This window comes from Micromonospora sp. CNZ322, from assembly GCF_007827755.1.
In genome coordinates this window covers 57672-171735 of the sequence record NZ_VITD01000001.1, presented here as the reverse complement: position 1 = coordinate 171735, position 114064 = coordinate 57672, and the positions used below count along the sequence as shown (strand labels likewise).

The window sequence follows — 114064 nt, the reverse complement described above, 5'->3', positions numbered from 1 at the left end:
CAGGCGGCGTCCACCCCGGCCGAGCTGATGGGGGCGTTCGCCCTCGGCTGGTTCGTGCTCGCGATGGGCGCGCCCGCCGTGGTCCGCCGAGTCGGAGCCCGCCCGGTCACTGTCGTCGCCGCTGTCGCGCTCGCCGTCGCCCGGCTCGCGCTCACCGCCGCTCCCGGCGGGCGTACGCAGCTCTGGTTGGCCACCGCCGGGTTGCTCGCCGGGCTGGTCTGGCTGGTCGGCGTCGCCGCCGACACCGACCGCCCGGTCCCGGGGCTGGCGTTGGGGTTCGCTGTCAACGCGGCAGTGCACGCGGTGCTGGACACCGTCGACCTGGTTTGGCGGGGTGACTGGGTGGCCTGGCTGCTCAGCGCCGTCGCGGTGGCGGTGTTCCTGGCCGGCACGGCGCAAGCCGGCCAGCCCGGCGGTGCAGGTAACGCCCTCGCTGGCCCCGCTGACGCCCCTGTCGGCCCCGCTGACGCCACTGCGGGCCCTGGTGGTGGTCGAGCCTGGCTGCTGGCCGGGCCGGCGCTGCTGCTGGCCGGGATGGTGGCGCTCTCTCCGGCGCTGGCCCGAACCGGGATGTCGTACCTGGTCGCCGGGGACGGGGTGGCTCGTTCGCCGCTGTTCGGCCTGGCGCCGGTGCCGGTGGCGGTCGCCGGGTTCCTGTGCGCCGCGTTGACCCGGCCGCCCAGTGGGTGGGGCCGGGCGTACGGTCCGGTGGCGCTGCTCGGCGGCGCTGTGCTGTTCGCCCTCGACCGGGGCGACCTGCTCCTGCCGGCCATCCTCCTCGCCGCTGTCGGCCTCGGCGCCTGCCTCGCGCTGACCGACGAGGCCAGCCAGCCTGCCAGCGACACCGCGAGCGCCGGCACCGCTGGTGGCGCCAGCGCCTCCCGGCGGGGGTACGCGCTCGCCGCCGGGATGCTCGTCTTCGCGCTGGGGGCGGTCGGCTACTACTCGGCCTACGACCTCGGCTACCCCAACGCGGCGGTGCCGGTGGTGGTGGCCGTGCTGATCGCCGCCATGGCGTTCACCGCCCGCCCCGTCGTCCACCGGCTTCCCGGGCCGTTTCCGCCGCTCCGGGCCGCCGCCACGGTCACCGCGCTGGCCCTGCTGGCACCGGTGCTCGCCGACGAGGTGCCGGTGGCCAGCAACCGGGACGGCCCACCGGAACGGTTGACGGTGGTGGCGTACAACATCCGGATGGGGTTCGGGCTGGACGGCCGGTTCGACCTGACCGGCCTCGCCCAGGTCGTCGACCGGCAACGGCCCGACGTGGTGCTGCTCAGCGAGGTCGACCGGGCCTGGCTGCTCAACGGCGGCCACGACACCCTGGACCTGTTGTCGGACCGGCTCGGTATGCCGTACGTCTTCGGGCCTGCCGCCGACCCGGTCTGGGGTGACGCGGTGCTCAGCCGTTGGCCGGTACGCGATCCGCGGACGCTGCCGCTGGCCGCCGTCGGCGCGCCCACCGGAGCGCAGGCCCTCGCCGTCACGCTGGACCTCGGCGACGGTGTCCGTACCGCGGTGGTCAGCACCCACCTGCAACCGCCACCCGGCAAGGGCCCGGTGGTCCAGGCCCGCGCGGTCGCCGACTTCGCCACCCGGTACGCGGCCGGTCGGCCGTTGGTGGTGGGGGGTGACCTGAACACCGAGCCGGGCGACGAGGCGTTCGCGGAGTTCACCAAGGCCGGCCTGGTCGACGCGTTGGCCGCCGCCCGACCACTGGCGACCAGCCCGGCGGACGACCCGCGCCAGCAGATCGACCACATCTTCGTCTCGCCCGGCCTGACCCCCGGCGATCCCGTCGCGCCGCACAGCACGGCCAGCGACCACCTGCCGGTCGCGGTGACAGTGACCCTGCCGCCCCGCTGACCAGGCCGGGCCCGTCGAACGCGGGCCCTACAGGCGATCGGTGGCGAGCAGCCGGTCGGCGGCGAAGGCGAGCAGCCACCCGCCGCCCTTCGGGGTGGCGAAGTCCTCATCGGTGCGGCCGGTCAGCCGCTCCAGGGCACCCGGCAGGACCTTGCCCTGGCTGCACACCGCCGACTGCCCACCGGTGCCGGCCAGCTCCAGAAGTCGGGCGGCGGTGGCCAGGATCTGCTCGTCGCTCTGCTGGCCCGGTTGTGGTTCGTCCAGGTCGCCGCAGACCTCGATCGGCAGGTCGAGCAACGCGGCGGCCGGGTCGAGCGTCTGTACGCACCGTCGCGGCGACGCCGACACCAGCCGGGCCGGTCGGATCAGGGCGATCAGCTCGGCCAGCGTGCTCGCCTGGGCCCACCCCTCGGCGTCCAGGGGCCGTCCGACGTCCGGGCCGGACCAGGTGGCCCGCTTACCGGCGTGCGCGTGCCGAACCAGCGCGACCGTCGCCGTCACCGACGGCAGCGCGGCGAACGCCGCCAACACCTCGGCGTCGTGCGGGTAGCTGACCAACCGGATCGCGTCGTCCACCGCGAGCCAGCGGATGTCGTCCACCTCGGTGTCCGGTTGGAAGCCGCCACTGGCCACCGCGAGCATCGACCAGTAGTCGACCAGCTTGGGCTGCCCCTCGCTGCGGTACCGCACCGACGGCAGCCGCACCTGCGGCACGCCCCGCACGTCGGCCTCCTCGGCCACCTCACGCACCGCCGCGGCCAGCGCGTGCTCGCCCGGCTCCAGCTTGCCCTTCGGCAGCGTCCAGTCGCCGTAACGGGGGCGGTGCACCACGCAGACGCGTACGCCGTCGTCGGTCGGCCGCCAGGCCACCCCGCCCGCCGCCCGGATGCCCGTCACGGCAGCCAACTGGTGCGTCGTCGCCGGGTGGCCCGGTGCCAGGCAGCCGGGAGGAGACCCCGCATCCGGCGTACCGACTGGCGTTCCCGCTCGGCCAGCCGCCCGGCGGTGACCGCCAGCTCGTGGTCGTCCGGTCGCTCGGCGGCGATCTCCAACCAGGTGTCCGCCGCCACCGCCGCGTCCTGGTGCTCGCCGAGCACGTCCTGCACCCCGGCGAGTGCGCCGGACAGCCGCCGTGCGCCCTTGCCGACCGTCGGGGCCACCGCGTTGACCGCGTACCGGGCCTGCTTGCCCTCCTTGCGGACGGCGTGCCAGCGGTCGTCCGGCGACTGTGCGTCGAGCCCGCCGACGCCGTCCGGCCCGGTCAACCGCCGCCAGGGGCGGGCCACCAGCGCGGGTAGCGCCTGCGCGGCGGGCGCTGCCGCCCGGCGGGTGAACCGGGGCGCGCGGGCGGCCAGCACCAGGGAGTCCACCAGGGCCAGGTAGCGCGCGGAGCGCAGCATCTCGTCGATCGCGGTGAGCGCCTGCCGCTGCCGCTCGGCGAGCACCTCGTCGAACCGGTCCACCGCGCCCCGGTCGAGCGGGCTCAGCGGATCGGCGTCGGCGGTACGGCGCAGCCGCGCGCGCAGCACCTCGGCGTCGCGGGCCGCGCCGAGCACGTCGGCCAACCAGCGCAGCTCGGTGCGCAGCGGGCGGGACCAGGTCTTTCGCAGCAACGGTTTGAAGGTGCGCAGATCACTGCGCAGGCGTCGGCAGGCCACCCGCATCTGATGCACTGCGGTGTCGCCGCCGGCGGCGGGGGCGCGCAGCCGGACCAGCGGGTCGTGCGCCAACAGCCGGCGGATCTCCTTGCGTAGCGACTCGGTCACCACGTCACCGGCGCTCGGCTCGGCGGTCAGCCCGGCCGGCGCGACCAGGTCCGGATCGGCCTGCGCCGTCGCGCCCAGCGCCCGTACGTGCTTCGGCGTGAACGACCCGCCCTGCGCGCCAGCCTCGCGCAGGACCCCGCCGACCCGGTCGAGCAGCTTCCGGTCGCCGGCCTTCAGCTCCACCTCCACCTCGCGGAACGTGTCGGTGGTGCTGCCGGCGTCGTCGAGCACTGTCACCCGGTCGTCCACCACTTCGGCGAGCACAGTGCCGGCCCGGTCACACACCTCGTACGCGTGCCGCACCGTCCGCACCACTGTCACCGGGGCCAGCGGCGCCCCCCGGTGCAGGACGGTGACCAGCTCCACCAGCTCCGGAGGCGGCTGCCCCTTCGGCCCGGCACGGGAAATCTCGTGCCGGACGCCCGGCGTCCCGGTCGGTAGTTTCACCGTCCAGGGCAGCTCGTCGCCCCGGCGGTGGCGAAGGGAAGCACCGGCCCGGGCCAGCCGTAGGTCGACAGTGTCGAGGTAGCGGGCGACAAGCGTCACCGGTGGCAGCACCCGGACCCGACCGCCGGCCGGGGCAGTGCCGGCCAGGTCCGGCAGCACGTAGGCGTCGTCCACCTCGTACTTCTGCTCCTCCTCGACCATCAGCTCAGCCTATGCGCTGCGCGGTCAGCTGGCCGTGCCACCGACGCGGCGCAGCAGCAGTTCCTGCAGATGGGCCCGGGCGGCGTTGTCACCGCCGGTACGCCGGGTCCAGGTGCCGTCGCCGGCCAGCTCGAACGCGTCCACGTCGGGGCTCATCGCGGCGGTGAGCACATGGTCCAGCTCGGCGCGGGCGACCGGGTCGCTCACCTGCACCAGCGCCTCCACCCGGCGGTCCAGGTTGCGGTGCATGAGGTCGGCCGAACCCATCCAGAACTCGGCCTCGCCGTTGTTGCCGAACCGGAAGACCCGGGAGTGTTCCAGGAACCGGCCGAGGATCGAGCGGACCCGGATGTTCTCCGACAACCCCGGCACCCCCGGGCGCAGCGTGCACATGCCCCGGATGAGCAGGTCGACGTGGACGCCGGCCTGGGAGGCGCGGTACAGCGCGTCGGTCACCCCCTCGTCGACCAGGGAGTTGACCTTGAACTGGACCAGGCCGGGCATGCCCAGGCGGACGTGCGAGATCTCCCGCTCGATCCGCTCGATGAGGCCGCTGCGGATGCCCTGCGGGGCAACCAGCAACCGTCGGTACGCGGTCTGCCGGCTGTACCCGGTGAGCACGTTGAACAGGTCGGTGAGGTCGGCGCCGATCTCCGGGTCGGCGGTGAGCATGCCGAAGTCCTCGTACAGTCGGGCCGTCTTCGGGTGGTAGTTGCCGGTGCCGATGTGGCAGTAGCGACGGATCTGGTTGCCCTCCTGCCGGACCACCAGCGCGGTCTTGCAGTGCGTCTTCAAGCCGACCAGGCCGTACACCACGTGGCAGCCGGCGCGTTCCAGTGTGCGGGCCCAGCCGATGTTGGCCACCTCGTCGAAGCGGGCCTTCACCTCCACCAGCACCACCACCTGCTTGCCGGCGGCGGCCGCGTCGACGAGCGCGTCGACGATCGGGGAGTCGCCGCTGGTCCGGTAGAGGGTCTGCTTGATGGCCAGCACGTTCGGGTCGGCGGCGGCCTGCTCGATGAAGCGCTGCACGCTGGTGGCGAACGAGTGGTACGGGTGGTGCACCAGGATGTCCCCGTCGCGCAGGGTGGAGAAGACGCTGCGCGGCACCTCGCCCTCGGCGAGCCGGGGATGGGTGGCCGGCACGAACGGCGGGTCCTTCAGGTCCGGCCGGTCCGCCTCGCCGTAGACCTGCCACAGCGCGGACAGGTCGAGCAGGCCGGGCACCCGCAGCACGTCCTGCTCGTCCATGTCCAGCTCGCGGACGAGCAGCTCCAACATGTGGTCGGAGATGGACGCGGCGACCTCCAGGCGGACCGGGGGGCCGAACCGCCGACGGGCCAGCTCCCTTTCCAGGGCCTGGAGCAGATCCTCGTCGCGGTCCTCGTCGACCTCCACCTCGGCGTTGCGGGTGACCCGGAACAGGTGGCACTCGACCACCTGCATGCCACTGAACAGCTGCCCCAGGTGCACCGAGATCAGGTCCTCCACCGGCAACATCCGGACGCCCGGCTGGTCCCGGTCCACCCGGACGAAACGGGGGACGTTGTTGGGCACCTTCACCCGGGCGAACAACTCCGAACCGCCGTCCGGGTCACGAACCGCCACCGCCAGGTTCAGCGACCGCCCCGAGATGTACGGGAACGGGTGCGCCGGGTCCACCGCGAGCGGGGTCAGCACCGGAAAGATGTGCTCCCGGAAATAGGTGCGCAGCCGCTCCCGTTCGCCGTCACCCAGCTCGCCCCAGCGCAGGATGCGGATGCCCTCGTCGGCCAGCTTGGGCAGCACGTCGTCGACGAAGCAGGCGGCGTGCCGGGCACCGAGCGCGGCGGTCCGCTCGGCGATCAGCTCCAACTGCGTACGCAGGGGCAACCGGTCCCCGCCGCGCACCGGCAGGCCGGCGGAGAGCCGCCGCTTCAGCCCGGCGATGCGCACCATGTAGAACTCGTCGAGATTGCTGGCGAAGATGGCCAGGAACTTGGCCCGCTCCAGCAGCGGGGTGCGCCGGTCCTCGGCCAGGGTGAGCACCCGGGCGTTGAAGTCGAGCCAGGACAGCTCCCGGTTGAGGAACCGGTCCTCCGGCAGCGGTGGGGCCGCCGGGGGCTCGTCGTCGTCCTCCGGTGTGGCACCGGTCGGCAGGTCGTCGGGCAGGACCTGGTGGACGTCACCGGCGGCCGGGCCGTCCGCTGCGATCTTCGGGGCGGGGTCGATGACCTCGTCCAGCCCGGAGGAGGCGGCACCGGGATCGTCGGCGAGCGTGTCGGCGCGGGCGGCACCGGCACGTTCGGCACGGGACGGGCGGAAGCGCCCATCGGTGCCGCGCGTACGGGAGCCGTTGCGAAGGTCGGTGGCGGGCGGGTGGGCCGGTTGCTCGCGAGGGGTGCTCACCCGCTCATAATCACCCGATTACGGTAAACGCAAAATGAACTTGGGCTCGCCGGGTCAGATCATCGTCGGCAATGTCACCCGGACAACCTCGCCGTCGGGATCGGTGTCGATGCGAACGCGCTGGCCGAGCCGGAGAAGCCGCAGCCCGGAGGCGTCGAAGGCCCGGGCGGGGAAACGCATCTCGGTGCCGTCGTCGAGCAGCAGGACACCGCTGCGCGTCGCCGCGTCGTAGCTGGCCACCGTGCCCTGCATGCTGGCACCGTACACCCGGGGGCTCACCCCGTGGCGGGGGCTCAGCCCACCGGGCGGCTCAGCCTGCGGCGCGGGCGGGGCGACCGGCGGCCACCAGTGCGGCAGTGCGCGGCCCCAGCCCGAGCCGGGCGGCGGCGGCCAGGTCCGCGGCGGTGTCCACGTCCCGGCGCAGGCTGGGCCAGTCGCCGTCGAGCGGCAAAGCACCGCTCGCCGCGTGCGCGACCGCCGAGCCCACCCCGAAACGTGGATCCAGCGGCACGCCCGGCCCGGCGGTGAGCAGCACCGTGCCACCGCCGGGTGCGTCCGGCAGGAACCGGCGTACCTCGGGTCGGCCGCTCTGCGCCGCGAGCAGCGCGCCGGCCAGCTCGGTCGGGCGCAGCGCCGGCACGTCTGCGGTGATCCCGGCCACCCACCCGGTGGCGGCCCTGGCCGCCCCGTGCCGGAACGCGGCGTTCAGACCGGCGTCCGGCTCGTCCGGCAGCACCCGCGCGCCGGCGGCCCGCGCCGCCGCCGCCACTCGGGCGTCGTCGGTCACCACCAGGGCCTCGGCGACCGCCGGGCAGGCAAGCACCGCGCGGAGCGTGTCGGCCGCCAGGGCCAGCGCCAACTCCTCATGCGGTACGCCCGGCAGCGCGCCCCGCAGCCGGCTCTTGGCCACGGCCAGCCGCTTCACCGGCACCACCACGGCCCACCTCGGCTGACTCACGTCCGCAATCCTGCCAGCCGGACGATGGGCCCCTCGCTGGCCGTACCGGGGGCGAGCAGGCATGATTTCCGCTGCGGGTGTCGCGGGCGGGATTTCGCGGCGGGGTTGGGGCGCGAAGAGGAGGCACAGTGGCACGGCGGAGGCTGGGGTTCTGGCAACGGTTCGCCGTGGGGCTGGTGAAGCCGGTGATGACCGTCTGGACCCGGCGTACCTGGCGTGGTCAGGAGCATCTCCACCGCGACGGCGGCATGATCATCGTCGCGAACCACATCTCCCACGCCGACCCGCTGGTGTCCGCGCACTTCATCTACGACTCCGGGCGCTGGCCGCAGTACCTGGGCAAGGCCAGCGTGTTCCGGGTGCCGGTGGTCGGCTGGATCCTGCACCGGTGCCGGCAGATCCCCGTCGAGCGGGGCAGCGTGGACGCCGTCCGCTCACTGGACGCGCTGGTCGCCGCGCTCGACGAGGGCGGCGCGGTCGTGATCTACCCTGAGGGCACCACCACGCGACAGCCGGAGCTCTGGCCGATGAAGGCCAAGACCGGTGCGGCCCGGCTGGCCCTGGCCACCGGCGCCCCCGTCGTACCGGTGGTGATGTGGGGGCCGGAACGGATCTTCGACCCGCGGACGACCCGTGTCAGCCTGCGCCCCCGGATCCCGGTGACCGTTGCCGCCGGGAAGCCGATCGACCTGAGCCGGTGGGCGGACGCCCAGCCGACCCGGGCCACCCTCGAGGAGATGACGGACACCATCATGTTGCGGCTGCGGGACATGCTCGCCGAGATCCGTGGCGGTACCCCGCCGCCACTGTGGGAGCGACCGGCCCGGTCCTCCGTCGGCCGCGAGCAGCGGGACGACGCAGCATGAGCGGTCACGTCGCGGTGCTCGGTGCCGGTTCCTGGGGCACCGCGTTCGCCAAGATCCTCGCGGACGCGGGGCGGGACGTGACGGTGTGGGCCCGCCGGGCGCCGGTCGCCGAGAGCATCCGGACCGAGCGCCGCAATCCGGAGTACCTGCCCGACCTGCTGCTCCCGGCCCGCGTCACCGCCACCGCCGACGCCGCCGAGGCGATCACCGGCGCCGAGGTGGTGGTGTTGGCCGTGCCGTCGCAGACCCTGCGCGGCAACCTCGCGGAATGGGCCGGGCACCTGCACCCGGATTCCACCCTGGTGTCGCTGATGAAGGGCATCGAACTGGGCACCACCAAGCGGATGAGCGAGGTCATCGTGGAGACCGCAGGGGTCGCCGCGGACCGGGTGGTCGTCGTGTCCGGCCCGAACCTCGCCCCGGAGATCGCCGCCGAGCAGCCCGCCGCGACAGTGGTCGCCGGGACGAACAGCGCCCGCGCCACGCTCGTCCAGTCGTCGATCCGGACGCCGTACCTGCGCCCCTACACGAACGACGACGTGATCGGCTGTGAGCTGGGCGGGGCGGTCAAGAACGTGATCGCCCTGTCGTACGGCATCGCCACCGCGATGGGTTTCGGCGACAACACCCGGGCCATGCTGATGACCCGTGGGCTGGCCGAGACGGCCCGACTGGGCGTGGCGCTCGGCGCGGACCCGATCACCTTCGCCGGCCTCGCCGGCATGGGCGACCTGGTCGCGTCCTGCTCGTCCCCGCTGGCCCGCAACCGCACCTTCGGCGAGCATCTGGGCCGGGGTGAGACGCTGGAGCAGGCCCAGGCCGCCACCCGGCAGACCGCCGAGGGCGTGAAGAGCTGCCTGGCGATCCGCGACCTGGCCCGGGCGCACGGCGTCGAGATGCCGATCACCGAGCACGTCGAGCGGATCTGTCACGAGGGTATGGACCCGCGCCTCGCCGTGGAGACCCTGATGAGCCGCACCGCCAAACCCGAGTCGTACGAGTGAGGAACCCGATGAGCGAGTGGGGAGACGGCACCCGCTGCGTACGTGCTGGCCTGCCCGAGCCGGCACCGGGGAGCCCGTTCCTACCCGGGCCGGTCTTCGCCGCGCCGTACCACCTCGACCCGTTTGCGGGTCAGGGCACGTCGCCGAACGGCTACGGCCGCCCCGACAACCCGACCCGCCGGCTGCTGGAGGCGGCGGTGGGCGAGCTGGAGGGCGGTGACTGCCGGGTCTTCGCGACCGGTCAGGCGGCCATCACCGGCCTGCTGCTCACCCTGCTGCGGCCGGGGGACACCGTGGTGCTCCCCACCGACGGATACTTCCCGGTCCGGGCGTTCGCCACCGATGTGCTGGAGGGGATCGGCGTCCGGGTGCTGTTCGCGCCGACCGTGGGGCCGTATCCGTCGTTCGAGGGCGTCCGGCTGGTGCTGGTGGAGACGCCCGCCAACCCGGGCCTCGACGTGGTCGCCGTGGCGGCCCTGGCCGAGCGGGCGCACGCCGCCGGCGCGCTGCTCGCGGTGGACAACACCACCGCCACCCCGCTCGGACAGCGTCCGCTGGATCTCGGTGCCGACCTGGTGGTCGCCTCCGGCACGAAGGCGCTCACCGGCCACTCCGACCTGCTGCTGGGCTACCTGGCCAGCCGGTCCGCCGAGCTGATCGACGCGGTGACGACCTGGCGCACCACCACCGGGGCGGTTCCGGGAGCGTTCGACGCCTGGCTGGCCCACCGGTCACTGGCCACTCTCGACCTGCGGCTGGCGCGGCAGAGCGCGAACGCCGCCGCGGTCGTCGACCTGCTCGCCGGTCGGCCGGACGTGACCGGCCTGCGGTGGCCGGGACGGCCGGACGACCCGGCGTACGCGGTGGCCTCGACGCAGATGCGCCGGATACCGGGGGTGCTCTCGTTCGACCTGGGCGACGCCGACCGGGTGGGCCGATTCGTCGAGGCCGCCCGGCTGGTGGCGGCGGCGACCTCCTTCGGTGGCCTGCACACCACTGCGGACCGGCGGGCGCAGTGGGGCGACGACACCGCTCCCGGCTTCGTCCGGCTCTCCTGCGGCGCGGAGGACACCGCGGACCTGGTGGCCGACATCGCCGCCGCGCTCGACGCCGCCGGCCCGCTCTGAGTTAGGGTGTCGGCGGCCGCACCGGCGGCCACGACCGGAGGAGGTGAGTCCGATCCGCCAACAGACAGGACCGGCGCTTCCTCCCGTGTCCCTGCCGCAATAGCGGCCGCGGGAGCGCCGGCGAGCGTTTCCCGGAGGATTCATGGCACCACCGTTCCCCACCGACCGTCCTGCCCTCGTACGCCGGCTGCGCGCCGCCGGTTGCGTCTACGCCGAGGACGAGGCCGAGCTGCTGCTGGCCGCCGCGCGCAGCCCGGCGGCGTTGGCCGACCTGACCGACCGTCGGGTGGCCGGCGAACCGTTGGAGTATCTGCTCGGCTGGGCGGAGTTCTGCGGCCTGCGGATCGCCGTCGACGACGGCGTCTTCGTGCCCCGGGCCCGGACCGCTCTGCTGGTCGAGGTGGCGGCCGAACTGACCGGCACGGCTCCGGCCGTGGTCGACCTGTGCTGCGGCTCCGGGGCCACCACCGTCGCGCTGGCGCACCGCCTCGCGCCGCGCTGGCTGGCCGCCGCCGACATCGACCCGGCGGCCGTGGCGTGTGCGCGCCGCAACGTCGTCGGGTTGGACGCCGAGGTGTACGAGGGCGACCTCTTCGCGCCGCTGCCCCGGCGGTGGCGGGGGCGGCTGGACCTGGTGGTCGCCAACGCCCCGTACGTGCCGACCGACGCGGTCGCGCTGATGCCGCCGGAGGCGCGGCTGCACGAGGCCCCGGTGGCGCTCGACGGCGGCCCGGACGGGCTCTCCGTGTTGCGCCGGGTCGGTGCCGACGCCGCCGGGTGGTTGACCCCCGGCGGCCACCTGGTGGTCGAAGCCGGCACCACCCAGGTCGACACACTCTGCGAAGCGTTCAGCGCGGCAGGCCTGGTGCCAACCGTGCGCCACGACGAAGACCTGGACGCCACCGCGGTCTTCGCCCGCCGCCCCTGACCCACCCCGCCCCCACCCCCACCCCGCTCCCACCCGCGCGATCTTGCAGTTTCGGTTGTCGGGATGAGTGGGATGCCCCTTGTGTCGGGACAGTAAGTGCAAGATCGCGGGGAGGGTGCGGCCGTCCGGCATGGCGGGGGAGGGGGGTTGGCACTAGCCTCGGCTCACACTCATGACGGCGGGAGGCGGTTTCGGTGGGCAGCGCAGGGGTGCCGGTGGTCGTCGGGCTGGACAACGGCGGCACCAGCAACAACGCCACAGTCCTGACGGTGGACGGCCGCTTCCTGGTGGACGGGCTGTTGGAGATCCCCAGCGAGGTGCGGGCCGGGCCGGAGGCGGCGATCGAGGCGTTGGCCCAGGCGCTGGACGGCGCCCTTGCGCAGACCGGCGTGCCGCGTGACCTGGTCCAGGCGGTCGGGCTGGACACACCCGGCCCGGCCAGCGCCGAGGGCGTCATCTCGTCGCGGGGCTCCACCAACTTCTCCCAGCCGGCCTGGCGCGGCTTCGACGTGCGAGGGGCGCTGGAGCGACGGCTCGGGCTGCCAGTGATCTATCACAACGACGGCAACGCGGCCGCGCTCTACGCCCACCACGTCCACTTCGGCGCCGACGCGATGAACCGCTCGTCGGTGTCCGCTATCGTCGGCACCGGCCTCGGCGGCGGTGTGGTCGAGAGCGGTCGGGTGATCGCCGGTGCGGCCGGGATGGCGGGCGAGTTGGGCCACGTGCACATCCCGCTGAGCGGGCTGCTCGGCCCGGGTCAACCGGAGCCCACCTGCGCCTGCGGCTTCACCGGAGATGTCGAGAGCGTCGCCTCGCTGACCGGCATCGAACGCAACCTGCTGCCGTACTGGCTGACCCGGTACCCCGACCACCCGCTCGCCGCCGAGCCGGTGGCCCGCGCGGCCAAGCTGGTCCGGGGGTACGGCGAGCGCGAGGACGCCCTCGCCCGGGACCTCTTCACCCAGCAGGCGATGGCGCTGGGGCGGCTGTTCACCGTCGCCGCGAACTTCACCGACCCGCACGCGTACTTCGTCGGCGGCGGGGTGGTGGAGGCGGCACCGGAGTTCCGCGACTGGTTCCTGGCGACGGTCCGCGAGCACACCGTGCTCCGCGAGGAGCAGGCGGCGGTGGCCACCTTCGCCCTGGTACCGGATCGGGACATGGCCGGTGCCCGAGGCGTCGCGATCGCCGCGCTGGAGGCGCTACGCGCTGTTCCGGAGCCCCGCCCGCTGGTTGCCTGAGCCGGCGCGGGCCCCGGCCCGCACCGGCTCGGCACCTCTGGTCAGCGCTGCGGTGGCGCCTGGGCGAAGGCGGCCCAGGCCGCCGTTGGGAACAGCAGGGCCGGGCCGGCCGGGTCCTTGGAGTCGCGCACGGCAACGAACCGCGGGATCGCGGCCACCTCCACGCAGGCGCCTTCGTCGCCGCTGCGGCTGCTCTTGCGCCACCGCGCCGCGGCCAAGGCCGCTGTGATCATCGGGGTCATCGGTCCTACCGTCCCTTCAGGACTGACAGGAGCATCTCGCGGCTGTCCGCCGGGCTGAGCGCCACGCTTCGGAGATGCTCCATGATCTTGGTGCAGGTACGCGTCTCGCCGGCGCGGTCGAGGATCATCTGACCCGCAACGGTTTCCACCGACGCGATGATCGGGTCCTCCGGGTCGGCGAACTCGAGGATGTGCAGGGAACCCCGGGTGCCCCGGTGGTAGCCGGCGGAGAGCGGGATCACCTGGACGCTGATGTTCGGCAACTCGGCCATCTTGACCAGGTGCCGTAGTTGCCCGTTCATCACCGACTGGTCACCGACCGGCCGTAGCAGCGCGCCCTCGTCGATGATCGCGTCGAGGATGGGTGGCTGGTCGGCGGTGAGCCGCTGTTGTCGGTCGAGCCGGATCTTGACCCGCTGCTCCACCAGGTCGTCACCGAGGGTGTGCGGCCCGCCGCGCATCACGCCACGGATGTAGTCCGCGGTCTGCAACAGGCCGGGCACCACCGAGGGCTCGAAGTTGGCGATGGCGGTCGCCTCGGCCTCCAGCGCGATGAAGTCGATGGTGCGCGGATCCAGCAGGTAGGAGTACGACACCCACCAGCCGGGCTTGCGGGCGTCCTTGGCGAGCTGCACCGCGGCGGCCACCTCCTCGGCACTCACCCCGTACGACGTGAGCAGGGCGCGCACGGTGGCCGGGCTGATCAGGGTCTGGGCGTTCTCGTAGCGGGAGAGGGTGCTGCGGGTGCTGTTGATCTCATCCGCCGCGGTCTCCAGCGTCAGCCCGGCGGCTTCCCGGTGGTGGCGCAGGGCGATGCCGAGCCGGCGGGCGCGGGCGGTCTTCGGAGCCATGCATCGATGGTCGCATACATTTGCGGGAACGTCTGCATGAGAGAACGTCGATGGGAGTTGCATTCACGCCTATACACGTGTCAATCTGTGATGGCGTCCTCACCGCCGGTTGTCGTGGCGACGGTGGTGGTGAGCGACCGGAGGGGATGGGGCGCGCGGCGATCGGGTTTCTCCCCCGTACCCGATCGTCGCGTGCCGCCCCTCCATCCCGGCCTGCCGGAAGGAGACGACGTGCGAACCCGCCCGGAGCCCCCCGCCGTACCCTCGGGCGGCGTGCGATGACCCGCTTCCTCGTGGTGCTCACCGACGTGCGCCCCGTCGACGGCGTCAACCGCAACGAGCGGGTCGCGCCGGAACGGCGCCGGCAGGTCGTCGGTGCCAGCAGCCGGGAGGCCGCCGACCGCATCGCCGGAGCGTTCATGGCGCTGGGCATGGTGCGGGCCGGTCGGCAGCGGGTGAAGGTGATCGCGGTCGGCCGCCGGCACTCCCGGGACTGAGCAGCCCCAGGTCAGCGGTCTGTGGCACCGCTACCATCCGATTACGCACCGTATATCCTCTCCTGACCGTTTGCCGTGTCGTGCCGTGGCTCGCCGGGTATCGCCTCGCCCCGTGGCCACGCACAGTAAGGTCAACCGGGTGAGCGCCACCGGCGAGCACGACCAGCCGCAGTCGCGTACGAAGAGGTGACCGGAGTGACCACCCCAGGCAAGACCCGCGTGGCGATCGTCTTCGGCGGCCGCAGCCCGGAGCACGGCATCTCCTGCGTCAGCGCCGGCAGCGTGTTCGGCGCACTCGACCCGGACGAGTTCGAGGTGGTGCCGGTGGGCATCACCCGGGCCGGCCAGTGGGTACTGACCAACGGAGATCCCGCCCAGCTCGCGATCAACGCCCGTCAGCTGCCGGAGATCACCGCCGACTCGGGCGACGACATCGTGCTGCGCGCCGACCCCACCGGCAACGGACTGATGGTGCTCGACCCGACCGAGGGCCCCCGGGCGCTGGCCGACGTGGACGTCGTCTTCCCGGTGCTGCACGGCACCTACGGCGAGGACGGCACCATCCAGGGAATGCTGGAGATGGCCGGCATCCCCTACGTCGGGGCGAACGTGTTCGCCTCCGCGGCCGCCATGGACAAGGAGTTCACCAAGAAGCTCTGTGCCGTCGAGGGCATCCCGGTCGGCACGTACGCCGTGCTGCGCAACGGCATGACGCTCAGCGAGCAGGACAAGGAGCGGCTCGGCCTGCCGGTCTTCGTCAAGCCGTCCCGGGCCGGGTCGTCGTTCGGCGTCAGCAAGGTCACCGACTGGGCCGAACTGGACGCTGCGGTCGCCGCCGCCCGGCAGTTCGACCCGAAGGTCATCATCGAGGCCGCGATCGTCGGCCGCGAGATCGAGTGCGGTGTGCTGGAGGGCGAGGCCGGCGGCACGCCCGAGGCGTCCGTGCTGGCCGAGGTACGGGTCGTCGCCGACCACGACTTCTACGACTTCGAGGCGAAGTACCTCGACGACTCCTGCGAGTACGACATTCCGGCCAATCTGCCGGAGAAGGTGACCCGCCAGGTGCAGGAGTACGCGGTCCGCGCGTTCACCGCGCTGGACTGCGCCGGTCTGGCCCGGGCCGACTTCTTCGTCACTCCCGAGCTGGACGTCTACCTCAACGAGATCAACACGATGCCCGGCTTCACCCCGACGTCGATGTTCCCGCGGATGTGGGCGGCCTCCGGCCTGGAGTACCCGAAGCTGGTCAACCGTCTGATCCGTACCGCCCAGCGGCGCGGCGTCGGCCTGCACTGAGCCGTCCGATCCCGCCCGCGCCGGTCAGCCGGCGCGGGCGGAGTCGGTTCGAGTTCAGCGCTGGCAGCCGGACGGGATCGCGCCGCCGGAGGGCACGCTCGCCACGATCGTGCTGGAGATCGTCGGCAACCACTGCAACGGCTGCTCGTACGAGCGCGGGACGCGCACGGTGATCAGCGTCTCCCGGTCGACGGTGGAGAGGACCGCCGCGTCGGCCTGCTCGGCCAGGTGCCAGCAGACCCGGTTGACCGTCCAGACCTCGTCGGTGCTGGGGAAGGCCGGCTCGGTGCCACCGCAGGCCACGGTGAGCGCGGGGTCGCCGTAGGCGGCGTTCTGCTCCGGACCGGCGGTGACCGGCCGCTGAGCCAGGTCGCGGATGCTCGCCGGAAGCTGGGAGAGCAGGGCCCGGCAGACCGTGGCCGGGCGGGCGGCCAGCGCCGGGGCGGCCATCTCCACCGGGGTGGTGGACTGCATCCGGGCGGTGGTCGCGGAGGGCGTCGGCGCGGCGGCCGGCGCGTCCGGGCTGAGCTTGCTGAAGGCCAGCACGGCCACCAGCAGCGTGATCGGCAGCGCGATCAACGTGGCCAGCAGGGCCGCGCCACGCATGGTCCGATCCCGGCCAGCCGGCGCGGCGGCGGCGGGATCGGTCGACTCGCGGTTACCGTCAGCCGGCTCGGACGTCCCGTCGGCCGCGTCGCGCGCCCCGTCGTCGTCCAGAGCCGAGGAGGAGGTCGTCATCTCGTCCACTTACAGCCGCACCACCGAACACGTGAGGGTGCGAGTGATGCCGGGCACCATCTGCACCTTGCTGACGATGAGTTTGCCGAGCTCGTCGACGGTGTTCGCCTCGGTGAGGACGACCACGTCGTACGGCCCGGTGACGGCGTCGACGCGTACCACGCCGGGGATGTCCGCGATGAGACCCGCCACGTCACGTGCGCGGCCGACCTCGGTCTGGATGAGGATGTACGCCTGTACCACGACTCGACCTCCGTCCGTCGCCGCCCGGGAGCGGCCCGAAGGGTGAAAGTACCTTACGGACCAGGTCTGATCCCTATCGGTGGTCAAGGAGCAGCGGTGAGCGAGCACGGCGGAGCCGGGCGGCACGGGCGGAACGCCAGCGGTGGCGTCGGCGTGTCCGGGATCGGGGAGTTCGGGCTGATCGGGAAAATCACCGCCCGACTGTCGTACGGGCCGACGACCCTGCTCGGCCCGGGCGACGACGCGGCGGTGGTGGCCGCGCCGGACGGCCGGGTGGCGGCCTCCACCGACGTGCTGGTCGACGGGCGGCACTTCCGACGGGACTGGTCCTCAGCCCGCGACGTCGGGCACCGGGCTGCAGCCGCCAACCTGGCGGACATCGCGGCGATGGGCGCCACGCCGACCGCCCTGCTGGTCGCTCTCTGCATGCCGACGGACCTGGACACCGCCTGGGCGGAGGAGCTGGCCGACGGGCTCTCCGCCGAGGCGGCGACGGTCGGCGCGAGCGTCGTCGGCGGGGACATGTCGGCCAGTCCCACCCTGACCGTCGCGGTCACCGCGCTGGGCGACCTGGCGGGCCGTCCGCCCGTGCTGCGCTCGGGGGCCCGACCGGGGGACGTGCTCGCTCTGGCCGGGCGCACCGGGTTCGCGGCAGCCGGGCTGACCGTGCTGACCCGGGGCTTCCGTACCCCCCGGCTGTTGGTCGAGGCGTACCGGCGGCCGCAGGTGCCCTACCAGGCCGGCCCGCAGGCCGCCCAGCTCGGCGCCACCTCCATGATCGACGTGTCGGACGGGCTCCTCGCCGACCTCGGGCACGTCTCGGCGGCCAGCGGGGTGGCGATCGACGTACGCCGCGACGGGTTCGAGGTGCCCCGGCAGATGGCCGACGCGGCGCAGGCACTCGGCGTCGACCCGTACACCTGGATCCTCGCCGGTGGCGATGACCACGCGCTGGCCGCGACCTTCCCCCCGGCGGTGGTCCTGCCGTCGGGCTGGCGGCCGATCGGCCTGGTCACCGACGGTGCCGGCGTGACGGTCGACGGCGTCGCCTACGACGGCCCGGTCGGCTGGGACCACTTCCGGTGAGGCCCGCGCGCGGCCGTACCCTGGATACCGTGAGTGAGATCGAGATCCGGGTGGTGCGGTTCGACGCACCGGTGGCGCAGCACCTGATCCACGCCGCACTGGCGGACCTCGGTGCCCGCTACGGCGGCACCGGCGACGACACCCCGGTGGACGCGGCCGAGTTCGAGCCGCCCGACGGCGCGTTCCTGGTGGCCTACCTGGCCGGCGAGCCGGTCGGCTGCGGTGGCTGGCGCAGTCACGGCGCGGACACCGCGGAGCTGAAGCGGATGTACACGACCCCGGCGGCACGGGGGCGGGGGGTGGCCCGTGCGGTGCTGGCGGCCGTCGAGCGCTCCGCTCGCGAGCAGGGCCGCAAGCGGGTGGTCCTGGAATGCGGCGACAAGCAGCCCGAGGCGATCGCCATGTACGGCTCCGCCGGGTACGAGCGGATCCCGAACTTCGGCTTCTACAAGGACGCGGAGGGCTGCGTCTCCTTCGGCCGCACCCTCTGACCTGCGCGCCGGCCCCGGCGGGCCCGGCCTGGCCGGTGTGCCAGGCCCCGGCGGGCCGGGCACACGACAGAGCCGGCGGACCCTCGGGGTCCGCCGGCTGAGCCGAACGAAAAGGTGGGTGCTACCGCGTCAGGCGCGGGTGACCTTGCCGGCCTTGATGCACGAGGTGCAGACCTTCAACTTCTTGGTGTTGCCGCCACCGGCCGGGGTACGCACCGACTGGATGTTCGGGTTCCAGCGGCGGTTGGTCCGCCGGTGCGAGTGGGACACGTTGTGGCCGAAGCCCGGTCCCTTGCCACAGACGTCGCACACGCTAGCCACGGGATACTCCTGGGATTGATACGTTCATGAGGTCGCCGGCAGGTGCTGCCCGGGCAACCTGGTCAGGTTACCCGATGACTCGCCGACCCGGCCAACCGGCCCGGTCCGGCGCTCGCCCGTGCCCCGGCTCACGCCTGGTCGTGGGCCCGTCCGCCCAACGGTGGGCCGGCCCGGCGGCAAGGGTACCGGAGGTGCTCGTCCGCGCCGCGGCCAGCGCCGGCGGGGGCCGGCGGGGACACGCCGGACGAGTCCGACGGGTGTCGGTGCGCGCCAGTAGGCTTCTGCCCGTGCTGGACACCCTCGACGCCGCCGCGGTCCGCCGCTGGTGCGCGAGCGGGCTGGCCGCACTGAAGCGCCACCAGGGCGAGATCGACCAGCTCAACGTCTATCCGGTGCCCGACGGCGACACCGGCACCAACCTGGTGCTCACCCTCACCTCGGCGCAGCAGGCGCTCGCCATGGATCTTGACACCCTCCCCGACAGCGGGCCGACGGCGCACGGGCACGCGCTGCGGCTGATGGCCCAGGGTGCGCTGCTCGGCGCGCGGGGCAACTCCGGGGTGATCCTTTCGCAGATCCTGCGTGGTTTCGCCGACCAGGTCGCCGGGGTGCCGGCGGTGCGTGGCCGGGAGTTGGCCGCCGCGCTGCGCTCCGGCACCGCCGCCGCGTACACCGCGGTGTCCCGGCCGGTCGAGGGCACAGTGCTCACCGTGGTCGCGGCGGCCGCCGCCGCGGCCGAGGGCGCGGACAGCGACGACCTGCCGACGGTGGCCGGCGTCGCGGCCCGGGCGGCGGCCGAGGCGCTCGCCCGCACCCCGGAACAGTTGCCGGCGCTGGCCCGCGCGGGCGTGGTCGACGCCGGTGGTCGAGGGCTCTGCGTGCTGCTCGACGCCCTGGTCGAGGTGCTGACCGGGGAGCGCACGGCCCGGCCCGCGCCGACGCCGCGCTCCGCCCGGCCGGCGGCCACCGTCGCCCGCGAGACCGGTTCGGATGAATACGCGTACGAGGTGCAGTTCCTGCTCGACGCCCCGGCCGAGGCGGTCGCCGGGTTGCGGCGGGCGCTCGACGTCCTGGGCGATTCGCTGGTCGTCGTCGGCGACGGGCGTGAGCCGGTAGGCACCTGGAACGTGCACGTGCACGTCAACGACGTGGGCGCGGCGGTCGAGGCCGGTGTCGCCGCCGGCCGCCCGTACCGCATCTCGGTGACCCGTTTCGCCGACCAGTCGGAGTCGCCCTCCGGCCCGGTGGTGGCCGGCCGGGCCGCGGTGGTGGTGGCCACCGGCGGCGGCATCGCCGACCTGTTCGCCGCGGAGGGCGCCACCGTCGTGCCGGGCAACCCGTCCACGGGTGAGTTGCTGGACGCCGTCCGCAGCACCGGCGCGGCCCGGGTGGTGGTGCTGCCCAACGACGCCAACACCGAGGCGGTGGCGAGCGCGGCCGCCCGCGAGGCCCATCGGTACGGCATCAAGGTGAGCGTGGTGCCGACCCGCTCGCCGGTGCAGGCCCTCGCAGCCCTCGCGGTCCGCGACGGTGACCGCCGTTTCGAGGACGACGTCATCGCGATGGCCGAGGCGGCTGGCGCCTGCCGGTACGCCGAGGTCTGCCATGCCAACCGGGAGGCGCTGACCGTGGCGGGCCCGTGCCGTCCCGGTGACGTGCTGGCGCTGGTGGAGGGGGAGGTGCACCTGATCGGCACCGACCTCACCGACACCTGCGCGGCAGTGGTCGACCGGATGCTCGGTGGTGGTGGCGAGATGGTCACCCTGCTGGCCGGGGTGGACGCCCCGGCCGGGCTCACCGACGCCGTCCGCGCGCACGTCGCGCGGCGCTGGCCGTTCGTCGAGGTGCACGCGTACCCGGGCGGTCAGCCGTTTTATCCGCTCCTGGTAGGGATCGAATGAGCGAACCAGCCACGGTGGACACTCCGCTGAAGAAGCTGGTCGGGGACAAGACAGCCAAGGCGCTGGCCTCGCACCTCGACCTGCACACCGCGGGTGACCTGGTCTACCACTTCCCGCGTCGCTACGACGAGCGTGGTGAACACACCGACATCCGCTCGCTGGACGTCGGTGAGCAGGTCACAGTGCTGGCCCAGGTGCAGCGCACCGCGGTGCGCCCGATGCGTCAGCGGCGGGGCAACCTGCTGGAGGTGACCGTCGGCGACGGCTCCGGCGGGGTGCTGACGTTGACCTTCTTCGGCAACCAGGCGTGGCGCGAGCGCGAGCTGCGCCCGGGCCGGTGGGGCCTGTTCGCCGGCAAGGTCACCGAGTTCCGGGGCAAACGGCAGCTCAACGGCCCGGAGTACGTCCTGCTCGGCGAGGGTGGCGACGGTGAGGCAGCGGTCAGCGACGACATCGAGGAGTTCGCCGGGGCGCTGATCCCCGTCTACCCGGCCGCCGCGGCCGTACCGACCTGGGTGATCGCGCGCTGCGTGCGCGTCGTACTGGACACGTTCACCCCGCCGGACGATCCACTGCCGAGCGCCGTGCGGGCCAGCCGCAAGCTGGTCGGGCTGGGCGCCGCGCTGACCGAGATCCACCGGCCGTCCAGCAAGGAGGCGCTGCACCAGGCCCGCCGGCGACTCAAGTGGGACGAGGCCTTCGCCGTCCAGGTGACACTGGTGCAGCGCAAGCACCGGGCGGCCGACTGGCCGGCCCGACCCCGCCCGGCGCGCCCGGGTGGGCTGCTGGAGGCCTTTGACGCCCGACTCCCGTACGAGCTGACGGCCGGTCAGCGTGAGGTGGGTGTGGAGATCGCGGCGGACCTGGCCACCCCGCACCCCATGCACCGCCTGCTGCAGGGCGAGGTGGGCTCGGGCAAGACGGTGGTGGCGCTACGGGCGATGCTCCAGGTGGTCGACGCGGGCGGGCAGGCCGCGCTGCTGGCGCCCACCGAGGTGCTGGCCGCCCAGCACCACCGCGGCATGCTCGACCTGCTCGGGCCGCTCGGGCGGGCCGGTGAGCTGGGCTCCGCCGAGCACGCCACCCGGGTCGAGCTGGTCACCGGCTCGCTGGGCGCGGCGGCTCGCCGCCGGGCGCTCGGCGAGGTGGCCAGCGGTGCCGCCGGCATCGTGCTCGGCACCCACGCCCTGCTGTACGAGGGGGTCGACTTCGCCGACCTCGGCCTGGTGGTGGTCGACGAGCAGCACCGCTTCGGCGTGGAGCAGCGCGACGCCCTGCGGGCCAAGGCCGACCAACCGCCGCACGTGCTGGTGATGACGGCCACCCCGATCCCGCGCACTGTGGCGATGACCGTCTACGGCGACCTGGAGGTCTCCACGCTCTCCCAGCTGCCCCGAGGGCGGTCGCCGATCGCCTCGCACGTGGTGCCGGCCGCCGAGAAGCCGGCCTACCTGGACCGGGCCTGGCGTCGGCTGCGCGAGGAGGTGACCGCCGGCCACCAGGCGTACGTGGTGTGCCCGCGGATCGGTGACGGGCCGACCAGCGACGAGGAACCGCCACCCGAGGACGACAACGGCCGTCGGCCACCGCTGGCGGTCACCGAGGTGGCTCCGCTGCTGGCCGAGGGCCCGCTGCACGGCCTGCGGATCGGGGTGCTGCACGGTCGACTGCCGGCCGACGAGAAGGACGCGGTGATGCGTACCTTCGCGGCCGGTGATCTGGACGTGCTGGTGGCGACGACAGTGATCGAGGTTGGCGTGGACGTGCCGAACGCCACCGTGATGATCGTGTTGGACGCTGACCGGTTCGGCGTCTCCCAGCTGCACCAGCTGCGGGGCCGGGTCGGCCGGGGTGCCGCCGCCGGGCTCTGCCTGCTGGTCAGCGAGGCGGCCGAGGGTTCGTCGGCGCGGGAACGGTTGGACGCGGTCGCGTCCACGAGTGACGGTTTCAAGCTCGCCGAACTGGATCTGGAGCAACGCCGCGAGGGCGACGTGCTGGGTGCCACCCAGTCCGGTCACCGTTCGCACCTGCGGTTGCTGTCCCTGCGACGCGACGCCGATCTGATCCGCGACGCCCGCGTCGAGGCGATCACCCTGATCGAGGACGACCCGGAGCTTGCCCGCAGCCCGGCACTGGCCGCCTCGGTGGCCGCACTGGTGGACGAGGATCGCGCGGAGTACCTGGAAAAGGGCTGACCACAGAGGCCATCACATGGCTGAGGGCGCGCCGACCGGGTGGTCGACGCGCCCTCAACTGTCAGAGCCTGTTGGTTCAGGCGGTGAAGCGAACCCGACGACGACGGGCCACCACGAACAGGGCGGCACCGGCGGCCAGCAGCACCACGGCGCCGGCGATGATGCCGCCGGTGGCAGCACCGGTCAGCGGCAGAGCCGGCTCGTCCTTACCGCCACCCTGACCCGGGGCGCACTCGGCCGGCTGCTCCCAGGCGATCGGCGCGGTGTCGTCGAGGCCCTCGGCGGCCGGCGTGACGGTCAGACCCTCGAACGCGTCGAAGGAGACGGAACCGGTCTCGCCCGGCTTCACGACAAGCGTCTTCACCTCGCCCTTGTTCGGGGTCAGGGTGAGCGTGACGGTCTCACCGTCGGCGGGGTTCTCAATCGTGAAGGTGAGCTTGTCGCAGGTCGACTCGACCGAGCCCACCGGCTCCGCCGGAGCCGGGGTGGCAGTCGGGGTCGGGCTCTGGGTCGGAGGCTGGCTCGGCGACGGAGAGACGACAGTGGGGGTCGGGGTGGGGGTCGCCGACGGAGTGGCGGTCGGCGTCGGGCTGCTCGGCGAGGGCGTGGCCTCTGCCGCGCAGGTGCCCTTCGGCTCGGCGGCCACGGTCCGCTCCTCGGTCACGATCCGGTCGGAGCGCACCCACCGCGCCTCGACGGTCAGCTCGATCGTCGGCCGCTTCTGGTCGAAGCGGTGGGCCTGGGTGCCGGTGAGGAAACCCTCGCCCTTCGCCGGGAGAGTGGCGTCCTTCGCCAGGCCACCGGTGAAGTCGGCCGGGACGGTCGACTCGAGCTTGGTGATCTTCGCGTCGATGTTCTCGCTGTTGCCGACCATCCAGGTCACCTTGACCTGGCCGTCGGAGGTCAGGCAGTAGGTGCCGGAGGGCTCGGGGTGGTGGGCACTCGCGGGGCTCGCGAGGACGCCGACGCCGGCGATGCCGATCAACGCGCCCGCGGCGATGGCCGCGACGCGCCGGAACGGAGACTTGGGAGGGTTCACGCCTGCTCCTGGTGAGGGGGGTACGGATCGCGTGGCGGGAGGCCGGGAGACATCGTGACCGGGGGGTCACCTGCTCACCGGGGCGTCGCGCGACGCGGTGGTGTTCCCGCGGCGAAAGCGGGGACAGGGGGAGACTGTACTGATGGGTGGTTAATGAGGGGAGTTCAGATCATTGCCATCCGGCAATGTAGTCGATTCGTGATCTTTGATAGACCGAAGGTGTCGGTCCGGTCACTGGGGACGGTGCGGGCACCGTGGCTCCACGGTGGATGCCGCGCCGTCGGGGCTGATCAGGTGCTCCCCGTCGTCGCCGGCCGGCCAACCCCTCGGATCCGCGCCGTGCTGACCGGGTCCGCGCCGCGTCGCGTAGCGTCGCGGGCATGAGCAGGAGGAAACGGTGACCCGGATCGTGGCCGGGACGCTCGGTGGCCGGCGGATCGCCGCGCCGCCCGGCGCCGGCACCCGACCCACCTCGGACCGGGTCCGGGAGGCGCTGTTCAGTGCCGTCCAGGCCGAGGTCGATCTCGACGGCGCCCGCTTCGCCGACCTGTACGCCGGCTCCGGCGCGGTCGGCCTGGAGGCGCTCTCCCGGGGTGCCCGGCACGTGTTACTGGTCGAGTCCGACCCGCGGGCGGCCCGGGTGATCCGGGAGAACGTGGCGGCCCTCCGTGCCGGTCCGGCGGCCCGTCTGGTCACCGGCAAGGTGGCGACGGTGCTTGCCGCCGGACCGGACGGCGAGCCGTACGACGTGGTCTTCGCCGACCCGCCGTACGCGGTGCCGGACGAGGAGATCACCGCGCTGTTGGCCGCGCTGGTCGACGGCGGCTGGCTGGCGCCCGACGCGTTGGTGGTGGTGGAGCGGTCCCGCCGTACCAGGGAGTTCGACTGGGTGGAGGGGATCACCGCCGAGCGCAGTCGCCGTTACGGCGAGACCACCCTTTGGTACGGTCGCCGATCATGAGACGTGCGGTGTGCCCTGGTTCGTTCGACCCGGTCACCAACGGACACCTCGACATCATCGGGAGGGCCAGTCGGCTCTTCGATGAGGTGATCGTCGGTGTGCTGGTGAATCAGTCGAAGAGTGGCCTGTTCACCGTCGAGGAGCGCATCGAGATGCTCCGCGAGGTGACCTCGTCGTACGGCAACGTGCGGGTCGAGTCGTTCCGAGGGCTGCTGGTGGACTTCTGCCGGGCCCAGCAGGCCAGTGTGCTGATCAAGGGCCTGCGGGCGGTCAGCGACTTCGACTACGAGTTGCAGATGGCCCAGATGAACATCGGTCTGGCCGGCGTCGAGACGCTCTTCATGCCGACCAACCCGCTCTACTCGTTCCTCTCGTCGAGCCTGGTCAAGGACGTGGCCAAGTGGGGTGGCGACATCTCCGCCCACGTTCCCGACCCGGTCCGTGAAGCCCTCCAGGCCCGCCTGGGCCCCCGCCCCTAACCTGCCCCCACGCCCTCGCCCTCGCTCCTTCACTCCCGGGATCTTGCACTTGTGGTTCCCGGATCGCCCCCTTTCGGCATGGTTCGGCGCGACCGAAAGTGCAAGATCGGCGCGGGGGAGGCCCGGTGGGAGCCGGGGGTGACTATGTCGCGACTCGCCGGGTTGGGGTGAGTGGGGCGGCGGTGGGGCCGGCACGACATGATTGGTGGCGCGGGGAACGGCCGTAGCCCGCATCATGGAGGTCGGCCGACGAACGACAGGAGTGAGGTAGCCGGTGGACCCGCTCGATCGCATCGACGAACTGATCGCCATCCTGGAGCAGGCCCGCTCCGTCCCGATGTCGCGCAACAACTGCATGGTCGACCGGGGTGAGATGATCGCTGCCCTCGATGAGATGCGTGCCGATCTCCCCGCCGACCTGCGTCGCGCCGCCGCGCTCCTCGAGGAGCGCGACAAGATCATGGAAGCCGGCAAGCGCGAGGCGGACCGGATCATCAGCGAGGGTGAGGCAGAACACGCCCGCCTGGTCTCCGTGAACGAGATCACCGTGTCGGCCGAGCACGAGGGCGCCCGGATCATCGGCGAGGCCCGCGCCGAGGCGCAGCGCCTGCGTGAGGAGGTCGACGACTACGTCGACACCGCGCTGGCCAACTTCGAGCAGTTCCTCACCCGGGCGCTGGCCTCGATAGAGCGCGGCCGGGACAAGATGCACGCGCTGCGCGAGATCGGCACCTTCGCTGGGGATGAGGCGGAACGCCCGCTACCCTTCTGAGCGGCACCTCACCAGCCGACTTCTCAGGCGGGCGTCGCCCCCGGTTCGACGGTCCGGCGGTCGTCCAGGTAACCTTTTTTGTCGGCCTCTCACCGGCCGGAGTCTAACTATGCCCAAGCACTCGCCTTCGACACTCAACCCCAGGTCGCCGTTGGTCCTCGACACGAGGGACCTCCCGCGTCGCCCTGGCGCGTTGCGTGAGGTCCGGCGGGTCGTGCCGGCACCGGCGGACCTCGGTGTGGAGTTGATCGGCGTGCCGGAGGGCGCGGACCTCGACCTCGATCTGAGGTTGCAGTCGGTGTCCGAGGGCGTGCTCGTCTCCGGGACCATCACCGGTCCCGTCCGGGGCGAGTGCGGCCGTTGCCTGCGCGAGATCAACGACTCGATGGGCGTGACGATCCAGGAGCTGTACGCGTACGAGGACAGCACCACGGACGCCACGACCGACGAGGACGAGGTGGGCCGGATGCAGGGCGATCTGATCGACCTGGAGCCGGCGCTGCGGGACGCGTTGGTGCTCACGCTGCCGACCAACCCGCTCTGCCGGGAGGACTGCCCAGGACTGTGCCCCGAATGCGGGGCGCACTGGGACGATCTGCCGGCCGACCACAGTCACCAGCAGATCGACCCGCGTTGGGCGGGCCTGTCGCAACTGACCGTTACAGAGGAGTAAGAACCGTGGCCGTCCCGAAGCGCAAGATGTCGCGCAGCAACACCCGGTCCCGCCGGGCGAACTGGAAGGCGACAGTGGTCGCGACCGTTGCGTGCCCGCAGTGCAAGTCCCCGAAGCTGCCGCACGCCGCCTGCTCCGTCTGCGGCACCTACAACGGCCGCCAGGTTCTCGAGGTCTGACCTGGACGCCGAGTGACGCCCCCGACCCCAGGTCGGGCGGCGCGCGCATCCTGGCATTCGCCCGGTGCTCCGGCTCCCTCCGACGCCGGCCGGCCCAATCCGGCCGGCGTTCCGGTGGAGCCGGGCGCCGCGCGGATCGCCGTTGACCTCCTCGGCGGGGACGACGCTCCCGCCGTCGTGGTTGACGGCGCTCTGCGGGCCATGCGCGCCGACCCTGACCTGCATCTGCTTCTCGTCGGTCCGACCGAGGTCGCCGACGAGCTGATTGCTGCCCTCGATCCGGCGCAACGCGCCCGGATCACGGTGCGGCCCGTTCGCGACGTAGTCGGCATGGCCGACCATCCCAGCGCCGCCCGCTCCGAGAGCACCGTCCGGGCCGCGGTCACCGCCGTCCGGGACGGGACCGCCGACGCCCTGGTCTCCGCCGGCGCCACCGGCGCCACCGTCACCGCAGCCGTGCTCGGCCTCGGCCGCTCGCCGGAGATCCGCCAACCCGCGCTGGCCGCCACCCTGCCCGCCGTCGCGGGACCTGTCGTGTTGCTCGACGTCGGCGGCTCCCTGGAACCCCGCCCGGCCACCCTCGCCCGCCACGCCGTGCTCGGCGCCGCGTACGCGGCGGTGGCCCACTCGATCGCTGCGCCCCGGGTCGGGCTGCTCTCGGTCGGCACCGAGGCCGGCAAGGGCGACCGGGTCCGCCGCGCCACCGACCCCCTGCTCGCCGTCGAACCGCTGCCCGGCGGGGCGCGCTACGTCGGCCTGGTCGAGGGGTACGACGTGGCCCTCGGTGCGCGCGCAGATGTGGTCGTCACCGACGGCTTCACCGGTAACGTGCTGCTCAAGGCCATCGAGGGCGCGTACGCGATGGCCGGCGGCCCACCTGCCCAGGGCGGCGCGCCCCGCGCGGCGGCCCTGCTGGGCGTCGCGGGGACGGTGGTCGTCTGTCACGGGTCCGCCCGCGCCGACGACGTCGCCTCCGGCATAGCTCTCGCCGCCCACCTGTGGCGGCGGCGCGCCACCGATCTGGTCTCCGCGTTGCTCGACCGCGACGCCGCGACGGATCGCACCGACCGCTCCACCGACACCGAGGTACGCACATGAGCAACGACAAGCGGCGGCGGGCGTCCGTCGGTCACCTGGAAGCCGCCTTCGGAGTGAGCCTGGAACCCGAGCTGCTCCAGCGCGCGTTGACCCACCGGTCGTACGCGTACGAGAACGGCGGGCTGCCGACCAACGAGCGGCTGGAGTTCCTCGGCGACTCGGTGCTCGGCGTGGTGATCACCACGGCGCTCTTCCACAACCACCCGGATCTGCCCGAGGGTCAGTTGGCCAAGTTGCGGGCCAGCGTGGTCAACATGCGGGCGCTCGCCGACGTGGCCCGCGGCCTGGGCCCGGATGGGCTGGGCGCGTACCTGCTGCTCGGGAAGGGCGAGGAGACGACCGGGGGCCGGGACAAGGCGAGCATCCTCGCCGACACGCTGGAGGCGCTGCTCGGCGCGATCTACCTCCAGTACGGCCTGGACACCACGGGCATCGTCATCCACCGGCTCTTCGACCCGCTGATGGCCGAGTCGGCTGGTCGCGGGGCCGCCCTGGACTGGAAGACCAGCCTCCAGGAGCTGACGGCGGCGCTCGGGCTCGGCGTACCGGAGTACCGGATCGAGGGCACCGGCCCGGATCACCTCAAGACGTTCACCGCCTGGGTGGTGGTGGCCGGCATCCGGTACGGCGGCGCCGAGGGGCGCAGCAAGAAGGAGGCCGAGCAGCGGGCCGCCGAGGCCGCCTGGCGGACGCTCGCCGAGCAGAACGGCCAAGCCGGCGACGACGGCAAGGACAGCCAAGCCAGCATCGACGGCAAGGACGGGCGGGCCGGCGACGACCGCCGGAACGGTCGGGTCGGCGACGACCGCACGGACCAGCCGATCGACCCGGACGACGCGGCCGACCGGGACGAGCCGTTCGGGCCGCTGGAGCGCGCCGAGCGGGCGGCTCAGGCCGAGCAGGCCGACCACCTGGCGCAGGCACTGCCGGCCGGGGGCGCCGACGGTCACGAGACGGGTCGGCGGGGTGCCTGAGCTACCCGAGGTGGAGACCGTCCGACAGGGGGTGGCCCAGTGGGTCGTCGGCCGTCGGATCGCCTCCGTCGAGGTTCGTCATCCGCGTGCGGTCCGCCGGCACGCTCCCGGCGACGTGCACTTCGCCGACGTGCTCGCCGGCCGGACGGTGCTGGACGCCCGCCGTCGCGGCAAGTACCTGTGGCTGCCACTGGACAGCGGTGACGCGATCGTCGGGCACCTCGGCATGTCGGGTCAACTGCTGCTCCAGCCACCGGGGACGACGGACGAGACCCACCTTCGGGTCCGGTTCCGGTTCAGCGACGACGGCCCGGAGCTGCGCTTCGTCGACCAGCGAACGTTCGGCGGGCTCTCGGTGAGCGAGGGCGGCGCCGAGCTGCCCGACGAGATCGCGCACATCGCCCGCGACCCGATGGACCCGGAGTTCTCCGACGAGGCGTTCGTCGCGGCGCTGCGCCGCCGGCACACCGAGGTGAAGCGGGCACTGCTCGACCAGACCCTGATCTCCGGGGTGGGCAACATCTACGCCGACGAGGCGCTCTGGCGCGCCAAGCTGCACGGCGGCCGACCCACCGACGCGTTGACCGGCCCGGCCGCGCAGCGCCTGCTCGGCCACGTCCGCGACGTGCTGGCCGAGGCGATCAGCGAGGGCGGCACCAGCTTCGACGCCCTCTACGTGAACGTCAACGGCGAGAGTGGCTACTTCGACCGGGCGCTCAACGCCTACGGCCGCGAGGGCGAGCCGTGCCGGCGGTGTGGCGCGCCGATCCGCCGCGAGGCGTTCATGAACCGGTCCTCGTACAGCTGCCCGCACTGTCAGCCACGGCCCCGGGGTTCCCTTCGGGGATGACCCGGAGCCGGCTCGGGGCGATGCCGGCGGGTCGCGGTGGGTCGCTCCGGGGTGGACCCCGGTGTACGTCCGGATCGCGGTTCGACCCCCGGCGAACGCACCCCCGCACCCGGTCCGGTGGTTCCAGGGTGGGCCCGGGTCGATCCCCGATGTGACCGCCTCGTCACGCACCTAGCGTCAGCACCGTTGACAGGGGGTTGACGTGACAGGGGGACCCGAGATGGGGAGAAGACCGGTGACGGTGCGGCTGGCGCGGTGGAGCGCCGAGCACCCGTGGCGGGCCATCGCGTTGTGGGCCGTGTTCGTGGCGGTGTGCTTCGTGGGCGGCAACGCCGCCGGACTCAACGAGGCCACCAGCGGTGACCAGGCGATTGGCGAGGCGGGGCGGGCCAGCCTCATCGTGGACGGCGGTGACTTCGACGACCCGGCCGTGGACAACGTCCTCATCACCTCCAGGGGCGGCGCGTTGGACCAGGCGGCGGCGAAGTCGGCGGCCGACGACGCGGCGGCCCGGCTGCGTACGGTCGCCGGGGTGGCCGGGGTGGGCCAGCCGGTCACCGCGCGGGACGGCTCGGCGCTGCTGCTGCCGATCACCATGTCGGGTGACCCGGAGACGGCCTCGGATCGGGTGCAGCCGTTGCGCGACGCCACCGCCTCCGTGCAGGACGCGTACCCCGGGCTGCGCGTCGAGCAGGTCGGCGGGCCGTCGATCGGCCAGGCCCTCGACGACACCCTGGGTAAGGACTTCAAGCGCGCGGAACTGCTCAGTCTGCCGGTCACCCTGGCGATCCTGATCATCGCGTTCGGCGCGCTGATCGCGGCGAGCGTGCCGGTGCTGCTGGCACTCTCCTCGGTGGCCGCCGCGATGGGTCTGTCCACTCTCGCCTCGCACCTGGTGCCGGCCACCGACACCACGGCACCGGTGATCCTGCTGATCGGCATGGCGGTCGGCGTCGACTACTCGCTGTTCTACATCCGTCGGGAGCGGGAGGAACGCGCCAAGGGTCGGTCCGGTCTGGACGCGGTGGAGATCGCCGCGGAGACCTCCGGGCACGCGGTGGTGGTCTCCGGCTTCGCGGTGATCATCTCGATGGCCGGGCTGCTGCTCGCCGGCGACGTGGTCTTCTCGTCCCTCGCCATCGGTTCGATCCTCGTGGTGGCCGTCGCGGTGACCGGTTCACTGACCGTCCTGCCCGCCCTGCTGGCCCGGCTCGGTCGTTGGGTGGACCGGCCCCGGGTGCCGCTGCTCTGGCGACTGACCGCGCCGCGTACCGGCCGGCACGGCGAGTCCCGCGCGCCCCGGCTGTGGCCGGCGGTGCTCCGGCCCGCGCTGCGCGCGCCGGTGGCGACGCTTGTCATCTCGGTCGGGCTGCTGCTCGCGCTGGCCGCGCCGGCGCTCGGCATGAAGCTGAAGTTCCCCGGCATGGAGGACCTGCCTCGCACGACGCCGGCAATGCAGGCGTACGACCGGCTCACCGCCGCCTTCCCGAGCGCCGGCACCAATCACGTGGTGGCCGTCCGAGCGCCCGCCGACCAGGCCGACCGGGTACGCGCCGCCCTCACCGGCCTGTCCACCCGGGCGGCCGGCGATCCGCTGTTCGCCCCGGCCGAGGCGGACGGCCCGAAGATCGAGGTGTCGGCCGACCGGCGGGTCTCGGTGCTGGACGTCCCCACCCCGTACGCCAGTCGCGACGACCGGTCGGTGCAGTCGTTGGAGAAGCTGCGCGGGGACCTGGTCCCGGTCGAGCTGCGCGGCATTCCCGGCATCGAGTACGCGGTGGGCGGGAGTGTCGCCGACAGCGAGGACTACGCCCAGCACGTCCGGGACAAGTTGCCGCTGGTCATGGGCTTCGTGCTGGTGCTGACCTTCCTGGTCATGACGTTCACCTTCCGGTCGGTGGTGATCGCGGCCAGCTCGATCGCGCTGAACCTGCTCTCCGCGGGTGCCGCGTACGGCCTGCTGGTGCTGATCTTCCAGGGCGAGTGGGCGCAGGGACTGCTGGGCTTCACGTCGATGGGCGCGATCGTGTCCTGGCTGCCGCTGTTCCTGTTCGTGGTGCTGTTCGGCCTCTCGATGGACTACCACGTCTTCGTGGTCAGTCGGATCCGCGAGGGTGTCCGGTCCGGCCTGCCCAACCGCGACGCCGTGTCGTACGGGATCACCTCGTCGGCCGGAGTGGTGACCAGCGCGGCGATCGTGATGGTCGGGGTCTTCTCGATCTTCGCCACGCTGAGCACTATCGACATGAAGCAGCTCGGCATCGGTCTGGCGGCGGCGATCCTGCTGGACGCCACCATCATCCGGGGAGTGGTGCTGCCGGCGTTGATGACCATGCTCGGCGACGCCAACTGGTGGGCCCCGCGTTTCCTGCGGCCCCGCCCGGCACCCGCGCCCACCGACCCGCCCGCCCCCGCGCCGGAGCTGGTTCCGGTCCCCTGACCGCCCGAACCCGCTGGGCCAGGCCGCGAATCGTGGCCTGGCCCAGCGGGGTCAGGGGAGTGGGCAGGGCTCCCGGGAGGCGTCCAGCGTGCGGTCCTTGCGGATCGACGCGAAGCCGTAGCCGACGGTGGTGACGCAGAAGTCGTCGGTCGAGCCGGTGTACTCGACGTGGAAGACCGGCTTGCCGGCGTCGCTGAACGGCAGCAGTTTGGCGCACTGGGCCAGCCGGACGCACTCCTCGTTGACCGCGAAGTCGAAGTCCGGGGCCAGCGCGGCGAGCTGTGGCACGTCGTTGACCAGCCCCGGGGAGAGACTCAGCGAGCGGGCCAACTCGGCCAGCCGGCGGTTGAACAGCAGTTGGTCGTCGAAGTCGAGCGGGAAGCCGGTGCGCGCCGCGTACCCGTCGGTGTCGAAGAGCGCCACCGCGCCGAAGCCCTTGCCCCGGCAGAGCCGGAACCGGTCGGCCAGCACCGGCCGGAGCGCGTCCCAACTCCGGACGTCCAGCCACCGGCTGTCGGGTCGACGCCCGGCCGCGCCCCGGACGACCTGCGGGAACCGGCTGGCATCCGGGTCGTCGGAGCGGACCGATCCCACGTTCACCTGGCAGATCAACCGGCGGTCCCGGGAGCGCAACTCGGCGGTCTGTGCGGCGGTGGTGGCCACCGGGTCGAGGAGGAAGACGTGGGCGTCCACCGCCGGGTCGAGCGGGCCGCTGAGCTGCCACTGCCACTGCCAGTGCCGGGCCTGGGCCGCCGGCCACGCGGTGGGCGCGCCGGGCGGGGTCAGCTCGGGCCGGCACCCGTACGCCGGCACCAGGAGCACGAGAGCGACGCTGGCGGACAGGGCGCGGCGCAGTGGGCGTACGGCGACGCGTCGCCGCGGCCGGATCCGCATCGGCAGCTCCCGGGTCCCGGACGGCCGGTCGCCGCCCACACCGGTACGCGGCCCCCACGCTCCGGCCCGACGTACCTCACCGGGTGAACGAGCGCGGGGGCGGGAACGACGCGCGGTCAGCGCGGCGCCGCGAAGACCTGCGTCCAGTACGGCCCGTTGCTGTTGGCGATGCCGACGCCGATTTCGGTGAACGCGCAGTTCAGGATGTTGGCCCGGTGGCCGGAGCTGTTCATCCAGGCGTCCATCACCGCGGCGGGGGTCTTCTGGTTCCAGGCCACGTTCTCGCCGTACGTGCGCCAGGTGTAGCCGACCCGGTCCAGCCGGGTGCCGGCGTTGCTCCCGTCGCTGCCGGTGTGCGACATGTTCTGGTGGTCGGCCTGGTCCTGGCTGTGCCGCTGGGCGGCCGTCATCAACTTGTCGTCGATGCTCAGCGCCTTGCAGCCGGCCTTGGCCCGCTCGGCGTTGACCAGGTCCACCACCTCGCGCGCCTGAGCGCTGACGGAGCCGCTGGAGCCGTTGGAACCGGTGGAGCTGCCGCTGTTGCCCGGCGCGGTGCTGCGCTCGACGCTGCGGCGCGACGCGGCGGTGCTCCGTGACGTCGCCGGCGTGGGCTTGACGACCTTGGTCGGCGATGGGCTCGGAGACGCCGGGCTGGGGATGGTCGACGGGGAGGGTGCGGCGAGGGTGTCCAGCGCCGGCTCTTCGGTCGGCGCGGCCGACGCGGCGAAGGAGTCCTCCACGGCCGTCGGCTGGGCGGCCCCGTCGTCACCGCCGGGGAGGGTGAGCGCGCCGACGCCGAAGCTCACCACGAGGGTGGCGGCCGCGGCGGCGCCCCCGATCATCAGCGGCCGGCGCCAGCGGCGTGGGGAGCGGTGCCGTCCCTCGCCGGGCCGGCCGGTCTCGGCTGCGCCGTGCCAGCCGTCGGTGCTCTCCGGGTCGGTGTCGGTGTGCCAGCCGCCGGGCGCCTCGGCGCGCCGTCCGCCGGTGGTGTCCGGGGCCGGGCGGCTGTCGCCCCAGCCGTCGGTCTCGCTGTCGGGCTGGTAGACCCCCCAGGCCGCGGTGCGGGCGTCGGCCGCCTCGGCGGGGATCACCGGGTCCGGTTGCCGGCCCTCGGTGGGCTGCTCCCGGTGCCACTCGTCGCCCGACTGACCGGGCTCGTCGCCGAAGAGGTAGGCCGAGCGGGGCTCTGGGCGGTCGTGCAGCCAGGCCGGCTCGTCGGTCGGTCCCTCGGCGCGCCGGGGGGCGCCGTTCGGGTCCATCGGATCGGTCCAGCCGTACACGCCTATGCCTCCAGGGGTCGGTTGCGGGCCGGGGTGACGCTACGGCGCGCCTACGACCTGCGGCAACGTGGCTAAGAAAGAGTTAAGGGGAAGTCGGACGCCAGGGTGCGGACTTCCGCAGATCCGGGCGTACAGTAAAGGCGTCCGGACAGAGAGTGTCCGTGCCTTGCGGCAGCCCCCCGGCAAGTGGACAGGTCGACGTGGAGATGATCTACGGCCTGCGAGAACTTGACGAAGGAGGGGTTTGCGGCTCAATATATAGGTGTCGCCAGTCGCGCCCGGTCATGCCCAGATACAGCCTGGAATGACAGCCGCGTATGAATTGGGCGCGCGTTGGCCGGCCTTTCCGGCAGCGCATATCAAGGAGTCAGCATGGCGAAGGCCCTCTACGGCCACGTAGGTGCAGCGCCCGACCGGCGTCTGCTCGACGAGGTCACCCGACTGCGTTCCAGGGTTCAGGCACTGGAGTTCGAGATCACGCGTCTGCGTGCCGACAATGATCGGCTCGCGGCGGCTGCGGCGGAGGCGGACGATCTGCTCCGTCTGGCCGAGCCGGCGCTGACCTGATCTTCAGGTCGTAAAAACTGAATCGCACCACCGCAAAAATACGCGCCGACACCTCTGTGCCGGCGCGTAACACTGTCCGGGTCCTTTTCGACGCCGACGATTCATGATCTTGCGGCCGATCGTGCGGGAAGCGCGCCGCGCAGTTACCGAAAAGCGCGTCGGAGGATAAGCCGATCATGAAAGGCGCTTGCCTTTCTCGCGGTCTCCGGAACAACAGCGCGCCCACCGTCGACACGACGCGGGGCGGGTCGCGTGCCGGGCCGCTCGCACCGCCGGGTTAGTCTGCGAGTTCACCCAGGTCCCCACAGCCGGCGACGGTACGGCGGCCACCGGACGAGGATCGAGTAGGTGTATCTCAAGAGCCTGACGGTGAAGGGGTTCAAGTCCTTCGCCTCCGCGACGACGTTGAAGCTGGAGCCCGGGATCACCTGTGTGGTGGGCCCGAACGGCTCCGGCAAGTCCAACGTCGTCGACGCCATCGCCTGGGTCCTCGGCGAACAGGGCGCCAAGGCCCTCCGTGGCGGCAAGATGGAGGACGTCATCTTCGCCGGCACCGCCGGCCGAGCGCCGCTGGGTCGCGCCGAGGTCACCCTCACCATCGACAACACCGACGGCGCGCTGCCGATCGAGTACACCGAGGTCTCCATCACCCGCCGGATGTTCCGCTCCGGCGAGAGCGAGTACGAGATCAACGGCAACTCCTGCCGGTTGCTCGACATCCAGGAGTTGCTCTCCGACTCCGGCATCGGCCGGGAGATGCACATCATCGTCGGGCAGGGCCGCCTCGACGGCATGCTGCACGCCAAGCCGGAGGACCGCCGGGCGTTCATCGAGGAGGCGGCCGGCGTCCTCAAGCACCGCAAGCGCAAGGAAAAGGCGCTGCGCAAGCTCGACGCGATGCAAGTAAATCTCAATCGCTTGACCGACCTCACGGCCGAGCTGCGTCGTCAGCTCAAGCCGCTGGGCCGGCAGGCCGAGGTGGCCCGGCGCGCCGCCGCCATCCAGGCCAACCTGCGCGACGCCCGGTTGCGGCTGCTCGCCGACGACCTGGCCACCCTGCGGACCACCCTCGACCGGGAGATTGCCGACGAGACCGCGCTGCGCGAGCGGCGCGAGCAGATCGAGGGTGAGCACACCGAGGTGCAGGGCCGGCTCGGCGAGTTGGAGGCCGCCCTCGCGGAGGACGCGCCGCTGCTCGCCGCCGCCCAGGACACCTGGTACAAGCTCTCCGCCCTCCAGGAACGCTTCCGCTCGATCGAGCAGTTGGCCCGGGAGCGGCTGCGGCACCTCAGCGCCACCGGCGACGACGAGCGGCCCGGCCGCGACCCGGACCAGCTGGAGGCCGAGGCGGAACGCGTCCGCGAGCAGGAGGAGGAACTGCGCGGCGCGCTCACCGACGACCAGATCCGACTGGCCGAGGCGGTCGAGCACCGCCAGGAGTTGGAGCGGCAGTTGGCCGCCGCCGAGCGCGAGCTGGTCGCCGCGGCCAAGGCCATCGCCGACCGGCGCGAGGGGATGGCCCGGCTCACCGGCCAGGTCAACTCCGCCCGGGCCCGGACCACCAGCGCCGGCGAGGAGATCGAACGCCTCGCGATCGCGCACGCCGACGCGCTGGGCCGCGCCGAGCAGGCGCAGGCCGACCTGGACGCGGTCGCCGCCCAGTCCACCGAGGCCGACCGGGACAACGCGGACCTGGACGCCCGGCACGCCGAGGCGGTCGCCGTGCAGGAACGGGCCCAGGCCACCGTCCGATCGCTGTCCGACGCCGAGCGGGCGGCGGAGAAGGACGCCGCCACCTGGAAGGCCCGCGAGGAGGCACTCGCCCTGGGGCTGCGGCGCAAGGACGGCGCCGGGGCGCTGCTCGCCCGCGCCGGGGACGTGCCCGGCCTGCTCGGCAGCCTCGCCGGGTTGCTCACCGTCGCGCCCGGTCACGAGGCCGCGCTGGCCGCCGCGCTCGGCGGCCTCGCCGACGCGGTCGCCGTCAGCGGGGTGGACGAGGCCGTCGAGGCGATGCGGCTGTTGAAGATCTCCGACGCCGGCCGGGCCGGCCTGCTGGTCGGCAGCCCGGCGGGGCCCGGCATGACCGGCTCCGCCGACGCCCTGCGCCCGAAGCTGCCGGACGACGCCCGGTGGGCACCTGATCTGGTGGAGTGCAGCGCCGAGCTGCGTCCGGCGGTGCACCGGGCCCTGCGGGACGTGGCGCTCGTCGACGATCTCGCCGCCGCCGCCGAGCTGGTCGCCAGCAACCCCGAGCTGCGGGCGGTCACCCCGGACGGTGACGTGGTCGGGGCGTACGCGGCGGCGGGCGGGTCGGCCAAGGCCCAGAGCTACATCGAGGTGCAGGCCGCCGTCGAGGAGGCCCGCGCCAACCGGGTCACCGCCGAACGCGCTGGCCTGGAGTTGCGTGATCAGTTGGTCGAGGCGCGCGCCGAGGTGGCGGCCGCCAAGGAGGCCGTGCAGCACGCCGCCGCCGAGAAGCGCGAGGCGGAGAGCCACCGCAACGCTGCCGCTCGCCGGCTGGCCGAGCTGGGCGCGGCGGCCCGCTCCGCGAAGGCCGAGACCGACCGGCTCGGCGACTCCCGCTCCCGCGCCGAGGCCGCCCGGCAACGGGACCTCACCGCGCTCGCCGAGCTGGAGGAGCGGCTACGGCTGGCCGAGGAGACCCCGGTCGACGCCGAGCCCTCCACGGAGGAACGGGATCAACTGGCGGCCATGGTGCCGCAGGCCCGGCAGAACGAGATGGAGGTCCGGCTCGCCGTGCGTACCGCCGAGGAGCGGGTCTCCTCGATCGCCGGCCGGGCCGACTCGCTCGCGCGGCAGGCCACCGCGGAGCGCGCCGCCCGGGAACGCGCGGCGGCGCGGCGGGCCGCCCGCGCCCGGGGCGCGGGCATCGCCCGGTCCGTCGCCGGTGGCGCCCGGGAGGCGCTGACCCGGCTTACCACCTCGATCGCGACGGCCGAGGAGCACCGCGACGCGGTCGCCCTGGAGCGCGCCGCGCGGGAGGCAGAGCTTCAGGAGGTACGCGGTGCCGCCAAGCGGCTCGGCGCGGAGTTGGAGCGGCTGACCAGCCAGGTGCACCGTGACGAGGTGGCCCGGGCGGAGCAGCGGCTGCGCATCGAGCAGTTGGAGGCGAAGGCCGCCGAGGACTTCGGGCTGGACGTGGAGACGCTGGTCGCCGAGTACGGCCCGACTCAGCCCGTTCCGCCGACCCAGGTCGACGTCGCGGCGGCCGAACGTGATGGTCTGCCGGTGCCCGAGCCGGTGCGCTACGAGCGGCCGGTGCAGGAGAAGCGTGCCGCCAAGGCGGAACGCGAACTGGCCCTGCTCGGCAAGGTCAACCCACTCGCGTTGGAGGAGTTCGCCGCGCTGGAGGAGCGCTTCAAGTTCCTCTCCGAGCAGCTGGAGGACCTCAAGGCCACCCGTCGGGACCTGCTCACAGTGGTCAAGGACGTGGACGAACGGATCCTGGAGGTCTTCGCCAGCGCCTTCGAGGACACCGCCCGGGAGTTCGAGCAGGTGTTCACAGTGCTCTTCCCCGGTGGCGAGGGACGGCTGATCCTCACCGAACCGGATGACCTGCTCACCACCGGCGTCGAGGTGGAGGCCCGCCCGCCGGGCAAGAAGATCAAGCGGCTGTCGCTGCTCTCCGGTGGCGAGCGGTCGCTGACCGCGGTGGCCATGTTGGTGGCGATCTTCCGCGCCCGGCCCAGCCCGTTCTACATCATGGACGAGGTGGAGGCGGCCCTGGACGACGTCAACCTGGGCCGACTGATCACGTTGCTGGCACAGTTGCGCGAGAAGAGTCAGCTGATCGTCATCACGCACCAGAAGCGGACGATGGAGATCGCCGACGCGCTCTATGGCGTGACGATGCGCAGTGGGGTCACTCAGGTGATCAGCCAACGGCTCAACCGGGCCGACGAGGACGACCAGCGGCACGGCCGCGGCGAGGAGAACGGGTAGTGGCTCGGGAACGCGCGACGGCGCTCCTGCTGGACTTCGACGGCGTACTGCGCCGGTGGGACCCGGCGGTGGCCGCCGTTGTCGAGCGGGAGTACGGCCTCTCCGAGGGCGTGCTCGGTGAGATCGCCATGCAGTGGGGGCGGCTCCAGCCGGTGCTCACCGGCCAGGTCAACCACGCCGAGTGGGTGAACAGCGTCGCGGACGCCCTGACCGAGTCGGTGGGCAGCCCGGAACGGGCCCGCGCCGCTGTGGAGCAGTGGCAGAGCTACCGGGGAGAGGTCGACCAGGAGGTGCTGGCGTTCGTCAGGGAGGTCCGTGCGGCAGGCGTCCGGGTCGGGTTGGGCACCAACGCCACCGACCTGCTCGACGCCGACCTGGCCGCACTCGGCCTGGTCGGCGAACTGGACGTGGTGGTCAACTCCTCGGTGATCGGCGTGCACAAGCCCGCCCCGGAATACTTCAAGGCCGCCTGCGTGGCCCTGGCCACCCCGCCGGCCCGGGTCCTCTTCGTCGACGACGAGGACTGGGCCGTGCGGGGTGCCCGGGCCGCCGGGCTGTCGGCGCACCGCTGGGGCGGCCACGCCGACCTGCGTTACCTGCGGGCGGCCCTGGACTACTGAACCGGGCAGCCTCTCAGCTCAGGCCGGGGACCTCGGTCACCGTGAACGGTGGCGCTGGTGCGGTCGCGCTGAGCTGGCTGTTGACCCACAGCAGCCGGTCGCGGTCGCGGGCCAGGGTGGTCGGAGACTGCTCCAGGCCAGCGGTGCGGGACTGCCGGACCACCCGGGCGGCCCGAAGGTCACTGTCCAGCACCGCCAGGTTGACCGCGAAGCGGTATCCGTCAGCGGGGTCGGGGAAGTTGACCACACCGTAGAGGCGGTTGCCCTCCAGCAGCAGCCCGTCGGCACCGAGCTGTCCACCCGACACCCTGACCTCGCTGGCCGTGGCCTCGGCGAGGTCGATGCGCCAGAGACGTTCTGTGCCCGGCGCGCCGGTGCCCTGGTCGGTGACGACGGCGAGCCGATCGCCGGCGCTGGCGACGATGCCGTTGAGGAAGCCAGGGGCGGTCGGGAAGTCGGACGGTAGTAGCCACGCTTCGAGCGGGCCGACGCGCCCACTGTCCAGCGTGGCCCGCCAGATCGTGCCGCCGACAGAGTCGGTCACGTAGACGGCATGGTCGGTGATCACCAGGTCGTTGAGAGCCGCACCGTCCTGCGCTCCGAACCCGCTGTGCTGCTGGAGCTCGGGGCGGCCGGCCAACGGCTGTTCGAGGGCGCACCGGAACACCTCACGGCCTGGTGGGCACGCACCCGGGCGGCGCTGCGTCCGGAGATGCGTCCGTACCTCGACCTGTGCCGGCTGCCCGGGTGGTTTCCGGACTTCCTCACCCCGCCAAGCCTCGGCAGCGACCTGCCGGCAGCCCTGGACGAGGTGCTGGCCACCCCGACGGCGACGCTGGCGGCGGAGCTGCGACCCCGGATCGCCGCCGGCGACCTGCCGGCCCGGGTCGCTGCCCTCGCCTCTGGCGAGACGACCGCCCGGCGGCGACTCTGCGTGGCGATGCGGGCGTTCCATCAGATCGCGGTCGCGCCGTACCAGCAGACGATCACGGCAGCGGTTCGCGGCGACCGGGCCGTGCGGGCACACACCATGGTGGACGCCGGGATCGACCGCGTCCTGCGTGACCTGAGCCCGTACCTGTTCTGGAAGCCGTACGGCGAGCGGTACGAGTTGTCGTACGAGTGTGGATTCGCCGACGGGATCGCCCTGGCGCCGGCCGGCCGAGGCGTCACACTGGTGCCGTCGTACCTGCTGCCCCGGCCCTGCGTGCTGGACGACCCGGCCGGCCCGCTGGTGCTGGCCTATCCGATCCGTCCCACCGCCCAGCGGGCGCTGGTGAGCAGCAAACCCCTGGCTGACCTGCTGGGGCGGACCCGAGCGGCGGTGCTGGGTGCGATCGTCGACGGCCCGAGCACCTCACAGGTGGCCCGGACGGTCGGCATCTCCCTGGCCTCGGCCAGCCAGCACGCCTCCGTCCTCCGGTCGGCCGGGTTGGTCACCACCCACCGGGCGGGCCCGGCGGTGCGGCACACGCTCACCCCGTTGGGCGAGCACCTGCTCCGCGCCGGGCACACCAATTGACGGGACCGCTCGTCACTCGCCGGTGACGCCGTCGATGCGTTCCCGGATCAGGTCGGCGTGGCCGTTGTGCCGGGCGTACTCCTCGATCATGTGCACGTACACCCAGCGCAGGTTGAAGGTGCGCTTCTTCGCGCCTACCTCGGTGAACGTCTCGTCGAGCGAATGGCCGGCTGCGGCCTCGCGGGCCAGAGCCACCTCGCGGTGGAAGATGGCGAAGTCGGCAGCGGCGTCGGCGGCGCTGACGTCGTGGTCGGCGTCCGGGGTCTCCGGGGTGAAGTACGGGTAGTCGACAGGCTCGCCGGCGAAGTTCTCCCGGAACCACCAGGCCTCCACCTCGGCCAGGTGCCGGACCAGCCCGAGCAGGGTCAGCCCGGACGGTTGGACGCTCGGCGTCCGCAACTGCTCCTCGGTCAGGCCGGCGCACTTGAGCAGCAGTGTCTGTCGGTGGTAGTCGAGCCAGCCGTCGAGCATGGTGCGCTCGTCGCCGACGTACGGTTCGGGGGTCCGGGTGATCTCCGGCGCGATCCAGGTCATGCCGCGCATCCTGCCCGGCACCTCGGACATGGCGCGACGGGTTATCAGGGCACCACGACGACCGGCCAGCGGCCGGCGCGGACCAGCCGGGTGGCGACCGAGCCGACCAGCCGGTGTCCGGCCTGCTCGGAGGCGCCGACCACCAGCATGTCGGCCTGGAACTCGTCGGCCGCCGCGCACAGCTCGCCGTACGCGTCGCCGCGCCGCACCAGCAGGGTCACCGGAATGCCCCACTGCTCGGCCCCACGCCGGCACTCCCGGCGTAGCTCGTCGGCCAACTCGTCGTGGGTGCGCTGGACCGCGCCGGCGTCCATGCCGGGCACCAGGGCGGTCAGCCCGCTCGTTGAGCTGACGAATACCACCACCAGCGCGGCGCCCTGCCGACGGGCCAGGCCCGCGGCGTAGGAGCCGGCCCGCTCGGAGGTCCGGGTGCCGTCGATGCCGACCATGATCACCCGAGGGCCGTCCGTGCCGCGCTCGAAGGGCAGCGGTCGGGTCCGGGGGCCGTACTCCTCGCGGTCCGGTGCTCCCACGCCCATGGCTCTACCTCACCTCTGCTCGCCGGTACGGATCACGGATGCGCCAGCGCCGGCAGCGACTGTCGATTCCCGCTCGACCTGGTCGGAAACCGGGTTGCCGTTGTGCTGGCGCAGTGGCACCTCCTTGATGAAGGCCACCGCGATCAGCGCGATCAGCGCGAACGGGGCGGCAGCCAGGAAGATGTCACCAGCGCCGTGGCCGTACGCGCTCTCCACCACCGCCCGCAGCGGGCCGGGCAGGGTGTGCACGTCGGGCAGGGCGCCGCCGCTGCCCGAGCTGGAGGCGGGGATGCCGAGTTGGGCCAGCCCGTCGGCGGTGTAGTCCTTGACCTTGTGGGCGAGCACCGCGCCGAGGGCGGAGACGCCGATCGCGCCACCCAGGCTGCGGAAGAACGCCACCACCGAGCTGGCTGCGCCGAGTTCGTGCGGGCCGACGGTGTTCTGCACGGCGAGGACCAGGTTCTGCATGGTCATGCCCAGGCCGACGCCGATCAGCAGCATGTAGACGCTGAGCAGTGTGAAGCTGGTGTCGGCGCGGAGGGTGCCCATCAGCGCGAAGCCGATGGTGAGCAGCGCCGACCCGATCACCAGGTACCGCTTCCAGCGACCGGTCTTGGTGATGACCCGCCCGATGACAGTGGAGGCGACCAGCAGGCCGAGGATCATCGGCAGGGTCATCAGACCGGACATGGTGGGGCTCTGCCCGCGGCTGATCTGGAAGTACTGGCCCAGGAAGATCGATGCGCCGAACATGCCCACACCGACCGCGATGCTGGCGATGACGGCGAGGGTGATGGTGCGGTTGCGGAACAGCCGTGGCGGGATCATCGGCTCGGCGGCCCGGGTCTCGACCCGGATGGCCAGCGCGCCGAGGACCAGCGCGCCGACGACCATGGCGGCGGTCTGCCAGGAGGCCCAGGCGAACTGGTCGCCAGCGAGCGAGACCCAGATCAGCAGCACCGAGACGGCCGCGGTGATCAGAGTGGCGCCCCACCAGTCGATCTCGGCCTTCCGCTTGACCACCGGCAGGTGCAGGGTCTTCTGGAGCACGATCAGCGCGATGATGGCGAACGGCACGCCGACGTAAAAGCACCAGCGCCAGCCGAGCCAGGAGGTGTCCACGATCACGCCGCCGATCAGCGGGCCACCGATGGTGCCGACGGCCATCACGGCGCCGAGGTACCCGCTGTAACGGCCGCGTTCGCGGGGCGCGATCATCGTGGCCATGATCACCTGGGCCAGCGCGGTGAGACCGCCGGCGCCGACGCCCTGGAGCACCCGGCAGGCGATCAGCTCACCGGTGCCCTGGGCGAGGCCGGCCAGCACCGAGCCCAGCACGTAGATCCCCAGGGCCAGCTGGACCAGGGTCTTCTTACTGGTCAGGTCGGCCAGCTTGCCCCAGATGGGGGTGGTCGCGGTGGTCGCGAGCAGGGCCGAGGTCACCACCCAGGTGTACGCGGACTGGCCGCCGTGCAGTTCGGTGATGATCCGCGGCAGCGCGTTCGAGATGACCGTGGAGGAGAGGATCGCGACGAACAGGCCCAGCAGCAGGCCGGAGAGTGCTTCCAGGATCTGCCGGTGGGTCATGGTCACGGCGGTCGCCTGGGGAGGCACTGTCGCCTGGCTCATCGTTTGTTGCCTCCGAGCGGAGTCGAGGTGGAACGGCGGGGCTGGTACGCACGGGCCGCCTGTGAGTTGCCTGAGGCAACCGTATTACTTGGTTGCCTGAAGCAACAACTTGTCGGACCGGCACCCTATTCCCGGTTCCGGTGCGGCTACTGCCAGGAGTTCCCTGGCACCGTGCTGCTACTGCCAGGAGTCGTTGAACCGGCCGAGCAGCCGGGCGAACTCCTCGACGTCCCGCTCCGGCCAGCCGTCCAGAGCGCGCAGGAACTCGCCCAGCCGGGCCGCGCGGGCCACGTCGAACCGGCGCTGCCCCTCGTCGGTGAGGCTGATCTGCGCGGCCCGCCGGTCACTCGGATCGGGGTCGCGGTGCACCAGCCCGAGGACTTCCAGGGCGTTGATCTGCCGGCTCAGCGTCCCCTTGCCCACGCCCAGCCGCGCCGCCAACTCGGTCAACCGGATCGACCCGCTACGCCGCAACCAGAGCAGCAACCCGTAGGTGTTCGGCTCCAGGTTCGGGTGCACCTCCCGGGCGATCTCCCAGGAGACCGCCCGGCCACGGCGCAGCAGAGCGGTCAACTCGTGCTCGACCGCCCGGATCGGCTCCGGCAGGTGCTCGTCCACGGCGTAGAGACTACGGCGCGACCGACTCTCCGGCGCCGGAGAGTCGACGCCGCATCACCGGGCGTAGGTGCCCGTCCTTGGTGGTGCCCTCGATGACCACGTCGGCCCCGCGCCCGTGATGGGTCAGGGTGGCGACGGCGTTACCGAAGTACGGGCCCGCCAGCTTGCGCCAGCGCACCCCCGGTCGACGTACGCCCGCCGAACGGGCCAGCGCCCGGGTGGCCCCGGCGGGACCGGGCGACCAGCCCAGCCGCATCAGCGGACGGATGCCCGCCGGCACCTGGTTGTGGATCGGCGAACAGGTGAGCTGGTGCACCGGGGTCACCACCGCCGGGTCCGCGAACCGGGCCCGCGCCACGTACGAGTGGTGCACATCCCCGGAGAGCACGCTGATCGACGCCGGTGGGGCGTACGCCGGGCCGGCCCCGATCCGCGCGCCGGACTGCCGCGGCGTGCCGGTGCCGATGCGGGCGAACGTCTCCGCGAGCGCCTCGAAGGACCGCCGGAACGCCGCCCAGTGCTCCAGGTCCAGGGCGCGGCGCAGCTTCTCCGCCCCGCGCGCCACCCACGGTCGGCGTGAGTCCGCCAGTTTCTCGTTCCATGCCTCGATGTGGTGGATGCCCTGCGGCAACAGCCAGGGCAGCGAGGCGCCCACCACCAGGTGGTCGTAGACCCCGTGCGCCTGGTCGAGGAACCAGGCCCACTCGCCGGGCGGCAGCATCGCCCGGCTGTTGGGCTCGAGCACCCGGCTGCACCGGTTGTCCAGCATGACCAGCCGGGTCCGGCCCAGGTCCAGTGCGTAGCTCCACTGGTACTGCACCGCGCGCCAGCGTTCGGTGTCGTGCGCCAGGTCGGACTCCTGGTCGACCCGGTGACCGAACTCGCGCAGCACGCTGGTGGCGTCCTCGGCGGCGGCGACCTTCGCGAAGACCGGATCGGCGACGATCTCGTCGGGGGAGAGGTTGCCCAGGTGCTGGTAGACCCAGTACGAGGCGAGCCCGCTGCCGATCCGCTCCTGCCACCACGGCTGCTCGCGCACCTCGGCTCGCCACGCCGCCGAGGTGTTCCAGTCGTCGATGATCTCGTGATCGTCGAAGATCATCACGCTGGGCACCGTGGAGAGCAGCCAGCGGATCTCCGGGTCACGCCAGGACTCCAGGTAGAGCTTGGTGTACTCGTCGAAGCTCACCACCTGGTCGGCCGGAGCACCCTTCGGCCGCCGCCGCCGTCGGCGCAGCAGTCGGCGCACGGTGGGCGAGGTGACGTCGGCGTAGACCTGGTCACCGAGCAGCACCAGCAGATCGGGCAGCGGGTTCGACTCCGGGTCGGCCATCAGCCGCCGGGCGTACGCGTCCAGCGCGTCCGGTGGCAGTTTGCGGGTGGTGGCGTGCTGGGTGGTCTCGCGACACGAGCCGAAGATCAGATTTACCGGCTGGTCCCGATCGTCGGCGGCCCGGGTGCGGATCACGCTCGGCGGGAACCCGCTGCTCGGCACCGGCCAGACGATCTCGTCGTCGACCAGCACCTCGTAGGTGGTCGCGCTGTCCGGGGCAAGGCCCTCGACCACCACGAGGGCGTAGTGGTGGTCGTACGCCGAGAAGGTGGGCGCGGTGCCGGTGGCGCCGCCGGCGGTGCGGACGGTGACCACGGCGGGCGCCGCCGTCTCCACCCAGATCGTCGCCCGGGTGTCCACCACTCGCCGCAGAAGTGGGCCGATGAGGAGGTGTGCGGCGGGCATGCGGCCGAGCCTACCGCCGGTTCGCTGGTGCCGGCCGGGTGCGGTGCTGAGACCCCCAGTACCGCGCGCGGGAGCGGTGGGCTGAGGCTCCGGGCACAGCTCGGGGTGCGGTGGCTGGGACGCCGCCGCCGGCATCTGACAGGATTCCGGCATGGCCGAATATCTCGTCCTCGCTCTGGTCCTGCTCGGTGTGCTGATCGCCGGCACAGTCGGGCTGGTCGTGCCGCGATTGCGGCGACGGCCCGAGCCCCCGCTGCCACGCACGGAGGTCGACACCAGGGCCGAGGAGGATCTCGCCGGCCCGCCGGTCGAGGCACCGGAGTCCGATCTGTCCACCGGCGTCCTGGTCGAGCCGCCGCCGGTGCTCGAACCACAGGTCGAGGTCCCCGAGCCGACCGCCGGGCGGCTGGTCCGGCTCCGCTCGCGGCTGTCGCGCTCACAGAACGTGTTCGGCAAGAGCCTGCTCGGCCTGCTCGCCCGCGACCACCTCGACGAGGACGTCTGGGAGGAGATCGAGGACAGCCTGATCACCGCCGACGTCGGCGTCGACGCCACCCGCGACATCGTCGACCGGCTCCGCGAGCGCACCCGGGTACTCGGCACCCGCTCGGCCTCCGAGCTGCGGGCCCTGCTCGCCGCCGAGCTGGTCAACGCGCTCGACCCGAGCCTGGACCGCTCGTTGCGGACCGCCCCCAAGGACGGCGTGCCGGCGGTGGTCCTGGTCGTCGGCGTCAACGGCGCGGGCAAGACCACCACCTGTGGCAAGATCGCCCGGGTGCTGGTGGCCGACGGACGCAGCGTGCTGCTCGGCGCGGCGGACACCTTCCGGGCCGCCGCGGCCGACCAACTGGAGACCTGGGGCTCGCGCGTCGGAGCCGAGACCGTGCGGGGGCCCGAGGCCGCCGACCCGGCAAGCGTCGCCTTCGACGCCGTCAAGCGCGGCATCGACACCGGCGTGGACACCGTGCTCATCGACACCGCCGGCCGCCTGCAGAACAAGGTCGGCCTGATGGACGAGCTGGGCAAGGTCAAGCGCGTGGTGGAGAAGCAGGGCCCGATCGACGAGACACTGCTCATCCTGGACGCCACCACCGGGCAGAACGGCCTGGAGCAGGCCCGGGTCTTCACCGAGGTGGTCAACGTGACCGGTGTGGTGCTGACCAAGCTCGACGGCACCGCCAAGGGTGGCATCGTGATCGCCGTGCAGCGCAAGCTCGGCATCCCCGTGAAGCTGGTCGGCCTCGGCGAAGGCAAGGACGACCTGGCCCCGTTCGACCCGGCGCAGTTCGTCGACGCGTTGCTGGGGACCGAGGCCACCGGCCGGGACGCGTAGTCTCGGGTGACCACTGACGATCGCGCGTACGCGGGCTGGCGTGACCCCGGCCATCCTTCGCAGCGCCTCGGGAGACCGTACGTGACTTCGCAGGAGATCCCGCTGCACGGCGGCAACGTGAGCACCGTTGTCCGCGTGGGTGACACGGTCCGGCGCAACGCCGGGCCCTGGACCCCGTCCGTGCACGCGCTGCTGCGCCACCTGGAGTACGTGGGGTTCACCGGCGCCCCCCGGGCGCTCGGGATGGACGAGCGCAACCGTGAGGTGCTGTCGTACCTGGAGGGGGAGTGCGGAGAATATCCGCTCGCCCCGCACTGGGTGACCGACGAGGCCCTGGTCACCGTCGCCACCATGCTGCGGATGTTCCACGACGCGCAGTACGGCTTCACCCCTCCGCAGGCGGCGGTCTGGCGCTCGTTCGGGCCCCCACCACCGGACACCGAGGTGATCTGCCACCACGACGCCGCGCCGCACAACGTGATCTGGCGTCCGGACGGCACCCTCGGGCTGATCGACTTCGACCTCGCCTCGCCCGGAGCGCGGATCTACGACGTGGCGTACGCGGCCTGGACCTGGGTGCCGATCTTCGCGGACCGGGACTCGATCACGCTGGGCTGGAAGCACCCGGACCGCCCGCGCCGCCTCCGGCTCTTCGCCGACGCGTACGGGCTGATCCCCCGGGACCGGCACCGGCTGATCCGGACCATCCGTAAACGGATCGTGGACCACGTCGAGGGGATCCGACGGATGGCCGCCGCCGGTGAGCCGGCGTTCGTCCGGATCGTGCACAAGGGCCACCTGCGTCGGCCGATGCGCGATCTGCGGCTGCTCGACTACGAGCGGCACGCCCTGGAGAACGCCCTCCGCTGAGTGCCGGTCGGGCGATGCTCGGCCGGGCCGGTCACGCGCACCGGTCGATGCCGCTGACCGGTCAGCCATCGACGGTCGCCGTCCGGTCGATCCACAGTCGTCCATGCTGATGACTGTGCGGAGTTCGTGACACGTCCGAAACAACCCGTCACGAAACGGAAACCCGCACGGGACCCAAAGTGAAACAGCCGGCCGCGAAGCTTCCGCGCAACCGGCCTACGGGCGACGCTGCCCCGGAAAGCCGCGAAGGAGGACTTCACCTTTAGGAGGCCAGCGTGCCTGAAGCACCGACGATCGACGGCGCCAATACCACGTGGCTGCTGGTTTCGACCGCGCTCGTGCTGCTCATGACCCCCGGACTGGCGCTGTTCTACGGCGGCCTCAACCGGGCCAAGGGCGTACTCAACATGATGATGATGAGCTTCTCGGCTATCGGGCTCATCTCTATTCTGTGGTGGTTCTACGGATTCAGCGTCGCCTTCGGGGCCGACGTGAACGGCTTCTGGGGCGACCCGGGCGTGTACCTCGGCACCAAGACCTTCCTCGCCGAAACCGACCTGTGGGGTGCCACGGCGGAGAACCCCAGCGGCATCGGCGTCCCGCTCTACGTGTTCATGGCCTTCCAGATGGTCTTCGCGGTGATCACCGTCGCGCTGATCAGCGGTGCCATCGCCGACCGGGCCAAGTTCGCCGGTTGGCTGCTGTTCGCCTTCGGCTGGGCCACCCTGGTCTACTTCCCGGTCGCTCACTGGGTGTGGGGCGGCGGCATCATCGGCGGCGACATCCACGCACTGGACTTCGCCGGTGGCACCGCGGTGCACATCAACGCCGGTGCGGCGGCCCTGGCCGTGGTCCTGGTCCTCGGAAAGCGGCTCGGTTGGCCGCGTGAGGGCATGAAGCCGCACAACATCCCGCTTGTCGCGCTCGGTGCTGGTCTGCTGTGGTTCGGCTGGTTCGGGTTCAACGCCGGCTCGGAGCTGACCGTCGACTCGGTCGCCGGCCTCGCCTTCATCAACACCCAGCTCGCCACGGCGGCGGCGGTGCTCGGCTGGATCGCTGTCGAGTGGGTCAAGGACCGGAAGCCGACGATGGTCGGTGCCTCGTCCGGCGCCGTCGCCGGCCTGGTCGCCATCACCCCGGCCTGCGGTTTCATCGCACCGTGGGCGTCCGTCCTGCTCGGCATCGTCGCCGGTGTCGTGTGCGCGCTCGCCGTCAGCCTCAAGTACAAGCTCGGCTACGACGACTCGCTCGACGTGGTCGGCGTGCACTTCGTCGGTGGTTGGATCGGCTCGCTCTGGCTCGGTCTCTTCGCCACCAACTCGGTCAACGCCGCTATCACCGACGTGGTGGGGGCCTCCGACGGCCTCTTCTACGGCGGCGGCGCGACCCAGCTCGGGCGGCAGGCCCTCGCCGGCCTGATCGTCACCGTCTGGTCGTTCGGCATCGCCTGGGTGCTCGCCTTCGTCATCGAGAAGACGATCGGCTTCCGCGTGAAGGCCGAGGCGGAGGTCGAGGGCATCGACATCGCCGAGCACGCCGAGAGCAGCTACGACCTGTCCCCGGCCGGCGGCGGCACGGGCAGCGCGTTCGCGATGGCCGGCATCGGCACCCCCGGTGGCGGCGCGACGAGTGGTGCCAAGCCGGAGGCGGAGCCCGCCGAGCCGGTCAGCGAAAAGGTCGCCGGTTAACGTTCCTGGGATGGAGGGGTTGGACATGAAGCTGGTGACCGCAGTCATCAAGCCGTACCAACTGGACGCGGTGAAGGAGGCCCTGCACGCCCTCGGGGTGGCCGGGCTGACCGTCAGCGAGGTTCAGGGGTACGGGCGGCAGAAGGGGCACACCGAGGTCTACCGGGGTGCCGAGTACACGGTCGAGTTCCTGCCCAAGATCCGGGTCGAGGTGCTCACCGACGAGATCGACGTCGACAAGGTGGTGGACGCCATCGTCGGCGCGGCCCGCACGGGCAAGATCGGTGACGGCAAGGTCTGGGTCACCGGTGTCGAAGAGGTCGTCCGGGTACGTACCGGCGAACGCGGCCTCGACGCACTCTGACGCGGCCACTACCGACATGACCTCGTTGATCAAGAAGAACGCGTCAGGACCCGCCGATGACGGCGACGCGAACCTCTTGATCAACGAGGTCGTCGGCGTTCCCGGGGGGATCGGGGAAGCGGCCCGGCGGGGGCGGGCCGCCGCCTACGACTCGTTCCTCCGGGGGTTGCTGCCGGAGCGGGACGGGGTGGCGCTGCTGGCGGTCGGGGGGTTGGGTCGGCGGCAGTGTGCTCCGTACGGCGACCTCGACCTGGTGCTGCTGCACGCCGGGGTGCCCGGCACTGACGAGTTGGCCGCCTCGGTCTGGTACCCGATCTGGGACGCCGGCCTGCGGCTCGACCATTCCGTACGCACCGTCGCCGAGGCGCTCTCGGTGGCCCAGGACGACGTCAAGGTCGCCCTCGGGCTGCTCGACGCCCGGTTGATCGTGGGGGATCAGGCGCTGGCCGACGCGCTGATCCGCACCGCCGCCGATCACTGGCGACGCACCGCGGTCCGGCACCTGCCCGGCCTGCGGGAGGTCACCGAAGCCCGTTGGCAGTCCCACGGTGAGCTGGCGTTCCTGCTGGAGGGCGACCTCAAGGAGGCCGCCGGTGGTCTGCGTGACGTGGGGCTGCTGCGGGCGATCTCCGCCGCCGGCATCACCGACGCGCTGCGTCCCGCCGTACGCGCCGCCCACCTGCGCCTGTTGGACACCCGCGACGCGCTGCACCAGCAGGTCGGCCGACGGGTCGACCGGCTGGTCGCCCAGGAGCGCGACGGAGTGGCCACCCTGCTCGGCCTGCGACAACTCCAGCCCGGCGCGTCTGACGGCGCGCGGCGGCCTGGAGCCGTCGTGGAAGACGGCGACGCGCTGCTGCGTCGGGTCGCCGGTGACGCCCGCACGGTCAGCCACGCCCTGGACGACGCCTTCCGGGCCGCCGACCGGCTGCGCTCCGGCCGCTCCCGGGGTGGCAACGGCCGCCCCGCCCGCCGCCCGGTCGCCCGCGACGTGGTCGAACACGACGGCGAGTTGGTGCTCGCCCGCACGGCGATCGGGGCGCGCCCTGACCCGAGCCTTTCGCTGCGGGTGGCCGCCGCGTCGGCCACCACCCGGATCCCCATCGCGCGGGCCACCTGCGAGTGGCTGGCGGCGTACTGCCCGCCCCTGCCGGCTCCCTGGCCGGCCGAGGCCCGGGCCGCGCTGATCACCCTGCTCGGCGCCGGCGCCGGCCTGGTGCCCGCCTGGGAGACCTGCGACAGGTACGGGCTGGTCGACGGCTGGCTGCCCGAGTGGACCCGGCTGCGCAGCCTGCCCCAGCACAACCCGGTACACCGCTTCACCCTCGACCGGCACCTCGTGCAGACCGCGCACGAGGCCAGCCGGCACGCCCGGGAGGTGGAGCGCCCCGACCTGCTGCTCCTCGGCGCTCTCCTGCACGACATCGGCAAGGGCCTCCCTGGTGACCACAGCACCGTCGGTGTGCCGGTTGCCCAGGCGGTGGCCACCACTGTCGGTCTGCCCACCGCGGAGGTCGAGCTGATCGGCAAGCTGGTCCGGCTGCACCTGCTGCTGCCCGACGTGGCCACCCGCCGGGACCTGAGCGACCCGGTCACCATCGCCTCGGTGGCCGAGGCGGTCGGTGACACCGGCACCCTCGACGTGCTGCACGCGTTGGTCCGCGCCGACGCGGCGGCGACCGGGCCGGCGGCCTGGTCCGACTGGAAGGGCCGCCTCGTCGCCGAGCTGGTCGCCCGGGTTCGCACCGCGCTGGACACCGGCGTACTCCCCGAGCCACCCGCCCCGAACCCGGAGCTGCTGGCCGGGCCACTGCCGGTCGTCCACCTGACCGGCGACCGGGTGTCGGTCGCGGCGGCCGACCGGCGGGGTCTGCTCGCCACGGTGGCCGGCTGCCTGGCGCTGCACCGGCTGGAGGTGATCTCCGCGGACGCCTCCGCCGTCGACGGCCGGGCCCTGGTCGAGTGCCGGGTGCAGCCCCGCTACGGTCTTCCGCCGGACCCGGTCCCCCTCCGCGCCGACCTGCGCCGGGCGGTCGCCGGCGACGTGTCGGTCATCCAACGGCTGCGCGGCCGTGCGCTCGCCAGCCGTGGCGGTGGCGCGGCTCCACGAGTGGTCTGGCACCGCGAGGCGGCCACCGACGCCGTACTGCTGGAACTGCGCGCCGCCGACGCCGCCGGGCTGCTCTACCGGGTCGCCTGCGCGCTCGACGAGGCCGGCGCCCTGGTCCGCGCGGCCCGCATCTCCACCCTCGGCGCCGACGTGGTCGACGCCTTCTATCTGGTCGGCGGTTGGCCGGACGACGCCACCCGGGCCCGCCTGGAGGCTGCGGTCCTCGCCGCTGTCTGATCCACGGTTGCCGTCCTGGCCAGCGCTGTCGTTCGGGCCAAGGCTGCGGTTTGGGGTCGAGGCGTGCTGCCTCTGCGGCTACCGGTTCTCTTCGGCGACCTCGCGGCCCTGCCACCCGGGGCCAGCCGTGAAGCAGGCCCGCCGGCCCTCGTGCCCCTTTCAGCGCTATACCTCAGAGGCATAAATATGCCTCTGAGGTATAGCGCTCTCCGCGATGTCCGCCGCCGATTGCGTCCGCTGACGTCTGTCAGCTCTGCTTGCCGCCGCCGGCAAGCCCTACCCGCAAGCGCCGCCCGCAAGCCCGTCGGCTAGCAGCGCCGCGCAAGTGGGCGCCGTGAGCGGCCGGGCGGGCAGCGAAGAGCGGGGGCAGGGACGGGGGCGGGCCGTAACCGGCCGGTCCGGACCGCAGGGAGAGGCGCGGGGCGGACAGCGGGGCGGGGCTGCGGCAGCGGGTACGTCCGGGGGCGTAGTGGCGGTGCCGCTCGTGGACGCACGTCGAGCGGCAGCTGCGCGGGCAGAATGACGGCCATGCGACGAGGCGGGCAGTGGCGGTGGCCGGAGGTGGCGGCGGATGCCGCGCTCGCCCTGGTGCTGCTCGCGTTCGGATTGCTCGCCACCGGTCTGGCCGGGGACAACCAGCCGGGGTCGAGGCCGGTGGACGCCGCCAGTCGGCTGCTGATCGCCGTCGCCGCGCTCGCCCTGCTCGTCCGGCGGCGTGCTCCGGTCGCCGCCCTCGCCGTGGTCACCGTGGCCACCTCGACGTACCTGCTGATCGGCTACCCGTACGGGCCGATTCTGGTCACGTTCCTGGTCGCGGTCTACACCGTGGCCGTGTGGCTGCCGGTGCGATCGGCGGCGCTCGCCACCGGCGGCGCGTTCGTTCTGTTGTTGGCGCACGTCTTCTTCGGGCGGGGGCCCGCGCCGGGTTGGACGGGAGTGCTGCCCGCGGCGGCCTGGGTGGTCGTACCGTTCGCGGTGGGGGTGGTGGTGCGGGTGAGCCGTGAGGCGACCGCGCGTACCCGTGCCGAAGAGGCCCGCAGCCGAGTTGAGCAGGCGCGACGGCAGGCCGACGAGGAGCGGCTGCGCATCGCGCAGGAGGTGCACGACGTGGTGGGGCACGGGCTGGCCGCGATCAGCATGCAGGCGGAGATCGCCCTGCACCTGCTGCCGAAGCGGCCGGAGCAGGCGGAGGTGGCCCTGACCGCGATCAGCCGGACCAGCCGCGAGGCGCTGGACGAGCTGCGGGTGACCCTGGGCGCGGTGCGGCGGGGTGCCGAGCGCGAGCCGGTACCCGGCCTGGCCCGGCTCCCCGCGCTGCGCGACCGGCTCGCCGGGGCGGGGCTCGCCGTCGAGGTGCGCGTGGTCGGGCACCCCCGGGAGGTGCCGGCCGCGCTCGACCTGGCCGCGTACCGGGTGGTGCAGGAGGCGTTGACCAACGTGCTGCGTCACGCGGGGGTGGCGAGCGCGGAGGTGACCGTGGACTACCGCGTCGACGAGGTGACCGTCGAGGTCACCGACCGGGGGATGGGCGCCGACCGCGCCGGGACGGCTCCGGCCGACGACGAGGGTGGCCACGGTCTGGCCGGGATGCGCGAGCGGGTCGCGGCGCTGGGCGGGCGGTTGACCACCGGGCCGCGCGCCGGGGGCGGCTTCCGGGTGTACGCCGCGCTGCCCTTGGAGCCGACGACGTGATCCGGGTGCTCATCGTCGACGACCAGGACCTGGTCCGGCTCGGGCTGCGCGCGCTGGTGGAGAGCGAGGACGACCTGGCGCTGGCCGGCGAGGCGTCCGACGGGCTGCGGGCGGTCGAGTTGGCCCGTCGGGAACGGCCGGACGTGGTGCTGATGGACATCCGGATGCCCGGCATCGACGGCATCGAGGCGACCCGCCGTATCGTCGCCGACCCCGATCTGACCGGTACCCGGGTGGTGGTGCTCACCACCTTTGAGCTGGACGAGTACGTCTTCGACGCGCTGCGGCACGGTGCGAGCGGGTTCCTCACCAAGGACACCAGACCGGCTGAGCTGCTGCGCGCGATCCGGCTCGTCGCCGAGGGGGAGGCGCTGCTGTCGCCGTCGGTGACCCGTCGGGTGGTGCGGGAGTTCGCCACCCGGCCGTCCCGGGTGCTTCGTCCGCACCCCCGACTGGGGGCGCTGACCGATCGGGAGCGTCAGGTCGTCGGCCTGGTCGGTGAGGGCCTGAACAACGAGGAGATCGCCGCGCAGTTGGTGGTCAGCCGGGCGACCGCGCGGACCCACGTCAGCCGGGCGATGGGCAAGCTGGGAGCCCGGGATCGGGCCCAGCTCGTCGTGTTCGCGTACCAGTCGGGGTTGGTGTCGGGGTGAGGCCCGGGCCGGGCGACAGCGGCCCTACGGCCGGGCGGTTACCCTAGCGGTGGCCGGACTCCGCAGTGCCGGCCGCGTTGTGCCCGCCGGAACACTGACAAACGGGATGTTCGCGTGTTTGACACCTTGAGTGACCGCCTGTCCGGGATCTTCACCAAGCTCCGCGGCAAGGGGCGGCTCACCGACGCCGACATCGACGCCACCGCGCGCGAGATCCGCCTCGCGCTGCTGGAGGCGGACGTTGCGCTGCCGGTGGTCAAGGGCTTCATCGCGGCCGTCAAGGAGCGGGCCCGCAGCTCCGAGGTTTCCCAGGCGCTGAACCCGGCCCAGCAGATCATCAAGATCGTCAACGAAGAGCTGATCACCGTGCTCGGTGGCGAGGGCCGGCGGCTCCAGTTCGCCAAGCAGCCGCCGACCGTGATCATGCTGGCCGGCCTCCAGGGTTCCGGTAAGACGACCCTCGCCGGCAAGCTGGCCCGCTGGCTCAAGGCCCAGGGGCACCAGCCGCTGCTCGTCGCCGCCGACCTCCAGCGCCCCAACGCCGTCGGGCAGCTCCAGGTGCTCGGTGGCCGGGCCGGTGTCGAGGTGTACGCCCCGGAGCCCGGCAACGGCACCGGTGACCCGGTGCAGGTGGCCCGCGCGTCGATCGAGCACGCGAAGCGCGCCGCACGCGACATCGTCATCGTCGACACCGCGGGCCGGCTCGGCATCGACGCCGAGATGATGCAGCAGGCCGCCGACATCCGCGACGCCGTCTCGCCGGACGAGGTCATCTTCGTCATCGACGCGATGGTCGGTCAGGACGCCGTCCGCACCGCCGAGGCGTTCCGCGACGGCGTCGGCATCACCGGTGTGGTGCTCTCCAAGCTCGACGGCGACGCCCGTGGTGGTGCCGCGCTGTCGGTCCGCGAGGTCACCGGGCAGCCGATCCTGTTCGCCTCCACCGGTGAGAAGCTGGAGGACTTCGACGTCTTCCACCCCGACCGGATGGCCAGCCGGATCCTCGGCATGGGCGACGTCCTCACTCTGATCGAGCAGGCCGAGCAGGCCTTCGACTCCGATCAGAAGGAGAAGATGACCGCCAAGCTGATGGGCGGTGAGCAGTTCACCCTGGACGACTTCCTCGACCAGCTCATCGCGGTGCGGCGGATGGGCCCGATCGCCAACGTGCTGGCCATGATGCCCGGCATGGGGCAGATGAAGGACCAGCTCGCCGAGCTGGACGACAGCCACTTCGACCGGGTCACCGCGATCATCCGGTCGATGACCCCGGGCGAGCGGACCAACCCGAAGATCATCAACGGTTCCCGCCGGGCGCGCATCGCCAACGGCTCCGGGGTCACCGTGATGGACGTCAACCAGCTGCTCAACCGCTTCGCCGACGCGCAGAAGATGATGAAGCAGATGGGCGGCATGATGGGCCTGCCCGGCGGTGGCCGCCGCAAGGCGACCAAGTCGCCGAAGAACAAGCGCAAGGGCACCAAGGGCGGCGGTCGTCCGCGTACCGGCGCCGGCGCCGGGATGCCCGCGGGCTTCCCGGGTGGCATGCCGCAGCTCCCGCCGGGGATGGACCCGAACGACCTCGCTGGCGGCCAGGGCCTGCCGCCCGGCTTCAAGCTCCCGAAGATCGACTTCAACAAGCTCGGCAAGGGCGGCGACAACCGCCCTCGCTGACCTCCGTGCCGGTCGAGGACCACCTGCTCGCCCCCGACGGGGAGTGATCGGGTAGGACTGTGCGCATGGCTCTTCATGTGCGCGGCGTGCTGCTTCCCGACGACGAGGTACGGGATCTCTGGCTGGTCGGCGACCGGGTGACCTTCACCCCGGTGCCCGGTGCGGAGACCGTCGTCGACGGCGGTTTCGTGCTGCCGGGGCTTGTCGACGCGCACTGCCACATCGGCATCGCCCGAGGTGGCGCCCCGATCACCTCGCTCGACCAGGCCCGCGCGTTGGCCCACGTCGACCGGGACGCCGGGGTGCTGGCGATTCGGGACGCCGGCTCGCCGTACCCGTACCCCGAACTCGACGACGAACCGGGCCTGCCGCGACTGGCCCGCGCGGGCCGGCATGTCGCCCCGCCGAAGCGCTACCTGCGCGACATCGGCGTGGAGGTCGACGCGATCGAGGTTGCCGCCACCGTGGCCGCGCAGGCGCAGGCCGGCAACGGCTGGGTCAAGCTGGTCGGCGACTGGATCGACCGGGGCGTCGGTGACCTGGCGCCGGCCTGGGACGCGGACACCCTCACCGCCGCCGTGCGGGCGGCTCACGACGCCGGGGTACGCGCCGCGGTGCACACGTTCTCCGAGTCGGCCGTCGAGATCATGGTGCGGGCCGGGGTGGACTCGGTGGAGCACGGCACCGGGCTCAGCCTCGACCTGATCGACGAGATGGCCCGCCAGGGCACCGCCTTGGTCCCCACAATGATCAACATCGCCACCTTCGGGGGCATCGCCGAGCAGGCGCGGGGCAAGTTCCCCGGGTACGCCGACCACATGCTCGCGCTGCGCGACGGCTTCCCCGAGGTGGTGCGTGCCGCGTACGAGGCTGGGGTGCCCATCTACGTGGGCACCGACGCCGGTGGCGGCATCGATCACGGGCTGGCCGCCGAGGAGATGCTGCTGCTGCACGAACGGGCCGGCATGGCACCCATCGACGTACTCGCCGCCGCCTCCTGGGGCGCTCGCGCGTGGCTCGGCTTCGCCGGCCTGGTCGAAGGCGGCCTCGCCGACCTGACCGTCTACCCCGAAGACCCCCGTAGTGACCTGCGCGTCGTCCGTGCCCCGTCCCGCACGATCCTCCGCGGCCGCGTCATCCGCTGACCCCGCGAGAGCGTCGCCCCGCCGGGCTGTTCCGCGCCGGGCTGTTCCGCGCCGGGCTGTTCCGCGCCGGGCCGTGCGTGCGCCGCAAGATCGCGCTCGAACCAGGATGTAGTGGCCTCGGCGCTTGGGGATGCCACTACATCCAGGATCGAGTGCGATCTTGGAGTGCGGCGAGATCAATGAGGAAGAAGATCCCCGCAACTTCCCGGATGTTGCTGCCTCCTGCGCGCCTGAGGCAGCAACATCCGGGAAGTTGCTCGGATCTTGGTGCGGGGTGCGGGGTGCGGGGGCTAGTGGGCTGGGCGGGCGGCGGCGCTGAAGAGGCGTACGGCAAGGTCGGCGAGGGCCGTGGCGGTCTGCTCGATCGGTTCGCGGGGGAGCACGATGTGGCTGACCACCAGGCGGACGATGGTGTCGGCGGCGAAGGCCAGCGCGGCGTGGTCCGCCCCGGGCAGGTGGTCGCCGGCCCAGTCGATCAGAGCGCCGGACGCCTCGGTGAGCACCACCTCGGCCCGGGTGGTGAGGTACGGCAGTAGCTCGTCCGAGCCGCCTCGGGCGCTGGTCAGGATCGCCTTGATCAGCGGGTTTTCCGCCGCCGTGGTGAGGGTGTGCGCGATAGCCGCGTACGCGCCGGCCCGTACGTCGGTGCCGTGGGCGAGCAGAGCGGCCCGGACGGCGCCGACGAAACGGTCCACCTCGGCGCGGGCGAGCGCCTCGGCCAGCCCGGCCTTGCTGCCGAACTCGTTGTAGACGGTCTGTCGGCTCACCCCGGCGGCAGTGGCGACGGCACCCATCCGGACGCCGTCCCATCCGGTCGCGACGGTCAGCGCACGGGCGGCGTCGACGATGCCGGTCCGTGCCGGGGTGGGCTCCCTCTGCTCAATCATGGTGGTCGAAGTGTAAGTCGGCGTGTCGGCCGGGGCCGGTCGGCGATCGGGCTGGTCGGCTGCCGGGCCCAGCGCACCCAGCTCGCGGCCAGGTGTGCCATATCGGGGGCCTCGGGCCCGGGGCTGGAGCCGCTTCGGCGTGCGGACCGAGGAAGGCCTGGACGGCGGATGCCAATGATGCCGCGCCCGAGCGCACCGCCCTGACGAGCGGCGCATAGGATGTGCGGTCATGGCACGCGTGCTCACTCCCCGTGCGGAGGATTTCCCCCGCTGGTACCAGGACCTGATCGCCAAGGCGAAGCTGGCCGACAACGGCCCGGTTCGCGGCACCATGGTCATCCGACCGGCCGGCTACGCCATCTGGGAGCGTATGCAGGCTGAGATGGACGCTCGGATCAAGGCGGCGGGTGCGGAGAACGCGTACTTCCCGTTGTTCATCCCCGAGAGCTACCTCAAGCGCGAGGCGCAGCACGTCGAGGGCTTCTCGCCGGAGCTGGCGGTCGTCACTCACGGTGGTGGCAAGCCCCTGGCCGAGCCGGTGGTGGTGCGTCCGACCAGCGAGACGGTCATCGGCGAGTTCATGGCCAAGTGGATCGACTCGTACCGGGACCTGCCGCTGCTGCTCAACCAGTGGGCCAACGTGGTCCGGTGGGAGCTTCGTCCGCGGATCTTCCTGCGTACCAGCGAGTTCCTCTGGCAGGAGGGGCACACCGCGCACGCCACCCGTGAGGACGCCCGGGCGTACGCGCGGCGGATCCTGCACGAGGCGTACGAGGACCTGATGGTCAACGTGATCGGCATTCCGGTGGTGGTCGGCCTGAAGACGACGCGCGAGCGCTTCGCCGGGGCGACTGCCACGTACACCTGCGAAGGCATGATGGGCGACGGCAAGGCGTTGCAGCTGGGCACGAGCCACGAGCTGGGCCAGAACTTCGCCAAGGCGTTCGACATCAGCTACTCCTCCAAGGAGGGCGGCCGGGAGCACGCCTGGACCACCTCCTGGGGCACGTCCACCCGGATGCTCGGCGGCCTGATCATGGCGCACGGCGACGACAACGGCCTGCGCGTGCCGCCGAGGCTCGCGCCGATCCAGGCGTACGTCATGATCGTCAAGGACGGCGACGGCGTCGGCGAGGCGGCGGCCAAGCTGCGCGACGGCCTGCGCGACGCCGGTGTCCGGGTCGCGCTCGACGACCGGACCGACACCCCGTTCGGCCGCCGGGCCGTCGACGCCGAGCTGCGCGGCTATCCGGTACGCGTCGAGGTCGGCCCCCGTGACCTGGCCGTGGGCAACGCGACGGTGGTGCGTCGGACCGACGGCTCGAAGACTCCGACGCCGGTGGCGGACGTGGTCACCGCGGTGCTGGCCGCCCTGGAGACCGACCAGCAGGTGCTGCACGACCAGGCGCTGGCCAACCGCGAGTCGCGCACCGTGGAGGTGGCGACCCTGGCCGAGGCGATCGAGGCCGCCGCGACCGGCTGGGCGCGGGTGCCGTGGTCGGCGGTCGGCGTGGCCGGTGAGGCGGAGGCGAACGGTCAGGGCGTCACGGTGCGCTGCCTGCTGCGCGCCGACGGTTCGGTACCGGACTCGGAGGACGAGCCGGATCTGGTCGCCATCCTCGCCCGCGCCTACTGAGGTGCGGCCGGGCAACCCCGTCGACCGGTTCGAGCCGGGTCGGCTGATCTTGCATCGGAACGTGCGGCACGGCCGGATCGGGTGGGCCCGGCCGGCCCGCGTGGTCAGCGACGACGATCGAGGGTTGCTGGTCTGGATCGCCCGGGACTCGCCGGTGGCCCACGAGGTGACCGAGGCCGGGCTGGGGATGCGGGCGATGCCGTTCGCCGAGTGGGTCTCGTCGACGTACCGGTTGGCGCAGGGGCGCTGGAACGGCCCGCCGCTGTTGAAGTTCCTGCCCACGGGGGCGGCGCACTCCGTCTGGTGGTTCCGGGACGCCCAGGGACGGTTCGCCCACTGGTACGTCAACCTCGAGGAGCCCGGTGTCCGCTGGGACGACGGCCCGGTGGCCGGCGTCGACGTGGTGGACCAGGACCTGGACGTGGTGGTGTGGCCGGACCGCAGTTGGGAGTGGAAGGACGAGGGCGAGTTCGTCGAGCGGCTCGCCTTCGGGGCCGACTACTGGGTGACCGACGAGAAGGCGGTCCGCGCCGAGGGGGAGCGGGTGATCGCGCTCGCCGAGGCCGGCGAGTTCCCGTTCGACGGAACCTGGTGTGACTTCACACCCCCTCCGGACTGGGGCATACCGGACAAAATGCCATCGGGATGGGATCGTCCGCCGGTGCGCTGAGCGGTATCCCAGGTCACCGACAATGCGGTGTACGGGTCCGATGCGGGAGATCGGCATCGGATCTGGCAGAATAGGTCGCTGGTATCCGGCGCGCGTCCGGCGCCCTCTAACCCGGGCGCGTCGCCAGTCCACCGAGTAGTCTCCGGCCCAACCCCACGGGCCCGGTCGGCGCTCACCCATGCACACCGTCCGCCTGGGCCGGTGAGATCGCAACAGGAGCGAAACAACTGTGGCCGTAAAGATCCGGCTCCTGCGGATGGGCAAGATCCGCAACCCGCAGTACCGCATCGTCATCGCCGACTCGCGCACCAAGCGTGACGGTCGGGCGATCGAGTTCGTCGGGATTTACCAGCCCAAGGAAGACCCCTCGATCATCGAGGTCAAGTCGGAGCGGGTCCAGTACTGGCTGTCCGTCGGCGCTCAGCCGAGCGAGGCGGTGCAGCGTCTGCTGGAGCTGACCGGTGACTGGCAGAAGTACAAGGGCCTGCCGGCCCCGCCGCCGCTCCTGGTCGCCCCCGAGCGGGCCGACCGCAAGGCGGCGTACGAGGCTGAGGCGAAGGCCGCCGCCGGGCTCGCCCCGGAGACCCCGGCCAAGCCGGCCAAGAAGGCCGCCAAGGCTGCCGAGGCTCCGAAGACCGAGGCTCCGGCTGAGGCTCCGGCCGCCGAGGCGCCGAAGACCGAGGCTCCGGCCGAGGCCCCGGCCGCTGCCGACGCCGGTGAGCAGGCCTGACATGCCACTGCGTCCGGCGTTGGAGCACCTGGTCAAGGGCATCGTCGACCACCCGGACGACGTCCGGGTGCGGCTTGTCGATTCCCGTCGGGGCAAGCGGCTCGAAGTCCGCGTGCACCCCGAGGACCTCGGCACTGTGATCGGGCGGTCCGGCCGGACCGCCAAGGCGCTGCGCCAGGTGATCGGCTCCATCGGCGGGCGCGGGGTTCGCGTCGACATCGTCGACTCGTACTGATGCAGCTCGTCGTCGGCAGGATCGGCAAGCCGCACGGTGTCCGCGGTGAGGTCACCGTGGAAGTGCGGACCGACGAGCCCGAGGCACGGTTCGCCCCTGGCACAGTGCTGCGCACTGAGCCAGGGGCGACACCCCCGCCTGCGCGCAACACTGTGCTGCGCACTGAGCCGGGGGCGACACCCCCGCCAACCAGCGATGAGCCCAGCGTGCCGTTCCGGGTTCCCGCGGAGCTGACCATCGAGGAATCCCGCTTCCACCAGGGTCGGGTGCTGATCGCGTTCGAGGGCATCCTGGACCGCAACACCGCCGAGGCGCTGCGCGGGACGCTGCTCGTGGTGGACAGCGCCGACGTGACCCCACCGGACGACCCGGAGGAGTTCCACGACCACCAGCTGGTCGGGTTGGCCGTGGTGACCCCGGCCGGCGAACGCCTGGGCGAGGTCGCCCGCATCGACCACGCGCCATCGTCCGACCTGCTGGTGCTGCGGCGCCCCGAGGGGCGTACCGCGTTGATCCCGTTCGTCCGGGCGATCGTCCCGGAGGTCGACCTGGCCGGCGGACGTGTGATCGTCGACCCGCCAGCCGGACTGCTCGACCTTTAGGACCAGCCCGCATGCGCGTCGACGTCGTGTCGATCTTTCCGGAGTACTTCGCCCCGCTGGACCTGTCGCTGATCGGACGGGCGCGGGCCAACGGCGTACTCCAGCTCGCCGTGCACGACCTGCGGACCTGGACCCACGACGTGCACCGCACTGTCGACGACACCCCCTACGGTGGCGGGCCGGGAATGGTGATGCGCCCCGAGCCGTGGGGTGAGGCTCTGGACGCTCTCGCGCCGCTCGACGCCCCGCCGCCAAGGCTGCTGGTGCCGTCGCCGGCCGGTGCCCCCTTCACCCAGGCCGTGGCGTACGAGTTGGCGGCCGAGTCGCATCTGCTCTTCGCCTGCGGCCGCTACGAGGGGATCGACCAGCGGGTCCTGGCGCACGCCGCCACCCGGATGCCGGTCACCGAGGTGTCGCTCGGTGACTACGTGCTCTTCGGCGGCGAGGTCGCGGTCCTGGTGATGCTGGAGGCGGTCACCCGGCTGCTGCCCGGGGTGCTGGGCAACGCGGGCTCGTTGGACGAGGAGTCGCACGCGCACGGGCTGCTGGAGGCGCCGATCTACACCAAGCCGCCGAGTTGGCGCGGGCACGACGTGCCGGAGGTACTCCGCTCCGGTGACCACGGCAAGATCGCCCGCTGGCGGCGCGAGGAGGGTCTGCTGCGCACGGCCGCCCGCCGGCCGGACCTGCTGGCCGCGCTGCCGGCCGATCGGCTCGACAAACGGGACATCGCGGCCCTGGACCAGGCCGGATTTCAACCTCCACCGGGGGATGTGGCAAAGTAGGGGGGTTGCCGCATCCGTCCGCGCCCGCGGTCGGCTGCGAGGATCCCCAACCGGGGTCGGTCCGCCGATCACCACCCGGGAATCAGAATCACCCACCCGCGCACCGAGTGACGGTGCGCCGTGAGCCTTACGAGGACGCAGCGATGAACATCCTGGACGCCCTTGACGCCCAGTCGAAGCGGACCGACCTTCCCGACTTCCGGGCCGGTGACACCGTCAAGGTGCACGCCCGCGTCGTCGAGGGCAACCGGTCCCGTGTCCAGATCTTCCAGGGCGTCGTGATCCGCCGCCAGGGTGACGGTCTGCGCGAGACCTTCTCGGTCCGCAAGGTCAGCTTCGGTGTCGGCGTCGAGCGGACCTACCCGCTCAACGGCCCCGGCATCGACCGGATCGAGATCGTGACCCGCGGTGACGTGCGTCGCGCCAAGCTCTACTACCTGCGCGAGCTGCGCGGCAAGAAGGCCAAGATCAAGGAGAAGCGGGAGAAGCAGCCCAGCTGACTTCCCGCTCGCCACGCCGCCCGAGCTGCGCGTATGCCGTACCGACCAGAGCGCACTACCCTGGTCGATACGGGCGCAGCGAGGCGGCGGTCCCGCCCAGTCGGCGGGCAGTTGTCCACTACCGCCCGTGGAGCCTCGACGAGGCTCCCGGGCGGTGGTGTTTCTGCGGACCGGGGAGTGGCGTGGTGCAGACGCTTGACGAGGACGGCACCGTCGATCCGTGGCGCCGACGGGCTCGCCGCACCCGCCGGCAGATGCCTCTCTGGCAGGAGCTGCCGCTGTTGCTGGTGGTCGCGTTCTGCCTCGCGGTGCTGATCCGCACCTTCCTGCTCCAGGCGTTCTTCATTCCGTCCGGCTCGATGGAGGACACCCTCCTCGTCGGTGACCGGGTGCTGGTCAACAAGGTCGTCTACGACGTTCGTGACCCGCTGCGCGGCGAGGTGGTGGTCTTCCGGGGCACCGACCGCTGGGCGCCGCAGGTCGACGAGCAGCCGAAGCCCGGTGTCGCCGGCCGGCTCGCCCGCACCGTCGGCGACCTGATCGGGGTGAGCCGCCCCGGTGAGAAGGACTTCATCAAGCGGGTGATCGGTCTCCCGGGTGACCGGGTCAAGTGCTGCGACAGTCAGGGTCGGGTGACAGTCAACGGCATCCCGCTCAACGAGTCGTACGTCCTGCGGGATTCCCCGCTGGACCTGCCACCCAACCCGGCGGAGTGTCGCTCCCGGCGCTTCGACGAGATCGTCGTGCCGCCCGGTCAGATCTTCGTGATGGGTGACCACCGCGAGGTCTCCCAGGACGCGCGTTGCCAGGGGCCGGTGCCGATCGACAACGTGGTCGGCCGGGCCTTCATGGTGGTCTGGCCGTCGTCGCGGTGGAGTGCGCTGTCGGTGCCGTCCACGTTCGAGGACGTCTCCGGGCCGGCCACGGCGTCGCCCGGTGCGACTCCGGCGCGACCGACTCCGCAGGGCGGTGTGCTGCTGATACTTCCGTTGGCAGCCGCGCTACGTGGTTCCCGCGCGTTCCGGACGGTGCCGTCCAGCCGGGCAACGTAGGCTCCTTGGCGTGATTGACGAGCAGACCGACAAGCCGCGCAGCTCCTTCTGGAAGGAACTGCCGATCCTGCTGGGTGTGGCGATCCTGGTCGCGGTGCTGGTCCGCGCCTTCGTGCTGCAGACCTTCTTCATCCCCTCCCCGTCCATGGAAAACACTCTCAAGATCGATGACCGTGTGCTGGTCAACAAGTTGGTCTACGACTTCCGGTCACCGCACCGCGGCGAGGTGATCGTGTTCAAGGCTCCGACCGCGTGGAGCGGCAACCCCGACGGTGAGGACTTCATCAAGCGGGTGATCGGCATCCCCGGGGACCACGTGGTCTGCTGCGACCCCGAGGAACGCCTGATGATCAACGGCAAGTCGCTGGACGAGCCGTACATCTTCTCCATGGACGGGATTCGCGACAAGCCCGCCGACCAGGAGTTCGACATCACCGTGCCGGAGGGCCGGCTGTGGGTGATGGGCGATCACCGGTCGGCCTCCGGCGACTCGCTGGAGCACTGGCAGCAGTCCCAGCAGAACATCACCGAGGCCACGATCCCCGAGGACGACGTGGTCGGGCGGGCGTTCACCGTCTTCTGGCCGGTCAGCCGGGCCACCTGGCTGACGGTGCCCGACGGGTTCGACGGCATTCCCAAGCCGTAAGCCGTACGGGGCGTGGGCGATCCGTCCTCGGTCTGGCAGGCTGGTGCGGTGACCGTCTACACCCCTCGACGCGCGGCCCGCGTGCTGCTCGTCGACGCGGCCGGCCGGGTCCTGCTGTTCGAGGGCTTCGACCCGGCCCGACCCGGGCACCGATACTGGTTCACTCCCGGCGGTGGGCTCGATCCGGGGGAGGCGCCGGCAGTGGGCGCGGCCCGGGAGTTGGCCGAGGAGACCGGCCTGCGGCTCGACCCGGCCCAGTTGGGCGAGCCGGTCTGGTCCGACGCGACCGAGTTCTCCTTTGACGGCATCTGGTACCGCCAGGAGCAGGATTTCTTCCTCCTCCAGGTGGACTCCTGGCGGGTGGACACCACGGGCTTCAACGACATCGAGCGACGCAGCATCGCCGACCACCGCTGGTGGGTTCCGGACGAGTTGGCGGCCAGCGGTGACCGGTTCTACCCGCCGGAACTGCCCGCCCTGCTGACCCGGCTGGGGCAGTCGACCACCGCCGGCCGGGGCGAGGCGTCGTGCTGACCCCGCCGCGCACAGTGGTGCGCCGCGAGGCCGGCCTGTACGCCCTGGAGCGGGCATTGCAGCGGCGTGGCTTCCGGCACGTCGCTGGTGCCGACGAGGCGGGCCGGGGGGCGTGCGCCGGTCCGCTGGTCGCCGCCGCGGCGGTGCTGCCCGAGGGGCGGCGCGGCGAGATCGATGGGCTGGCCGACTCGAAGCTGCTCACCCCGGCCAGCCGGGAACGGGTGTACGCGGAGGTCGTGGACCGCGCGCTCGCGTACGCGGTGGTGGTCATCCCGGCCGAGGAGGTCGACGCCCGGGGTCTGCACGTGTGCAACCTGGCCGCGATGCGCCGGGCGCTCGCCTCGCTCACCACCCGCCCGGAGTACGTGCTGACCGACGGGTTCGGCGTGGACGGCCTGGGTGTGCCCGGGCTGGCGGTGTGGAAGGGCGACCGGGTGGCCGCGTGCGTGGCGGCGGCCAGTGTGCTGGCCAAGGTCACCCGGGACCGGCTCATGGTGGAGTTGGACGGGGTGTTCCCGGCGTACGGCTTCGCCGAGCACAAGGGGTACATCACCCCGGAGCACTCGGCGGCGCTGCGGGAGCACGGGCCGTGCCGGGAGCACCGGTTCTCGTACGTCAATGTCGCCGCGGTCTCCGGCCGCGACGGCCGGCCGCCGCGCGCCCGACGGCCCGGCGGCCACGGCCCGGATGAGCCGATGGAGCGCTCGTGGGCGTCAGGGGGTACCGTCGGCGTGGCGTTGGGCGAGCAGCCTCGGCCTCCGACGCCGGTGGGGGAAGATGTGGCCATGGAAGGCGGAGTGCGATGAGCGCGGAAGATCTCGAGAAGTACGAGACCGAGATGGAGCTGCAGCTCTACCGGGAGTACCGCGACATTGTCCGCCAATTCTCCTACGTGGTGGAGACGGAGCGCCGGTTCTACCTGGCCAACCAGGTCGACCTGCACGTGCGTAACTCCGACGGCGAGGTCTACTTCGAGGTCGAGATGCACGACGCCTGGGTGTGGGACATGTACCGTCCTGCCCGCTTCGTGAAGAACGTCCGGGTGATGACTTTCAAGGACGTCAACGTCGAGGAGCTGGAGAAGCCCGACATCTCACTGCCCGCCGACTCCGGCTTCGGCGGCTGAGCGCACCCGAGCCGCCGGGGCCGTGCCACGGGCCCCCACCCGTGGCGTGACACCCACCGCCGATCATTCGGCCGGCACCACGACCTCGACCCGCTGCACCATGTTGTTGGCGAAGCCGCCACGGTTCCACTGTTGCTCGACCGGCTGGGTCCGCCCGGACGCGTCGGTAGCCCGCGCGCCGAGCACGTACCGGCCGGGGGTGGCGACCCACTCGTGCCGCCAGCGCCGCCAGGCGAAGTCCCCCGCGTCCGCCGGGTCCAACTCGGCCGGCGACCAGCTCTGCCCTCCGTCGGTGGTCACCTCCACGGCGACCACCGGGGCGTGCCCCGACCAGGCCCGACCATCCAGCGTGCACGAGCCGGGTCGCAGCACCCGACGGCGCGACATGAAGTCGGGGAAGCCGGGCGGGCGGACCAGCGCCCGCGGCTCGATCCGGGTGACCGGCACGCCCGGGTCGTCCGCGTCGCGGCGTACCCGGTAGGCCACCGCGTTCTGGTACCCCTCGAACGGCTCGGTCCGCAGCTCGATGGAGTGGACCCACTTCACGTGCGCCATGCCGTACCAGCCCGGCACGATCAGCCGCAGCGGCGCACCGTGCTGCGGCAGCAGGGGAGCGCCGTTCATCTCGTACGCCAGCAGCACCTCCTCGCGCAGCGCGTCGGCGACCGGAAGCGCCCGCTGGTAGTCCTGCTCGATCCCGCGCTCCACGCCGTGATCGGCGCCGGTGAAGACCACGTCCACCGCGTCCGGGTCGACGCCCGCCTCCCGCAGCAGCGGCGCGAGGGGGGTGCCGGTCCACTCCGCGTTGCCGACCGCCTCGACCAGCCAGGGCTGGCTGACCGGCCGGGGGTGCAGCAGGGCCCGCCCGTTGCCGGCGCACTCCAGTGTCACCTGCCGGGTGACGCGGGGGCGTTCGCGCAGGTCGGCGAGGGTGACCGCCAACTGACGGTCCACCGCACCGCCGATGGTCAACGTGTGCGTCGCCGGGTCGAGCTCCGGGATGTCGTAGTGGATCAGCAGGTAGTGCAACCCGGCCGGGGTGACGTCGTAGCGCAGCGCCTCCAACGGGATGCCGTGGTTGCGGGCCGCGAGCTGCAACTCCTCGGCGCTGATCGTCTCGTCCGGCTCCGCGAGCCGGGACGGGCCGCTCACGTCGGCCACCGTCGGCCCGACGGGGTACGACGTCCGGTCATCGAGAGTGGTCATGCGGCCTCCCCGGTACAGACGGCGGCACCCGCCGTACGCGGCCCAGCCTAGGCCCTCCGTGTCGGGCCGAAAACGGCACCGAGGGTACGGCGGTGTCCGCGCGGCGGGTCGTGGACAGCGTCCCGCCGTCCCGGGCATAGCAGATCATCGAGGGCGTTGGGTGGTCGTCCACAGCACCTCCGGTTGTCCACAGCCCCGGCGGCCGGGCCGGCGGACGAACCGGCGTCGGCCGGAAGCTGCCGTCATGCGACCGCCACCCGCCCGTTCGATCCGCCGCACGCTGCTGCTCTGCACCGCGCTCCCGCTCGCACTGACCGTGCAGCTCTGCGGGCTGGCGGTGCTGGTCGCGGCGGTGCCCGGTCAATCACCGACCCCGACCGTGCCGGTCGCGGCCCTGGCGGAGCCGGTCGTCGCCGCAGCGTCCGCCGGGCGGTTCCGCTGGCCGGTCGACGGGCCACCCCGTCCGGTGCGCCGGTTCGACCCGCCGCCGCGACCGTGGCTGCCCGGCCATCGCGGCGTCGACCTGGCCGCCCCCGCCGGAGCGGTGGTCCGCAGCGCCGGGCCGGGCACCGTCCTCTTCGCCGGTCTGGTGGCGGGTCGACCGGTGGTCACCGTGGGGCACGCCGGCGGGCTGCGGACCACCCACGAGCCGGTCCAACCCGCCGTACGTCCCGGTCAGCCGGTCACCGCCGGCGCGCCGCTGGGCGAGCTGCTGCCCGGGCATCCGGGGTGCCCGGCCGAGGCGTGCCTGCACTGGGGCCTGCGCCGGGGCGAGGAGTATCTCGACCCGCTCGCCCTTCTCGGCCTCGGCCCGGTACGCCTGCTCCCGGTCGGTCCGGTCCCGGTGTCCGCTCCCGGCCGGCCGCTCAGCGCTGGGCGAGCAGTGCCGGCAGCCGTGCGGCCAGCCGCTCGTACTCGTCGGCGGCGTTGTAGACCTGGCCGGTGAGCCGCAACCACCCTCGGCCGTTCCAGCTCATCACCGCCACCTCGGCGGCGAGCCGCTCACCGATCCGCGCCTGCAACGCCCGCGCCGCGTCGATCGTGGTGCCCGTGCCGGCCGGCAGCGGGATGAGGCGCAGCGCCACCGCCGGTCCGCCGGGGTCGGGCAGATCGGCGGGGGCCACCCCCAGGGCGTCCCCCACCACCCGCTGGCCGTACGCGGCGAGCGCGGCGTTGTGCGCCCGCACCCGGTCGACGCCGAGACTGCGCATCGTGAACAGGCCCGCCGGGGCGGCCAGCCAGGGCGTGTAGTCGAGCGTCGCCTGCCACTCGAGCCGGGCCGGGAAACCCGACTCCTGCTCCCAGGACACCACCAGTGGCTCGATCCGGTCCCGCCACTGCGGTGCCACCGCCAGCAGGGCGGTCCCGCGCGGGGCGTACGCCCACTTGTGCAGGTTGCCCACCCAGAAGTCCGCGCCGATGCTGGCAACAGGGGTGGGCAGCATGCCCGGGGCGTGCGCGGCGTCCACCAGGACCGGCACGTCGTGTTCGCGGGCCACCGCGACGATGGCGGCGGTCGGGAAGAGCTTGGCGGTGGCCGAGGTGAGCTGGTCGACGACGAGCAGCCGGGTCCGTCCGGGGCGCAGTCCGGCGCGGATGCTCTGCACGATCTGCTCGTCGGTGGCGGCCAGGGGGATCGGCAGGACCCGGCTGACCGCGCCGGTGCGGCGGCATTCGCGCTGGATGGCCAGGCTCACCGCCCCGTACCCGTGGTCGGTGCTCAGCACCTCGTCGCCGGCCTTGAGACCCACCGACTGGAGCACCACGGCGACGCCGGTGGTGGTGTTGCCCACCAGGGCGCTGCCGTCCGGGTCGGCGCCCAGGAACCCGGCGAGGTGCCGACGGGTGTGCGCGATCCGGTCGACCAGCCCCTGGGTGAAGAAGCGCAGCGGGTTCGCCTCCATCTCGTCGCGCAGCCGCTGCTGGGCGCGCTGCACGCCGATCGGCACCGCGCCGAACGAGCCATGGTTGAGGTGGCTGACCGCCGGGTCCAGGGAGAAGAGCAGGCGGGCGCCCGGGATCGGCTCAGGGGGATTCGGGACGCTCACTTGATGATCGTAACCGCCACGCGTGCGCGCCCTGCGGCCCTTGATCAGGCGCGGGGGTGCGCCTGCCGGTAGGCGGCGCGCAGCCGCTCGACCGAGACGTGGGTGTAGATCTGCGTACTCGCCAGGGACGAGTGGCCGAGCAGCTCCTGCACGGCGCGCAGGTCCGCGCCACCCTCCAGGAGGTGGGTGGCCGCGGAGTGGCGCAGATCGTGCGGGCTGGTCCGGGGCAGCCCGGCGGTCTCGGCGTACGCACCGACGATCTGACGTGCGGTCGTCGGGTTGAGCCGACCACCCCGGGCACCCAGCAGCAGCGCGTCGCCGGAGCGGGCGCCCACCATCGCCGGGCGGCCCCGGCGCAGCCACTCGTCCAACGCCCGCTGGGCGGGCACCCCGTACGGCACCGAGCGCTCCCGCCCGCCCTTGCCGAACACCCGGATCACCCGCCGGCCGTGGTCGACATCCCCGACGTCCAACCCGCACGCCTCGCTGACCCGTACGCCGGTGGCGTAGAGCAGCTCCAGCAGCACCCGGTCTCGCAGCCGTACCGCCTCGGCCGCTTCGCTCGGGCCCGACTCCGCCGGCGGGTTCGGGGGCGGTGCCTGCCGGGCCGGTGCCTCGACCAGGGCGGCGGCCTGGTCGGCGCGCAGCACGCTGGGTAGTTCCCGGTGCGCGCGGGGGCTGGCCAGCGCGGCGCCCACGTCGGCGGGGAGCAGCCCGGCCCGGTGTGCCCAGGCACTGAATGCCCGCGCCGATGCGGCCCGTCGGGCCAACGACGTGCGGGCGGCACCCGTGGTGCGCTGCCGCGCCAGCCAACTGCGCAGCACCGACAGGTCCAGCTCGGCGAGGTCGACGCAGCCCATCCGGACGGCGTGGTCGAGCAGCGAGACCAGATCGGTGACGTACGCGCGGACGGTGTGCGCCGACCGGTTACGGACCCGGGACAGGTGCTCGGCGAAGTCGTCGACCGGGTCGCGCAACGCTGGCGGGAGTGCCTGGTGCATGGCCCGGGTGCCCCGGTCCGGTCGGCTCATCATGGCCCGCGCCGACGTGCCGGCCGGTTCCTCGGCCCCGGCACCCTCGCTGACGGCTGACACGGCACCAGCCTACGGCCGGTCCGCCTACGTCATCGGACACGACGGTGCCGGTGTCCACCCCCCGGCTACCGGCGGTTGTTCCTCTTGCTCAGGAACACGACCAGGCCGACAACGAGCACGGCGGTCACGACGAGACAGCAGAGCACGCTGATGTGCCACGGCTTGATTGCACCCATGACCGGGCACCGTACCGGTCGTAGTGGCAGGCCGTTGCCCCGCGCGAGCGCACCTCAGGCCGGCCTGGACGTCTTCGCGGCCGTCACACGCTTGGCTGCCGTGACGGCCCTCAATGTCCGGGCGATCCCAGCCCCCGCCAGGGATCGCCCGGACACCGGGGTATCAGGCGTCGTGCCGCATGAGGTAGTTGAGAGCCCCGAAGATGAGGGGAGCCGAGCCGGCGAACGCCGCAGCCCCGGCGATCAGGGCCTTGCCGACGCTCGGGTCCATCGACCATGTGATCCAACTGGCGATCGTCGCGACCTGGCTCGACCCAAGGGCGACAATAGTGAGGCACAGTAGGCGAACGGGGAACTGACTTCCCATCTCATCCTCCACTCGACGGACTCCTCCTCTTGGAGGTGACCTCGTCGAGCGGGATTAGAGGGGACCCGCCAAGAGCACCCTGGTGGCTGTGCAGAGGCTTGGCAAGCTTTTGTGGTGGTTGTCATATCCACTGTGTTCGCTGGTCTTGAGGCGGTGTTTGGAATGCCGGGACGTCTGTCGGGCCAAGTGAGCACACCTCATGTCGATGCGGGCGTCTCTGCCGCAGCACGCTTGGGTTTGGCGGGTGGGGCCAAGGCATAGCCGTCGTCGCGACGGACCACCATGGACAGCTCCTCCAGCAGCGACAGCTTGCGCAACGCGGTCCGTAGGTCGACGCCGGCGCGGGCGGAGAGCCGGTCCACGCCCATCGCGCCTCGGCGGGGCAGCGCCTCCAGCAGCGACCTCGCCTCGTCGTCCAGCGCGTCGGTGGCCCGCTGCGGTCCACGCGCCAACGGGGCCAGGTCCGCGCCGATCCGACCCACCTCCTCCAGCACGTGCGCCACCCCGGTGACCAGCCGGGCCTTGTCGGGGAACTCGCGCAGGAACTCGTGCGCGCCGACGGACATCGCCGAGGTCACCGGCCCCGGCACCACCATGGCCACCCGATTGGCGTGGATGGCTCGCCGCGCGGTTTGCGTCGCGCCACTGCGCGCCGACGCCTCCACCACGACGGTGCCCCGGGTGCCTGCGGCGATCACCCGGTTGCGGATCAGGAAGCGGGGCCGCAGCGGCTCGGCGCCGGGTGGCCACTCGCTGACCAGCAGCCCCGTCTCGGCGATCCGGTCGAAGAGCGCGGCGTTGCCCATCGGGTACGGACGGTCCAGCCCGCAGGCGAGCACCGCGACGGTCAGACCGCCAGCGGTGAGTGCGCCCCGGTGGGCGGCGGCGTCGATGCCGAACGCGCCACCGGACACGACCGTCCAGTCCCGCTCGGCCAGGCCGTACCCCAGCTCGGTCGCGACGTGCTGCCCGTAACCGGTGGCCGCCCGCGCCCCCACCACGGCCACCGAGCGATCCAGAGCCTCACCGAGCGGCCAGCTTCCGCGTACCCAGAAGCAGAGCGGCGGGGCGGTCTCACCATCCACCCGGCGGCTGACGTCCGGCAGCCGCAATGCGGCCAGGCTGGCGACCTGGGCCGGCCACTCCTCGTCGTCCGGCGTGACCAGCCGGGCACCCAGTCGGTCCGCCCGCTCCAGGGCCTCCGCGGCCACCGCCCGTGCGTCGCCGGCCGCCGAGCGTGCGGCGACAGTGGTGTGCAGCCAGCCGGCCGGGCTGCCGCCGTCGAGCAGCAGATCCAGGGTCTCCACCGGGCCGTGCCGTTCGACCAGGTGATGCACCGCGCGCGTACCCGGCTCGGCCAGCCAGGTCAGGGCGACCCGGGCCAGCCTGCGTTCCTCCTCGGCGCTCACGTCGCCTCCCCCGTCCGTAGTTGAAGCGCTTCCCGGACGTCGTCCCGGTCAGGTCGGTCGCGACCGTCCAGATCGGCGATGGTCCAGGCCATCCGGATCACCCGGTCGAAGCCGCGCGCCGACAGCGAGCCGGAGTCGAGCCGGCCACGCAGCTCCACGGTGACCCGGGCCGGCAGCCGCCACGGCGGTCGGCGCAAGTGCGGCCCTTCCACCTCGGCGTTGAGCCGTCGGCCGAGGTCGGCCCAGCGGGCGGCGGCCGCCTGACGGGCCGCCGCCACCCGGGCGGCGACCGTCGCCGAGGGCTCGACATCGCCGTCGGTCGCCATCAACTCGGCCGCCCGCACCGGCATCAGCCCCACCTGGACGTCGATCCGGTCCAGCAGCGGCCCGGAGAGCCTTCCCAGGTAGCGGCGGCGAACCAGCGGCGAACACTCGCAGTGCGCATCGCCCGCCGGCTTCGCGCACGGACACGGGTTGGCCGCCAGCACCAACTGGGTGCGGGCCGGGTACACGGTGCCGCCTCCGCTGCGGCTCAGCTGGATGCGGCCGTGCTCCAGCGGCTGGCGCAGCGCCTCCAGTGCACCCTTGCTGAATTCGGGAGCCTCATCCAGGAAGAGCACCCCGCGATGCGCCAGCGACACCGCACCGGGTCGGGCCAGCCCCGAGCCACCCCCGACCAGCGACGGCACGGTCGCGGTGTGGTGCGGCGCCTGGAACGGCGGGCGACGCAGCAGCCGGCCACCCGGCGGCAGCAGCCCGGCGACCGAGTGCAGCGCGGTGACCTCCAGCGCCGCGTCGTCGTCCAGCTCGGGCAGGATCGACGGCAGTCGTTCGGCGAGCATCGTCTTGCCGGCGCCCGGAGGGCCGAGCAGTGCCACGTGATGCCCGCCGGCCGCGGCGACCTCCAGGGCGCGTCGACCCATTTGCTGCCCGGCGACGTCGGCGAGATCCGGCCCACCGGCCAGCGGCTCCGGGATGTCCGCCGGTGGTTCGATCAGCGGGGTCCCGTCCCGAACGAAGGCGACGAGTCGGTGCAGGGTGTCCACCGCTCGCACCCGTACCCCGGGGATGACGGCGGCCTCGGCGGCGTTGCCGACCGGAACGATCACCCGCGTGACGCCGGCCTGGGCTGCTGCGGCGACCATCGGGAGCACGCCGCGCACCGGCCGGACCGTCCCGTCGAGCCCCAGCTCGCCGAGGACCACCACCCCCTCCAGAGGGAGCAGCGGCAGCTCACCCGAGCCACCCAGCAGGGCTGCGGCGATGGCCAGATCGAAGGCCGACCCGAACTTCGGCAGCGTGGCGGGCAGCAGGTTGAGGGTGATCCGCCGGTTGGGCCAGCGCTGGCCGGAGTTGACCACGGCGGCGCGGACCCGGTCGCGGGCCTCGTGCAGGGCGGTGTCCGGCAGACCGGAGATCACCACCGCCGGCAGACCGGCGGCCAGGTCGGCCTCCACCTCGACGAGGTGGCCGGTCACTCCGACCAGCCCCACGCAGAGCACCTTCGCGTAGCTCACGGCGCGTCACCGATCCTCCGGGTACGCATGTCAGAACGCGCCCTTGAGGTGGTCGACCTGCGCCGGACCGGAGTCGGGCAGCCGCACCGACAGCACGTCGAAGCGCACCTCCTCAGCGGTCGTACCGGTCTCGGTCAGCCACCGCGCGGCGAGCCCTCGCAGCCGGCGGGCCTTGGCCGGTACGACCGCCTCGGCCGGGGTGCCGAAGCCCTCACCCCGGCGGGTCTTCACCTCGCAGAAGGCGAGCACGGGCCCGTCCCACGCGATGATGTCGATCTCGCCGGCCGGGCAGCGCCAGTTTCGGGCGATCGGGCGTAGCCCCGCCTCGGTCAGGTGCCGGGCGGCGCACCGCTCGCCGTACGCGCCAACCGCCTGGTTCCGCTTCGTCATGGCCGGCACGGTGCCCGCCGGAGGGTGATCGCCGCGACCCGGCAGCAGCCCAACTGTGGACAACGGGGGTGCTGTGGACAGTCAGATGATCATGCCCGCGCTGTGCTAGGGCACGACTCGTGTCCGCGCTGCCCGGACGATCGGCGGCGTGGTCGGCCGGGTTGAAATGGCGCGGGCGTGGCCGGTCGCATACGGTGCCTGACGTGGACGGACGACGGAGTTTTCCGGAAGATCAGGAGTCGCGCTGGTACCCCGACGAGCGGGGTCGCGGTTACGGCGAGTCGGAGTGGCGCGGCGCGGGCGAACCGCGGTACCGGGACGGTGAGATTCCCGAGCCGCGTGGCGCGGAAGACGGCCGCTCCGTCGAGGACACGGGAGCCGGCCGCCGCCGCGAGCCGGACTCGGGACGCTTCGGCGCCGTCGACGCGAGCCGCTTCGGTGCGCCGGAGTCGGATTCGGGTCGCCTGAGCGTTGTGGACGCGGGTCGCTTCGGTGCGCCGGAGTCGGATTCGGGTCGCTTCGGTGCCCTGGACGCTCAGACCGGTCGGTTCGGAGGGAGCGAGGCTGATTCGGGGCGTTTCGGTGCGGTGGACCCGTTGGGTGCCGGGCGGTCGGAGGCGGACGGTTACCGGGCCACCCGATCGCGGCGGGCGGACCGGGACCCCTCGGAGACCTCCGGTGAGCTGCCCGGACGGCGGGCCGCCCGCGAGACGACCACGGCGGGATCTCCGGTGACCAGCGCCCCGCCGGAGACGTCCCGCGACAGCACGTCGACAGCGCCGGCGACCGTGCTCGCTGACCAGGCCCGTCCTGCTCCGCTCGCTGGGTACCCGATCATCGAGCCGACCCGTGGCGGCGGCGACACGCCGCACCCGCTGGAGATGCCGACCGGCCCGATGCCGGGGATCGGCCCGCGAGCCGACCTGCCCGCAGGTGAGCCGCCGGTGTATCCGCCGGCCGCCGACGGCGTCTATCGGACCCGTCGACCGGTGCTGGCCGTACTCTTCGCTCTGCTGGTGTTGGTCTTCGAGGTCCCCGCGTTGCGGGTGCTGCTGGCGGGCGTGACCGGCGACCCGGTGGACGCCGGGAACGTGGTGGTGGGTATCGCCCTGGTCGCCGGTCTGCCGATCTTCGCGACCGGGCTGTACGGGCTACGAACCGGAGGTCTGGCGCTCGCCGACAACGGTCGGGGCTGGCTGCGCCCACCGACGGCCTATCTGACCGTCGGCCTGGTGCTCTTCGTGGCTGCCGCGCTCGCCGCCGGCTGACCCGGCCTGACCCGCCGCCAGCCCTGTCGCGCGCGCTGACGGTTCGGACAACAACCAGAAGTAGTGGCCTCCGGCGACGCGGAGGCCACTATTTCCACGAACCAGCGCGATCTTCCCAGCGACTCGCGCGGGCGAGCGGGGGAGCGGCGGAGCAGCACCCCACGCGCACCCCGGGGCGGCTGAACGGGCGAGGGGCGTACACTGGCCAACTGGCGACCGCCTCGTGCGGTCGACCTCGCGCGCCCTCTTCACGAATCGTCGTGGAGCGACGGCCTCCCTGGTCCCGATCTTGATCGGGTCCACCATGGGTCGGCGACCAGGCGCCAGGACGCCCGGCCACCGGCCGGGCGTGACAACCAGGGACCTTGAGGAGTACCCCAACCATGGCCGTCGTGACCATGCGCCAGCTGCTGGAGAGCGGTGTCCACTTCGGGCACCAGACCCGGCGCTGGAACCCGAAGATGAAGCGCTTCATCATGACCGAGCGCAACGGCATCTACATCATCGACCTGCGCCAGACCCTCGAGTACATCGAGAAGGCGTACGAGTTCGTGCGTGGGACCGTCGCCGAGGGTGGCAGCATCCTGTTCGTCGGCACCAAGAAGCAGGCCCAGGAGGCGATTGCCGAGCAGGCGACCCGGGTCGGCCAGCCGTACGTCAACCACCGCTGGCTCGGTGGCATGCTGACCAACTTCCAGACCGTTTACAAGCGGCTCCAGCGGATGAAGGAGCTGGAGGGTCTGGGTGACCTCAGCGGCACCGCCGCCGGTTACACCAAGAAGGAGACCCTGCAGCTCTCCCGCGAGAAGATCAAGCTGACCCGCACCCTCGGTGGCCTGCGGGACATGCAGAAGCTTCCCGCCGCGGTCTGGATCGTCGACACCAAGAAGGAGCACATCGCCGTCGACGAGGCCCGCAAGCTGGGCATCCCGGTGATCGCGGTGCTGGACACCAACTGTGACCCGGACGAGGTCGACTTCCCGATCCCGGGTAACGACGACGCGATCCGCTCGGCGGAGCTGCTGACCAAGGTCGTCGCCGCCGCCGTCGCGGATGGTCTGATCGCGCGTTCCGGCCGTCGCCGGGGCAACGACGAGAAGCCCGAGGGTGTCGCGAGCGACGAGCCGCTGACCGAGTGGGAGCGCGAGCTGCTCGAGCCGAAGAAGGCCGACGAGTCGGCTGCCCCGGCCGCTGCGGCCGCCCCGGCCGAGCAGCCCGCCGCTGCCGCCGCCGAGCAGCCCGCCACCCCGGAGCAGCCGGCGCAGGCCGCCACCGAGCAGCCGGCGGCCGCCACCGCGGAGTGATCGCACCGTCGCTGCCCCGCCGTCCGTTTTCGCGAACGGCGGGCAGCGACGGTACGCCGGGCACGATCCGCCCGGATCCGGGTAACCGGCACCTCTGACCATCCACACGCCGTCTCAACACCGAAGAGAGAGCCATGTCCCAAATCACCGCCGCGGACGTCAAGAAGCTCCGCGACCTCACCGGCGCCGGCATGATGGACAGCAAGAAGGCGCTGACCGAGGCCGAGGGCGACTTCGACAAGGCCGTCGAGATCCTGCGCGTCAAGGGCGCCAAGGACGTCGGCAAGCGGGCCGGCCGTACGGCCGCGAACGGCCTGGTCGCCCACTCCGGCAAGGCACTGCTCGAGCTCAACTGCGAGACCGACTTCGTCGCCAAGACCGAGTCGTTCATCGCGCTGGGCCAGCAGCTGGTCGAGCACGGTGAGCGCGCCGGCGTGAACTCCGCCGAGGAGCTGCTCGCCACCGAGCTCGACGGCAAGGTCGTCGCGGACCTGATCCAGGAGCAGTCCGCCAAGATCGGCGAGAAGCTGGTGCTCAACCGGTTCGCCCGGGTCGAGGGCACCACCGCCGTCTACCTGCACCGCAAGGCCCAGGACCTGCCGCCGGCCGTTGGCGTGCTGGTGTCGTACACCGGAAAGACCGACGAGGCCGGCGACGCCGACGCCCGTGGTGTGGCCATGCAGATCGCCGCGATGCGGCCGAAGTACCTCACCCGGGACGAGGTTCCGGCTGAGGTCGTCGAGTCCGAGCGGCGCATCGCCGAGCAGACCGCCCGCGAGGAGAACAAGCCCGAGGCGGCTCTGCCGAAGATCATCGAGGGTCGGGTCAACTCCTTCTTCAAGGACTTCGTCCTGATCGAGCAGTCGTCCGTCTCTGACAACAAGAAGTCGGTGAAGCAGCTGCTGGCCGAGGCCGGCATCGAGGTCACCCGCTTCGTGCGGTTCGAGGTCGGCCAGGCCTGAGCCGCCACCGGGCGCCGCTGGCGCCCGTGGGCAGGAGACATCAACGAGGAGGCCGCCGGTGTACGTGACAGGCACCGCGGCCTCCTCGTCACATAGGGTCGGCAGCGGCAGGTTCGCGGTACGCGCCGCACGGGGCGTGCGCGTGGGGAAGGGCGGGGCGGATGACGCAGGTTGTGAGTGACCGGACGCTGGAGCTGGACGATCCGACGGCACCGCCGCCGGGGCGTGCCCGCCGGGTGGTGCTGAAGCTCTCCGGTGAGGTCTTCGGTGGCGGCGCGATCGGCGTCGACCCGGACGTCGTCCAGGCCATCGCCCGGCAGATCGCCACAGTGGTCCGCCGCGGCGTGCAGGTCTCCGTGGTGGTCGGCGGAGGCAACTTCTTCCGCGGCGCGGAGCTGCAGAAGCGTGGAATGGACCGGGCCCGCGCCGACTACATGGGCATGCTCGGCACCGTGATGAACTGCCTCGCGCTCCAGGACTTCCTGGAGAAGGAGGGCATCGAGACCCGGGTGCAGAGCGCCATCACGATGGCCCAGGTCGCCGAGCCGTACATCCCGCTGCGGGCCATCCGGCACCTGGAGAAGGGCCGCGTGGTCATCTTCGGCGCAGGTGCCGGAATGCCGTACTTCTCCACTGACACGGTGGCCGCCCAGCGGGCGCTGGAGATCCGGGCCGACGTGGTGCTGATGAGCAAGAACGGCGTGGACGGCGTCTACACCGCCGACCCGCGGATCGACCCCACCGCCAGTAAGCTCGACTCGATCACCTTCTCCGAGGCGCTGCGCCGCAACCTGCGGGTGGCCGACGCGGCAGCGTTCAGCCTCTGCATGGAGAACGGCCTGCCGATGCTGGTCTTTGGCGCGCAGGGTGACGACACCATCATCCGCGCGGTGGGTGGCGACAAGATCGGCACCCTGATCACCGCCTGAGTCCCGCCGACGGCGACGGTCTGACGACTTTCAGCAGAGCCCACCACGAGTACAGAAGGAGGCGAGGAGACCGGTGATCGACGACACCCTCCTCGAGGCCGAGGAGAAGATGGAGCGTGCGGTTGAGCACGCCAAGGAGGAGTTCGGCGCCATCCGTACCGGTCGCGCCAACGCCGCCATGTTCTCCAAGGTCATCATTGACTACTACGGCACGCCCACGCCGCTGACGCAGATGGCGTCCATCGCGGTCCCCGAGCCGCGGATGGCCATCATCAAGCCGTACGACAACTCGCAGATCAACGCGATGGAGAAGGCGATCCGCGACTCGGACCTCGGGGTGAACCCGAACAACGAGGGCAACCAGCTGCGCATCCTGCTCCCGCAGATGACCGAGGAACGCCGCCGCGACATGATCAAGGTGGCTCGGCACAAGGGCGAGGAGGCCAAGGTGGCGATCCGCAACGTCCGCCGCCGTGGCAAGGAAGAGCTGGACCGGATCGTCAAGGACGGCGAGGCCGGCGAGGACGACGGTCGCCGCGCCGAGAAGGAACTCGACGACCTGACCCAGCGGTACGTGGCCAGCATCGACGACCTGGTGAAGCACAAGGAAACCGAGCTGCTCGAGGTGTGACCCATGCTTCGAGGCCCGTTCCCGACGTCGGGGACGGGCCTCGTTCCATAGGTCAGCAGGGGATCCAGACGGTCCTGGTGCTCTCGGCGAACTGCTCGCCGGTGTCCCAGTCGCGCAGCGAGAAGTGGGCGGTGGCCCGACCAGGGTGCAGCGCCGGAGCGATCCGGGCGAACGCCATCCCGAGTTCGACGGTGCCGCCGTCGCAGAGGATCTCGCCGGCGCCGTGTCCAGCGGTGGCCCAGAGGGTCGGCAGGCCGTCCTGCACCAGCGAGGCCGACATGAGGACGATGCCGGCCGGGCAGTGCCGGGCGGTGGCGGTGACCCTCGCTGCCGGGTACGTCACTCCCGGCGGCTCAGCGTAGGGCGGCTCGAACGGGAACAGCTCGCTGGTATGGCGGTCGATGGTGATCCTGGTCCGTGCCGTGGTGGCGGCGGCCGGTGACCCTGCTCCCAGGACCATGGCGGCCACCGTCAACACCGCGAGACCGAACTTGTACATGTGAGTGCCCTTCCCCCGTTGCGAAGCGCGGGCTGGCGCCGGCGCGGCACCAGCGGACCACGCCGGGCGGGTTCGGTCAGTACTCGATCGCGCACCGGACGAGTCGGATCGAGGGCTGTGGATTGCCTCCGGTCTGCCGTACCGAACGGGTGGACGTCGCTGGCCGGCGGGCCGGCGGCGCGGGTGGTGTCCGTGGGCGTGCCTCGTCCGCCGTGCCGATCCGGCGTGTGCAGTAGGCTCGGCAGGATTCCCGGCCACCGGGTGGTGAACACCGGGGATCGACCGACCGTCGGGGCGGTCAATCGGAGGAACATCGCACGTGTAGGGGATGCTTGTGGTCTTGCGTCATGTGGTGGATCTCGTGCCGCTTCGCGGTGCGTGATGTCCCACCCCGACCCCTACGGCAGCGAGCCTCGCGGCTGGGACCGGCCGGAGCGCCCGGTGGCGCTGCCCTGGCCGGAGCAGGAGCTGGAGGCCGGCCAGTGGAGCCGCCGTCCGGCTGCCGGCCCTGAGTTGTACGCCGACCCGCACGCGCGGCCGTACGCCGATCCGCACCCAGCGGACCCGTACGACGAGCGTGGCCGCCCGGTCCGCCCGGACGACCGTTTCGACGACCGCGACCGGCACGATCGCTTCGACGACCGGGACCGGCACGTCGACGACCGCAACCAGCCCGACCGGTACGACGACCGGGGTCGCGGTGACCGCTACCCGGATCGACCTCCCGCGGGGGAGGGGCCGCCCGGTTACGACGGTCCGGACCGTGGGCGTTTCGACGAGCCGAGCCGTCTCGACGGCCCTCCCGTCCACTTCGACGACCCGGGGTACCCGACCGAGCAGCTCGCGCCGGTCCGGGCGGAGGTGGTGCCGGACGAGGCTCCGACGACCGGTCGACGGTCGAAGGGGCGACGTCGGGCCAGCCTCGACCGACCGGCCACCCAGCAGGTGGGCACCGGGCGGGCCGGGCGCAACCTTCCCGCGGCGATCGGGGTCGGGCTCGGCCTCGGCGCGCTGATCGTGGTGCCGCTGGCCTTCTATCCGTTGGCCTTCCTGCCGGTGATCGCCGCCGCGGTCGCCATCGGCATCTGGGAGATGGCCCGCGCGGTACGACGCAGCGGTGCACACCCGCCGCTGGTGCCACTGATCGCCGGTGGCGTGTTGACAGTGGGTCTGGCCTGGTACGCCGGCCCGGACGCGCTCAGCCTGGGGCTGCTGGTCACCGTGCTGGGCACCATGATCTGGCGGTTGGGTGACGGGCCGGCCGGCTTCCAGCGGGATCTCACCGCGGCCACCCTGATCGCCGTCTACGTGCCGTTCCTCGCCGGTTTCGCGGCGTTGCTGGCGGCGGCCCCCGGCGATGGGCACTTGCGCATCCTGGCCACGCTGATCGGGGTGGTCCTCTCCGACACCGGTGGGTACGCGGCCGGGGTCTCCTTCGGCCGTCACCCGATGGCCCCGTCGATCAGCCCGAAGAAGTCCTGGGAGGGCTTCGCCGGCTCGGTCACCGCGGCGGCCCTGGGCAGCGCGGTGCTGCTGTGGCTGATGTTCGAGGTGGCCCCCTGGTGGGGCGCGCTGTTCGGGGTGGCCGTCTCCTGCGCGGCGGTCCTCGGCGACCTGGCCGAGTCGATGATCAAGCGGGATCTCGGCGTCAAGGACATGAGTAACCTGCTGCCCGGCCACGGCGGTCTGATGGACCGGCTGGACTCGATCCTGTTCGCGGTGCCGACGGCCTACCTGCTGTTGGCGGTCTTCGTGCCGGTGGTGAGCTGAGGTATGAATCACGGCGACCTGGTTATCCGGCTCCGGCGGTCGCGGCCCGTTCGACACCTCCGGACCGGCAGCCACCGCCGACGGCGTGACACACTGGACCAGCCATGACGAGCCTGCCCTTGATCCCCGCCATCTCGGTCGCCCCCGCCGCGCGCCGGGCCTCCATGCCCCCTCAGCACCTCGCTGACCTGGACCTGGCCGGCCGCCAGGCGTTGGTCACCGGGCTGGGTGAGCCGGCCTTCCGCGCCAAGCAGGTCTCCAACCACTACTTCGGGCGGTTGGTCCGCGACCCGCAGGCGATGACCGATCTGCCCGCTGCGACCCGGGAGCGGCTGGCTGACCAGTTGCTGCCGACGTTGCTCAACCCGGTGCGTGAGCTGGCCTGCGATGACGGCGCGACCCGCAAGGCGCTCTGGCGGCTGCACGACGGTGCGCTGGTCGAGAGCGTGCTGATGGGTTACCCGGACCGGGTGACCGTCTGCATCTCCAGCCAGGCGGGTTGCGGCATGGCCTGTCCGTTCTGCGCGACGGGCCAGGCCGGGCTGACCCGCAACCTGTCGACGGCGGAGATCGTCGACCAGGCGGTGTACATGGCCGGGGTGGCGGCCTCCGGCGTGGTGGCGGGTTCCCCGCCGAGGCTGTCGCGCGTCGTCTTCATGGGCATGGGCGAGCCGCTGGCCAACTACAACCGGGTGATCGCGGCGATCCGTCGGCTGGTCAGCCCGGCTCCGGAGGGGCTCGGCCTGTCCCAGCGGCACATCACCGTTTCCACGGTCGGCCTGGTTCCGGCCATCCACCGACTGGCCAGCGAAGACCTCTCAGTGACCCTTGCGTTGTCGTTGCACGCGCCCGATGATGATCTGCGCGACGAACTCGTGCCGGTAAACCAGCGCTGGAAGGTAGCCGAGGTGCTGGACGCAGCGTGGGACTACGCCGCCCGGACGGGCCGCCGCGTGTCGATCGAGTACGCGATGATCAAGGACGTGAACGACCAGCCGTGGCGAGCCGACCTGCTCGGGCGGCTGCTGGCCGGCAAGTTGGCCCACGTGAACCTCATTCCGCTCAATCCGACGCCGGGCAGCCGCTGGGACGCGAGCCCGAAGCCGGTCGAGCGGGAGTTCGTCCGGCGGTTGCGCGACGCCGGGGTGTCCACCACAGTTCGGGACACCCGAGGTCGCGAGATCGACGGCGCGTGTGGCCAGCTTGCCGCCGCCGAAGACAACGACACCAACACCGACCGCGCCGGAGAGGCACCGGCGTGACCGGGCGTGGCGAACGAGACCAGGAGACATAGTGGCGAGTCAGGGTCAGCGTTTCCGGCGCAAGGCGCTCCGCCGGGGATACAAGGTCGACGAGGTGGATGCCTTCCTCGACCGGGTCGAGGCGACGCTCGACGGCCGACAGGTCGGTGCCCCGGTGGCCTCCCAGGAGGTTCATGACGTCGTCTTCCGGGTCCGCTTCAACGGCTACGACGAGTGGCAGGTCGACCTGCACCTGGACCGGGTCGAGCGGCAGCTGGCCGAGCTGGAGGAGCGCAACAGCGCCGGACGCGGTGGCGACCCCCGGATGGGTGACCGGATGGGCCCACCGGACCGGATGGGTCCGCCGATGCGTGATGACCGGGGCATGGTCCCGCAGCCGATGCCCCCCCGGCCGATGCCCGCGCAGGCTGGCCCGCCCTACGGCCGCTACGACGAGCCGACCGGTGCCTTCGCCGGTGGGTACGACGCCCCCCGCGGCGGTGGTTACGACGCGCCACGTGGCCCGGCCGGCCCCCCGATGGGTCCCGGTGGCCCGATGGGCCCCGGCCCGATGGGTGGCCACGGCATGCCGCAGCGCGGCCTGCCCGCCGGTCCCAGCGGGTACGGCCCCCCGGACGACCAGCGCTCACCCGGTGGCTACGGCCAGGATGATCAGCGCGGCGGGTACGGCCCCGACGACCAGCGCGCGCCCGGCGGTTATCCGCCGCCGCCGGAGGAGCCGCGCTTCGACGGCTTCGAGGCCGGGCGACACGGTCGCGCCGACATGACGGCCGAGATCCGGATGCCGGAGCGGGATCTGCGCGACATGCGCCGTGGTCCGGCCGGTCCGCCTCCGCTGCCGCAGCAGGGCATGGGTGGCCCGCCGATGGCCGGTCCGCCCGCGGTGGCCGGCCCCCCGATGGGTGGCCCGCCGATGGGTGGTCCGCCGATGGCCGGTCCGCCCGGCAGCGACCTGTACCGGGTCGACCAGATCCGTCGTAGCTTCCAGGTGCGCCGGTTCGGCAGCGGGTACGACCCCGACCAGGTGGACCGGTTCTTCGACACCCTGCTCGGTGGCATGCAGCGCCGCAACCCGATGCCGGTCGACCCGAAGGACCTGGACACGCTCCGGTTCGGCCTGGTGCCGGGTGGCTACTTCGAGGCCGAGGTCGACGCCGCGCTCAAGGACGTGCAGGACATCCTCTTCGGGCGCTGACCCCGACGCGATACGGACGAGGGCCCGTCCCCCGGGTGGGGGCGGGCCCTCGGCGTACGTCGGCCGGTCGTCCGGCGGTGGGTCGGGTCAGGAGCGCAGACCGCTGCGCCGCAACACGATGTCGCCGATCACGATGATCAGCAGCAGCGCGGCCAGGCCGATCAGCCAGATGTCCTCGACCCTGCCCTCGTGGTTGCCGCAGATCATCGCCAGCAGCGCCAGTGCGGACAGCACGGCGCCGATCTGCCCGGCCTTGCGGTGCCCGGGCTTGTGCTGGTCTGGCGACGTTACCGGCTCGCTTCCTGCCACTGTCGGTCCTTCCCTCGCGATCGGATCTTTGGTTAGTCTGGCACGCCTCGTACGCGGTGCGGTGGGGTGGGGGTTTCCTGGCCATCGGCCCTGCCCCACACGGGCTGGACGGCACTACCGGCGTCGCGGGGCGGCGGTCAGACTCGCTCCGGTAGCGTTTGGCGTACACCTGATTGTCTGTTTGAGGGGGACTGTGCGGTGCGAGTGACCGGAACCGGGCACGCCAGCATGCGGATCGACACGGCCGCGGGCAGCATCCTGTGCGACCCGTGGGTCAACCCGGCCTACTTCGCGTCGTGGTTCCCGTTCCCGGACAATTCACTGCTGGACTGGGAGAGCCTGGGTCAGGTCGACTACCTGTACGTCTCCCACCTGCACCGGGACCACTTCGACGCGAAGCACCTGCGCGACTTCGTCTCCAAGGACGCCACGGTCCTGCTCCCCGAGTTCCCCACCTCGGAGATGGAGGACGAGTTCCGGGCGCTGGGCTTCACCAAGTTCCTGAAGGCGCCCAACGAGCAGGTGGTGGAGCTGCCGGGCGGCCTGAAGATCATGATTCAGGCGTTGACCAGCCCGACCGACGGGCCGATCGGCGACTCCTCGCTCTGGGTCGAGTACGAGGGTGTGCGGCTGCTCAACCAGAACGACGCCCGCCCCACCGACCTGAGCGTCTTCGCCGAGCTGGGGCACGTGCACGCGCACCTGCTCCAGTTCTCCGGTGCGATCTGGTACCCGATGGTCTACGAACTGCCGCAGGCGGCGAAGACCGCGTTCGGCAAGCAGAAGCGTGACCGGCAGTTCGACCGGACCTGGCGGTACATCGACGACCTGAAGGCGTCGCACGTCTTCCCGATCGCCGGCCCGCCGTGCTTCCTCGACGACGCCCTGTGGCAGTTCAACGACATCCACGGCGACGAGGGCAACATCTTCCCCGACCAGTCCGTCTTTCTGTCGGAGTACGCCAAGGTCGGCGGCACCAACGGGATCGTGCTGCTGCCGGGCAGCGTCGCCGAGGTCACCACCGAGGGCGCGAGCACCACCCACCCAGTGCCGGTGCAGGAGTTCTTCGCGAACAAGGTCGCGCACCTGGAGGAGATGCGGGAGCGCAAGCGCCCGATCATCGAGGCGGAGAAGGCGTCCTGGCGGCACCCCGAGGTGGACGTGCTCGGCGAGATGAAGCGTCGGATCGAGCCGCTGCTCGACGAGTCGATCTACATGGCCAAGGGGGTCGGCGGCCCGGTCCGTTTCGACCTGGTGGGGTATGACGGCGAGAGCGTCGAGTCGATCGTGGTGGACTTCCCCGGCAAGGAGGTCCGGCCGTACGCGGACGAGAAGGTGCGCTACCGGTTCCGGACCGAGCGGTCGCTGATCGAGCACCTGCTCTTCATCGACGAGGTGGACTGGGTCAACTCGCTCTTCCTGTCCTGCCGGTTCTCGGCGGCTCGGATCGGCCAGTACAACGAGTTCGTCTACGCGTTCTTCAAGTGCCTCTCCGAGGAGCGGCTCCAGTACGCCGAGGGCTGGTACGACGAGCACGAACGCAGCACCGACGCCGAGGACATCACGTTGGGCGACTGGGTGGTGCAGCGGCGGTGCCCGCACCTGAAGGCGGACCTGACCCGCTTCGGCATCGTCGACGGTGACCAGCTCACCTGCCAGTTGCACGGCTGGAAGTTCGACCTTCCCTCTGGCCGCTGCCTGACCAGCGTCGGCCACAAGGTGAGAGCCCACCGGGTGGACGCGGAAACCCCCGCCCCCGCCGGCGAGGCCGTGATCTGATCCCGCGTGGTGGGGCGCGCGACGTCGGGCCCGGCCGCACCGGTTCCGCGTTCACGCCGCCCCCGTGTACGCCACGATGCAGTGGTGTGGTGAGAGCCGCAGACCGGCAGCAACCGGGCATGGGGGCGGGTAGTGGCGGGGGCGGACGCGCGCGAGAGCGAGTACCGGTACGGGCGCGGCCGGGAGATGGCCCGGGACGCTAACCGGGTGGAGACGTTCAGCGACGGCGTCTTCGGGGTCGTGCTGACGGTGATGGCGGTCGAGCTGCTCCAGACCGGCCCGGCCAGGGAGAGCGGGCGAGAGCTTCCGGACGCCCTGGCCCACGCCTGGCCGTCCTACCTGGCGTACGTGATCACTTTCGCAATCGCCGGGCAGGTGTGGCTCGCCCACCACAACCTGTGGCGGTACGTGGCCCGGGTCGACCAGATGCTTCTGGTCTTCAACCTGCTCGTGTTGCTCTTCATCGCCACGATCCCGTTCACCGCCGACCTGCTGTCGGACAACCTGCGCGGCAACCCGACCGAGCAGCGGCTGACCGCCGCTCTCTACGTCGGCACCGTGCTTGGTGAGGCGATCTTCGTCAATTTGAGCTGGTGGTGGGCTCGGCGGCGCGGCCTGCTCCATCCCGATCTGGATCCCCGGCTGGCCCGGGCCATCGCCAGGCGGATACTGCTGAAGCCGCTGTTCTACCTGATCGCCTTCGCCATCGTCTTCGTCGACCCCATCCTCAGCCTGTGCGCGTACCTCCTGCTGGTCGGCTTCTACCTGATCGGGGGCGCTGGTGACCTCCGGCCGGCCGGCCGGCCGAGACAGGGCCGGTCAGCGGCCTAGATCGGTGAGGATGCGGCGGGCGGCGTTGTGGCCGGCCGCGCCGATGACGCTGCCGGCCGGGTGGCAGCCGGCGCTGCCGGCGTACACACCGTCGACGCCGGTGGCGTAGGGCATCCGGTCGGTGAACGAGACGGTGTTGTCGACGTGGTGGATGTGCCCGCCGGTGATCCCGAAGTGCTCCTCGATCCCGGGCGGGGGCAGCGGCACCGCGTCGGCGATCAGGTCGGCGGTGCCGGGGGCGTACCGCTCGACGATCCCGATCAGCCGGTCGACGTAGCCGGGCAGCTCCGCGTCCCAGGTGGTGCCGGCCAACTCGTAGGGGACGGACTGGACGAAGAGCGCCGACGAGTGGTGCCCGGCGGCGTCGGACAGCGACGGGTCGACTGTGGTGTGCAGGTACCACTCGATGGTGGGCTCCGCCGGCAGCAGCCCGGCCTGCACGTCCGCCCACATGGCGCGTAGCGCGGTCATCGGCGAAGCCTCCGCCCCGCCGACCAGCGACGCCGACCCGGGCAGCAGGTGGATGGTCGAGCCGAACGGGCTCGGCGTGCCGTCCGGAAGGCAGGAGAAGCGCGGCAGCCCGGTGAGCGCCAGGTTGAGCTTGAGGGTGGTGCCGGGCCGGCGGACCGCCGCCATCCGTTCGCCGAGCCGCGCCGGGAGCGCGCCGTCGGGCAACAGGTCCATCAACCGGTACGGGTCACACGCGCCGAGCACCACAGGGACGGCGACCTCCCGACCGTCGGCCAGCACCACTCCGCTCGCCGCGCCGCCGTCCACTGTCACCGCGTGCACCGGCGTACCGGTCAGGATTGTCGCTCCGGCGGCGCGCGCGGCCTCGGCGAAGGTCCGGGAGACGGTGCCCATCCCACCCTCGGCGATCATCCAGGTGCCGCCGGAGCCGGGCAGCCGGCACATGTTGTGCACCAGGAAGTTGTGGCCGGTGCCGGGGTCGTCCGGGCCGGCGTTGAGCCCGGACAGGCCGTCGGTGACCGCGTACATGCTGACCAGCAGCTCGGAGCGGAACTCGAACCGGGCCAGATAGTCGGCGACAGAGCCCTGCACGAGGTCGACGAAGACCTGGCGCAGCGCCGGGCGGACGTGCCGCTCGGCGGTCTCCTGGACGCTCAGCGGCTCGGCCAGCCAGGCCGGGGCGAGGTCTTCCCGCAGCGCGGCCAGCTCGGCCTGCATGGCGTCGTCGGCGGCCACGTCGGCGGGGGAGAAGAACTCGGCGAGCTGCGCCCGGGTGGCGGCGACGTCACTGCCGAAGAGCAGGTACGGCGAGCCGAGGCCGCCCGGGGTGGGGAGGAAGTAGTGCGGGTCGCGGCGCAGCACCGGAATCCGTACGTCGAGCGTGGCGAGCAGTTCCGGGGGCATCAGCCCGAGCAGGTACGACCCGGTGGAGTGGCGCAACCCCGGCACCTTCGGGAACGGGTTCTCGGTGCGGGTCGCGCCGCCGATCACGTCGGCGGCCTCCAGCACGAGGACGTCCAGGCCGGCCCGGGCCAGCAGGACCGCGGAGACCAGACCGTTGTGCCCGGCACCGACGATCACGACGTCGGCGCGGGCCGGAATCTCACTGCTCATGCCGCGGCAGCCTAGTCCGCCCCACCAGCCCAGGTAACCCCTTCCCCGACCACCCACCCCCACCCCACCCAGCCTGCCCCACACCACCCCCCGTGCCCCCGTTGATCAAGAGGTTTGCGTCACCAGCGGGCCGCCGGATGACGCGAACCTCTTGATCAACTGAGTGGGGCGGGGGCTGGGAGTGGGGGTGGGGGTAGGTGGAGGGTGAAGGTGGAGCCTTGGGCGGGGATGCTGGTGGCGCTGACCGTGCCGCCGTGGGCCTCGGCGAGCTTGCGCACGATGGCGAGGCCCAGGCCGCTGCCGCCGGTCTGCCGGCTCCGGGACTTCTCGGCCCGCCAGAAGCGGTCGAAGACCCGGGGCAGATCCTCGGCGCTGATACCGCTGCCGGTGTCGGTCACCGAGACGATGACCTCGGCGTCGGTCGCGCTGGCGCTGAGCGTCACGCGCCCGCCCGACGGGGTGTGCCGTACCGCGTTCGCGACCAGGTTGCCGACGGCCTGGCGGAGTCGCACCGGGTCGGCGTCCACCTGCGGGTCGGCCTCGGTGCGTACCGTGATGGTGACGCCGACCCGGTCGGCCTGGGCCCGGTGCGCCTCCGCGACCTGGGCGAGCAGGTCGGTGAGGTAAACCTCTTCACGGTGCAGCCGCAGCGCGCCCGCGTCGGCCTCGGCCAGGTCCTGCAGGTCGGTGATCACGTGCTGGAGCACTGTCGCCTCCTCCAGCAGTGAGGAGAGCAGCCGGCGGTCGGGGGCCGCGACGCCGTCCTCGACCGCTTCGAGCCAGCCCCGGATGTTGCTCACCGGCGTACGCATCTCGTGGGCGATGTCGCCGACCATGGCCCGGCGTAGCTGCTCCAGCCGTTCCCGCCGTTCGGCCATGTCGTTGAAGGCCTCGGCCAGCCGGGCGATCTCGTCGCGGCCGGTCACCCGGACCCGGGCGGTGCCGTCGCCGTCGCGCATCCGCTGGGCGGCCCCGGTCAGCGCGTGCAGCGGACGGGTCAGCCGGATGCCGGCGAGGACTGTGAAGCCGATCGTCACCAGCAGGACGAGACCGGCGACCGCGACGATGCGGGTCTGGTTGGCGGGGGACAGGTCGAAGGTGGTCGATGGGCGACCGCCCGGGTCGGTGACGAAGAGGGTCGCGGCCGGGGCGACGTACGGGAGGAGTTGTTCGCGTCGGCTGGTGCCGACGCAGGCACTGATCGCCCGGTTGTGCTCCTGGTCGACGCCGGCCGCGCTGCGGGAGTCGGGTGCGCTGGCCGCCGGCTGCCTCGTCCAGGTCCAGTTCAGGTCCACCTGCACGGCGGGCAGGCGCCGCCGCGCCAGGCAGGTGTTCACCAGGGCGTTGAGCTGGGCGAGTGCCTTGCCCTCGGTGGCCGTACGGGTCGCGAGCTCCTCTCTCGGCTGGCCGCAGACGGCACTGTCGGCGAGGTCGGTGCCCGGGGTGTCGATCCGTGGGCGGCCGGTGGGGCCGTCCACGATGGCCGCGTCGATCTGCGCCCGCGGCCGCAGACACTGGACCGCCGCGGCCGCCTTGTCGCGCAGCGCGGCGCGCTCCTCGGGCGGGAGCAGGTACGGCCCGGTGGTGCGCGGGTCGATACGACTGGTGCCGCCGTCACCGCTGCCCGGCAGTGTGGTGCCGGGCATCAGGGCGGTGTCGACGGCGAGCGCGTCGACGGTCGCGGACGACGTCGTCGGCAACGGGCCCGCGCCGGGGGCCGAGTCCGCGATCGGCGCACCGGTCTCGGTGGTCAGGGCGATCCGCCGGCCGACGTCCTGGGCGAGCGGCCGAAGGGCCGCGTCGACCCCGTCCCAGGTCGGGTGGGTCGCCGCGTACGCGAGCACTGTGTCGTAGATGCGCGCGTCGTCGGCGAGCGCCTGCCCCTGCTCCTGCCGGATCGCCCCGGTGGTGGTGCGGACGGCCAGCCACGCGGTCGCCGCGATCGAGCCGACGGCGATGAGGACGGCCAACGCCAGCAGTCGGAGCAGCAGGCTGCGGCGCAGCGGGACCTCACCCGACACGGGGTGACTCTTCGACCAGCTTGTATCCGATGCCGTACACGGTCACCAACCGGGTTGGCTTGCGCGGGTTCGGCTCGATCTTCCGGCGGAGGTTCATCACGTGCACGTCGACGGTCCGGTTGGTGATGTACCTGTCGAACCCGTGCAGGTAGCCCAGGAGCTGATCCCGGGTGAACGCCCGGGCGGGCTGGGCGGCCATCGCCTGGAGCAGCTGGAACTCACCAGGTGTGCAGTCGACGAGGCGTCCGTCGCTGCGTACCTCGTGGCGCACCGGGTCGACGTGCACCGCGCCGACCCGCAGCACCGGGTCCGACTGCGTCCGTTGGCCCCGGCGCAGCAGGCTGCGGGCCCGGGCGACCAGCTCACGCGGGCTGTACGGCTTCGTCATGTAGTCGTCCGCGCCCAGGTCGAGGCCGAGCAGCAGGTCGTCCTCGGTCGACCGGGCGGTCAGCATGAGCACCGGCAGGTCGGACTCCCGGCGCAGGATGCGACAGACGTCCAGGCCGTCGACCTTGGGCATCATCACGTCGAGGACCAGCAGCGCCGGGGGCCGCTGCCGGATCTGCTCCAGGGCGGCCCGCCCGTCGGCCACCACGACCACCTCGTGTCCCTCGCGTTCCAGATACCGGCGCGCCAGCTCCGCCTGCTTCCGGTCGTCCTCGGCTACCAGCACGTACGCACACACGGCAGCGACTGTACGTGGCCCAGACGGGTTCCAGTACGGCCGTTGAGCTGCGGCTATCGGATGACGACGGGTTTCTTACAGGTCTCTGACACCCGGCCGTGAAGCTGCACGCCATGACCAACTCAACCCATCGCGTCGCCGCCGGGCTCGCCGCGGTCACAGTGCTCGCCGTCGCCCTCACCGGCTGCGGCGGCGGTGCGTCCAGCGCCGACAAGGACGCCGCCAGCGGTGACGTCGCGTCGCTCGTCACCCCGTCCGCCGCGGCGAGCGCCACCCCCGCGGGTGGTGCCGCCAACGGTCGACCGCAGCTACGCCTGGACATGACCGACGAGGAGGAGGAGCGGCTCTGGGGGGCGTACAACATCTGCCTGCATGACAACGGCGTGAAGCTGAACGACGGCCGGTCACAACCCGGCCCGGTGGGCGATGGTACGGGCCTGTCCCTCGACCAGAGCGGGGAGCCGAAGGCGGCGTACGTGGCGTGCGCGAACAAGCTGCCGCTCCAGCCGCCGGAGTTGGACCCGGAGAAGAACCCGAACTACGTGAGCCAGTGGAACGACTACGTCCAGTGCCTGCGTGGACACGGCATGAAGATCCACTCGCTGCCCGACGGCTCCGGCTGGACCTACGACGACGGGGTCGCTGACCCCGCCGGCGGCCTTGAGGGTCCCGCCCTGGCCACTGTCGAAAGGGAATGCACGATGGAGATATTCGGTGCCCAGAAGTAAGCCGACCGACGGTCCTGGTCGGCGGACGACCCGGCGTACCGCGATCGTGGTGGCGGTGGTGACCCTGGTGGTCGCCGTGGGTGCCGGCGTCGGGGCGCTGGCGCTGCGGCGTCACCCCGGCGGTGATGTCGCGAGCGCCCCGCCGCCGGTCACCACGACGACTGTGACCCGGGCCGACCTGTCGGACAGTCGCTCGCTCAACGGGACGCTCGGCTTCGGCCCGGAGCGGTTGGTGAAGGGCGCCGGGGAGGGCCTCGTCACCCGGCTGCCGAAGGTGGGCGACACGGTGGCCCGGGGCAAGCCGCTCTACTGGGTAAACGACCGACCGGTGCCGGTGCTGTTCGGCGGGACCCCGCTCTTCCGCACGCTCGACAAACCCGGACTGGTGGGCAGCGACGTGCGGATTGTGTCGGACAACCTCAGAGCGCTGGGATTCGGCACCGGGTCGCAGCCGTCCCGAGGCAAGGACGGCACGAAGATCGGCACGGGTCAGGCTCTACTCACCGAGTCCCTGGTCGGCGCGATCAAGAAGTGGCAGCAGGCCCTCGGCCTGGAGCCCACCGGCGCGATCGGGGTCGGGCAGGTCGCCGTGTTGACCGGACCGGCCCGGGTCAGCGCGGTGAAGGCGCTGCCCGGTGACCCGGTGGCCGGTGAGCTGCTGGCCGTCACCGAGAAGGTCAAGCTGGTCACCGTGCCGGTCGGGGCCACCGAGGTCGGCACCATCACGGTGGGTGCCGCCGTCGTCATCGCCCTGCCGGACAGCTCCGAGATCCCGGCCACTGTCGTCTCGATCTCGCAGACGGTTCGCGGCGGCGGGTCGGACGGCGGCACCGGGCAGAGCAGCCCGCCAACGGTGGACGTCCTCGTCGCACCGACCCGGGCGGCGGACGTGGCCAAGCTGGACGCGGCCACGGTGCAGGTCCGCTTCACCACCGCCGTCCACAAGGGCGTGCTCGCGGTGCCGGTCGGCGCACTGGTGGCGCTCCGCGAGGGCGGGCATGCGCTGCAACTGCCCGACGGTGGGCTGGTGGCCGTGGAGACCGGGATGTTCGCCCGGGGCCTGGTCGAGGTCAGCGGCACCGGTGTGATCGAGGGCCTCGACGTGGTGACGGCCTCGTGATCGCCGAAGCGGTGCTGAACGTCGAGGGGGTGAGCAGGACGTACCCCGGCGGGGTGACCGCCCTGGACGACGTCTCACTGACCGTGCGGGCGGGCGAGATGCTCGCCATCGTCGGCCCTTCCGGGTCCGGCAAGTCCACGCTGCTGAACATCATGGGCACCCTCGACCTGCCGACCAGCGGTCGGGTACGCGTCGCCGGGCAGGAGGTAACCGCGCTGTCCGACCGTCGGCTCTCCGCGCTGCGGGGCCGCTGGCTCGGTTTCGTCTTCCAGCAGTTCCACCTCACCGACGGGCTGGATGCCGCCGAGAACGTCGCCACCGGCCTGCTCTACGCCGGGGTGCCCCGCCGTCGCCGTCGCCGCACCGCTATCGAAGCGCTGGCCCGGGTCGGCCTGGCGCACCGGGTCGACCACCTGCCGCAGCAGCTCTCCGGCGGGGAGCGGCAGCGGGTGGCGATAGCTCGGGCACTCGTCAACGAGCCTGCGCTGGTGCTGGCCGACGAGCCGACCGGCGCCCTCGACACTGTCAACGGGGAGGCTGTTCTTGCCCTGCTCACAGACCTCAACGCGGAGGGCACCACCATCGCCGTGATCACCCACGACCGCGATCTCGCCGCCCGTACGCCTCGACAGGTGGAGATCCGCGATGGCCGGATCGTCGCCGACACCGTCACCGGGAGCGGGGCATGAGCGCGACCCGGCTCGCCCCGACCGACGTACTCCGGCTCGGTCTGCTCGGCCTGACCACCCGCCGGATGCGGGCCGTCCTCTCCGCCCTGGGCATCTCCATCGGCATTGCCACGTTGGTCGTCGTGGTGGGTATCCCCGCGTCCAGCCAGCGCGACCTGATGGACCAGCTCTCCGCCCTCGGCACCAACCTGCTGCGGGCCGAGCCCGTGCCGGATCAGAACCCGCCAGTCCTCCTGCCCGAGGACGCCGCCGCCATGGCGTCGCGGATCGGGCCGGTTCACACGGCGAGCGCGGTCGCGAACACCCACACCGCCGTGCGCCGCAACGACCTGCTGGACCGGTACGACACGTCCGGGCTCACCGTGCTCGCGTCCCGGCCGGACCTGCTGGGGACTGTCAACGGCCGGATCCGCAGCGGGCGGGCCCTCGACGCCGGCTCGGCCGGGCTGCCGACCGCCGTCCTCGGTTACGTCGCGGCGAGCCGGCTCGGCTTCGCCACTGTGGACCCCCGGCAACCACCCCAGGTGTTCATCGGCGAGCGCTGGTTCACAGTGATCGGCATCCTGGACCCGTTGCCGCTCTCCCCGGATCTCGACCGCTCGGTGCTGGTCGGGTGGGACGCCGCCAAGGCCATGCTCGGCTTCGACGGTCACCCCACTGTCGTCTACCTGCGGGTCAGGGAGGACGCGTTGGAGGACGTCCGTGCCGTGCTGCCGGCCACCCTCAACCCGCAGTTGCCCGGGCTGGTCCAGGTCAGCCGCCCCTCCGACGCGCTCGCCGCGAAACGGGCCACCGAGGACAGCTTCTCCGCGCTGTTCCTCGGGCTGGCCGCGGTCGCCCTGCTGGTCGGTGGGATCGGCGTGGCCAACACGATGGTCATCTCGGTGCTGGAGCGCCGTCGGGAGATCGGCCTGCGCCGGGCGCTCGGCGCGAACCGCGGCCAGATCCGGGTGCAGTTCCTCACTGAGTCGGTGCTGCTCAGCGTGCTCGGCGGCGCCGCCGGGGCGGCGCTGGGGGTGCTCGCCACTGTCGGCTACGCCAGCTACCAGGGCTGGCCGCCCACCATCCCACTGACCGCGGTGGTAGGCGGGATAGTTGGCGCCCTCCTGGTAGGGGTGATTGCCGGCGTCTACCCGTCAATCCGAGCCGCCCGCCTAACCCCCACCGAAGCCCTCTCCACCCCCTAACCCCCTGCCCCACCCCCGGTGATCAAGAGGTTTGCGTCAAGGAGTGCCCTCCCGGTGACGCAAACCTCTTGATCAACCCGGCGGGGTGGGGGTGGGGGTGGTGCGCCAGTGGGAGAGGGCCAGGGTGGCGGAGTAGCCGGCCAGGACGATCACGTGGAACAGGTAGAGCCAGAGGAGGACGGCCACGCCGGCACCTATGTCGTCGAAGCCGCCGAAGGGCACTCCCAGGTCCAGCGGGAGCGAGGCGAAGAGCACGAAGCCGTGCAGGAAGCCGGAGAGGTTCGCCGCGGTGAACGACCCGACCCCGAGGGTGGAGAGCCAGTCCGGTGAGGCCGGCCCGACGACCCGGAACACCCACATCAGCACCGGCGTCAGCACCAGCCAGACCCCCAGGAACGACAGCACCACGCCGAGCACACCGAGCCAACCGCCCTGGCGTACGAGGCGGGTGGTGAGCGGGAGCGCCAGCAGGATCGACAGCAGCAGCGCGGGGGCCGGCGCGAGCAGTGGCAGCAGCAGGAGCCGGCCCCGCCAGCCGACCAGGTGCTCGTCGGAGCGGGACGCGGCCACCGAGACGAACGCCCGGCGCAGGCCCTCGCCGTACAGCGAGGCGGGCAGCAGGGAGGCCAGCGCCAGCAGCGGGGTCAACTCCACCCCGGCGTCGACCAGCGCCTCCACCGCCCGGGGCGCGCCGATCGCTGTGGGCAGGGCCTCCACGGCGTACGAGGTGAGCCGGCGTACCCGGTCGGCCCCGGCCACCAGCGCGGTGAGCCAGATCGCCAGCAGGGCGACCGGCACCACGGCGATCGCCCCGTAGAAGGTGATCGCGGCGGCGTGCAGCGACAGGTCCCGTCCGCGCACCGGACGGAACGCGGCAGTGGTGATTCGTTTCGCGCGCTGCCATCCTTTGCCCATCGGATCCTCCTTCCCTGTCGCCGGGGCCGTCACTCCTTAAGATCGCCGGTCATGACTGTTCTCACCACGGAACGCCTGATCCTGCGCGATTGGACCGACGATCCGGCCGATCTGGCCCGGATCTACGACATCTACTCGCGTCCCGAGGTCAGCCGCTATCTGGGCATGGCGTCGGGTCTGCCGATGACCAACCCGGCCCAGGCCGTCGAGCGGCTGCGGATCTGGCAGGAGCGGCACGCCGACGACGGCGGTCGGTACGGCACCTGGGCGATCGAGGTACGCGAGACGGGTCAGGCGGTGGGCACCGTGTTGCTCAAGCCGCTGCCGGGGCGCGACGAGTCGCGCCGGACCGACGACATCGAGGTGGGCTGGCACCTGCACCCGGACGCGTGGGGCCACGGCTACGCCACCGAGGCGGCCCGCGCGGCGGTGGCCCGGGAGTTCGCCGCTGGTACCCGGGAGATCTACGCGGTCGTGTCGCCGAGCAACGAGCCGTCGATGGCGGTAGCCCGGAGGCTTGGCATGACACATGTCGGTCAGCGCACCGACTGGTATGGCGGGGAGCTACTGGAGACCTTCGTGCTGACCGCACCAGATGCCTGATCGTTCCCGCACGACCTGACGCAAGATCCGTGCAACTTCGGGGAAGGTGTGGCCTCCGGTCGTCGGGAGGCGGCACCTTCCCCGAAATTGTGGGCAGGTCGGGCAGGGCAGTGACCCTCAGGGCAGACAAGTCCGTCAATAGTTACGGTGGTCGAAGTGTTGACGCTCCCGTAGCACGTCAGTAACCTTTGGGCCAAAGTAACGCAAGATTTCGACAAAGAAGTGCACGGTTCTGTGCATGCTCTCGGAAGATTCAACGGGCCTCCTGGGGAGGCCCGTTGATGGTCGTACCCATCTGGTGTTTCCAGGACGAGCGGCGCCCCCGCGCCGCGCGTACCACCCCGTCTCTCCCCACACCGGCCCGCTCGCGTCGGCCGGCGCTGCACCGCCGCACCTCCACCCCCGTGGTCCAGCCACCGCGGCAACCGTCCCCCGACGACAAGGACAGTGATGAGACGAACGAATCTGTTCAGGATGGTGGCGGCCACGGCCGCCGCCGCGCTGATCGCGACGGCCGGGGCGACCGCCCTCGCGAACCCGGCTGCCGCCGCGCGCCCGGCCGACCCGGCCGCCGCACCGAGCACCGGCTTCGCCCCGGCGGCCACCAACCTCGCCCAGGGCCGTCCCACCCAGGAGAGCGGCCACGCCGACGTCTACGACTCGTCGAAGGTCGTCGACGGCAACGCGGGCAGCTACTGGGAGAGCGTCAACAACGCGTTCCCGCAGTGGGTGCAGGTCGATCTCGGCTCATCGCAGAGCGTCAACCAGGTCGTGCTGAAGCTGCCGACCTCCGGTTGGGGAACCCGGACGCAGACGCTGAGCGTGCGGGGCAGCACCAACGGTTCGTCCTTCACCGATCTGGTCGGGTCGCAGACGTACACCTTCAACCCCGCCAGCGGCAGCACCGTCACGATCAACTTCAGCTCGACCTCCACCCGCTACGTCCGGATCACCATCACCGCCAACAGCGGCTGGCCGGCCGGGCAGCTCTCCGAGCTGGAGGTGTACGGCAGCGGTGGCACCACCCCCGACACCACCGCGCCGAGCGTTCCCGGCAACCTGTCCTACACCCAGTCGGGCACCACCATCAGCCTCAACTGGGTCGCGTCGACCGACAACGCGGGCGGCAGCGGCATCGCCGGCTACGACGTCTACCGCAACGGCGCGTTCCTCCAGTCCATTGGCAACGTGACCGCCTTCAACGACACCCAGCCGGCCACGGCGACAGTGTCGTACCACGTCCGGGCCCGCGACGCCGCCGGCAACCTCTCCGGCAACAGCAACACGGTGACCCGTACCGGCAGCGGTGACACCACCGCGCCGAGCGTCCCGGGGACGCTGTCGCACAGCACGTCGGGCAGCACGATCACGCTCAACTGGGGGGCCTCCACCGACTCCGGTGGCAGCGGGCTCGCCGGCTACAACGTCTACCGGGGCGGCAGCCTGATCGCCACGCTCGGCACCGTCCTCACCTACCAGGACACCCAACCGGCGACGGCGACCGTGTCCTACTACGTCCGTGCTCGCGACGGCGCCGGCAACCTCTCCGGCAACAGCAACACCGTCACCCGCACCGGCAGCAACCCGCCAGCCTGCACCAACGTGGCGCAGGGCAAGAGCATGACGGCGAGCGGCTCCACCTTCAGCTTCACCCCTGACAAGGCGAACGACGGGCAGCTCACCACCTACTGGGAGGGTGTGGCGAGCTACCCGCAGAACCTGACCGTGGCGCTGGGCGCGAATCACTCCATCTCCGGTGTCACTGTGAAGCTCAACCCGGACCCGGCCTGGGGCACCCGTACCCAGACCATCCAGGTGCTCGGTCGCGACCAGGCGTCGTCCTCGTACACCAGTCTGGTGTCGGCGGCGGCCTACCAGTTCGCCCAGGGCAGCAACGTGGTGACCATCCCGGTCACCGCGACCACCGCGGACGTGCAGTTGCGGTTCACCGGCAACACCGGTGCCCCGTCCGGCCAGGTGGCCGAGCTTGAGGTGTGCGGCACCCCGGCACCCAACCCGGATCTGGTCGTCAGCTCGGTGACCTGGTCGCCCACGTCGCCCAGTGAGGTCTCCCCGGTCACCCTCTCGGCAGTGGTGCAGAACATCGGGTCGGCCGCCGCCGGTGCGACCACTGTGAACTTCAGCCTCGCCGGCGCGGTCGTCGGCAGCGCCTCGGTGGGCACGCTCGCCGCAGGCGCCTCGACCACCGTGTCGTTCAACGCGGGTACGCGGCCGATGGGCAGCTACGCCGTCTCGGCGGTGGTCGACCCGGCGAACACGATCGTCGAGCAGAACAACGGCAACAACAGCTTCACGGCCGCGTCGCCGCTGGTGGTGGCGCAGGCCCCGGGCCCCGACCTCCAGGTGCTCAGCATCGCCTCGAACCCGCCGAACCCGGCCGTCGGGGCGTCCGTCACCTTCACCGTGACGGTTCGCAACCGGGGCACCACCGCGACCGGCGCGGCCACTGTCACCCGGCTGGTGGCGGGCAGCACCACGCTCAACACCAACACCGCCTCGATCGCCGCCGGCGCGACGGTCACAGTGGCCGTCAGCGGTAGCTGGACCGCCACCAGCGGCGGCGCCACCATCACCGCCACCGCCGACGCCACAAACGTGGTCGCCGAGACCAACGAGACCAACAACGCGTTCAGTCAGTCGATAGTGGTCGGTCGTGGGGCCGCCGTCCCGTACGTCTCCTACGAGGCGGAGGCCGGCCGTTACCAGGGCACGCTGCTGGAGGCCGACCCGCCGCGCACCTTCGGGCACACCAACTTCGCCAGCGAGTCCTCGGGCCGCAAGTCGGTACGACTCAGCAGCACCGGTCAGTTCGTCGAGTTCACCTCGGCCAACCAGGCCAACTCCATAGTGGTGCGTAACTCCATCCCGGACGCGCCCGGTGGTGGCGGCATCGAGGCGACCATCAGCCTCTACGTCAACGACGTCTTCTCCCGGAAGTTGACAGTGTCGTCGAAGCACAGCTGGCTCTACGGCAACACCGACGGGCCGGAGGCGCTGACCAACACCCCGCAGGCCGACGCCCGACGGCTCTTCGACGAGTCGAACGCGCTGCTGGCCCAGTCGTACCCGGCCGGCACCCGGTTCAAGTTGCAGCGCGACTCGGGTGACACCGCCTCCTTCTACGTCATCGACATGATCGATCTGGAGCAGGTGGCGCCGGCGGCGAGCCAGCCGGCCGGTTGCACCTCGATCACCTCGTACGGTGCCGTCGCGAACGACGGGATCGACGACACCGCCGCCATCCAGCGTGCGGTGACCGACGACCAGAACGGTGTCATCAGCTGCGTCTGGATCCCCGCCGGGCAGTGGCGGCAGGAGCAGAAGATCCTGACCGACGACCCTCTGAACCGGGGCACGCACAACCAGGTCGGCATCAGCAACGTCACCATCCGGGGTGCCGGCATGTGGCACTCGCAGCTCTACACGCTGACCGAGCCGCAGAACGTGGTGGGCGGCATCAACCACCCGCACGAGGGCAACTTCGGCTTCGACATCGACAAGAACACCCAGATCTCCGACATCGCCATCTTCGGCTCCGGCCGGATCCGGGGCGGTGACGGCAACGCCGAGGGTGGTGTGGGTCTGAACGGTCGCTTCGGCACCGGCACGAAGATCAGCAACGTCTGGATCGAGCACGCCAACGTGGGCGCCTGGGTGGGCCGCGACTACGACAACATCCCCGACCTGTGGGGGCCGGCCGACGGGCTGGAGTTCACCGGCATGCGGATCCGCAACACGTACGCCGACGGCATCAACTTCAGCAACGGCACGCGTAACTCGCGGGTGTTCAACTCGTCGTTCCGCACCACCGGCGACGACGCGCTCGCGGTCTGGGCCAACCCGTACGTGAAGGACCGCAACGTCGACATCGCCCACGACAACCACTTCGTCAACAACACCATCCAGCTGCCCTGGCGGGCCAACGGCATCGCCATCTACGGCGGCTACGACAACTCGATCGAGAACAACCTGATCTACGACACGGCGAACTACCCGGGCATCATGCTGGCGACCGACCACGACCCGCTGCCGTTCTCCGGGACAACGCTGATCGCCAACAACGGGCTCTACCGCACCGGCGGTGCCTTCTGGAACGAGGACCAGGAGTTCGGTGCCATCACGATCTTCCCGGCCACTCGGGACATCGTCGGGGTCACGATCCGCGACACCGACATCATCGATTCGACGTACGACGGCATCCAATTCAAGAACGGTGGCGGCAACATACCGAACCTCGCCATCACCAACGTCCGGATCGACAAGTCGAACAATGGTGCCGGCATCCTCGCGATGAGCGGCGCGCGCGGCAACGCCAACCTGACGAACGTGACAATCACCAACTCGGCCGACGGCAACATCGTCATCCAGCCCGGCTCCCAGTTCGTCATCAACGGCGGCTAACCCTCCGCTCGCGGCTTGATCAACACGGTTTCAGTGAAGTCGGGGTGTCCGCGGACTGCGGACACCCCGATTTCCATGAAGCCGAGTCGATCGTCGCCGCGCAGGGTCCGTCGTGGTCGTCGCGGCGTCGGCAGCGTCCCGCGGTGTCGATCCTGGCGTCGCAGAACACCCGGGTACGCAGAAACTGCGCGTCCTCCTCGCTGAGCGTGCTCTCGCCGAAGTCGATGACGCTGAGATGGCCGAGCGAGTCGCGCAGCGCCACGGCCAACGCGGTGACCTCGTCGAGGCTGGTCAGCGTGGTCGGCAGGTGGATGATCCAGCGTGGCGCGGCCCGGTCCGTTGGTGGCGGGCGGTTGCCCGTCGCGTGGTTCGCACGTAGTGCGGGCCCGGCCACCTGTGGTGGGAGGCGATCCTCGGTCGGGTAGCTCATCGCAACGTCACCGTTCCTCCGCTGAGCAGCGTCTGGATCTGCCCGTCGGTCAGGCCACGCTGTGCCAGGACGCGACGGCCCCAGCGGTGCAGCCGGCACGGGTCCACAACCTCACCGTCGCCAACATCCACACGTACTACGTGCTCGCCGGCACGACGCCGGTCCTCGTACACAACTGCGGGTCGGGCAGTTCTGATGACCTGATTCATGTTTATCGGGCTGCGCAGAGAGGGGTCGGAGTCGATGAGCTTGCTCACGGACTTAACCCTGCTCGGCACGCAGGTGGCAATGGTCGCGCCTATATCGGGACTGAAGACGTGGCACAGAAGCATGCCGATTATTCAGTCGGCACGCACGAGGATTATTACACCAAGTTCACGTTCAAGCGTTCAGAGTTCGAGGAGCACTTTGGTGCGGGGCTTCCATGTGAGGGAGGTCCTGGCTTGGAATGGGAGATCCCGCATGGGAATATTGACCTCCTCAATCGTCTTACGCCGAATAAGGAGAAGTTGTGGGCACCGTGGTAGAAGGCCGAGATATTCATGATCTACCGCTGTCCCAGTGGGGGCAGGTGGGAAATGAGCTGGTCGGACGTACGGTTGAGGCTCGGATCTTGTGCGTACATGCCTTCGGTGTAGGCGTCGAACTGACTGTGCAGGGTGCCTATGGTCACGTCAATCCTCCTCGCGTTACGGATGGCCGCTTCACGATCGAGGAAACGGCTAAGCACATAGGCGAAGTTAGGAGGGCCGTCGTGTTGGCGGCGGACCCGGATCGGCAGCCCACTCTGACACTTCGTCCGTCTGAAATTCTGACTTGATGATCTTTTCGCTTAACCCTCGTCCAATGGAAAAGCAAAGCTGTTGGTTCTGAGTTGGAGATCGAAACTCGGTAGATCGGTCGCAGAGTTCCCGCTGTTCTTGCCCAGCCTTCGATGCTTGAATGCCTATTATCTCCGGGTGTCCAGGCTCGGCTTGGCCGGGAAGATTTGCCGTTACGGAGAGTCAACATTGTGCGCCGAACGGTTCAGGAGTACCCCGTAGTGAGCCTGCGTTGCCGTCACGGCTGCCGTCAGGCACGAGATGACATCTATTAACATCGATAAATGGGTGATGTCCCGGATCCTCGCGGCCGCTGTGCGGTGGCATGCCGCGTAGCGGTGCGCCGTCGATCCCTGGAACCATTTGCCGAGGGTGGCTGGTGAAGGGATCGCTGCGGCCTCGGCTGGTGTCTGGGCAGCGCTCCGTGGATGGGCGACTGGGTGATGCCGGCGTGCGCGCGGGGCCGTAGGTCTGTAGCGCGTGCGCGCGGCCCGGCGTGAGCCGGGCCGCTCTTGATCCTGTAGAGCAGTTTTGAGCCAGTCGGATCTTGGTCGAGGGCCTTGGTCACGGCTGGCTTACTGCTTCGGTGCGGGGCGCCGGCTACTCGCTGCGCAGTGCCGCCGAACGCGGCCAAGCGAGGAACCGCGCGTGCAGGATCCCCGACGGGGTGTGCGGCAGGTCCTCGCACGCCTGGACCAGGTACGCCGACAGGTGCAGCATCAGCGAGATCCGCGCCCCGGTGAACTCCGCGACGAGCTGCCGCTTACGAATCCGGCACGGCCACGCCGCCCCGCACCCCGCGCAGATCCACTGCGGCCGTACCGGCTGATGCACCGACACCCACCCCACCACCCCTCCGGCTCGTTGGAAGAGGGAAGGGACTGCCGCCGACACCCGACCCGACCACTCCCAGGGCCGGCACCAACCCCTTCCCCTGACACCCACCAGCCCGGCGAATCTGCCGCGAGCGAACCGGCGAGGCCCTGCCGCTGAACCTACGAAGCAGCCTCGGGCACCCCAACGTCCCGACGGACACCAGCCCGGACACTTCCACGACCCTGGCGCGTCCCGCCGTGTCCACTACCGTGGGACGGTATGAGTCACCGCCTCCGCGCGGCCATGCTCCGCGCCCACCTCGACCCGGCCGCCCTCGCCACAGCCGTCGGTGTCGACGTCAAGACCGTCACCCGGTGGCTCGCCGGTCGCGTCCCGCACCAACGCACCCGCCTCGCCGTTGCCGACGCCCTCGGCGAAACCGAAGCCGACCTGTGGCCCCAGACCCGCCCCGACCAGGCACCCGGCGCGGAGGCCACCGCTGAGGTTGTCGCCGCCTACGCCCACCGCGCCGACATCCCCCACCACGTCTGGGCGGCCCTGCTCACCGGCGCCACCAGCCGGATCGACTTGCTCGGCTACGCCTACCCGTTCCTCCTGGAGTTGCTGCCCAACACGATGCAGCTCATCACCGACAAAGCCGCCAACGGCGCCCGGGTCCGTCTCGCGTTCGCCGACCCCGACTGCCCGCACGTCGCTGAACGCGACGCCCTGGAACAGATCGGCGGCACCCTACCCGGCCGCATCCGCAACGCCCTCAACTTCTGCGAACCACTCCACAGCGCGCCAGGGGTCCAGATCGGGCTGCACACCGTGCACCTGTACAACTCGGTGTTCCGTTTCGACCACCAGATGATCGTCACCCCACACCTCTACCGCGCCCGCGGCTACCAACACCCCGCCCTGCACCTGCGCGAACTGTCCCCGCACGGCATCTTCGCCGCCCACGCCGACCAATTCGAACAGATCTGGCAAACCACCACCGCCTACCCGAAGGAGACCCGGTGACCGGCCGGCGCGACTACTACCACGACCCGCACGCCCCCACCGCCAACAGCCTCGTCCCCGGCGCCGCCGCCATCGTCACCGACCAGCACGGCCGCATCTTGCTGCAACGGCGCGCCGACTCCGGCAACTGGGCCCTACCCGGCGGCGCCATGGACATCGGCGAAACCCTCCACCAGTGCGCCATCCGCGAGGTCAAGGAAGAAGCCGGCCTCGACATCGAGATCACCGGCCTGCTCGGCATCTACACCGACCCCGCGCACGTCATCGCGTACGCCGACGGTGAGGTCCGGCAAGAGTTCACCGTGACCTACCTCGCCCGCGTCACGGGCGGCACGCTGACCGTCAGCGACGAATCCACCGAGGTCCGCTTCATCCACCCCACCGAGTTCGACCACATCCCCATCCACGACACCGTCCGACTCCGCCTCCACCACCACGCCGAGCACCGCGACACCCCCTACCTCGGATAACGCCACCCATCGATGTCCTGACCACTGAAGGGCGTGAACGTCTCCCCAGGTTGCCGTCACCGTCGCCGTCAACACCGATAAATTTCGATGCGGCGAGTTGGTGCCACACGCGAAAGGCCAGGTGAAACGCCATGAACACGTAAGTCACACTGCGTGACGGGCTGAAAATCCCACACGTACTACGTGCTCGCCGGCATAACGCCGGTGCTCGTACATAACTGTGGCGAGGTCGAGTACGGTAGTACTGATCTCAGCGTTTAAGTCATCAAAAGCGCTTGGAGGAGGGCAGCCAGTTGCACAATGGTGCAGCTGCGCGCTATGTCGACGCTGACGGCAATGAGCAGATTGCAGTGGCTTTCTCAGGTGGTGGTAAAGGCCGGAAATTCCACGCAGGGCAGAAGCTAATTGCCAGACTCGGCAAGGAGAACATCCTAGAGGTATATTCCGAGCTGCGACCTTGCTCGGGCAGGAGGGCGAATTGCTCAGCCTCCTTGGGGGGTATCAAGCAGTCTTGGTCATGGGAGTGGACGACGTCGGCCGCAAGTGCCGTTTCAAGAAAAGATCAGGCTAACGCGATTAAGAAGGTGTTTGCGGAAGCGGCGGCGGGAATATGGTGACCCTTGGCGGGTCGGAGTCTAGATTCCGGTACGAGGAGAGCATTCTCGCTCTAATCCGGAAATCGGATGCGCGGGGCTACCTGGCGCATCGGGGCCTTCCTGTGGATAATCCCTTGTTTTCTCCCGTGCCCGCCTATTCGCATACTGAGGAGGGCCGCGAGTTCATCGTCGTCGGCAATGATGGAACCGATGATTTTGGTCTCTATTGCGTGGATATCGATACAGGCGAAGTCGCAATCATGAGCCTTGACTTGGAAGCTGGAATCGGACATGTCAACGCGTCGCCGTACGCCTTCGATCGGTGTATCTCGGAGTTCATCCGCGGGTGTCCGTATGGGAGCCGCGACAGCGAGCGGGAGGAGCTCGAATTGATAAGCGAGGTTCTTGGTCGCGTCTTGTCGGGTATTGACGATTCCATTTTTGACGAGGATCCGGGATTCTGGTACACGCTGCTAAATGATGTAGCGATCGGCGACTATGCAGGGCCGTGAGGATGGCGGTGGCAGGATCCTGGGGCGGCCGGTCATGCAGGTGGATTACTGATGAGGCTGGCTGAGCCGGTGATCGCCTCGGGTGCGCAGGGTTACGGGTGCCTGTACGGAGGCGTGGTAGTTGGCCCCGCGTTGCCGTCACGGTTGTCGCCAACGGGTGTGCGGCATGCAACATCATCGATGAAAGTGTTGAAGCATGCCGCGCTCCAGGTTCACGAACCCGGCCATAGACCCGCGCTTCCGGGCCACCCTGGAGAATCACTTCGCCGGCCTGCGGAGAGGTAGACCAGAACTCGATCTACGGTTGGAGATCGGTGAGTGAGTTACTACTTCACAGTTTCCGGGGATGACGTCTGGGATCCTGCTCTGAGGATCGGTCACCTATTCGCCTCGCTTGCGGACGGCGCTGCGGTTGTTCTCGGTATCCCAAGTGGATTGGCGCCTTCCGGCAATGATACGTGCGAAGTTGACCCCCAGGTCTTTCCTCGATTTGTAGGCGCGTGCTGGGAAGTCCGGTGCCGGCAAGGGTGATTCGAAGCCGGGCGGAAAAGCGGGTGCCTCGGAACGTAGTAACGGCGGCTCCAGCGGTGGCTCCTGCAAGACGCCTGGAAACAGCTTCGTACCGGGTACCAAGGTGCTCATGGCTGACGGGTCGGCCAAGCCGATCGAGGACGTCGAGCCGGGTGACAAGGTCCAGGTCACTGATCCGGAGACGGGTCGGGTCGAGGTGGAGACGGTCACCGCCGCGATCAAGGGCGAGGGTGTCAAAGACCTGGTGAAGGTCACCATTGACACCGACGGTGAGCAGGGTTCGGACACGGCCGAGGTCAACGCGACCGACGGTCACCCGTTCTGGGTGCCGGAGCTGAACGAGTGGGTCGACGCCACCGACCTGCGATCAGGCCAGATGCTGCGGACCAGCGCCGGCACCTTCGTGCAGATCACGGCGATCGAACGCTGGAGCACCGCCTGGGCCACGGTCCACAACCTCACCGTCGCCAACATCCACACGTACTATGTGCTCGCCGGCAAAACCCCGGTACTGGTTCACAACTGCGGCGGCAGCACGAACAGTCACTTGTCAGACCTGCCGGTGCATCCCGACATCAATAAGTTCAATGTTCGAGCTGGCGAGCTAGTCAACAACAGATTCGAAACGCACGCGCTGAATCCGCACCAAATGAATGGCGGTGAAGTTGCCGGGCATGGTGGTGTCAGGAATCTCACGAACGACGAACTTATTGTGCCGGGTGGCCCGCAGGGTAACGATCCAATCAGGGGTGCACGCGATTGGGGTACAGGAGACTGTGGGTGTTATCCTGCGTCTCGGGTGTACATCACCGGCGGCCACCACCGAACGGCCGAGATCGCGAGAAGGGTGAGAGCGGGAGACATGTCGCCAGATACCTTGATCGAGTTTGTGATTTCGCCTCCGTGATGACGTCATTCAAGTATTTGATCAGTGGCGAGCAGCGGTTCGTTGCCGTAGTTTTGGCTGGTGAAGCCGCTGCCGACACCCGTCTGTGGATATGTTTGGTGCCGGACAACCCGACGGTCGGAAGTGGCTGGGTCGGCTGCTGGAGTAGTGGCACGGGGAAGACGGAAACGGCGTATTCCCTCGGGCGGCTACTCAAGGAATTGAACGCAGAAGTGGCGCGTGTTGGGCGCACGGGACCGTTTGGCGCATATCTCGACGATCACCTCTTCTTCGACGGGTGGGATGCTTGGGGAAGTGGAATTCCGGCACCGATATCCAACCTGGCCCCGGTCGATGTGCTGGCGCGCACGGAAGGCTGCCGGTCGAGCGATGACCTTGTAAGTAGGCTGTTTGGCAGAGAAAAGCAAACCGCCGATTCTCCTGAGTAACAAGAAAGATTCACGCGCGGCTCGGGCGGGTATTCCGGCAAGGTACTCGCCCGGCCATTTCGCTTCGGTCCGTGACCACGTTCCGTGCCCAAGGGCGCTGGGTGCCTGCCGCCGTCTGACCGTGTTGCCGTCAAGGTTGCCGTCACGACGGCAGTCGGATTGATGATCATAAATCGGTGATCGGGCGGGCTCCGTGTCGTCCGTGAATATGCCACACGTACTATGTGCTCGCCGGGACCGTGCCGGTCCTGGTTCACAACTGTGGCACCTCGGGCGACGAGGACCCGGCCGCGCTGCAGGGTAGGGTTACTGCGCTCACCGATCAGATGGGAGCCGGGGCCGGGTTCCGGACTGTAGGCGGCTTGCACGCTGTTGAATGTGTGGACCTCTTCGCAGTTGGGGCGAGATCCAACATCTCCAATCGTCAGATTGACTTGCTTGATGATGTAGATGAAGCGTTCCGTATCTACCCAGGACTGCCTCGAGTGGGCGACAATCCTCACCTGCTGGGACGTAGTCGCGACTTCTGTGATGATTACTGTGCGCCGCTGCCCGAACGGCTTGGCGGGCGCATTGTGACCCCCACTCGAGCTAGGTGGTGAAGGAATGGTCGTGAGGGATGCTATGTCTATACCTAACGAAGAGCTCCTTGTTTCTGTGGCGGCTGCTACAAGGGTCACGTCTCTGCTTCCCATTTTTCTTGAGCGTTTGGACAGGCCATTTGCCACTGACACCCTTGACCCTAAGCAAGGGGTGGAATTGAGATGGCGCGAGTTGACTGGGTTTGCGCCGTCCGACGCACTGGAGGGGCTCCTGAAGGACAATTTCCGGCTGTTCACCGAACGCATTCGAGCCTCGGGTCGCCCCGGATTTCAGGCAGCATCGGGGGCGATCGATGTAATTTCAACCCTCCTTGATCGTTCCGTTGATGATGTCGAACGTTGTTGTACGATTGCCGGCCAGGCGTTGCGGATCGCATTGGAGATGGATCGAGCCTCTGCGCCTTTGCCTGATTCCCAGCAATCTTGGGCCGCATTCGAGCTCCGCGCTCAAGCGCGTGTCTTTGATCTTGTGGCAGAGTCGACCCCAGGCTTCAGCCCTCAATTCATTGACAACGTGCGAGAGGAGGCGGGAATGCAGTCCATGTTTTACCGCAATGGCATGAGGGCTCTCGGAATCCGCTGAAATCTGCCGATGGTGGCGATTCTTGGGGCATGGGCGGGGAAGCTGACCAGACTGTTGGTTAGCGGGTCTCACGGCGCAAGTCCCCAACCCTTATCGACCGATCAGTGGCAGGAGTGCTGCTGGTAGAGGTGGCAAAAGGTCGGACTGGGTGTGCGATCCCGTGCAACTGGGGCTGCGGTGGTTAGGCTGAGCTGAGCAGAATGTCCCGCTGAGGGGGTGAGCCCGGATGGCCCAGGCCGCGTTCGCGCCGGAGCCGGCGCCGCAGCACACCGAGCCGTCGTTCGACGTGCTGCGGTGGCACGACGAGCCGTGGACCGCACAGCTCGCCCTCGACCTGTTGCCGGAGACCAACGGCCCCAAGGTTGAGGTCCTGAGCGGAAGCGTGATCGTGACACCACACGCGGGAATCGATCATCAGTCGGTCGAACGAGAGCTGCCCTACGTGCTGCACCGTGCTGCGCGAAAGGCCGGATTCTGGGCCTATCCGGAGATCAACGTCATCTCCGGGGATGATCTCTTCATTCCGGATATCGCTGTCTTGCGTAAATCCGGCGGTGGCCCCACGACGGTTCCCATCGCCGAGGCGGTGCTGCTGGGGGAGATCGTCTCGCCGGGTAATCGGCGCAAAGACGTGATCGACAGGCCCCGGGAGTACGCCGCGGTCGGAGTGCCGTTCTTCCTCCGGGTGGACCTGCGCAACCGGGTACCGACCATGGCCCTGTTCGAGCTGGTCGACGGCGAGTACCGGCCGCTGGCCGCCGCTGCGGCAGGGAGCACCTTCGCGATGCGGGAGCCGTTCGACTTCTCCATCGACCCGGCCGAGTTGCTAGACGAGGAGGAGTCGGACGCCGAGGGCTGAGGCTCCCAGCGGGCGTACAGCCCGGGTGGGGAAGAATGGCCGGGTGACTTCCCCCCGCGACCTTGTTCTGCTCGGGTCCACCGGCTCGATCGGCACGCAGGCCATCGACATCGTCCGGCGCAACCCGGACCGGTTCCGGGTGGTCGCCGTGGGTGCCGGCGGCGGCAACGTCGAGCTGCTCGCCGCGCAGGCCCTGGAGCTGGGCGTCGAGGCGGTCGGGGTGGCCAAGGCGTCCGCCGCGCAGGACCTGCAACTCGCGTTCTACGCCGAGGCGAGCCGGCGCGGCTGGGCCACCGGCGACTTCAAGCTTCCCAAGATCGTGGCCGGCCCGGACGCCATGACCGAGCTGGCGCAGTGGCCGTGCGACATCGTGCTCAACGGGGTGGTCGGCTCGCTGGGCCTCGCTCCTACGCTGGCCGCGCTGCGCGGTGGTCGTACTCTCGCGTTGGCCAACAAGGAGTCGCTGGTGGCCGGCGGCCCGCTGGTCAAGGCTGCGGTGACGCGGCCGGGGCAGATCGTGCCGGTCGACTCGGAGCACTCGGCGCTGGCCCAGTGCCTGCGCTCCGGGACGCGCGGTGAGGTGCGACGGTTGGTCGTGACGGCCAGCGGTGGGCCGTTCCGGGGTCGGCGGCGCGACGAGTTGACGCAGGTCACACCCGAGCAGGCCCTCGCGCACCCGACGTGGAACATGGGGCCGGTCGTCACGATCAACTCCGCGACCATGGTCAACAAGGCGCTTGAGGTGATCGAGGCGCACGAGCTGTTCGACGTGCCCTACGCCGACATCGTCGTGATGGTGCACCCCCAGTCGGTGATCCACTCGATGGTCGAGTTCGTCGACGGGTCGACGATCGCCCAGGCCAGCCCACCGGACATGCGGCTGCCCATCGCGCTCGGCATCGGCTGGCCGGACCGGGTGCCCGAGGCCGCCACCGCCGTCGACTGGACGGCTGCGCACACCTGGGAGTTCGCGCCGCTCGACGACGCGGCGTTCCCGGCCGTCGCGCTGGCCAAGGCCGCCGGGGAGGCCGGGCGTAGCCGCCCGGCGATCTACAACGCGGCGAACGAGGAGTGCGTGGCCGCGTTCGTGGCGGGCCGACTGCCGTTCCTCGGCATCGTCGACACCCTCGAACGCGTGTTGGAGGAGGCTCCGGACTTCGACGAACCAGGTACCGTCGAGGACGTGCTCGCGGCCGAGTCGTGGGCACGCGCGCACGCGCAGGAGATCATCGCGGGTTCGGTGGAAGGAGCTTGATGTCGTACCTGCTCGGGGTGGTCCTCTTCGCCCTGGCCATTCTCATCTCGGTGAGTCTGCACGAGGCGGGGCACCTGCTGACCGCCAAGATGTTCGGGATGAAGGTCACCAAGTACTTCGTCGGTTTCGGCCCCACCCTCTGGTCGTTCAAGCGCGGCGAAACCGAGTACGGCGTCAAGGGCATTCCGCTCGGCGGTTTCTGCAAGATCGTCGGGATGACCCCGCAGGACGACGACGTCGAGCCGGGCGACGAGTCGCGAGTGATGTGGCGCTACCCGGTGTGGAAGCGGACGATCGTGATGGCCGCCGGGTCGATCACGCACTTCGCGCTCGCCCTGGTCACCATCTGGATCCTCGCCGTCTCCGCCGGCCTGCCCAACCCCGACTTCCCGACCACCGACGCGCAGGCCCGCCAGGAGCCCGCCGTCATCCAGCTCAGTGAGTGCGTGGTTCCGGAGAACGCGGTGCGGGCGTGCACCCCGGCCGACGCGGCCAGCCCGGCCGCCCAGGCGCAACTGCGCAACGGGGACCGGATCACCTCGGTCAACGGCACCCCGATCAACTCCTACGGCGACCTGCTCACCACGCTGCGCGGGCTCAAGCCGGGCGACACCGCGCAGATCGCGTACGTCCGCGACGGGCAGCCGGGCACCACCAGCACGGTGCTCGCGCAGACCCAGCGTCCGCCGCTGGACGACCCCAAGGGCGCCGCCGCGCCGGTGGCCGCGCTCGGTGTCGGGCTCGTCCCCAGCACGCCCACTCGCGTGACGTACGGTCCGGTCGGCGCCTTCGGCGCCACCGCCGACTTCACCGGTCAACTGGCCGTCGGCACCGCCCAGGCGCTCCAGCGCCTCCCGCAGAAGGTCCCCGCCCTGTGGACCGCCCTCACCGGCGGCGAGCGGGACGTCGACACCCCGATCAGCGTGGTCGGCGCCAGCCGACTCGGCGGCGAGGCGGTGGAGAACAACGCCTGGCTGGTCTTCTTCATGCTCTTCGTGTCGCTGAACTTCTTCATCGGCGTGTTCAACCTGCTGCCGCTGCTCCCGGTGGACGGCGGCCACATCGCCATCGCCTGGTTCGAACGGGCCCGCTCCTGGGTCTACGGTCGGATCGGCCGGGCCGACCCCGGCCGGGTGGACTACCTCAAACTGATGCCCTTCACGTACGTGGTGATCCTGATCGGTGGCGCGTTCACGCTGCTGACCATCGCCGCGGACGTCGTCAACCCCATCACGCTCTTCTCAAGGTGAGTGCCTGAAGTGACCGCTATCAGTCTCGGTATGCCCGCCGTGCCGCCCCCGCCACTCGCTCCCCGTCGGGCCAGCCGCCAGATCATGGTCGGTTCGGTTCCGGTCGGTGGTGGTGCGCCGGTGTCCGTGCAGTCGATGACCACGACCCTCACCTCCGACATCAACGCGACCCTTCAGCAGATCGCCGAGCTGACCGCGTCCGGCTGCCAGATCGTCCGAGTGGCGGTGCCGTCCCAGGACGACGTCGAGGCGCTGCCCGCGATCGCCAAGAAGTCGCAGATCCCGGTGATCGCCGACATCCACTTCCAGCCCAAGTACGTCTTCGCCGCGATCGACGCCGGCTGCGCGGCGGTCCGGGTCAACCCGGGCAACATCCGGCAGTTCGACGACAAGGTCAAGGAGATCGCTCGTGCCGCGGGGGCGGCGGGGGTGCCGATCCGGATCGGCGTCAACGCCGGATCGCTGGACAAGCGCCTGCTGAGCAAGTACGGCAAGGCCACCGCCGAAGCGCTTGTCGAGTCGGCGCTGTGGGAGTGCTCGCTGTTCGAGGAGCACGGGTTCCGTGACATCAAGATCTCGGTCAAGCACAACGACCCGGTCGTGATGATCCGGGCGTACCGGCAGCTCGCCGAGCAGTGCGACTACCCGCTGCACCTCGGCGTCACCGAGGCCGGGCCGGCGTTCCAGGGCACCATCAAGTCGGCGGTCGCCTTCGGCGCCCTGCTGGCCGAGGGGATCGGCGACACGATCCGGGTGTCGCTGTCCGCCCCGCCGGTCGAGGAGATCAAGGTCGGCAACCAGATCCTGGAGTCCCTCGGCCTGCGTGAGCGGGGCCTGGAGATCGTCTCGTGCCCGTCCTGCGGCCGGGCCCAGGTGGACGTCTACAA

Annotated in this window: 107 protein-coding genes and 4 pseudogenes (2 of these 111 only partly in view); 76 read left to right on the top strand and 35 right to left on the bottom strand. The window is 71.3% G+C overall.

What is annotated here, in order from left to right; all coding sequences use genetic code 11:
• A protein-coding gene (locus FB453_RS00795) for an endonuclease/exonuclease/phosphatase family protein (RefSeq protein WP_145786802.1) crosses the window boundary here: on the top strand, positions 1 to 1863 show its 3' portion. It extends 102 nt beyond the left edge of the window; only the last 1863 of its 1965 coding nucleotides appear in the window; its start codon lies off the left edge, out of view; the stop codon is at positions 1861 to 1863.
• A gap of 27 nt (positions 1864 to 1890) precedes the next feature.
• On the opposite strand, the gene FB453_RS00790 is transcribed toward FB453_RS00795, so the two are convergent.
• The 5 genes from FB453_RS00790 to cofC are packed head-to-tail and all read right to left on the bottom strand — an operon-like array spanning position 1891 to position 7623.
• Positions 1891 to 2769 carry an NUDIX hydrolase gene (locus tag FB453_RS00790; protein WP_112582029.1) on the bottom strand — a complete coding sequence of 293 codons (879 nt, stop codon included), beginning with the start codon at positions 2767 to 2769 and terminating at the stop codon, positions 1891 to 1893.
• Positions 2757 to 4277 carry a CYTH and CHAD domain-containing protein gene (locus FB453_RS00785; RefSeq protein WP_145786800.1) on the bottom strand — a complete coding sequence of 507 codons (1521 nt, stop codon included), beginning with the start codon at positions 4275 to 4277 and terminating at the stop codon, positions 2757 to 2759. Before FB453_RS00785 ends, FB453_RS00790 begins: the two co-directional genes overlap by 13 nt.
• 24 nt (positions 4278 to 4301) lie before the next feature.
• Positions 4302 to 6665 (bottom strand): RNA degradosome polyphosphate kinase, encoded by a 2364-nt coding sequence (locus tag FB453_RS00780; protein WP_145786798.1) that lies wholly within the window; start codon positions 6663 to 6665, stop codon positions 4302 to 4304.
• A gap of 54 nt (positions 6666 to 6719) precedes the next feature.
• The gene (locus tag FB453_RS00775) at positions 6720 to 6917 is read right to left on the bottom strand and encodes a cold-shock protein (RefSeq protein ID WP_030335323.1); all 198 of its coding nucleotides are present in this window, start codon (positions 6915 to 6917) and stop codon (positions 6720 to 6722) included.
• A 58-nt stretch (positions 6918 to 6975) separates the two neighbouring features.
• Complete coding sequence (gene cofC / locus FB453_RS00770; protein WP_145786796.1) at positions 6976 to 7623, bottom strand: 2-phospho-L-lactate guanylyltransferase; 648 nt, start codon at positions 7621 to 7623, stop codon at positions 6976 to 6978.
• A gap of 128 nt (positions 7624 to 7751) precedes the next feature.
• Here cofC and FB453_RS00765 point away from each other — a divergent pair, with 128 nt between their 5' ends.
• From FB453_RS00765 to FB453_RS00745, 5 genes are all read left to right on the top strand, one after another.
• Positions 7752 to 8489: a lysophospholipid acyltransferase family protein gene (locus tag FB453_RS00765; RefSeq protein WP_145786794.1), complete on the top strand. Its 738-nt coding sequence runs from the start codon at positions 7752 to 7754 to the stop codon at positions 8487 to 8489.
• Complete coding sequence (locus FB453_RS00760) at positions 8486 to 9493, top strand: NAD(P)H-dependent glycerol-3-phosphate dehydrogenase (protein WP_091393100.1); 1008 nt, start codon at positions 8486 to 8488, stop codon at positions 9491 to 9493. Before FB453_RS00765 ends, FB453_RS00760 begins: the two co-directional genes overlap by 4 nt.
• 8 nt (positions 9494 to 9501) lie before the next feature.
• Complete coding sequence (locus tag FB453_RS00755) at positions 9502 to 10620, top strand: cystathionine gamma-lyase (RefSeq protein ID WP_145786792.1); 1119 nt, start codon at positions 9502 to 9504, stop codon at positions 10618 to 10620.
• 142 nt (positions 10621 to 10762) lie between these two features.
• Entirely contained in the window at positions 10763 to 11548 is a 786-nt protein-coding gene (locus tag FB453_RS00750) for a putative protein N(5)-glutamine methyltransferase (protein WP_145786790.1), read from the top strand.
• 194 nt (positions 11549 to 11742) lie between these two features.
• On the top strand, positions 11743 to 12792 hold the full coding sequence (locus FB453_RS00745; RefSeq protein WP_112582018.1) for an ROK family protein: 1050 nt from the start codon (positions 11743 to 11745) through the stop codon (positions 12790 to 12792).
• Between the two features lie 41 nt (positions 12793 to 12833).
• Here the strand turns inward: FB453_RS00745 and FB453_RS00740 are convergent, their stop codons facing one another.
• Both FB453_RS00740 and FB453_RS00735 read right to left on the bottom strand, forming a co-directional pair.
• On the bottom strand, positions 12834 to 13034 hold the full coding sequence (locus tag FB453_RS00740) for a DUF397 domain-containing protein (protein WP_145786788.1): 201 nt from the start codon (positions 13032 to 13034) through the stop codon (positions 12834 to 12836).
• Between the two features lie 5 nt (positions 13035 to 13039).
• A complete protein-coding gene (locus tag FB453_RS00735) occupies positions 13040 to 13885 on the bottom strand; it encodes a helix-turn-helix domain-containing protein (RefSeq protein ID WP_091393087.1) in 846 nt (281 codons plus the stop codon).
• 278 nt (positions 13886 to 14163) lie between these two features.
• Between FB453_RS00735 and FB453_RS00730 the strand changes: the two genes are divergently transcribed.
• A complete protein-coding gene (locus FB453_RS00730) occupies positions 14164 to 14382 on the top strand; it encodes a hypothetical protein (RefSeq protein ID WP_145786786.1) in 219 nt (72 codons plus the stop codon).
• Positions 14383 to 14577: 195 nt separating this feature from the next.
• Positions 14578 to 15678, top strand: coding sequence for a D-alanine--D-alanine ligase family protein (locus tag FB453_RS00725; protein WP_091393084.1), 1101 nt, complete (start codon positions 14578 to 14580; stop codon positions 15676 to 15678).
• A gap of 54 nt (positions 15679 to 15732) precedes the next feature.
• On the opposite strand, the gene FB453_RS00720 is transcribed toward FB453_RS00725, so the two are convergent.
• Together FB453_RS00720 and FB453_RS00715 are read right to left on the bottom strand one after the other, a co-directional pair.
• Positions 15733 to 16416, bottom strand: a complete 684-nt coding sequence (locus FB453_RS00720; protein WP_145786784.1) for a DUF3515 family protein — start codon at positions 16414 to 16416, stop codon at positions 15733 to 15735.
• A gap of 9 nt (positions 16417 to 16425) precedes the next feature.
• Positions 16426 to 16659: an Lrp/AsnC ligand binding domain-containing protein gene (locus FB453_RS00715; RefSeq protein WP_030487446.1), complete on the bottom strand. Its 234-nt coding sequence runs from the start codon at positions 16657 to 16659 to the stop codon at positions 16426 to 16428.
• A gap of 96 nt (positions 16660 to 16755) precedes the next feature.
• On the opposite strand from FB453_RS00715, the gene FB453_RS00710 reads away from it, so the two are divergent.
• A complete protein-coding gene (locus tag FB453_RS00710) occupies positions 16756 to 17745 on the top strand; it encodes a thiamine-phosphate kinase (protein WP_145786782.1) in 990 nt (329 codons plus the stop codon).
• Between the two features lie 29 nt (positions 17746 to 17774).
• Positions 17775 to 18236, top strand: a complete 462-nt coding sequence (locus FB453_RS00705; RefSeq protein ID WP_112582014.1) for a GNAT family N-acetyltransferase — start codon at positions 17775 to 17777, stop codon at positions 18234 to 18236.
• A gap of 129 nt (positions 18237 to 18365) precedes the next feature.
• On the opposite strand, the gene rpmB is transcribed toward FB453_RS00705, so the two are convergent.
• Positions 18366 to 18557: a 50S ribosomal protein L28 gene (rpmB, locus tag FB453_RS00700; protein ID WP_011905179.1), complete on the bottom strand. Its 192-nt coding sequence runs from the start codon at positions 18555 to 18557 to the stop codon at positions 18366 to 18368.
• A 287-nt stretch (positions 18558 to 18844) separates the two neighbouring features.
• On the opposite strand from rpmB, the gene FB453_RS00695 reads away from it, so the two are divergent.
• On the top strand, positions 18845 to 20458 hold the full coding sequence (locus FB453_RS00695) for a DAK2 domain-containing protein (RefSeq protein ID WP_145786780.1): 1614 nt from the start codon (positions 18845 to 18847) through the stop codon (positions 20456 to 20458).
• Positions 20455 to 22653 (top strand): ATP-dependent DNA helicase RecG, encoded by a 2199-nt coding sequence (gene recG / locus FB453_RS00690; RefSeq protein WP_145786778.1) that lies wholly within the window; start codon positions 20455 to 20457, stop codon positions 22651 to 22653. The genes FB453_RS00695 and recG overlap by 4 nt, the downstream gene beginning before the upstream one ends.
• Positions 22654 to 22729: 76 nt before the next feature.
• On the opposite strand, the gene FB453_RS00685 is transcribed toward recG, so the two are convergent.
• Positions 22730 to 23692 carry an S-Ena type endospore appendage gene (locus tag FB453_RS00685; protein WP_145786776.1) on the bottom strand — a complete coding sequence of 321 codons (963 nt, stop codon included), beginning with the start codon at positions 23690 to 23692 and terminating at the stop codon, positions 22730 to 22732.
• 397 nt (positions 23693 to 24089) lie between these two features.
• Here FB453_RS00685 and rsmD point away from each other — a divergent pair, with 397 nt between their 5' ends.
• From rsmD to FB453_RS00640, 9 genes and pseudogenes are all read left to right on the top strand, one after another.
• Positions 24090 to 24653, top strand: a complete 564-nt coding sequence (gene rsmD / locus FB453_RS00680; RefSeq protein ID WP_091393070.1) for a 16S rRNA (guanine(966)-N(2))-methyltransferase RsmD — start codon at positions 24090 to 24092, stop codon at positions 24651 to 24653.
• The gene (gene coaD, locus FB453_RS00675; RefSeq protein WP_091393067.1) at positions 24650 to 25132 is read left to right on the top strand and encodes a pantetheine-phosphate adenylyltransferase; all 483 of its coding nucleotides are present in this window, start codon (positions 24650 to 24652) and stop codon (positions 25130 to 25132) included. The genes rsmD and coaD overlap by 4 nt, the downstream gene beginning before the upstream one ends.
• A gap of 274 nt (positions 25133 to 25406) precedes the next feature.
• Complete coding sequence (locus tag FB453_RS00670; protein ID WP_030335287.1) at positions 25407 to 25904, top strand: SPFH domain-containing protein; 498 nt, start codon at positions 25407 to 25409, stop codon at positions 25902 to 25904.
• Between the two features lie 109 nt (positions 25905 to 26013).
• Positions 26014 to 26577, top strand: coding sequence for a YceD family protein (locus FB453_RS00665; protein ID WP_091393061.1), 564 nt, complete (start codon positions 26014 to 26016; stop codon positions 26575 to 26577).
• Between the two features lie 5 nt (positions 26578 to 26582).
• A complete protein-coding gene (gene rpmF, locus FB453_RS00660; protein ID WP_030335284.1) occupies positions 26583 to 26756 on the top strand; it encodes a 50S ribosomal protein L32 in 174 nt (57 codons plus the stop codon).
• A 114-nt stretch (positions 26757 to 26870) separates the two neighbouring features.
• On the top strand, positions 26871 to 27854 hold the full coding sequence (locus FB453_RS00655; RefSeq protein WP_112582010.1) for a phosphate acyltransferase: 984 nt from the start codon (positions 26871 to 26873) through the stop codon (positions 27852 to 27854).
• Positions 27851 to 28567 (top strand): annotated as a pseudogene (gene rnc, locus FB453_RS00650) (ribonuclease III); the annotation flags it as partial. The gene FB453_RS00655 and the pseudogene rnc, both read left to right, overlap by 4 nt.
• Before the next feature lie 253 nt (positions 28568 to 28820).
• Positions 28821 to 29678, top strand: coding sequence for a bifunctional DNA-formamidopyrimidine glycosylase/DNA-(apurinic or apyrimidinic site) lyase (mutM, locus tag FB453_RS00645; RefSeq protein WP_112582008.1), 858 nt, complete (start codon positions 28821 to 28823; stop codon positions 29676 to 29678).
• A 220-nt stretch (positions 29679 to 29898) separates the two neighbouring features.
• A complete protein-coding gene (locus FB453_RS00640) occupies positions 29899 to 32118 on the top strand; it encodes an MMPL family transporter (RefSeq protein ID WP_112603461.1) in 2220 nt (739 codons plus the stop codon).
• A 51-nt stretch (positions 32119 to 32169) separates the two neighbouring features.
• On the opposite strand, the gene FB453_RS00635 is transcribed toward FB453_RS00640, so the two are convergent.
• Entirely contained in the window at positions 32170 to 33012 is an 843-nt protein-coding gene (locus FB453_RS00635) for an endo alpha-1,4 polygalactosaminidase (RefSeq protein WP_145786774.1), read from the bottom strand.
• Between the two features lie 116 nt (positions 33013 to 33128).
• Complete coding sequence (locus tag FB453_RS00630) at positions 33129 to 34292, bottom strand: CAP domain-containing protein (RefSeq protein ID WP_145786772.1); 1164 nt, start codon at positions 34290 to 34292, stop codon at positions 33129 to 33131.
• A 372-nt stretch (positions 34293 to 34664) separates the two neighbouring features.
• On the opposite strand from FB453_RS00630, the gene FB453_RS00625 reads away from it, so the two are divergent.
• From FB453_RS00625 to FB453_RS00615, 3 genes are all read left to right on the top strand, one after another.
• Positions 34665 to 34859 carry a hypothetical protein gene (locus FB453_RS00625; protein ID WP_030487463.1) on the top strand — a complete coding sequence of 65 codons (195 nt, stop codon included), beginning with the start codon at positions 34665 to 34667 and terminating at the stop codon, positions 34857 to 34859.
• Between the two features lie 348 nt (positions 34860 to 35207).
• Entirely contained in the window at positions 35208 to 38822 is a 3615-nt protein-coding gene (gene smc / locus FB453_RS00620) for a chromosome segregation protein SMC (protein WP_112582002.1), read from the top strand.
• The gene (locus FB453_RS00615; protein WP_112582001.1) at positions 38822 to 39442 is read left to right on the top strand and encodes an HAD family hydrolase; all 621 of its coding nucleotides are present in this window, start codon (positions 38822 to 38824) and stop codon (positions 39440 to 39442) included. The genes smc and FB453_RS00615 overlap by 1 nt, the downstream gene beginning before the upstream one ends.
• A 13-nt stretch (positions 39443 to 39455) precedes the next feature.
• Here the strand turns inward: FB453_RS00615 and FB453_RS00610 are convergent, their stop codons facing one another.
• Positions 39456 to 39986 carry a hypothetical protein gene (locus FB453_RS00610; protein ID WP_145786770.1) on the bottom strand — a complete coding sequence of 177 codons (531 nt, stop codon included), beginning with the start codon at positions 39984 to 39986 and terminating at the stop codon, positions 39456 to 39458.
• Positions 39987 to 39995: 9 nt separating this feature from the next.
• On the opposite strand from FB453_RS00610, the gene FB453_RS00605 reads away from it, so the two are divergent.
• Positions 39996 to 40964: a winged helix-turn-helix domain-containing protein gene (locus tag FB453_RS00605; protein ID WP_145786768.1), complete on the top strand. Its 969-nt coding sequence runs from the start codon at positions 39996 to 39998 to the stop codon at positions 40962 to 40964.
• A 12-nt stretch (positions 40965 to 40976) separates the two neighbouring features.
• Here the strand turns inward: FB453_RS00605 and FB453_RS00600 are convergent, their stop codons facing one another.
• From FB453_RS00600 to FB453_RS00580, 5 genes are all read right to left on the bottom strand, one after another.
• Positions 40977 to 41498: a DinB family protein gene (locus FB453_RS00600; RefSeq protein WP_112725576.1), complete on the bottom strand. Its 522-nt coding sequence runs from the start codon at positions 41496 to 41498 to the stop codon at positions 40977 to 40979.
• A gap of 44 nt (positions 41499 to 41542) precedes the next feature.
• A complete protein-coding gene (locus tag FB453_RS00595; RefSeq protein ID WP_181518596.1) occupies positions 41543 to 42037 on the bottom strand; it encodes a universal stress protein in 495 nt (164 codons plus the stop codon).
• Between the two features lie 9 nt (positions 42038 to 42046).
• Positions 42047 to 43624 carry an MDR family MFS transporter gene (locus FB453_RS00590; protein WP_486480153.1) on the bottom strand — a complete coding sequence of 526 codons (1578 nt, stop codon included), beginning with the start codon at positions 43622 to 43624 and terminating at the stop codon, positions 42047 to 42049.
• 219 nt (positions 43625 to 43843) lie between these two features.
• Complete coding sequence (locus tag FB453_RS00585; protein ID WP_238681244.1) at positions 43844 to 44284, bottom strand: MarR family winged helix-turn-helix transcriptional regulator; 441 nt, start codon at positions 44282 to 44284, stop codon at positions 43844 to 43846.
• 10 nt (positions 44285 to 44294) lie between these two features.
• On the bottom strand, positions 44295 to 46022 hold the full coding sequence (locus FB453_RS00580; RefSeq protein ID WP_145786766.1) for an alkaline phosphatase D family protein: 1728 nt from the start codon (positions 46020 to 46022) through the stop codon (positions 44295 to 44297).
• 151 nt (positions 46023 to 46173) lie between these two features.
• On the opposite strand from FB453_RS00580, the gene ftsY reads away from it, so the two are divergent.
• The 9 genes from ftsY (at position 46174) to FB453_RS00535 (ending at position 57788) form a co-directional block, all read left to right on the top strand.
• Positions 46174 to 47355, top strand: a complete 1182-nt coding sequence (ftsY, locus tag FB453_RS00575; protein WP_112603473.1) for a signal recognition particle-docking protein FtsY — start codon at positions 46174 to 46176, stop codon at positions 47353 to 47355.
• A 6-nt stretch (positions 47356 to 47361) separates the two neighbouring features.
• Entirely contained in the window at positions 47362 to 48225 is an 864-nt protein-coding gene (locus FB453_RS00570) for a phosphotransferase (protein ID WP_181539524.1), read from the top strand.
• A gap of 275 nt (positions 48226 to 48500) precedes the next feature.
• Positions 48501 to 49913 carry an ammonium transporter gene (locus FB453_RS00565; RefSeq protein ID WP_145786764.1) on the top strand — a complete coding sequence of 471 codons (1413 nt, stop codon included), beginning with the start codon at positions 48501 to 48503 and terminating at the stop codon, positions 49911 to 49913.
• A gap of 25 nt (positions 49914 to 49938) precedes the next feature.
• The gene (locus FB453_RS00560; RefSeq protein WP_172862163.1) at positions 49939 to 50277 is read left to right on the top strand and encodes a P-II family nitrogen regulator; all 339 of its coding nucleotides are present in this window, start codon (positions 49939 to 49941) and stop codon (positions 50275 to 50277) included.
• A gap of 16 nt (positions 50278 to 50293) precedes the next feature.
• On the top strand, positions 50294 to 52624 hold the full coding sequence (locus FB453_RS00555) for a [protein-PII] uridylyltransferase (protein ID WP_145786762.1): 2331 nt from the start codon (positions 50294 to 50296) through the stop codon (positions 52622 to 52624).
• Positions 52625 to 53152: 528 nt separating this feature from the next.
• Positions 53153 to 54316: a sensor histidine kinase gene (locus tag FB453_RS00550; RefSeq protein WP_225855468.1), complete on the top strand. Its 1164-nt coding sequence runs from the start codon at positions 53153 to 53155 to the stop codon at positions 54314 to 54316.
• Entirely contained in the window at positions 54313 to 54969 is a 657-nt protein-coding gene (locus FB453_RS00545; protein ID WP_112581986.1) for a response regulator transcription factor, read from the top strand. Before FB453_RS00550 ends, FB453_RS00545 begins: the two co-directional genes overlap by 4 nt.
• A 114-nt stretch (positions 54970 to 55083) precedes the next feature.
• A complete protein-coding gene (ffh, locus tag FB453_RS00540) occupies positions 55084 to 56643 on the top strand; it encodes a signal recognition particle protein (RefSeq protein WP_145786760.1) in 1560 nt (519 codons plus the stop codon).
• Between the two features lie 65 nt (positions 56644 to 56708).
• A complete protein-coding gene (locus tag FB453_RS00535; protein WP_145786758.1) occupies positions 56709 to 57788 on the top strand; it encodes an amidohydrolase family protein in 1080 nt (359 codons plus the stop codon).
• A gap of 290 nt (positions 57789 to 58078) precedes the next feature.
• On the opposite strand, the gene FB453_RS00530 is transcribed toward FB453_RS00535, so the two are convergent.
• On the bottom strand, positions 58079 to 58675 hold the full coding sequence (locus tag FB453_RS00530; RefSeq protein ID WP_145786756.1) for a TetR family transcriptional regulator: 597 nt from the start codon (positions 58673 to 58675) through the stop codon (positions 58079 to 58081).
• A gap of 229 nt (positions 58676 to 58904) precedes the next feature.
• Between FB453_RS00530 and proS the strand changes: the two genes are divergently transcribed.
• The 12 genes from proS to FB453_RS00470 all read left to right on the top strand — a co-directional run bounded on the left by proS (position 58905) and on the right by FB453_RS00470 (position 67191).
• Entirely contained in the window at positions 58905 to 60311 is a 1407-nt protein-coding gene (gene proS, locus FB453_RS00525) for a proline--tRNA ligase (protein ID WP_112588417.1), read from the top strand.
• A 1-nt stretch (position 60312) separates the two neighbouring features.
• Positions 60313 to 60981, top strand: a complete 669-nt coding sequence (locus FB453_RS00520) for a ribonuclease FAU-1 family protein (protein ID WP_486480118.1) — start codon at positions 60313 to 60315, stop codon at positions 60979 to 60981.
• Between the two features lie 229 nt (positions 60982 to 61210).
• Positions 61211 to 61711, top strand: a complete 501-nt coding sequence (rpsP, locus tag FB453_RS00515) for a 30S ribosomal protein S16 (RefSeq protein ID WP_145786754.1) — start codon at positions 61211 to 61213, stop codon at positions 61709 to 61711.
• Positions 61686 to 61946: an RNA-binding protein gene (locus tag FB453_RS00510; RefSeq protein ID WP_186718042.1), complete on the top strand. Its 261-nt coding sequence runs from the start codon at positions 61686 to 61688 to the stop codon at positions 61944 to 61946. Before rpsP ends, FB453_RS00510 begins: the two co-directional genes overlap by 26 nt.
• On the top strand, positions 61946 to 62548 hold the full coding sequence (gene rimM, locus FB453_RS00505) for a ribosome maturation factor RimM (RefSeq protein ID WP_145786752.1): 603 nt from the start codon (positions 61946 to 61948) through the stop codon (positions 62546 to 62548). The genes FB453_RS00510 and rimM overlap by 1 nt, the downstream gene beginning before the upstream one ends.
• Before the next feature lie 11 nt (positions 62549 to 62559).
• Positions 62560 to 63333, top strand: a complete 774-nt coding sequence (gene trmD, locus FB453_RS00500) for a tRNA (guanosine(37)-N1)-methyltransferase TrmD (RefSeq protein WP_145786750.1) — start codon at positions 62560 to 62562, stop codon at positions 63331 to 63333.
• Between the two features lie 143 nt (positions 63334 to 63476).
• The gene (gene rplS / locus FB453_RS00495) at positions 63477 to 63833 is read left to right on the top strand and encodes a 50S ribosomal protein L19 (RefSeq protein ID WP_007456548.1); all 357 of its coding nucleotides are present in this window, start codon (positions 63477 to 63479) and stop codon (positions 63831 to 63833) included.
• A 182-nt stretch (positions 63834 to 64015) separates the two neighbouring features.
• A complete protein-coding gene (gene lepB, locus FB453_RS00490; RefSeq protein WP_145786748.1) occupies positions 64016 to 64885 on the top strand; it encodes a signal peptidase I in 870 nt (289 codons plus the stop codon).
• 10 nt (positions 64886 to 64895) lie between these two features.
• A complete protein-coding gene (gene lepB / locus FB453_RS00485) occupies positions 64896 to 65531 on the top strand; it encodes a signal peptidase I (protein WP_112588428.1) in 636 nt (211 codons plus the stop codon).
• Between the two features lie 48 nt (positions 65532 to 65579).
• Positions 65580 to 66065 (top strand): NUDIX domain-containing protein, encoded by a 486-nt coding sequence (locus tag FB453_RS00480; RefSeq protein ID WP_145786746.1) that lies wholly within the window; start codon positions 65580 to 65582, stop codon positions 66063 to 66065.
• Complete coding sequence (locus FB453_RS00475) at positions 66059 to 66871, top strand: ribonuclease HII (RefSeq protein ID WP_091400284.1); 813 nt, start codon at positions 66059 to 66061, stop codon at positions 66869 to 66871. The genes FB453_RS00480 and FB453_RS00475 overlap by 7 nt, the downstream gene beginning before the upstream one ends.
• Positions 66868 to 67191, top strand: coding sequence for a DUF2469 domain-containing protein (locus FB453_RS00470; protein WP_007075222.1), 324 nt, complete (start codon positions 66868 to 66870; stop codon positions 67189 to 67191). Before FB453_RS00475 ends, FB453_RS00470 begins: the two co-directional genes overlap by 4 nt.
• Before the next feature lie 63 nt (positions 67192 to 67254).
• Here the strand turns inward: FB453_RS00470 and FB453_RS00465 are convergent, their stop codons facing one another.
• The gene (locus FB453_RS00465) at positions 67255 to 68397 is read right to left on the bottom strand and encodes a sulfite oxidase (RefSeq protein ID WP_145786744.1); all 1143 of its coding nucleotides are present in this window, start codon (positions 68395 to 68397) and stop codon (positions 67255 to 67257) included.
• Between the two features lie 244 nt (positions 68398 to 68641).
• On the opposite strand from FB453_RS00465, the gene FB453_RS00460 reads away from it, so the two are divergent.
• Positions 68642 to 69343 carry a M23 family metallopeptidase gene (locus tag FB453_RS00460; protein ID WP_145786742.1) on the top strand — a complete coding sequence of 234 codons (702 nt, stop codon included), beginning with the start codon at positions 68642 to 68644 and terminating at the stop codon, positions 69341 to 69343.
• Here FB453_RS00460 and FB453_RS00455 read toward each other — a convergent pair.
• The 6 genes from FB453_RS00455 to FB453_RS00435 form a co-directional block, all read right to left on the bottom strand.
• Complete coding sequence (locus tag FB453_RS00455) at positions 69264 to 70445, bottom strand: aminotransferase class V-fold PLP-dependent enzyme (RefSeq protein ID WP_145786740.1); 1182 nt, start codon at positions 70443 to 70445, stop codon at positions 69264 to 69266. The genes FB453_RS00460 and FB453_RS00455 overlap by 80 nt on opposite strands.
• 44 nt (positions 70446 to 70489) lie before the next feature.
• On the bottom strand, positions 70490 to 71476 hold the full coding sequence (locus FB453_RS00450; RefSeq protein WP_145787797.1) for a tyrosine recombinase XerC: 987 nt from the start codon (positions 71474 to 71476) through the stop codon (positions 70490 to 70492).
• 402 nt (positions 71477 to 71878) lie between these two features.
• Positions 71879 to 72094, bottom strand: coding sequence for a hypothetical protein (locus FB453_RS34575; protein ID WP_112605957.1), 216 nt, complete (start codon positions 72092 to 72094; stop codon positions 71879 to 71881).
• A gap of 185 nt (positions 72095 to 72279) precedes the next feature.
• Positions 72280 to 73491: a DNA-processing protein DprA gene (dprA, locus tag FB453_RS00445; RefSeq protein ID WP_145786739.1), complete on the bottom strand. Its 1212-nt coding sequence runs from the start codon at positions 73489 to 73491 to the stop codon at positions 72280 to 72282.
• Positions 73488 to 75008 carry a YifB family Mg chelatase-like AAA ATPase gene (locus FB453_RS00440; RefSeq protein WP_145786737.1) on the bottom strand — a complete coding sequence of 507 codons (1521 nt, stop codon included), beginning with the start codon at positions 75006 to 75008 and terminating at the stop codon, positions 73488 to 73490. The genes dprA and FB453_RS00440 overlap by 4 nt, the downstream gene beginning before the upstream one ends.
• 30 nt (positions 75009 to 75038) lie before the next feature.
• Positions 75039 to 75398, bottom strand: coding sequence for a YraN family protein (locus FB453_RS00435; protein WP_112588468.1), 360 nt, complete (start codon positions 75396 to 75398; stop codon positions 75039 to 75041).
• A gap of 166 nt (positions 75399 to 75564) precedes the next feature.
• Between FB453_RS00435 and FB453_RS00430 the strand changes: the two are divergent.
• The 5 genes and pseudogenes from FB453_RS00430 (at position 75565) to frr (ending at position 80492) form a co-directional block, all read left to right on the top strand.
• Positions 75565 to 76666, top strand: a pseudogene (locus FB453_RS00430) (hypothetical protein).
• Positions 76667 to 77049: 383 nt separating this feature from the next.
• Positions 77050 to 77970, top strand: a complete 921-nt coding sequence (gene rpsB, locus FB453_RS00425; RefSeq protein WP_091400299.1) for a 30S ribosomal protein S2 — start codon at positions 77050 to 77052, stop codon at positions 77968 to 77970.
• Between the two features lie 134 nt (positions 77971 to 78104).
• Positions 78105 to 78932 (top strand): translation elongation factor Ts, encoded by an 828-nt coding sequence (gene tsf / locus FB453_RS00420; RefSeq protein ID WP_112588474.1) that lies wholly within the window; start codon positions 78105 to 78107, stop codon positions 78930 to 78932.
• Positions 78933 to 79093: 161 nt separating this feature from the next.
• Positions 79094 to 79861, top strand: a complete 768-nt coding sequence (pyrH, locus tag FB453_RS00415; RefSeq protein WP_030487501.1) for a UMP kinase — start codon at positions 79094 to 79096, stop codon at positions 79859 to 79861.
• 73 nt (positions 79862 to 79934) lie between these two features.
• Positions 79935 to 80492, top strand: coding sequence for a ribosome recycling factor (frr, locus tag FB453_RS00410; RefSeq protein WP_088946658.1), 558 nt, complete (start codon positions 79935 to 79937; stop codon positions 80490 to 80492).
• 52 nt (positions 80493 to 80544) lie between these two features.
• On the opposite strand, the gene FB453_RS00405 is transcribed toward frr, so the two are convergent.
• Positions 80545 to 80991, bottom strand: a complete 447-nt coding sequence (locus tag FB453_RS00405) for a hypothetical protein (protein WP_145786733.1) — start codon at positions 80989 to 80991, stop codon at positions 80545 to 80547.
• Between the two features lie 381 nt (positions 80992 to 81372).
• On the opposite strand from FB453_RS00405, the gene FB453_RS00400 reads away from it, so the two are divergent.
• From FB453_RS00400 to FB453_RS00390, 3 genes are all read left to right on the top strand, one after another.
• On the top strand, positions 81373 to 82761 hold the full coding sequence (locus tag FB453_RS00400; protein ID WP_145786731.1) for a phosphatidate cytidylyltransferase: 1389 nt from the start codon (positions 81373 to 81375) through the stop codon (positions 82759 to 82761).
• A 104-nt stretch (positions 82762 to 82865) separates the two neighbouring features.
• Complete coding sequence (rlmN, locus tag FB453_RS00395) at positions 82866 to 84023, top strand: dual-specificity RNA methyltransferase RlmN (protein WP_091400305.1); 1158 nt, start codon at positions 82866 to 82868, stop codon at positions 84021 to 84023.
• A 31-nt stretch (positions 84024 to 84054) separates the two neighbouring features.
• Entirely contained in the window at positions 84055 to 85218 is a 1164-nt protein-coding gene (locus FB453_RS00390) for a DivIVA domain-containing protein (RefSeq protein ID WP_112605939.1), read from the top strand.
• An 87-nt stretch (positions 85219 to 85305) separates the two neighbouring features.
• Here FB453_RS00390 and FB453_RS00385 read toward each other — a convergent pair whose 3' ends face one another.
• Entirely contained in the window at positions 85306 to 85527 is a 222-nt protein-coding gene (locus FB453_RS00385) for a DUF2631 domain-containing protein (protein ID WP_036412111.1), read from the bottom strand.
• Positions 85528 to 85725: 198 nt separating this feature from the next.
• Between FB453_RS00385 and FB453_RS00380 the strand changes: the two genes are divergently transcribed.
• Together FB453_RS00380 and FB453_RS00375 are read left to right on the top strand one after the other, a co-directional pair.
• Positions 85726 to 87306 carry a Rieske 2Fe-2S domain-containing protein gene (locus tag FB453_RS00380; RefSeq protein ID WP_145786729.1) on the top strand — a complete coding sequence of 527 codons (1581 nt, stop codon included), beginning with the start codon at positions 85726 to 85728 and terminating at the stop codon, positions 87304 to 87306.
• A 186-nt stretch (positions 87307 to 87492) separates the two neighbouring features.
• A complete protein-coding gene (locus tag FB453_RS00375; RefSeq protein WP_186718040.1) occupies positions 87493 to 88137 on the top strand; it encodes a TMEM175 family protein in 645 nt (214 codons plus the stop codon).
• Here FB453_RS00375 and FB453_RS00370 read toward each other — a convergent pair.
• From FB453_RS00370 to FB453_RS00360, 3 genes are all read right to left on the bottom strand, one after another.
• Entirely contained in the window at positions 88126 to 89721 is a 1596-nt protein-coding gene (locus FB453_RS00370; protein WP_145786725.1) for a phytoene desaturase family protein, read from the bottom strand. The two genes, FB453_RS00375 and FB453_RS00370, sit on opposite strands and share 12 nt — an antisense overlap.
• A gap of 155 nt (positions 89722 to 89876) precedes the next feature.
• Positions 89877 to 91742 (bottom strand): sensor histidine kinase, encoded by a 1866-nt coding sequence (locus FB453_RS00365; protein ID WP_486480117.1) that lies wholly within the window; start codon positions 91740 to 91742, stop codon positions 89877 to 89879.
• The gene (locus FB453_RS00360) at positions 91732 to 92427 is read right to left on the bottom strand and encodes a response regulator transcription factor (RefSeq protein WP_186717973.1); all 696 of its coding nucleotides are present in this window, start codon (positions 92425 to 92427) and stop codon (positions 91732 to 91734) included. Before FB453_RS00360 ends, FB453_RS00365 begins: the two co-directional genes overlap by 11 nt.
• A 113-nt stretch (positions 92428 to 92540) precedes the next feature.
• Between FB453_RS00360 and FB453_RS00355 the strand changes: the two genes are divergently transcribed.
• From FB453_RS00355 to FB453_RS00340, 4 genes are read left to right on the top strand one after another with little or no spacing between them, the layout of a single operon-like run.
• Entirely contained in the window at positions 92541 to 93155 is a 615-nt protein-coding gene (locus FB453_RS00355) for a hypothetical protein (protein WP_145786723.1), read from the top strand.
• Entirely contained in the window at positions 93142 to 94275 is a 1134-nt protein-coding gene (locus FB453_RS00350) for an efflux RND transporter periplasmic adaptor subunit (RefSeq protein WP_222431296.1), read from the top strand. The genes FB453_RS00355 and FB453_RS00350 overlap by 14 nt, the downstream gene beginning before the upstream one ends.
• Positions 94275 to 94964 carry an ABC transporter ATP-binding protein gene (locus tag FB453_RS00345; protein ID WP_220090622.1) on the top strand — a complete coding sequence of 230 codons (690 nt, stop codon included), beginning with the start codon at positions 94275 to 94277 and terminating at the stop codon, positions 94962 to 94964. Before FB453_RS00350 ends, FB453_RS00345 begins: the two co-directional genes overlap by 1 nt.
• Complete coding sequence (locus FB453_RS00340; RefSeq protein WP_145786721.1) at positions 94961 to 96151, top strand: ABC transporter permease; 1191 nt, start codon at positions 94961 to 94963, stop codon at positions 96149 to 96151. Before FB453_RS00345 ends, FB453_RS00340 begins: the two co-directional genes overlap by 4 nt.
• Positions 96152 to 96223: 72 nt before the next feature.
• Here FB453_RS00340 and FB453_RS00335 read toward each other — a convergent pair whose 3' ends face one another.
• Positions 96224 to 97066, bottom strand: a complete 843-nt coding sequence (locus tag FB453_RS00335; protein WP_145786719.1) for a YhjD/YihY/BrkB family envelope integrity protein — start codon at positions 97064 to 97066, stop codon at positions 96224 to 96226.
• Positions 97067 to 97117: 51 nt separating this feature from the next.
• On the opposite strand from FB453_RS00335, the gene FB453_RS00330 reads away from it, so the two are divergent.
• Both FB453_RS00330 and FB453_RS00325 read left to right on the top strand, forming a co-directional pair.
• Positions 97118 to 97669 carry a GNAT family N-acetyltransferase gene (locus FB453_RS00330; RefSeq protein WP_145786717.1) on the top strand — a complete coding sequence of 184 codons (552 nt, stop codon included), beginning with the start codon at positions 97118 to 97120 and terminating at the stop codon, positions 97667 to 97669.
• A gap of 450 nt (positions 97670 to 98119) precedes the next feature.
• Complete coding sequence (locus FB453_RS00325; RefSeq protein ID WP_145786716.1) at positions 98120 to 102091, top strand: CARDB domain-containing protein; 3972 nt, start codon at positions 98120 to 98122, stop codon at positions 102089 to 102091.
• A gap of 19 nt (positions 102092 to 102110) precedes the next feature.
• Here FB453_RS00325 and FB453_RS34730 read toward each other — a convergent pair whose 3' ends face one another.
• Entirely contained in the window at positions 102111 to 102521 is a 411-nt protein-coding gene (locus FB453_RS34730; protein WP_486480116.1) for a hypothetical protein, read from the bottom strand.
• 86 nt (positions 102522 to 102607) lie between these two features.
• On the opposite strand from FB453_RS34730, the pseudogene FB453_RS34725 reads away from it, so the two are divergent.
• Positions 102608 to 103048 (top strand): annotated as a pseudogene (locus FB453_RS34725) (hypothetical protein); the annotation flags it as partial.
• Between the two features lie 894 nt (positions 103049 to 103942).
• On the opposite strand, the gene FB453_RS00310 reads toward FB453_RS34725, so the two are convergent.
• The gene (locus FB453_RS00310; protein WP_145787789.1) at positions 103943 to 104191 is read right to left on the bottom strand and encodes a flavin reductase; all 249 of its coding nucleotides are present in this window, start codon (positions 104189 to 104191) and stop codon (positions 103943 to 103945) included.
• Between the two features lie 270 nt (positions 104192 to 104461).
• On the opposite strand from FB453_RS00310, the gene FB453_RS00305 reads away from it, so the two are divergent.
• From FB453_RS00305 to ispG, 12 genes and pseudogenes are all read left to right on the top strand, one after another.
• A complete protein-coding gene (locus FB453_RS00305; RefSeq protein ID WP_486480152.1) occupies positions 104462 to 105184 on the top strand; it encodes a helix-turn-helix domain-containing protein in 723 nt (240 codons plus the stop codon).
• Positions 105181 to 105654 (top strand): NUDIX hydrolase, encoded by a 474-nt coding sequence (locus FB453_RS00300; RefSeq protein WP_145786712.1) that lies wholly within the window; start codon positions 105181 to 105183, stop codon positions 105652 to 105654. The genes FB453_RS00305 and FB453_RS00300 overlap by 4 nt, the downstream gene beginning before the upstream one ends.
• 275 nt (positions 105655 to 105929) lie before the next feature.
• Positions 105930 to 106271 (top strand): nucleic acid/nucleotide deaminase domain-containing protein, encoded by a 342-nt coding sequence (locus tag FB453_RS00295; RefSeq protein ID WP_145786710.1) that lies wholly within the window; start codon positions 105930 to 105932, stop codon positions 106269 to 106271.
• Positions 106265 to 106762: an SUKH-4 family immunity protein gene (locus FB453_RS00290; RefSeq protein WP_145786708.1), complete on the top strand. Its 498-nt coding sequence runs from the start codon at positions 106265 to 106267 to the stop codon at positions 106760 to 106762. Before FB453_RS00295 ends, FB453_RS00290 begins: the two co-directional genes overlap by 7 nt.
• Positions 106763 to 107080: 318 nt before the next feature.
• Positions 107081 to 107293: a DUF6086 family protein gene (locus FB453_RS34570; protein ID WP_222431295.1), complete on the top strand. Its 213-nt coding sequence runs from the start codon at positions 107081 to 107083 to the stop codon at positions 107291 to 107293.
• A pseudogene (locus FB453_RS00285) lies at positions 107265 to 108200 on the top strand (Hint domain-containing protein); the annotation flags it as partial. The gene FB453_RS34570 and the pseudogene FB453_RS00285, both read left to right, overlap by 29 nt.
• Complete coding sequence (locus FB453_RS00280; protein ID WP_186717969.1) at positions 108200 to 108628, top strand: hypothetical protein; 429 nt, start codon at positions 108200 to 108202, stop codon at positions 108626 to 108628. The pseudogene FB453_RS00285 and the gene FB453_RS00280, both read left to right, overlap by 1 nt.
• Positions 108629 to 109240: 612 nt before the next feature.
• Positions 109241 to 109813 carry a hypothetical protein gene (locus FB453_RS00275; protein ID WP_145786706.1) on the top strand — a complete coding sequence of 191 codons (573 nt, stop codon included), beginning with the start codon at positions 109241 to 109243 and terminating at the stop codon, positions 109811 to 109813.
• Positions 109814 to 110039: 226 nt separating this feature from the next.
• Positions 110040 to 110672 carry a Uma2 family endonuclease gene (locus FB453_RS00270; protein ID WP_145786704.1) on the top strand — a complete coding sequence of 211 codons (633 nt, stop codon included), beginning with the start codon at positions 110040 to 110042 and terminating at the stop codon, positions 110670 to 110672.
• A 43-nt stretch (positions 110673 to 110715) separates the two neighbouring features.
• Positions 110716 to 111927, top strand: a complete 1212-nt coding sequence (dxr, locus tag FB453_RS00265) for a 1-deoxy-D-xylulose-5-phosphate reductoisomerase (protein WP_145786702.1) — start codon at positions 110716 to 110718, stop codon at positions 111925 to 111927.
• On the top strand, positions 111927 to 113177 hold the full coding sequence (locus FB453_RS00260) for a M50 family metallopeptidase (RefSeq protein WP_112605908.1): 1251 nt from the start codon (positions 111927 to 111929) through the stop codon (positions 113175 to 113177). The genes dxr and FB453_RS00260 overlap by 1 nt, the downstream gene beginning before the upstream one ends.
• A 9-nt stretch (positions 113178 to 113186) precedes the next feature.
• On the top strand, positions 113187 to 114064 hold the 5' portion of the coding sequence (gene ispG / locus FB453_RS00255) for a flavodoxin-dependent (E)-4-hydroxy-3-methylbut-2-enyl-diphosphate synthase (protein WP_112588507.1). 295 nt of this gene lie beyond the right edge of the window; the window shows 878 of its 1173 coding nt (coding positions 1-878); it begins with the start codon at positions 113187 to 113189; its stop codon lies off the right edge, out of view.

What these genes read in the sequence shown, in the direction of transcription:
- FB453_RS00785 (WP_145786800.1), bottom strand. Translation starts at nt 4,277, where the DNA reads ATGGTCGAGGAGGAGCAGAAGTACGAGGTGGACGACGCCTACGTGCTG.
- FB453_RS00775 (WP_030335323.1), bottom strand. Translation starts at nt 6,917, where the DNA reads ATGCAGGGCACGGTGGCCAGCTACGACGCGGCGACGCGCAGCGGTGTC.
- FB453_RS00760 (WP_091393100.1), top strand. Translation starts at nt 8,486, where the DNA reads ATGAGCGGTCACGTCGCGGTGCTCGGTGCCGGTTCCTGGGGCACCGCG.
- FB453_RS00755 (WP_145786792.1), top strand. Translation starts at nt 9,502, where the DNA reads ATGAGCGAGTGGGGAGACGGCACCCGCTGCGTACGTGCTGGCCTGCCC.
- FB453_RS00750 (WP_145786790.1), top strand. Translation starts at nt 10,763, where the DNA reads ATGGCACCACCGTTCCCCACCGACCGTCCTGCCCTCGTACGCCGGCTG.
- FB453_RS00740 (WP_145786788.1), bottom strand. Translation starts at nt 13,034, where the DNA reads ATGACCCCGATGATCACAGCGGCCTTGGCCGCGGCGCGGTGGCGCAAG.
- FB453_RS00735 (WP_091393087.1), bottom strand. Translation starts at nt 13,885, where the DNA reads ATGGCTCCGAAGACCGCCCGCGCCCGCCGGCTCGGCATCGCCCTGCGC.
- FB453_RS00730 (WP_145786786.1), top strand. Translation starts at nt 14,164, where the DNA reads ATGACCCGCTTCCTCGTGGTGCTCACCGACGTGCGCCCCGTCGACGGC.
- FB453_RS00720 (WP_145786784.1), bottom strand. Translation starts at nt 16,416, where the DNA reads ATGACGACCTCCTCCTCGGCTCTGGACGACGACGGGGCGCGCGACGCG.
- recG (WP_145786778.1), top strand. Translation starts at nt 20,455, where the DNA reads ATGAGCGAACCAGCCACGGTGGACACTCCGCTGAAGAAGCTGGTCGGG.
- coaD (WP_091393067.1), top strand. Translation starts at nt 24,650, where the DNA reads ATGAGACGTGCGGTGTGCCCTGGTTCGTTCGACCCGGTCACCAACGGA.
- FB453_RS00665 (WP_091393061.1), top strand. Translation starts at nt 26,014, where the DNA reads ATGCCCAAGCACTCGCCTTCGACACTCAACCCCAGGTCGCCGTTGGTC.
- FB453_RS00640 (WP_112603461.1), top strand. Translation starts at nt 29,899, where the DNA reads ATGGGGAGAAGACCGGTGACGGTGCGGCTGGCGCGGTGGAGCGCCGAG.
- FB453_RS00635 (WP_145786774.1), bottom strand. Translation starts at nt 33,012, where the DNA reads ATGCGGATCCGGCCGCGGCGACGCGTCGCCGTACGCCCACTGCGCCGC.
- FB453_RS00625 (WP_030487463.1), top strand. Translation starts at nt 34,665, where the DNA reads ATGGCGAAGGCCCTCTACGGCCACGTAGGTGCAGCGCCCGACCGGCGT.
- FB453_RS00605 (WP_145786768.1), top strand. Translation starts at nt 39,996, where the DNA reads ATGGTCGGTGATCACCAGGTCGTTGAGAGCCGCACCGTCCTGCGCTCC.
- FB453_RS00600 (WP_112725576.1), bottom strand. Translation starts at nt 41,498, where the DNA reads ATGACCTGGATCGCGCCGGAGATCACCCGGACCCCCGAACCGTACGTC.
- FB453_RS00595 (WP_181518596.1), bottom strand. Translation starts at nt 42,037, where the DNA reads ATGGGCGTGGGAGCACCGGACCGCGAGGAGTACGGCCCCCGGACCCGA.
- FB453_RS00590 (WP_486480153.1), bottom strand. Translation starts at nt 43,624, where the DNA reads ATGACCCACCGGCAGATCCTGGAAGCACTCTCCGGCCTGCTGCTGGGC.
- FB453_RS00580 (WP_145786766.1), bottom strand. Translation starts at nt 46,022, where the DNA reads ATGCCCGCCGCACACCTCCTCATCGGCCCACTTCTGCGGCGAGTGGTG.
- ftsY (WP_112603473.1), top strand. Translation starts at nt 46,174, where the DNA reads ATGGCCGAATATCTCGTCCTCGCTCTGGTCCTGCTCGGTGTGCTGATC.
- FB453_RS00560 (WP_172862163.1), top strand. Translation starts at nt 49,939, where the DNA reads ATGAAGCTGGTGACCGCAGTCATCAAGCCGTACCAACTGGACGCGGTG.
- FB453_RS00555 (WP_145786762.1), top strand. Translation starts at nt 50,294, where the DNA reads ATGACCTCGTTGATCAAGAAGAACGCGTCAGGACCCGCCGATGACGGC.
- FB453_RS00550 (WP_225855468.1), top strand. Translation starts at nt 53,153, where the DNA reads ATGCGACGAGGCGGGCAGTGGCGGTGGCCGGAGGTGGCGGCGGATGCC.
- FB453_RS00535 (WP_145786758.1), top strand. Translation starts at nt 56,709, where the DNA reads ATGGCTCTTCATGTGCGCGGCGTGCTGCTTCCCGACGACGAGGTACGG.
- FB453_RS00530 (WP_145786756.1), bottom strand. Translation starts at nt 58,675, where the DNA reads ATGATTGAGCAGAGGGAGCCCACCCCGGCACGGACCGGCATCGTCGAC.
- proS (WP_112588417.1), top strand. Translation starts at nt 58,905, where the DNA reads ATGGCACGCGTGCTCACTCCCCGTGCGGAGGATTTCCCCCGCTGGTAC.
- rimM (WP_145786752.1), top strand. Translation starts at nt 61,946, where the DNA reads ATGCAGCTCGTCGTCGGCAGGATCGGCAAGCCGCACGGTGTCCGCGGT.
- trmD (WP_145786750.1), top strand. Translation starts at nt 62,560, where the DNA reads ATGCGCGTCGACGTCGTGTCGATCTTTCCGGAGTACTTCGCCCCGCTG.
- rplS (WP_007456548.1), top strand. Translation starts at nt 63,477, where the DNA reads ATGAACATCCTGGACGCCCTTGACGCCCAGTCGAAGCGGACCGACCTT.
- FB453_RS00470 (WP_007075222.1), top strand. Translation starts at nt 66,868, where the DNA reads ATGAGCGCGGAAGATCTCGAGAAGTACGAGACCGAGATGGAGCTGCAG.
- FB453_RS00465 (WP_145786744.1), bottom strand. Translation starts at nt 68,397, where the DNA reads ATGACCACTCTCGATGACCGGACGTCGTACCCCGTCGGGCCGACGGTG.
- FB453_RS00460 (WP_145786742.1), top strand. Translation starts at nt 68,642, where the DNA reads ATGCGACCGCCACCCGCCCGTTCGATCCGCCGCACGCTGCTGCTCTGC.
- FB453_RS00450 (WP_145787797.1), bottom strand. Translation starts at nt 71,476, where the DNA reads ATGAGCCGACCGGACCGGGGCACCCGGGCCATGCACCAGGCACTCCCG.
- FB453_RS00435 (WP_112588468.1), bottom strand. Translation starts at nt 75,398, where the DNA reads ATGACGAAGCGGAACCAGGCGGTTGGCGCGTACGGCGAGCGGTGCGCC.
- rpsB (WP_091400299.1), top strand. Translation starts at nt 77,050, where the DNA reads ATGGCCGTCGTGACCATGCGCCAGCTGCTGGAGAGCGGTGTCCACTTC.
- tsf (WP_112588474.1), top strand. Translation starts at nt 78,105, where the DNA reads ATGTCCCAAATCACCGCCGCGGACGTCAAGAAGCTCCGCGACCTCACC.
- pyrH (WP_030487501.1), top strand. Translation starts at nt 79,094, where the DNA reads ATGACGCAGGTTGTGAGTGACCGGACGCTGGAGCTGGACGATCCGACG.
- FB453_RS00405 (WP_145786733.1), bottom strand. Translation starts at nt 80,991, where the DNA reads ATGTACAAGTTCGGTCTCGCGGTGTTGACGGTGGCCGCCATGGTCCTG.
- FB453_RS00400 (WP_145786731.1), top strand. Translation starts at nt 81,373, where the DNA reads ATGTCCCACCCCGACCCCTACGGCAGCGAGCCTCGCGGCTGGGACCGG.
- rlmN (WP_091400305.1), top strand. Translation starts at nt 82,866, where the DNA reads ATGACGAGCCTGCCCTTGATCCCCGCCATCTCGGTCGCCCCCGCCGCG.
- FB453_RS00375 (WP_186718040.1), top strand. Translation starts at nt 87,493, where the DNA reads ATGGCCCGGGACGCTAACCGGGTGGAGACGTTCAGCGACGGCGTCTTC.
- FB453_RS00370 (WP_145786725.1), bottom strand. Translation starts at nt 89,721, where the DNA reads ATGAGCAGTGAGATTCCGGCCCGCGCCGACGTCGTGATCGTCGGTGCC.
- FB453_RS00355 (WP_145786723.1), top strand. Translation starts at nt 92,541, where the DNA reads ATGACCAACTCAACCCATCGCGTCGCCGCCGGGCTCGCCGCGGTCACA.
- FB453_RS00340 (WP_145786721.1), top strand. Translation starts at nt 94,961, where the DNA reads ATGAGCGCGACCCGGCTCGCCCCGACCGACGTACTCCGGCTCGGTCTG.
- FB453_RS00335 (WP_145786719.1), bottom strand. Translation starts at nt 97,066, where the DNA reads ATGGGCAAAGGATGGCAGCGCGCGAAACGAATCACCACTGCCGCGTTC.
- FB453_RS00330 (WP_145786717.1), top strand. Translation starts at nt 97,118, where the DNA reads ATGACTGTTCTCACCACGGAACGCCTGATCCTGCGCGATTGGACCGAC.
- FB453_RS00325 (WP_145786716.1), top strand. Translation starts at nt 98,120, where the DNA reads ATGAGACGAACGAATCTGTTCAGGATGGTGGCGGCCACGGCCGCCGCC.
- FB453_RS34730 (WP_486480116.1), bottom strand. Translation starts at nt 102,521, where the DNA reads ATGAGCTACCCGACCGAGGATCGCCTCCCACCACAGGTGGCCGGGCCC.
- FB453_RS00305 (WP_486480152.1), top strand. Translation starts at nt 104,462, where the DNA reads ATGCTCCGCGCCCACCTCGACCCGGCCGCCCTCGCCACAGCCGTCGGT.
- FB453_RS00290 (WP_145786708.1), top strand. Translation starts at nt 106,265, where the DNA reads ATGGTGACCCTTGGCGGGTCGGAGTCTAGATTCCGGTACGAGGAGAGC.
- FB453_RS00280 (WP_186717969.1), top strand. Translation starts at nt 108,200, where the DNA reads ATGACGTCATTCAAGTATTTGATCAGTGGCGAGCAGCGGTTCGTTGCC.
- FB453_RS00270 (WP_145786704.1), top strand. Translation starts at nt 110,040, where the DNA reads ATGGCCCAGGCCGCGTTCGCGCCGGAGCCGGCGCCGCAGCACACCGAG.
- FB453_RS00260 (WP_112605908.1), top strand. Translation starts at nt 111,927, where the DNA reads ATGTCGTACCTGCTCGGGGTGGTCCTCTTCGCCCTGGCCATTCTCATC.